General features: G+C 64.9%; 107 protein-coding genes and 5 tRNA genes (2 of these 112 cut by a window edge). 54 read left to right on the top strand and 58 right to left on the bottom strand.

All coding sequences use genetic code 11. The features are described 5' to 3' along the window. Positions 1-1,150, bottom strand: the 5' portion of a protein-coding gene (locus PHA8399_RS20380) for a DEAD/DEAH box helicase (RefSeq protein WP_058287924.1). 254 nt of this gene lie to the left of the window's left edge; the window shows 1,150 of its 1,404 coding nt (coding positions 1-1,150); the start codon lies at positions 1,148-1,150; its stop codon lies off the left edge, out of view. A gap of 2 nt (positions 1,151-1,152) precedes the next feature. Between PHA8399_RS20380 and PHA8399_RS22475 the strand changes: the two genes are divergently transcribed. Next, positions 1,153-1,452, top strand: a complete 300-nt coding sequence (locus PHA8399_RS22475) for a hypothetical protein (protein ID WP_145977100.1) — start codon at positions 1,153-1,155, stop codon at positions 1,450-1,452. Here the strand turns inward: PHA8399_RS22475 and PHA8399_RS20385 are convergent. Next, positions 1,449-3,056, bottom strand: coding sequence for a peptide chain release factor 3 (locus tag PHA8399_RS20385; RefSeq protein WP_058287925.1), 1,608 nt, complete (start codon positions 3,054-3,056; stop codon positions 1,449-1,451). The two genes, PHA8399_RS22475 and PHA8399_RS20385, sit on opposite strands and share 4 nt — an antisense overlap. A gap of 226 nt (positions 3,057-3,282) precedes the next feature. Here PHA8399_RS20385 and PHA8399_RS20390 point away from each other — a divergent pair, with 226 nt between their 5' ends. Genes PHA8399_RS20390 through PHA8399_RS22480 form a run of 3 tightly spaced genes read left to right on the top strand, consistent with a single transcriptional unit; the run spans position 3,283 to position 5,477 of the window. Further along, positions 3,283-3,645 (top strand): BrnA antitoxin family protein, encoded by a 363-nt coding sequence (locus PHA8399_RS20390; protein WP_058287926.1) that lies wholly within the window; start codon positions 3,283-3,285, stop codon positions 3,643-3,645. 33 nt (positions 3,646-3,678) lie between these two features. Continuing rightward, positions 3,679-4,788 (top strand): ParA family protein, encoded by a 1,110-nt coding sequence (locus PHA8399_RS20395; RefSeq protein ID WP_208856354.1) that lies wholly within the window; start codon positions 3,679-3,681, stop codon positions 4,786-4,788. Continuing rightward, positions 4,785-5,477 (top strand): hypothetical protein, encoded by a 693-nt coding sequence (locus tag PHA8399_RS22480; protein WP_145977101.1) that lies wholly within the window; start codon positions 4,785-4,787, stop codon positions 5,475-5,477. The genes PHA8399_RS20395 and PHA8399_RS22480 overlap by 4 nt, the downstream gene beginning before the upstream one ends. A 39-nt stretch (positions 5,478-5,516) precedes the next feature. Here PHA8399_RS22480 and PHA8399_RS20400 read toward each other — a convergent pair whose 3' ends face one another. Further along, positions 5,517-6,542 (bottom strand): Hint domain-containing protein, encoded by a 1,026-nt coding sequence (locus tag PHA8399_RS20400; RefSeq protein ID WP_058287928.1) that lies wholly within the window; start codon positions 6,540-6,542, stop codon positions 5,517-5,519. A 204-nt stretch (positions 6,543-6,746) separates the two neighbouring features. Here PHA8399_RS20400 and PHA8399_RS20405 point away from each other — a divergent pair, with 204 nt between their 5' ends. From PHA8399_RS20405 to PHA8399_RS20425, 5 genes are all read left to right on the top strand, one after another. Continuing rightward, positions 6,747-7,526, top strand: a complete 780-nt coding sequence (locus PHA8399_RS20405) for an SDR family oxidoreductase (protein WP_058287929.1) — start codon at positions 6,747-6,749, stop codon at positions 7,524-7,526. A 10-nt stretch (positions 7,527-7,536) separates the two neighbouring features. Beyond that, complete coding sequence (locus PHA8399_RS20410) at positions 7,537-8,658, top strand: YhaZ family DNA alkylation repair protein (RefSeq protein ID WP_058287930.1); 1,122 nt, start codon at positions 7,537-7,539, stop codon at positions 8,656-8,658. Between the two features lie 219 nt (positions 8,659-8,877). Continuing rightward, entirely contained in the window at positions 8,878-9,927 is a 1,050-nt protein-coding gene (locus PHA8399_RS20415) for a methyltransferase domain-containing protein (protein WP_058287931.1), read from the top strand. A gap of 224 nt (positions 9,928-10,151) precedes the next feature. Then, positions 10,152-11,258 (top strand): ABC transporter ATP-binding protein, encoded by a 1,107-nt coding sequence (locus tag PHA8399_RS20420; RefSeq protein ID WP_058287932.1) that lies wholly within the window; start codon positions 10,152-10,154, stop codon positions 11,256-11,258. Between the two features lie 42 nt (positions 11,259-11,300). After that, entirely contained in the window at positions 11,301-12,152 is an 852-nt protein-coding gene (locus PHA8399_RS20425; protein WP_058288159.1) for a GNAT family N-acetyltransferase, read from the top strand. 152 nt (positions 12,153-12,304) lie between these two features. Here the strand turns inward: PHA8399_RS20425 and PHA8399_RS20430 are convergent, their stop codons facing one another. The 3 genes from PHA8399_RS20430 to PHA8399_RS20440 all read right to left on the bottom strand — a co-directional run bounded on the left by PHA8399_RS20430 (position 12,305) and on the right by PHA8399_RS20440 (position 14,239). Continuing rightward, positions 12,305-12,940 (bottom strand): DUF998 domain-containing protein, encoded by a 636-nt coding sequence (locus PHA8399_RS20430; protein WP_058287933.1) that lies wholly within the window; start codon positions 12,938-12,940, stop codon positions 12,305-12,307. A gap of 232 nt (positions 12,941-13,172) precedes the next feature. Then, positions 13,173-13,847, bottom strand: a complete 675-nt coding sequence (locus PHA8399_RS20435; protein ID WP_058287934.1) for a helix-turn-helix transcriptional regulator — start codon at positions 13,845-13,847, stop codon at positions 13,173-13,175. A gap of 83 nt (positions 13,848-13,930) precedes the next feature. Beyond that, complete coding sequence (locus tag PHA8399_RS20440; protein WP_058287935.1) at positions 13,931-14,239, bottom strand: hypothetical protein; 309 nt, start codon at positions 14,237-14,239, stop codon at positions 13,931-13,933. 226 nt (positions 14,240-14,465) lie between these two features. Here PHA8399_RS20440 and PHA8399_RS20445 point away from each other — a divergent pair, with 226 nt between their 5' ends. Genes PHA8399_RS20445 through tatC form a run of 3 tightly spaced genes read left to right on the top strand, consistent with a single transcriptional unit; the run spans position 14,466 to position 16,051 of the window. Further along, on the top strand, positions 14,466-14,681 hold the full coding sequence (locus PHA8399_RS20445; protein WP_058287936.1) for a twin-arginine translocase TatA/TatE family subunit: 216 nt from the start codon (positions 14,466-14,468) through the stop codon (positions 14,679-14,681). Positions 14,682-14,687: 6 nt separating this feature from the next. Continuing rightward, positions 14,688-15,152 carry a Sec-independent protein translocase protein TatB gene (tatB, locus tag PHA8399_RS20450; protein WP_058287937.1) on the top strand — a complete coding sequence of 155 codons (465 nt, stop codon included), beginning with the start codon at positions 14,688-14,690 and terminating at the stop codon, positions 15,150-15,152. Next, a complete protein-coding gene (tatC, locus tag PHA8399_RS20455) occupies positions 15,149-16,051 on the top strand; it encodes a twin-arginine translocase subunit TatC (protein ID WP_058287938.1) in 903 nt (300 codons plus the stop codon). Before tatB ends, tatC begins: the two co-directional genes overlap by 4 nt. A gap of 91 nt (positions 16,052-16,142) precedes the next feature. Here the strand turns inward: tatC and PHA8399_RS20460 are convergent, their stop codons facing one another. Continuing rightward, entirely contained in the window at positions 16,143-16,574 is a 432-nt protein-coding gene (locus PHA8399_RS20460) for a MarR family winged helix-turn-helix transcriptional regulator (RefSeq protein WP_058287939.1), read from the bottom strand. A gap of 73 nt (positions 16,575-16,647) precedes the next feature. Here PHA8399_RS20460 and PHA8399_RS20465 point away from each other — a divergent pair, with 73 nt between their 5' ends. The 3 genes from PHA8399_RS20465 (at position 16,648) to PHA8399_RS20475 (ending at position 18,396) form a co-directional block, all read left to right on the top strand. After that, positions 16,648-17,016 (top strand): antibiotic biosynthesis monooxygenase family protein, encoded by a 369-nt coding sequence (locus PHA8399_RS20465; RefSeq protein WP_058287940.1) that lies wholly within the window; start codon positions 16,648-16,650, stop codon positions 17,014-17,016. A 21-nt stretch (positions 17,017-17,037) separates the two neighbouring features. Beyond that, complete coding sequence (locus tag PHA8399_RS20470) at positions 17,038-17,481, top strand: hypothetical protein (protein WP_058287941.1); 444 nt, start codon at positions 17,038-17,040, stop codon at positions 17,479-17,481. A 72-nt stretch (positions 17,482-17,553) separates the two neighbouring features. Next, positions 17,554-18,396 (top strand): ATP-binding protein, encoded by an 843-nt coding sequence (locus PHA8399_RS20475; protein WP_058287942.1) that lies wholly within the window; start codon positions 17,554-17,556, stop codon positions 18,394-18,396. A 74-nt stretch (positions 18,397-18,470) separates the two neighbouring features. Here PHA8399_RS20475 and PHA8399_RS20480 read toward each other — a convergent pair whose 3' ends face one another. From PHA8399_RS20480 to PHA8399_RS20590, 23 genes are all read right to left on the bottom strand, one after another. Next, positions 18,471-19,721, bottom strand: coding sequence for a peptidoglycan DD-metalloendopeptidase family protein (locus tag PHA8399_RS20480; RefSeq protein WP_058287943.1), 1,251 nt, complete (start codon positions 19,719-19,721; stop codon positions 18,471-18,473). Positions 19,722-19,879: 158 nt separating this feature from the next. Beyond that, positions 19,880-20,527, bottom strand: a complete 648-nt coding sequence (locus PHA8399_RS20485; RefSeq protein ID WP_058287944.1) for a protein-L-isoaspartate(D-aspartate) O-methyltransferase — start codon at positions 20,525-20,527, stop codon at positions 19,880-19,882. Between the two features lie 8 nt (positions 20,528-20,535). After that, complete coding sequence (gene surE / locus PHA8399_RS20490) at positions 20,536-21,330, bottom strand: 5'/3'-nucleotidase SurE (protein ID WP_058287945.1); 795 nt, start codon at positions 21,328-21,330, stop codon at positions 20,536-20,538. Positions 21,331-21,560: 230 nt separating this feature from the next. After that, positions 21,561-22,208, bottom strand: a complete 648-nt coding sequence (locus tag PHA8399_RS20495; protein WP_058288160.1) for an SDR family NAD(P)-dependent oxidoreductase — start codon at positions 22,206-22,208, stop codon at positions 21,561-21,563. Between the two features lie 112 nt (positions 22,209-22,320). After that, a complete protein-coding gene (locus PHA8399_RS20500; protein WP_058287946.1) occupies positions 22,321-22,596 on the bottom strand; it encodes a hypothetical protein in 276 nt (91 codons plus the stop codon). 160 nt (positions 22,597-22,756) lie between these two features. Continuing rightward, the gene (locus tag PHA8399_RS20505) at positions 22,757-23,299 is read right to left on the bottom strand and encodes a DUF2199 domain-containing protein (RefSeq protein WP_058288161.1); all 543 of its coding nucleotides are present in this window, start codon (positions 23,297-23,299) and stop codon (positions 22,757-22,759) included. Between the two features lie 159 nt (positions 23,300-23,458). Then, complete coding sequence (gene purF, locus PHA8399_RS20510; protein ID WP_058287947.1) at positions 23,459-24,979, bottom strand: amidophosphoribosyltransferase; 1,521 nt, start codon at positions 24,977-24,979, stop codon at positions 23,459-23,461. A 355-nt stretch (positions 24,980-25,334) separates the two neighbouring features. Further along, positions 25,335-25,994: a hypothetical protein gene (locus tag PHA8399_RS20515; RefSeq protein WP_058287948.1), complete on the bottom strand. Its 660-nt coding sequence runs from the start codon at positions 25,992-25,994 to the stop codon at positions 25,335-25,337. A 3-nt stretch (positions 25,995-25,997) separates the two neighbouring features. After that, positions 25,998-27,398, bottom strand: a complete 1,401-nt coding sequence (locus PHA8399_RS20520; RefSeq protein ID WP_058287949.1) for a selenium-binding protein SBP56-related protein — start codon at positions 27,396-27,398, stop codon at positions 25,998-26,000. Positions 27,399-27,673: 275 nt separating this feature from the next. Beyond that, positions 27,674-28,351, bottom strand: coding sequence for a Hint domain-containing protein (locus PHA8399_RS20525; RefSeq protein ID WP_058287950.1), 678 nt, complete (start codon positions 28,349-28,351; stop codon positions 27,674-27,676). Between the two features lie 387 nt (positions 28,352-28,738). Continuing rightward, the gene (locus PHA8399_RS20530; RefSeq protein ID WP_008553790.1) at positions 28,739-29,293 is read right to left on the bottom strand and encodes a CvpA family protein; all 555 of its coding nucleotides are present in this window, start codon (positions 29,291-29,293) and stop codon (positions 28,739-28,741) included. Between the two features lie 42 nt (positions 29,294-29,335). Continuing rightward, positions 29,336-30,697: a DNA repair protein RadA gene (gene radA / locus PHA8399_RS20535; RefSeq protein WP_058287951.1), complete on the bottom strand. Its 1,362-nt coding sequence runs from the start codon at positions 30,695-30,697 to the stop codon at positions 29,336-29,338. A 187-nt stretch (positions 30,698-30,884) separates the two neighbouring features. Next, entirely contained in the window at positions 30,885-31,667 is a 783-nt protein-coding gene (locus PHA8399_RS20540) for a hypothetical protein (protein WP_058287952.1), read from the bottom strand. Between the two features lie 142 nt (positions 31,668-31,809). After that, a complete protein-coding gene (locus tag PHA8399_RS20545) occupies positions 31,810-32,262 on the bottom strand; it encodes a paraquat-inducible protein A (RefSeq protein WP_058287953.1) in 453 nt (150 codons plus the stop codon). A gap of 137 nt (positions 32,263-32,399) precedes the next feature. Further along, a complete protein-coding gene (locus PHA8399_RS20550) occupies positions 32,400-33,146 on the bottom strand; it encodes an ABC transporter ATP-binding protein (protein WP_058287954.1) in 747 nt (248 codons plus the stop codon). Then, a complete protein-coding gene (locus tag PHA8399_RS20555) occupies positions 33,143-33,925 on the bottom strand; it encodes an MlaE family ABC transporter permease (protein ID WP_058287955.1) in 783 nt (260 codons plus the stop codon). The genes PHA8399_RS20550 and PHA8399_RS20555 overlap by 4 nt, the downstream gene beginning before the upstream one ends. Continuing rightward, on the bottom strand, positions 33,922-34,959 hold the full coding sequence (gene alr / locus PHA8399_RS20560) for an alanine racemase (RefSeq protein ID WP_058287956.1): 1,038 nt from the start codon (positions 34,957-34,959) through the stop codon (positions 33,922-33,924). Before alr ends, PHA8399_RS20555 begins: the two co-directional genes overlap by 4 nt. A 195-nt stretch (positions 34,960-35,154) precedes the next feature. Then, positions 35,155-36,678, bottom strand: coding sequence for a replicative DNA helicase (locus PHA8399_RS20565; RefSeq protein ID WP_058287957.1), 1,524 nt, complete (start codon positions 36,676-36,678; stop codon positions 35,155-35,157). 329 nt (positions 36,679-37,007) lie between these two features. Further along, positions 37,008-37,688, bottom strand: coding sequence for an orotate phosphoribosyltransferase (locus tag PHA8399_RS20570; protein ID WP_058288162.1), 681 nt, complete (start codon positions 37,686-37,688; stop codon positions 37,008-37,010). A gap of 117 nt (positions 37,689-37,805) precedes the next feature. Beyond that, positions 37,806-39,164 (bottom strand): calcium-binding protein, encoded by a 1,359-nt coding sequence (locus PHA8399_RS20575; protein ID WP_082649598.1) that lies wholly within the window; start codon positions 39,162-39,164, stop codon positions 37,806-37,808. 131 nt (positions 39,165-39,295) lie between these two features. Then, the gene (gene pyrC / locus PHA8399_RS20580; protein ID WP_058287959.1) at positions 39,296-40,336 is read right to left on the bottom strand and encodes a dihydroorotase; all 1,041 of its coding nucleotides are present in this window, start codon (positions 40,334-40,336) and stop codon (positions 39,296-39,298) included. Between the two features lie 64 nt (positions 40,337-40,400). Beyond that, on the bottom strand, positions 40,401-41,357 hold the full coding sequence (locus tag PHA8399_RS20585) for a hypothetical protein (protein WP_058287960.1): 957 nt from the start codon (positions 41,355-41,357) through the stop codon (positions 40,401-40,403). 150 nt (positions 41,358-41,507) lie between these two features. Next, on the bottom strand, positions 41,508-42,572 hold the full coding sequence (locus PHA8399_RS20590; protein ID WP_058287961.1) for a glycosyltransferase family 2 protein: 1,065 nt from the start codon (positions 42,570-42,572) through the stop codon (positions 41,508-41,510). A 251-nt stretch (positions 42,573-42,823) separates the two neighbouring features. Between PHA8399_RS20590 and PHA8399_RS20595 the strand changes: the two genes are divergently transcribed. The 9 genes from PHA8399_RS20595 to PHA8399_RS20635 all read left to right on the top strand — a co-directional run bounded on the left by PHA8399_RS20595 (position 42,824) and on the right by PHA8399_RS20635 (position 52,454). Beyond that, on the top strand, positions 42,824-43,744 hold the full coding sequence (locus tag PHA8399_RS20595; RefSeq protein WP_058287962.1) for an AAA family ATPase: 921 nt from the start codon (positions 42,824-42,826) through the stop codon (positions 43,742-43,744). Positions 43,745-43,811: 67 nt separating this feature from the next. Next, positions 43,812-45,077, top strand: coding sequence for a vWA domain-containing protein (locus PHA8399_RS20600; RefSeq protein ID WP_058287963.1), 1,266 nt, complete (start codon positions 43,812-43,814; stop codon positions 45,075-45,077). Between the two features lie 96 nt (positions 45,078-45,173). Continuing rightward, positions 45,174-45,725 carry a YeeE/YedE thiosulfate transporter family protein gene (locus tag PHA8399_RS20605; RefSeq protein ID WP_058287964.1) on the top strand — a complete coding sequence of 184 codons (552 nt, stop codon included), beginning with the start codon at positions 45,174-45,176 and terminating at the stop codon, positions 45,723-45,725. A 3-nt stretch (positions 45,726-45,728) separates the two neighbouring features. Then, the gene (locus PHA8399_RS20610; RefSeq protein WP_058287965.1) at positions 45,729-46,319 is read left to right on the top strand and encodes a DUF6691 family protein; all 591 of its coding nucleotides are present in this window, start codon (positions 45,729-45,731) and stop codon (positions 46,317-46,319) included. A 157-nt stretch (positions 46,320-46,476) separates the two neighbouring features. Then, entirely contained in the window at positions 46,477-47,457 is a 981-nt protein-coding gene (locus PHA8399_RS20615; protein ID WP_058287966.1) for an XdhC family protein, read from the top strand. Further along, positions 47,454-48,467 carry a molybdopterin-binding protein gene (locus PHA8399_RS20620; RefSeq protein WP_058287967.1) on the top strand — a complete coding sequence of 338 codons (1,014 nt, stop codon included), beginning with the start codon at positions 47,454-47,456 and terminating at the stop codon, positions 48,465-48,467. Before PHA8399_RS20615 ends, PHA8399_RS20620 begins: the two co-directional genes overlap by 4 nt. A gap of 163 nt (positions 48,468-48,630) precedes the next feature. Then, positions 48,631-49,116, top strand: coding sequence for a (2Fe-2S)-binding protein (locus PHA8399_RS20625; protein ID WP_058287968.1), 486 nt, complete (start codon positions 48,631-48,633; stop codon positions 49,114-49,116). A gap of 99 nt (positions 49,117-49,215) precedes the next feature. Beyond that, positions 49,216-51,579 (top strand): xanthine dehydrogenase family protein molybdopterin-binding subunit, encoded by a 2,364-nt coding sequence (locus tag PHA8399_RS20630; protein WP_058287969.1) that lies wholly within the window; start codon positions 49,216-49,218, stop codon positions 51,577-51,579. An 86-nt stretch (positions 51,580-51,665) separates the two neighbouring features. Then, entirely contained in the window at positions 51,666-52,454 is a 789-nt protein-coding gene (locus PHA8399_RS20635) for an FAD binding domain-containing protein (RefSeq protein ID WP_058287970.1), read from the top strand. Positions 52,455-52,592: 138 nt separating this feature from the next. Here PHA8399_RS20635 and infC read toward each other — a convergent pair whose 3' ends face one another. Beyond that, positions 52,593-53,150: a translation initiation factor IF-3 gene (gene infC, locus PHA8399_RS20640; RefSeq protein WP_333867459.1), complete on the bottom strand. Its 558-nt coding sequence runs from the start codon at positions 53,148-53,150 to the stop codon at positions 52,593-52,595. A 350-nt stretch (positions 53,151-53,500) separates the two neighbouring features. On the opposite strand from infC, the gene PHA8399_RS20645 reads away from it, so the two are divergent. Continuing rightward, entirely contained in the window at positions 53,501-54,052 is a 552-nt protein-coding gene (locus PHA8399_RS20645) for a hypothetical protein (protein WP_058287972.1), read from the top strand. A 122-nt stretch (positions 54,053-54,174) separates the two neighbouring features. Here PHA8399_RS20645 and PHA8399_RS20650 read toward each other — a convergent pair whose 3' ends face one another. From PHA8399_RS20650 to cobA, 7 genes are all read right to left on the bottom strand, one after another. Continuing rightward, positions 54,175-54,639 (bottom strand): hypothetical protein, encoded by a 465-nt coding sequence (locus tag PHA8399_RS20650; RefSeq protein WP_244270273.1) that lies wholly within the window; start codon positions 54,637-54,639, stop codon positions 54,175-54,177. 174 nt (positions 54,640-54,813) lie between these two features. Continuing rightward, entirely contained in the window at positions 54,814-55,680 is an 867-nt protein-coding gene (locus PHA8399_RS20655) for a ferredoxin--NADP reductase (protein WP_058287974.1), read from the bottom strand. Between the two features lie 142 nt (positions 55,681-55,822). Further along, positions 55,823-56,218 (bottom strand): DUF934 domain-containing protein, encoded by a 396-nt coding sequence (locus PHA8399_RS20660; RefSeq protein ID WP_058287975.1) that lies wholly within the window; start codon positions 56,216-56,218, stop codon positions 55,823-55,825. A 5-nt stretch (positions 56,219-56,223) separates the two neighbouring features. Beyond that, positions 56,224-56,997 carry a phosphoadenylyl-sulfate reductase gene (locus tag PHA8399_RS20665; RefSeq protein WP_058287976.1) on the bottom strand — a complete coding sequence of 258 codons (774 nt, stop codon included), beginning with the start codon at positions 56,995-56,997 and terminating at the stop codon, positions 56,224-56,226. A gap of 4 nt (positions 56,998-57,001) precedes the next feature. Then, the gene (locus PHA8399_RS20670; RefSeq protein WP_058287977.1) at positions 57,002-58,666 is read right to left on the bottom strand and encodes a nitrite/sulfite reductase; all 1,665 of its coding nucleotides are present in this window, start codon (positions 58,664-58,666) and stop codon (positions 57,002-57,004) included. Continuing rightward, entirely contained in the window at positions 58,659-58,967 is a 309-nt protein-coding gene (locus PHA8399_RS20675) for a DUF2849 domain-containing protein (RefSeq protein WP_058287978.1), read from the bottom strand. The genes PHA8399_RS20670 and PHA8399_RS20675 overlap by 8 nt, the downstream gene beginning before the upstream one ends. After that, positions 58,967-59,722 (bottom strand): uroporphyrinogen-III C-methyltransferase, encoded by a 756-nt coding sequence (gene cobA, locus PHA8399_RS20680; protein ID WP_058287979.1) that lies wholly within the window; start codon positions 59,720-59,722, stop codon positions 58,967-58,969. Before cobA ends, PHA8399_RS20675 begins: the two co-directional genes overlap by 1 nt. Positions 59,723-59,932: 210 nt before the next feature. On the opposite strand from cobA, the gene PHA8399_RS20685 reads away from it, so the two are divergent. Next, positions 59,933-60,400, top strand: a complete 468-nt coding sequence (locus tag PHA8399_RS20685; RefSeq protein ID WP_008553370.1) for an Lrp/AsnC family transcriptional regulator — start codon at positions 59,933-59,935, stop codon at positions 60,398-60,400. A 60-nt stretch (positions 60,401-60,460) separates the two neighbouring features. Here the strand turns inward: PHA8399_RS20685 and PHA8399_RS22485 are convergent, their stop codons facing one another. Continuing rightward, positions 60,461-60,742 carry a hypothetical protein gene (locus tag PHA8399_RS22485; protein WP_145977102.1) on the bottom strand — a complete coding sequence of 94 codons (282 nt, stop codon included), beginning with the start codon at positions 60,740-60,742 and terminating at the stop codon, positions 60,461-60,463. A 104-nt stretch (positions 60,743-60,846) separates the two neighbouring features. Here PHA8399_RS22485 and PHA8399_RS20690 point away from each other — a divergent pair, with 104 nt between their 5' ends. Next, positions 60,847-61,755, top strand: coding sequence for a LysR substrate-binding domain-containing protein (locus tag PHA8399_RS20690; RefSeq protein ID WP_058288163.1), 909 nt, complete (start codon positions 60,847-60,849; stop codon positions 61,753-61,755). A gap of 172 nt (positions 61,756-61,927) precedes the next feature. Here PHA8399_RS20690 and PHA8399_RS20695 read toward each other — a convergent pair whose 3' ends face one another. Next, positions 61,928-63,112, bottom strand: a complete 1,185-nt coding sequence (locus PHA8399_RS20695; protein WP_058287980.1) for a cytochrome P450 — start codon at positions 63,110-63,112, stop codon at positions 61,928-61,930. 59 nt (positions 63,113-63,171) lie between these two features. Between PHA8399_RS20695 and PHA8399_RS20700 the strand changes: the two genes are divergently transcribed. From PHA8399_RS20700 to PHA8399_RS20720, 5 genes are all read left to right on the top strand, one after another. Beyond that, a complete protein-coding gene (locus tag PHA8399_RS20700) occupies positions 63,172-64,932 on the top strand; it encodes a sensor histidine kinase (RefSeq protein WP_058287981.1) in 1,761 nt (586 codons plus the stop codon). After that, a complete protein-coding gene (locus tag PHA8399_RS20705; protein WP_058287982.1) occupies positions 64,929-66,158 on the top strand; it encodes a sigma-54-dependent transcriptional regulator in 1,230 nt (409 codons plus the stop codon). The genes PHA8399_RS20700 and PHA8399_RS20705 overlap by 4 nt, the downstream gene beginning before the upstream one ends. A gap of 634 nt (positions 66,159-66,792) precedes the next feature. Next, entirely contained in the window at positions 66,793-67,794 is a 1,002-nt protein-coding gene (locus PHA8399_RS20710; protein WP_058287983.1) for a DctP family TRAP transporter solute-binding subunit, read from the top strand. 102 nt (positions 67,795-67,896) lie between these two features. Continuing rightward, the gene (locus PHA8399_RS20715) at positions 67,897-68,574 is read left to right on the top strand and encodes a TRAP transporter small permease (protein ID WP_058287984.1); all 678 of its coding nucleotides are present in this window, start codon (positions 67,897-67,899) and stop codon (positions 68,572-68,574) included. Next, positions 68,574-69,950 (top strand): TRAP transporter large permease, encoded by a 1,377-nt coding sequence (locus tag PHA8399_RS20720; RefSeq protein WP_058287985.1) that lies wholly within the window; start codon positions 68,574-68,576, stop codon positions 69,948-69,950. The genes PHA8399_RS20715 and PHA8399_RS20720 overlap by 1 nt, the downstream gene beginning before the upstream one ends. A 275-nt stretch (positions 69,951-70,225) precedes the next feature. On the opposite strand, the gene tpiA is transcribed toward PHA8399_RS20720, so the two are convergent. From tpiA to PHA8399_RS20735, 3 genes are all read right to left on the bottom strand, one after another. Then, positions 70,226-70,969 (bottom strand): triose-phosphate isomerase, encoded by a 744-nt coding sequence (gene tpiA, locus PHA8399_RS20725; RefSeq protein WP_058287986.1) that lies wholly within the window; start codon positions 70,967-70,969, stop codon positions 70,226-70,228. A gap of 141 nt (positions 70,970-71,110) precedes the next feature. Continuing rightward, positions 71,111-71,470 (bottom strand): HesB/IscA family protein, encoded by a 360-nt coding sequence (locus tag PHA8399_RS20730; RefSeq protein WP_058287987.1) that lies wholly within the window; start codon positions 71,468-71,470, stop codon positions 71,111-71,113. Positions 71,471-71,594: 124 nt separating this feature from the next. Continuing rightward, on the bottom strand, positions 71,595-71,957 hold the full coding sequence (locus PHA8399_RS20735) for an SUF system Fe-S cluster assembly protein (protein ID WP_058287988.1): 363 nt from the start codon (positions 71,955-71,957) through the stop codon (positions 71,595-71,597). Positions 71,958-72,199: 242 nt separating this feature from the next. On the opposite strand from PHA8399_RS20735, the gene PHA8399_RS20740 reads away from it, so the two are divergent. Beyond that, the gene (locus PHA8399_RS20740; RefSeq protein WP_058287989.1) at positions 72,200-72,958 is read left to right on the top strand and encodes a hypothetical protein; all 759 of its coding nucleotides are present in this window, start codon (positions 72,200-72,202) and stop codon (positions 72,956-72,958) included. 34 nt (positions 72,959-72,992) lie between these two features. Here PHA8399_RS20740 and PHA8399_RS20745 read toward each other — a convergent pair whose 3' ends face one another. The 3 genes from PHA8399_RS20745 to rimK form a co-directional block, all read right to left on the bottom strand. Continuing rightward, positions 72,993-73,271, bottom strand: coding sequence for an NfeD family protein (locus PHA8399_RS20745; RefSeq protein ID WP_027237185.1), 279 nt, complete (start codon positions 73,269-73,271; stop codon positions 72,993-72,995). Further along, a complete protein-coding gene (locus tag PHA8399_RS20750; protein ID WP_058287990.1) occupies positions 73,271-74,161 on the bottom strand; it encodes an SPFH domain-containing protein in 891 nt (296 codons plus the stop codon). Before PHA8399_RS20750 ends, PHA8399_RS20745 begins: the two co-directional genes overlap by 1 nt. Before the next feature lie 75 nt (positions 74,162-74,236). Then, positions 74,237-75,643 carry a 30S ribosomal protein S6--L-glutamate ligase gene (gene rimK, locus PHA8399_RS20755; RefSeq protein WP_058287991.1) on the bottom strand — a complete coding sequence of 469 codons (1,407 nt, stop codon included), beginning with the start codon at positions 75,641-75,643 and terminating at the stop codon, positions 74,237-74,239. 70 nt (positions 75,644-75,713) lie between these two features. On the opposite strand from rimK, the gene tgt reads away from it, so the two are divergent. From tgt to lon, 4 genes are all read left to right on the top strand, one after another. Continuing rightward, positions 75,714-76,844, top strand: a complete 1,131-nt coding sequence (gene tgt / locus PHA8399_RS20760) for a tRNA guanosine(34) transglycosylase Tgt (protein ID WP_058287992.1) — start codon at positions 75,714-75,716, stop codon at positions 76,842-76,844. Between the two features lie 138 nt (positions 76,845-76,982). Beyond that, positions 76,983-78,065 (top strand): alkene reductase, encoded by a 1,083-nt coding sequence (locus PHA8399_RS20765; protein ID WP_058287993.1) that lies wholly within the window; start codon positions 76,983-76,985, stop codon positions 78,063-78,065. Positions 78,066-78,205: 140 nt separating this feature from the next. Beyond that, a complete protein-coding gene (locus PHA8399_RS20770) occupies positions 78,206-78,865 on the top strand; it encodes a hypothetical protein (RefSeq protein ID WP_244270274.1) in 660 nt (219 codons plus the stop codon). A gap of 244 nt (positions 78,866-79,109) precedes the next feature. Beyond that, on the top strand, positions 79,110-81,521 hold the full coding sequence (gene lon / locus PHA8399_RS20775) for an endopeptidase La (RefSeq protein ID WP_058287995.1): 2,412 nt from the start codon (positions 79,110-79,112) through the stop codon (positions 81,519-81,521). 322 nt (positions 81,522-81,843) lie between these two features. Here the strand turns inward: lon and PHA8399_RS20780 are convergent, their stop codons facing one another. Then, complete coding sequence (locus PHA8399_RS20780; protein WP_058287996.1) at positions 81,844-82,899, bottom strand: Glu/Leu/Phe/Val family dehydrogenase; 1,056 nt, start codon at positions 82,897-82,899, stop codon at positions 81,844-81,846. 133 nt (positions 82,900-83,032) lie between these two features. On the opposite strand from PHA8399_RS20780, the gene PHA8399_RS20785 reads away from it, so the two are divergent. The 7 genes from PHA8399_RS20785 to PHA8399_RS20815 all read left to right on the top strand — a co-directional run bounded on the left by PHA8399_RS20785 (position 83,033) and on the right by PHA8399_RS20815 (position 85,116). Beyond that, positions 83,033-83,488, top strand: coding sequence for an Lrp/AsnC family transcriptional regulator (locus tag PHA8399_RS20785; protein WP_058287997.1), 456 nt, complete (start codon positions 83,033-83,035; stop codon positions 83,486-83,488). Between the two features lie 123 nt (positions 83,489-83,611). Continuing rightward, a tRNA-Val gene (locus tag PHA8399_RS20790) sits at positions 83,612-83,686 on the top strand. Positions 83,687-83,801: 115 nt separating this feature from the next. After that, positions 83,802-84,371, top strand: coding sequence for a histidine phosphatase family protein (locus tag PHA8399_RS20795; RefSeq protein WP_058287998.1), 570 nt, complete (start codon positions 83,802-83,804; stop codon positions 84,369-84,371). A 75-nt stretch (positions 84,372-84,446) separates the two neighbouring features. Then, positions 84,447-84,522: transfer RNA gene (locus tag PHA8399_RS20800), tRNA-Val, on the top strand. A 199-nt stretch (positions 84,523-84,721) separates the two neighbouring features. After that, a tRNA-Asp gene (locus PHA8399_RS20805) sits at positions 84,722-84,798 on the top strand. Between the two features lie 82 nt (positions 84,799-84,880). After that, positions 84,881-84,957 (top strand) — tRNA-Asp (locus PHA8399_RS20810). An 82-nt stretch (positions 84,958-85,039) separates the two neighbouring features. Further along, a tRNA-Asp gene (locus PHA8399_RS20815) sits at positions 85,040-85,116 on the top strand. Positions 85,117-85,160: 44 nt separating this feature from the next. Here PHA8399_RS20815 and PHA8399_RS20820 read toward each other — a convergent pair. From PHA8399_RS20820 to PHA8399_RS20835, 4 genes are all read right to left on the bottom strand, one after another. Beyond that, positions 85,161-85,562 (bottom strand): nuclear transport factor 2 family protein, encoded by a 402-nt coding sequence (locus PHA8399_RS20820; protein WP_244270275.1) that lies wholly within the window; start codon positions 85,560-85,562, stop codon positions 85,161-85,163. Between the two features lie 59 nt (positions 85,563-85,621). Next, the gene (locus tag PHA8399_RS20825; RefSeq protein WP_058287999.1) at positions 85,622-85,843 is read right to left on the bottom strand and encodes a hypothetical protein; all 222 of its coding nucleotides are present in this window, start codon (positions 85,841-85,843) and stop codon (positions 85,622-85,624) included. Positions 85,844-85,971: 128 nt separating this feature from the next. Beyond that, positions 85,972-86,850: an alpha/beta fold hydrolase gene (locus PHA8399_RS20830; protein WP_058288000.1), complete on the bottom strand. Its 879-nt coding sequence runs from the start codon at positions 86,848-86,850 to the stop codon at positions 85,972-85,974. Positions 86,851-87,161: 311 nt separating this feature from the next. Then, positions 87,162-88,553 (bottom strand): M20/M25/M40 family metallo-hydrolase, encoded by a 1,392-nt coding sequence (locus PHA8399_RS20835; RefSeq protein ID WP_058288001.1) that lies wholly within the window; start codon positions 88,551-88,553, stop codon positions 87,162-87,164. A 366-nt stretch (positions 88,554-88,919) separates the two neighbouring features. On the opposite strand from PHA8399_RS20835, the gene hemA reads away from it, so the two are divergent. The 3 genes from hemA (at position 88,920) to ispG (ending at position 92,711) form a co-directional block, all read left to right on the top strand. Then, a complete protein-coding gene (hemA, locus tag PHA8399_RS20840; RefSeq protein WP_058288002.1) occupies positions 88,920-90,155 on the top strand; it encodes a 5-aminolevulinate synthase in 1,236 nt (411 codons plus the stop codon). Positions 90,156-90,283: 128 nt separating this feature from the next. After that, the gene (locus PHA8399_RS20845) at positions 90,284-91,489 is read left to right on the top strand and encodes a helix-turn-helix domain-containing protein (RefSeq protein WP_058288003.1); all 1,206 of its coding nucleotides are present in this window, start codon (positions 90,284-90,286) and stop codon (positions 91,487-91,489) included. Between the two features lie 100 nt (positions 91,490-91,589). Next, positions 91,590-92,711: a flavodoxin-dependent (E)-4-hydroxy-3-methylbut-2-enyl-diphosphate synthase gene (gene ispG / locus PHA8399_RS20850; protein WP_058288004.1), complete on the top strand. Its 1,122-nt coding sequence runs from the start codon at positions 91,590-91,592 to the stop codon at positions 92,709-92,711. 78 nt (positions 92,712-92,789) lie between these two features. Here the strand turns inward: ispG and PHA8399_RS20855 are convergent, their stop codons facing one another. Both PHA8399_RS20855 and PHA8399_RS20860 read right to left on the bottom strand, forming a co-directional pair. Continuing rightward, positions 92,790-93,554 carry a DsbA family protein gene (locus PHA8399_RS20855; RefSeq protein ID WP_058288005.1) on the bottom strand — a complete coding sequence of 255 codons (765 nt, stop codon included), beginning with the start codon at positions 93,552-93,554 and terminating at the stop codon, positions 92,790-92,792. Further along, positions 93,551-94,906, bottom strand: a complete 1,356-nt coding sequence (locus PHA8399_RS20860) for a M48 family metalloprotease (protein WP_208856356.1) — start codon at positions 94,904-94,906, stop codon at positions 93,551-93,553. Before PHA8399_RS20860 ends, PHA8399_RS20855 begins: the two co-directional genes overlap by 4 nt. 22 nt (positions 94,907-94,928) lie before the next feature. On the opposite strand from PHA8399_RS20860, the gene PHA8399_RS20865 reads away from it, so the two are divergent. Continuing rightward, entirely contained in the window at positions 94,929-96,074 is a 1,146-nt protein-coding gene (locus PHA8399_RS20865) for a pyridoxal phosphate-dependent aminotransferase (protein ID WP_058288166.1), read from the top strand. A gap of 93 nt (positions 96,075-96,167) precedes the next feature. After that, the gene (locus PHA8399_RS20870) at positions 96,168-97,385 is read left to right on the top strand and encodes an N-acetylmuramoyl-L-alanine amidase (protein WP_058288006.1); all 1,218 of its coding nucleotides are present in this window, start codon (positions 96,168-96,170) and stop codon (positions 97,383-97,385) included. A gap of 55 nt (positions 97,386-97,440) precedes the next feature. On the opposite strand, the gene PHA8399_RS20875 is transcribed toward PHA8399_RS20870, so the two are convergent. After that, positions 97,441-98,844, bottom strand: a complete 1,404-nt coding sequence (locus tag PHA8399_RS20875; protein WP_058288007.1) for a nucleotidyl cyclase domain-containing protein — start codon at positions 98,842-98,844, stop codon at positions 97,441-97,443. A 325-nt stretch (positions 98,845-99,169) separates the two neighbouring features. On the opposite strand from PHA8399_RS20875, the gene PHA8399_RS20880 reads away from it, so the two are divergent. Continuing rightward, complete coding sequence (locus PHA8399_RS20880) at positions 99,170-101,671, top strand: penicillin-binding protein 1A (RefSeq protein WP_058288008.1); 2,502 nt, start codon at positions 99,170-99,172, stop codon at positions 101,669-101,671. On the opposite strand, the gene PHA8399_RS20885 is transcribed toward PHA8399_RS20880, so the two are convergent. Continuing rightward, complete coding sequence (locus tag PHA8399_RS20885) at positions 101,668-103,647, bottom strand: Hint domain-containing protein (protein WP_058288167.1); 1,980 nt, start codon at positions 103,645-103,647, stop codon at positions 101,668-101,670. The genes PHA8399_RS20880 and PHA8399_RS20885 overlap by 4 nt on opposite strands. A gap of 235 nt (positions 103,648-103,882) precedes the next feature. Between PHA8399_RS20885 and prfB the strand changes: the two genes are divergently transcribed. The 3 genes from prfB (at position 103,883) to PHA8399_RS20900 (ending at position 107,572) form a co-directional block, all read left to right on the top strand. After that, positions 103,883-105,010 (top strand): peptide chain release factor 2, encoded by a 1,128-nt coding sequence (gene prfB, locus PHA8399_RS20890; protein WP_058288009.1) that lies wholly within the window; start codon positions 103,883-103,885, stop codon positions 105,008-105,010. 200 nt (positions 105,011-105,210) lie between these two features. Then, complete coding sequence (locus tag PHA8399_RS20895) at positions 105,211-106,614, top strand: calcium-binding protein (protein ID WP_058288010.1); 1,404 nt, start codon at positions 105,211-105,213, stop codon at positions 106,612-106,614. 187 nt (positions 106,615-106,801) lie between these two features. Next, entirely contained in the window at positions 106,802-107,572 is a 771-nt protein-coding gene (locus PHA8399_RS20900) for a DUF2189 domain-containing protein (RefSeq protein ID WP_058288011.1), read from the top strand. A gap of 2 nt (positions 107,573-107,574) precedes the next feature. Here PHA8399_RS20900 and PHA8399_RS20905 read toward each other — a convergent pair whose 3' ends face one another. Further along, a complete protein-coding gene (locus tag PHA8399_RS20905; protein WP_082649599.1) occupies positions 107,575-108,372 on the bottom strand; it encodes a helix-turn-helix domain-containing protein in 798 nt (265 codons plus the stop codon). Between the two features lie 236 nt (positions 108,373-108,608). Between PHA8399_RS20905 and PHA8399_RS20910 the strand changes: the two genes are divergently transcribed. After that, positions 108,609-108,962, top strand: a complete 354-nt coding sequence (locus tag PHA8399_RS20910) for a hypothetical protein (RefSeq protein ID WP_058288013.1) — start codon at positions 108,609-108,611, stop codon at positions 108,960-108,962. 31 nt (positions 108,963-108,993) lie between these two features. Here PHA8399_RS20910 and ilvN read toward each other — a convergent pair whose 3' ends face one another. Together ilvN and PHA8399_RS20920 are read right to left on the bottom strand one after the other, a co-directional pair. Further along, positions 108,994-109,554, bottom strand: coding sequence for an acetolactate synthase small subunit (ilvN, locus tag PHA8399_RS20915; RefSeq protein WP_058288014.1), 561 nt, complete (start codon positions 109,552-109,554; stop codon positions 108,994-108,996). Between the two features lie 85 nt (positions 109,555-109,639). Further along, positions 109,640-110,052, bottom strand: the end of a protein-coding gene (locus PHA8399_RS20920) for an acetolactate synthase 3 large subunit (RefSeq protein ID WP_058288168.1). Its footprint extends 1,339 nt past the window's final position; 413 of the gene's 1,752 nt are visible here — the last part of the coding sequence; the start codon falls outside the window, past its right edge; the stop codon is at positions 109,640-109,642.

A 110,052-nucleotide genomic window follows, 5' to 3' on the forward strand; every position in this document is an offset into this window, starting at 1 on the left:
GCTTGACCGGGTTGTCCAGGCGCTTGATCTCCTTCTGGATCAGCTTCTCCACTGCATCCAGCGCCTTTTCGTCGCGCGGAGTGCAGATGGTGATCGCCTTGCCCTCGCGGCCGGCACGGCCGGTGCGGCCGATCCGGTGGACGTAATCCTCGGCGTGGCCAGGCACGTCGAAATTGAACACATGGCTGACGCTGGGCACGTCCAGGCCGCGTGCGGCCACATCCGAGGCCACCAGGATACGCAATGACCCCTCACGGAAGGAATCCAGCGTCCTGGTCCGCTGGCTCTGGTCCAGGTCGCCATGGATTGCGGCGGCGTCATAGCCGTATTTCTTGAGCGATTTCGCGCAGATATCCACATCCGTCTTGCGGTTGCAGAAGATGATGCCGTTGGTCAGCTTGTCGCCTTCGCCGTCGATCAGGGCGCGCAGAACCGTGCGCTTCTCGCTGCCCTCGCGGTCGCGGCGCGACGGTTTGACTTGCACCACGGCCTGTTCGATGGTTTCCGAGGCAGTCGCCTGGCGCGCCACCTCGATACGGGCCGGACCCGACAGGAAGGTGTTGGTGATCCGCTCGATCTCCGGCGCCATGGTGGCGGAGAAGAACAGCGTCTGGCGGGTAAACGGCGTCAGCGAGAAGATGCGTTCGATATCCGGGATGAAGCCCATGTCGAGCATCCGGTCGGCCTCATCCACCACCATGATCTGCACGCCGGTGAGCAGGAGCTTGCCGCGCTCGAAATGGTCCAGCAACCGGCCCGGGGTCGCGATCAGCACATCGACGCCCTTGTCGATCAGCGCGTCCTGCTCCTTGAAGGACACACCGCCAATCAGCAGCGCCTTGGTGAGCTTCACATGCTTGGCATAGGTGTCGAAGTTTTCCGCCACCTGAGCGGCCAGCTCGCGGGTGGGGCACAGCACCAGGCTGCGCGGCATCCGGGCCCGGGCGCGGCCGCGGGCCAGAAGGGTGATCATCGGCAGCGTGAAGGACGCGGTCTTGCCGGTGCCGGTTTGGGCGATTCCCAGAACATCGCGCCCTTCCAGCGCAGGCGGGATTGCCCCGGCCTGGATCGGCGTTGGGGTTTCATAACCAGCTTCCTCAATAGCTTTGAGGACCTTGGGATTCAGGTTCAGATCGGTAAATTTTGTCATCTGTGTCCGTCATTGCGGACACTGACCTGGCCCGCGCGTGTGTGTTCCAGCCGGATCCGCAAATGGTCATGCGGGATGGCAGCTTCCGGCTCGTTGCGGGGCATATCAAAATCCTGGGCGATCGTCAATTAATGCTGGATTTTACAGTATTTTCGCCTGTGAACTATGCAGAAAGGAAACAAATCAGCCAGAATCCGGGCAGTGTTCTGCCAATTGCGGTGCTGCGGCCGGGCCGGCGAATCTGTTGGCGGCCGCAGCAGGACGCAGGAAAAACGCCCGGAGGGCCGGGCGTTTTTTGTTAAACCATCATTTCCTTGGTCGCGGTCAGTTTCAGATCGGGGTAGTCGCGCACGACCCGGTCGATGTCCCACTGCAGCCGCGTCAGATAGACGATGTCGCCGTCGTGGTCATGGGCGATGTGCTGCTTGTTGGCGTTGATGAACTTGTCCACCGCCGCCTTGTCGCCGCTGACCCAGCGTGCGCTGGTGAACTGGCTTGCCTCAAACCGCACCGGCAGGCCGTATTCCATCTCGATCCGGCTCGCCAGCACCTCGAACTGCAGCTGGCCGACCACGCCGACGATGAAGCCGGAGCCGATCGAGGGTTTAAACACCTTGGCCGCGCCTTCCTCGGCAAACTGCATCAGTGCCTTTTCCAGGTGCTTGGCTTTCATCGGATCACCCGCGCGCACCGTCTGCAGCAGCTCCGGCGCAAAGGAGGGGATGCCGGTCACCCGGATCGCCTCGCCCTCGGTCAGCGTGTCGCCGATGCGCAGCTGGCCGTGGTTCGGGATGCCGATGATGTCGCCAGCCCAGGCTTCCTCGGCCAGCTCCCGGTCGGAGGCCAGGAACAGCACCGGGTTCGACACCGCCATCGGCTTCTTGGTGCGCACATGCGTCAGCTTCATGCCGCGCTTGAAATGGCCCGAGGCCACCCGCACAAAGGCCACCCGGTCGCGGTGCTTGGGGTCCATGTTGGCCTGCACCTTGAACACGAAACCGGCGACCTTCTTTTCTTCCGGGCTCACCTGGCGCGGCTCAGCCGACTGGGGCTGCGGCTCGGGGCCGTATTTGCCGATCCCGTCCATCAGCTCCTTGACGCCAAAGGAGTTGATCGCGGAGCCGAACCAGATCGGGGTCATGTGGCCTTCAAGCACCGACTGCGGGTCCAGCGCGGGCAGCAGCTCGCGCGCCATTTCGACCTCTTCCAGCAGCTTCTCAAGCAGGTGCTCCGGCACGTGTTCGGCCAGCTTGGGGTCGTCCAACCCGTTGATCTGGATACTTTCCGCCACCTTGTTACGGTCGGCGCGGTCCATCAGCTCCAGCCGGTCGCGCAGCATGTCGTAACAGCCGATGAAATCGCGGCCCACCCCGATGGGCCAGCTGGCGGGGGTCACGTCGATCGCCAGCATCTCTTGGATTTCATCAATGATCTCAAAGGTGTCCCGGCTCTCGCGGTCCATCTTGTTACAGAAGGTCAGGATCGGCAGGTCGCGCAGGCGGCAGACCTCGAACAGCTTCTGGGTCTGGCTTTCCACGCCCTTGGCGCCGTCGATCACCATCACCGCCGCGTCCACCGCCGTGAGCGTGCGATAGGTGTCCTCGGAGAAATCCGAGTGGCCCGGCGTGTCCACCAGGTTGAAGCGAAAGCCGCTGAAATCGAACGACATTGCGGATGCCGAGACGGAAATGCCGCGGTCCTTCTCCATCTGCATGAAGTCCGAGCGCGTGCGCCGCGCCTCGCCCTTGGCGCGCACCTGTCCGGCCATCTGAATCGCACCGCCATAGAGCAGGAACTTTTCAGTCAGCGTGGTCTTGCCGGCGTCCGGGTGCGAAATGATCGCAAAGGTCCGGCGCCGCGCAATTTCGGGCGGCAGTTCGGGGCGGTTTGCAGCGGTGTCCAACATGAGCGCGCGTATAGCAGGAATGCCGGAAGAGGCAAGAAAAACAGGGGGTGCCACGCGTGCACCCCCCCGTACACCCCCTGTGCACCGGGCGGCTGCCCTTTGAAAAGGTGTTGCGTTTCCTGCGCACGCCCCGCTTGCCGGGACTTAACCGGACTAGGGCAGGGTTGGGATCAGCGCGGGAGTGCCGCCCCGCTGCGAACCGCCGCCATCAAGGGGACGCCACGGGATGCCCAGCAAGCAATATTACGACAATGAGATGCAGCTGGAGCTGGACGCGCTGCAGCAGAAGCTGCGCCGCGACTGGCTGGACAAGAGCCTGCCGGAGGATTGGGACGGCATCCTGAGCTGGGAGCGGCTGGACAAGCCCAAGACCCGGGTGACGATCCGGCTGGACGCGGACATGGTCAAATGGTTCCGCAAGCTGGGCCCGAACTATGGCCGCCGCATCAACTCGATCCTGCGGATCTACTGGCTGGCGCTGCTGGCCGGGCATATCCAGGCCCATGACAAGGACAAAACGGTCCTGCGCATTGCCGCGCGGGCGCGGGAGATGCAGCGCGACCTGCAGAGGCGCGGGGTGGGGGAGTGAGGGGGCGTCTAACTTATTGAAAAACAGCTATAAGTGTATTGGGGGCTGGGCTTGCAAGCGCAGCAGGAACGTGCAATTAGCACTCTGCGTTCCTTAGGAGGTTGGGCGATGACAAAAATTGTGTCTCTGTACAATAATAAGGGTGGCGTTGCGAAAACAACAACTCTGTTCAACATGTCGGTGCTGCTTTCCCAGCGAGGCAAGAAAGTGTTGCTTGTTGACTGCGACCCTCAATGCAATTGTACAGAATTGTTCTTCTGCTCGAGTGAAGATTTTGAAGATCCGGAGGTTCCCCTGCCTGGAACCAGTATTTACGAAGCACTTCGCCCTCGATTCGACGGTGATGCTTCTAGGGTTGATGCGCAAAAAGTGTCGTTGTCTGAGTCCTCGCTATACGACAATCTTTTCATTCTGAGAGGTGACATAAATTTCTCAAGAGCGGAGCAGTATTTTTCGAATGCCATCGCGCAGGCTGTAACGGAGTCAATACACGACAAAAACACCTACGCTGTTATGTCGAGGCTGCTGAGGGATCTTGGGGCATACCATGGGTTCGATTACATATTGTGTGATGTAGGCCCCAGCGCTGGTTCGATTACCAGGATGACAATTCTATCTTGTGATGGAATTTTTGTCCCTACTGCGCCTGACAGGTTTTCGTTTCAAGCTGTTCAGGGGATGGGGGCAATTATGGGTGAGTGGTTGCAACGGCATGAAATGATTACGTCTACCTTTGCGCCATACGGAATCGATGCTTCCTTTTCCACCCCGGCATTCTATGGGGCAATTGTGAACAATTACAAGATTCATAAGGTGGGCAAAATGAAGGGTTCCTATCTGAAGTGGGAGGCAATGATTAGGGACAGTTTTATAGAAAACTTACTGTCTGGCGATGGGCGGAAGCTCCAAGTTAGTAATCCGGAGTTAATGAAAAATCCGTTTGTTGCTTCCATTAGGGATGTTGGTCCTACAGCGCCGGTTGCACAAATTGTTGGAAAGGCGATCTTTGATATCGCCCAGAAAGATACGGCGCACGCAACACCTAGCGGAGATTTCTATCGAGGGTCTGTTTGGGCCGGTTGGGTTGAACGAATGGCTGAATATAAGCGTCAGATCGAAAGTATTGTTGAGGCAATTGTATGAGTGGAGCAGCTACGCCACACGCATTCGTATCGCTTCTTGATGTTCTGGGATACCGGAACAAGATACACAGTGATCGGGAGAACGGACGAGAAGAATTTAAAGATAATTTACTATCTTCCCTTTCAGTTCTTAGCTCTATTAATGAAATGGAGATGAGTTACCAGGCGATCAGTGACACAATTATTTTCTCAGCAATTGGAAGCTCTGGGTTTGAAAAGTTTTTGAAGCACAATTCTGATGTGCACCTTTCTTTCTTGAGGAATGGTCTATTTGTGCGTGGTGGAATTTCGTTCGCTCCCCACTTTAAATCTGGTTCCCTTACTTATAGCCACGCTCTGCCGATTTCCTATGAAATAGAGCAGAGGCAAGCGGTTTATCCAAGGATTGTAATAGACAGGAATATCATTGAAATGTTGAAGCCGGGCGGATTGCTTGCGGACCAATCTGCATCAATTACTTCACAGGAATTGATTTGTGAGGAAAATGGTGTATTTTTCCTAAACTTTGTTGGCAGTGATCTGAAAGATTACTACGATCTTTCACGTGAAATATATGAAAGCGATAGGGAGTTTCTGCAGGGCAAAGAGCATGAGCTTGCAAAGCATAGATGGCTTCAGAATTTCATTGTTTCAATGTCGGGCAAAAAATTGAATCCCTATATTGCACCTGTTCGGGTTTTTAAGTCCTGAAGGAGGATTTCCTTAACTCCGGCCGTCTGAATGGAAGTTTTACCGCAACGACGCCCGCTTCAAGAGCCCCACCGCATCCGGCCTGTTCAGCAGCGACCGGCTCACATCCAGCCCATGCGCGCCGCGCTTGTGGGCGGCGGGCAGGGGGGCGTGCGGGTGTCCTGCGCGCGTGATCCAGATATCCTCCGGCAGCGCCGGGCGGGTGACCGGGTCGAGGAAAGTGCTCTCGGCGGCGATGCCCTCGGCGTAGATGATGTGGTGGCGGTCGAACAGGATCTGGAAGTAATCGGCAAAGCCGCCGTCCAGCACCACCACGCTGTCGCCGTTCACCAGGTCGCGGGCGCGGACCAGGATCTCGGGCGCGCCGGCGCCGATCTCGTCGCTGCGCTGGTAGACCATCAGCCGGTGGCCGGGGCTGACGATCAGGTCGCGGGCGTTGTTCAGGGCGCCCTTGCGGATCAGGACCGGGGCCAGATCGCCGACCGCGCGCAGGGTGGACTGGCCGACCCAGCGCACCTCCTGGATGCCGTCGTCGCGGGTCAGGACGCGGTCGCCGGGGCGCATGTCCTCGATCGGGCGCTGCGCGCCGGTGGACAGCGTGATGCGGGTGCCGCGGGTGAAGGAGACGCAGGCCGATTGCGCCAGCTTGCGCCGGGCGGGCTCGCGCACCGCCTTGACCAGCGTGTAGGGCACCTGCGGCTGCAGGGGCGCCAGCGGCACCAGGTAGATGGCGGCGATATAGCCCTCGGCATCGGCCTCGACCAGCACCAGGATCTCGGTGTTGGGGCCGCGGTCGGGCATCAGGGTCAGCAGGCAATCCAGGTGCAGCGCGGCGCCGGGGGTGCCAAGCGCGGAGGCCTCCGCCACAGAGAGGCTGCCGTCGTGACCGGCGGCGATGCCCAGCCGCTGCGGCGCGGAGGCGGCGTCCAGCATGTAGACGTCATCCAGCACCAGATCCTCAAGCACGCCCAGCGGGTCGCCGGCGTTGGCACCGTATTCGACGCGGAAATGCTCGGCCAGGCAGGCCTGGACGGAGGTGTGGCTGGCAGTCAAGGTCTGTCCCATAAGCGGCGTGTGTTTCGTTTCCACTGTGAACCCGCGCGGGGCGCTGTCCAATAGATCTGCTGCAGGAATGTGGCAGAAAGCGGTCCGGAAGGGGCTGATTTTCCGGCGGTTTGACGATTGGCGCGGAGGGCGCGGGGCTGGTCTTCGCCGGGCAGGCGGTGCAAGCTCTGCGGCGACTGAAAAGATTCCCGAGGGAGGACGGCAATGGATCTGGGTATTTCGGGCAAGCGCGCGCTGGTTTGCGCCAGCAGCAAGGGGCTGGGGCTGGGCTGCGCCGAGGCGCTGGCGGAGGCGGGTGTGAACCTGGTGATGAACGCCCGCGGGGCAGAGGCATTGGAGGCGTCGGCGCAGGCGATCCGCGACGCCTATGGCGTCAATGTGGTAACAGTGGCCGCCGATGTGACCACGCCGGAGGGCCAGCAGAAGGTGCTGGAGGCGGCTGAGGGCGTGGACATCCTGGTCACCAATGCGGGCGGGCCGCCGCCGGGCCTGTGGACCGACTGGGACCGCGAGGATTTCATCAAGGCGCTGGACGCCAACATGCTGACCCCGATTGCGCTGATCAAGGCGCTGGTCCCGGGCATGATCGAGCGCGGCTGGGGCCGGGTGGTCAATATCACCTCGGTCTCGGTCAAGTCGCCGGTCCCGGTGCTGGGGCTGTCGAACGCGGCGCGGGCGGGCCTCACCGGCTATGTCGCGGGCACTGCGCGGCAGGTGGCGGGCAAGGGCGTCATTATGAACAACCTGCAGCCGGGCCTCCATGCCACCGACCGGGCCGAAGCGCTGGACGGCGGCGCGGCCAAGGCGCAGGGCATTTCGGTGGAGGACGCCAAGAAGCAGCGCTGCGCCACCATCCCGGCGGGCCGCTATGGCACCCGTCAGGAGTTCGGCGCCACCTGCGCCTTCATGTGCTCGCAGCATGCGGGCTTCATGGTCGGGCAGAACATCCTGCTGGACGGCGGCGCCACCAACACCACGATGTAAGGAGCGCCGCATGGCCAGCGGGTTTTCCCTGAAGGACCAGCTGTTCAACCGCGGCAAGGTCCGCTATCTGGCGGGCCTTTTTTCCGCGGCTGAGGCTGGGTTTGATGCAGAGGCTTTTGAGGCCCAGGTGATGGCGGAGCTGCCGGCGCTGGAGCTGAAGCAGCGAATCGCGCTGATTGCGCAGGTGCTGGCGGACCATCTGCCCGCGGCGCTGCCGGACGCCGCACCTGTTCTTTTGCGGGCGCTGCCGCCGCCGCTGGATCCCGGCAAGACGGACGATGATTTCGGCGATTTCATCTTTGCCCCCTTGGGGGAGTATGTCGCCGCGCGGGGCCTTGAGGCGCACCGGGATCTGTCGCTGGACATGCTGGAGGAAATCACCCAGCGGTTTTCGATGGAATGGGCGATCCGGCCTTTCCTGAACCGCTGGCCGGATGAGGTGCTGGCACGGATGCAGGACTGGGCTGGGCACAGCAGCTATCACGTGCGGCGGCTGGTCAGCGAGGGCACCCGCCCGCGGCTGCCCTGGGGCGAGTCGGTTGGCCTTGCGCTCGACGCCCCGCTGCCGCTTTTGGACCGGCTGCATGGCGATGGCGCCCGCTTTGTCACCCGTTCGGTCGCCAATCATCTGAACGACATTGCCAAGAAGGATCCGGATCTGGTGATGGACCGGCTGCAGCGCTGGCAGCAGGCCGGGCAGCAGCAGCGCAAGGAGCTGGACTGGATGACCGCCCACGCCCTGCGCGGGCTGGTGAAGGCGGGCCATCCGCGGGCGATGGCGATGCTGGGCTACGATCCGGATCTGACGCTGGACGCGCGGATCAGCGTCCCGGAGACCGTGCGCATCGGCGGGGCGCTGGATCTCTCCTGCCGTCTGGACGGGGCTGCGGGCGCGCCGGTGCTGGTCGATTATATCCTGCATTTCCAGCGTCCTGCGGGGAAAACCTCGGCCAAGGTGTTCAAGCTGAAACAGGCAAAGATCAGCGGCGGCACGCTGGAGCTGGGCAAGAAGCACAAGCTGAAGGGGGATGCGACGACCTTCAAGCTGGTGCCGGGGCCGCACCGGATCGAGCTGATGGTGAACGGCAAGGTGCGGGCCGAGGCGGCGTTTGAGCTGCTGCCGGAAGGTTGAGATAACGTAACAACTACTCTTTCGCCTGGCGGCACGCCGGGCAGCGCCCGCCCGCCCCCATGGGCGGGCGCTTCGCTTCCGCCCGCGGACGGGCGCTGCCCTCATAGCTTTGTATCGCACGCTGCTTCACAGTTGCGTCAGTTCACTCGCCGGACCGATTGCCTGGGTGCTTGGGTGCCGCTATCCCGATGGTCCGGAACCATCAGGAGAGGCGCCCCCATGAAACATGAAAACGTGCAGACTTATTACGGCGAGGTGCTGCAGGGCAGCGGCGACCTCCAGACAAACGCCTGCTGCACGCCGGACGACATGCCGGACCATGTGAAGGCTGTGCTGTCAAAGGTCCATGACGAGGTGCTGACCCGCTATTACGGCTGCGGCCTGATTGCGCCGGAGGCGCTGGAGGGCGCGCGCATCCTTGATCTGGGCTGCGGTGCGGGCCGCGACGTCTATGCGCTGTCGGCGCTGGTCGGGGAGCATGGCAAGGTGGTGGGCGTCGACATGACGCCTGCGCAGTTGGAGGTGGCGCGACGCCATCTGGACTACCACGCCGAGGCCTTCGGCTATGCCCGGTCCAACGTCGAATTCCATCACGGCTATATCGAGACGCTGGACGCGCTGGATCTGAAGCCGGGCTCTTTTGACATCATCGTCTCCAACTGCGTGATCAACCTGGCCACCGACAAGGGCGCGGTGCTGCGCGGCGCGTATCATCTTCTGAAAGAGGGCGGGGAGATATATTTCTCCGACGTCTACGCCGACCGCCGGGTGCCGCAGGCGCTGGCGGAGGATGAGGTGCTGTACGGCGAGTGCCTGTCCGGCGCGCTCTATTGGAACGACTTTCTGACGATTGCGAAAGAGGCCGGGTTCAAGGATCCGCGCGTGGTGACCTCGCGGCTTTTGACCATCGAGAATCCGGTGCTGGAGAAGCGGGTGCAGCCGCTGAAGTTCCTGTCGGCGACCTACCGGCTGTTCAAGCTGCCCGCCCTGGAGCCGGCCTGCGAGGATTACGGCCAGGCGGTGATCTACAAGGGCACCATCGAACACGCGCCGCATCGTTTCATGCTGGATGATCATCATGTGATGGAAGCGGGCAAGGTATTCCCGGTCTGCGGCAATACCTGGATGATGCTGCAGGACACCCGCCTGGCGCCGCATTTCGAGTTCATCGGCTCGTTTGAGACCCACTATGGGATTTTCGAGGGGTGCGGCGGCAATTCTCCCTTTAACGGGCTTGAACTGGACGGCGCCGCTCAGGGGTGCTGCTAGAAGGAAGGCCGTAAACCGGGACTTGAAAGCTCAAACAGAGGGCGGCGCCCGGCCCGGCGGGGAGGGCGAGAAGCGCCCGCCCCGTGGGGGGCGGGACGGGCGCTGCCCGGCCTATAGGCCGGGCGGTAGGTTTTTCACGCAGTGCTGACCGCTTGCGGCGGCTGAGCAGGATTGCTATCCCGGCGTGACCCCAAGCGTTTTTATCGGAAAAGCCCCGAGGCCCCATGAACACTGCCCCAGCGAAGATGCACAGCACCATGGCCCCGCCGCGGCTGGAAATCCGCAATATCCGGCGCTTCTTCGAGGGCCGCGCGGTGGTGGATGACGTCTCGCTGAAGATCCGGGCGGGGCAGGTCACCTGCCTCTTGGGGCCGTCGGGCTGCGGCAAGTCCACCACCCTGCGGATGATCGCCGGGGTGGAGATGCAGGACAGCGGCGAAATCTATGTCGATGGCAAGCTGATCTGCGACACCGTGTTCCGGGTGCCGCCGGAGCGGCGCGAGATCGGGCTGATGTTTCAGGACTTTGCCTTGTTCCCGCATCTGAGCGTTGCCGACAACGTGGGCTTCGGCCTGAAGGGCAGCAAGGACGAGAAGCGCGCCCGGGTCGAGGAGCTGTTGAACCGGGTGTCGCTCAAGCGCTTCATCGACGGCTACCCGCACCAGCTGTCGGGCGGCGAGCAGCAGCGGGTGGCGCTGGCCCGCGCGATTGCGCCGCGTCCGCGCATCATGCTGATGGATGAGCCGTTCTCGGGCCTCGATAACCGCTTGCGCGACGGCATCCGGGACGAAACCCTGAGCCTTCTGAAGGAAGAGGACACCGCCGTGCTGCTGGTCACGCATGAGCCGGAGGAGGCGATGCGGATGGCCGACGAGATCGCGCTGATGCGCGGCGGCCGGATCGTGCAGCAGGGCGCGCCCTACAACGTCTACACCCATCCGGTGGACAAGGCGGCAGTTGCGTTCTTCAGCGATGTGAACGTGCTGAAGGCGCAGGTGAACGGTGCGCTGGCACGCACGGCCTTTGGCGAGTTCCTGGCGCCGGGGGTGGCGGACGGCACCGCGGTAGAGATCGTGTTCCGCCCGCAGCATCTGCGCATCGACTTCGACCGCGGCGGCCAGGGGCCGCTGCCCACCCCCAGCGACGGCGTTGCCGCCCGCGCAGTGGTGGAGCGCGCCCGGTTTCTGGGCAGCGAGAGCCTGGTGGAGTTCCGCATGGATTTCGACGGCTCGATCCTCAAGGCGACGGTGCCAAACGTCTTCCTGCCGGAAAAAGGCCGCGTGATGTGGCTGACGGTGCGCCGCAACCGCTGTTTCGTCTTTCCTGCCTGAGGCTTAAGAGGCATTCTGCACCCAGTGAAACAGGAGATGCAGATGCAAGGCAGCTATCAGATCCGGGCGTTGACGCCTGCGGAGATCCGCACCGCCGCGGACTGGGCGGCGCGCGAAGGCTGGAACCCCGGGCACAGCGATGCCGCGTGCTTTGCCAGCGTCGACCCCGAAGGTTTCTGGGGCGGCTTCCTGGACGGGCAGATGATCGCCTGCATCTCGGTGGTGAACTACGGGCAGGCGTTCGCCTTCCTCGGCTTTTACATCGTGGCGCCGGCGCACCGCGGCCAGGGCTATGGCTATGCCCTGTGGCAAAAGGCGCTGGAGCATGCCGGGGGCCGGGTTGTCGGCCTTGACGGGGTGGTGGATCAGCAAGCGAACTACCGCCGCTCGGGCTTTGAGCTGGCGTACCGCAATATCCGCTTTGGCGGGGTGCCCGCCGGCGTGCTGCAGGCCGCCGCGGATTTCGAGCTGTCGCCGCTGAGCGCCCCCGCAGCGGAGCTGGAGGCGCTGGACGCCCGCGTCTTCCCGGCGCCGCGCCCGGTCTTCTGGCAGCAGTGGCTGGGGGCGGCGGGGCATCACTCCTTTGCCGCGTACCGGGACGGACGCTTGGCCGGGTTCGGCACCCTGCGGCGCTGCGGCAGCGGCTGCAAGATCGGGCCGCTGGTCGCGGTCTCCCGCCCGGCGGCGGTGGCGGTGCTGGCGCGGCTGCTGCAGGAGCTGCCGCCCGGGCAGGAGGTGTTCCTGGATGTTCCGGAACCTCATGCCGCGGCGGTCGAGCTGGCGCGCGGCCTCGGGCTGGCGCCGGTGTTCGAGACCGCGCGGATGTATCGCGGGCCTGCGCCGCAGCTGGAGACGGATCTGATTTACGGCGTGACCAGTTTCGAACTCGGGTAGGGGGCGCTGCCCCCGCCGCCGCTGGATAGGGGTTCCGCCCCGTTCAGCCCTGAAACCGTCCCCCGGACGGTTCCCGGGACGGGCTTCACCCCCGGAGTATTTTTGCAAAGGTGAAGGCCGCGCTTGCACACAGGCTGCCGGTGCGGCGGCGGTCAGCGCAGCGCGCGCCCGTAGCGCAGGAACAGATGCGCCAGCGTGCAGACGGCAACAATTGCCAGCAGGCCAAGGCCGCGCTCGTACAGGCCGTCGATGCCGGTGGGCAGGAAGAAGAACACCGGCGCCGTCAGCGTCCAGAGCACTGCAATGGCCCGCAGCATCCGCGTGTAGCCCTGGCCCATCTGCCCCGCCGCGCCTGCCATCACCCAGGGTGCGACTGCCATCAGCACCCCCAGCGCGTAGACCAGGTAGATGTGGATCACCACGCCCTCGTTATCGCTGTCGCCGTATTCATTGCGCGCGCCGACCAGAAAGACGATCAGCCCCATCAGCGCAAAGGCGACGATCCCGAAGCTCCAGCCGCGGCCGCCCAGATGCACATGGGCAGCGGCGACGGCGATAGCGACCAGCGCGGCGGAAAAGGCGTACAGCCCCGAATCGACGATGAATTCATACCGTCCAGCGCCAAGGTCGCTGATCGTGTCTGCCGCCCAGTCATGGCCGGGTACGATGACGTCGGCGGCAATCACCGAGGCGGCGAGCAGGACACAGCCGAGAACGGCATAGCACGCGAGCAGGATGATGAGGGTGGGGGCGCTGTGCAGGGCGGGGGGAAGCGAAATCTGGGACATGGGCGCGGGCTCCGGTTGCGTACAGCGACTCAACGCGGCGGCGCGGCCAGCTGTTCCGCGTTTGCAGCGCAGGCAGCGGAAGGTGCGGCTGCCGATGCGGGGCGTGGCCCCAGGCCGCGGTTGGAGGCGGATCCGAAATCAGGTGCGGCGCGTGCAGAGCCGGGGCAGGGGGCTCTGCCCCAGGCGCTGCGCGCCTTCCCCGGGATATTTTCAGCCAGAAGAAGAACGGATCTTAGCGTCCGTATGGATCGTAGTCCTGCAGGCGCTTGCCGGGCTCGTCCACGAACAGCTCCGGCAGGGCAGAGGCGTCTTCGATCAGGTCGACCCGGAACACCCGGAAATCCTGCCGCGTCTCGCACCACGCGGTCAGGGTCCAAACCCGGCCCCAGTATTCCATGTGCAGAGGGCGGATCTTCCGCTCTGTCAGGGTGCCGTCGATGCGGCGGTAACTGAGCTGCAGTTTCTGCCGCGCCTTTATCGCAGCACGCAGCGCCGGCATATGCGCCAGGGCGCGGGCGGCGTCCGAGAAGGGATAGACCGCGAATTTCCAGGCGTCGGCCTCGGCAATTGTCTGCTCCGGCAGCACCGCGTCCACCTTGGCCGCCAGAGACAGGGCGGCGGCCTTCAGGTCCGGGTCGGCGGCCTCGGCGACGATGGCCATGCCGAGGTTCAGCGCCTCCAGCTCCTCCGGCGTCAGGGTCAGCGGCGGCAGGCTGATCTGCTCGCGCACCATGTAGCCGACGCCGCGCTCCCCCTCGACCGGCACGCCAGAGGCCATCAGCGTGTCCATGTCGCGGTAGATGGTGCGGGTGGAGACCTCCAGCCGCCCGGCGATGTCCTGGGCGCGGTGCAGCTTCCCGTCGCGCAGGATCTGGATGATTTCGAAAAGGCGGTCGGTGCGGCGCATGGGCCTAGCCTTTGCGCGGGGGAGGGAGGAGGTCAAGGGCTGCGCCTGCTGTGCTTTCAGCGGACAGGCGCAGCCCTCAGGTCTTAGGGCGTCATCTGCCACTGCACCTCTTCATGGCGCATGGCCGCGCTGTCCGGTGCAAGCGCTGCAACCACCTCGGCGGCGAAGTCCTGCTGCATGAAGGTCTGCGCCGCCTTTTGCGCCGTCGCCATGTCCTTCCACACCACATAGTCGGTCCAGCTGCCGTCCGCGCCCCGGCTCAGCTGGCGGGTGACAAAGCCGTCCTGGGCGCGCACGAAGGCCTCGGTGCGCTGCATCAGCGCTGTGAAATCCGCGGGACTCACGCCCTCGGCCAGTTTGAAGGTCACGATTTCGGCTGCATGTTTGCTCATCACGTTTCTCCTTTGTTCATGTGATAGGCTGGATTTACTGTGTAACAACTGACATAAACCTGTCAGTTGAATGCGGGCCGCCTGCAAAAACTGTGAAATCCTCTGCTTGCAGGCGCTTTGCGCGCGCGGAGTTGCTTTCGCTCAAAGCAGGCCGCGCGCTAAACCCGTAGCGAACAATTCCACCGGCGCTGCAAACCCGCGCCGGATCACGTAAGGAGAGATACTTATGCTCAACAACATCGGCCTGCCTGGCCTGCTGCTCATCGCCGTTGTGGTTCTGGTCCTGTTCGGCCGCGGCAAGATTTCCTCGCTGATGGGCGAAGTCGGCAAGGGCATCACCTCATTCAAGAAGGGCATCAGCGAAGGCAGCAACGAGCTGGAGCAGGACGCCTCGGACTCGGCCAAGGACGTGACCCCCGAGACCGAAAAAGACAAGGCCTAAGCGCGGATGTTCGATCTTGGGTGGACCGAACTGCTGGTCATCGGCGTTGTCGCGCTGATCGTGGTCGGCCCCAAGGACCTGCCGGTGCTGTTCCGCAATGTCGGGCGGTTCGTGGGCAAGGCCAAGGGGATGGCGCGCGAATTCAGCCGGGCAATGCATGACGCGGCGGATGAGGCCGGGGTCAATGAGGTCGCCAAGGGCCTGAAGACTGCATCGAACCCCGTCGGCTCTGCCATGGACGGGATCAAGCAGGCGGCGCAGGAGATGGCTTCGTCGATCGACCCGGCGAAATTCGACCCCGGCAGCGAGACTGGCAAGCTGGCGGCGCAGCGCGCCGAGGATGCCAAGAAGATCCAGGCCTCCACCGCGCGCGCAGCGGCGGAGCGCAAGGCGCGCGAGGCGGAAGAGGCGCTGGCCAAGGCGGAAGCCGCCGAGGCGGCGCTGAAGACGGATGATGAGGCCAAATCATGAGCAACCCGGATGAGATCGACGACTCAACCGCACCGCTGATCGAGCATCTGGCCGAGCTGCGCACGCGGCTTATTCATTCGGTTCTGGCCTTCATCGCCGGCATGGTGATCTGCTTCACCGTGGCAACACCGGTGTTCAACTTCCTCACCGCGCCCTTGTGCGAGGTGCTGGCGGAGAGCGGCCAGGACTGCGCGCTGATCTTCATCAGCCCGCAGGAGGGCTTCTTTGTTGCGATCAAGATCTCCTTCCTGGGCGGGTTCATGCTGGCGTTTCCCTTTATCGGGTTCCAGCTGTGGCGGTTTGTGGCGCCGGGACTGTATAAATCCGAGAAGGGGGCGTTCCTGCCGTTCCTGGTGGCGTCGCCCTTCATGTTCCTGCTGGGCGCGAGCTTTGCCTTCTATGTCGTCACCCCGCTGGCCTACGACTTCTTCCTGGGCTTCCAGCAGTTTGGCGCCACTGGCGAGGCGATCACCGGCGAGGAGGTCACACAGGGCCTCAGCGTGGTGTTCCAGGGCTCGGCGCAGGAATACCTGAACCTGACCATCAAGTTCATCGTGGCTTTTGGCCTGTGCTTCCAGCTGCCGGTGCTGCTGACGCTGATGGGCAAGGCCGGTCTGGTCAGCGCCGAAGGCCTGGGGTCTGTCCGCAAATACGCGGTGGTTGCGATCCTGGTGCTGGCAGCCCTGGTGACGCCGCCGGATGTGATCACCCAGATCATCCTGTTTGTGGTCGTTTACGGGCTTTACGAGATCTCGATCTTCCTGGTGGCCCATGTCGAGAAAAAGCGCGAGGAAAAGCTGCGCGCCGACGGCTACTATGACGATGAGGACGAGATGGATGCGCATCCCGACGATCCGATGATGGCTGAGTTCGAGGCCGAGGACGGCAAGGACAAGTAAGCCGGAGACGGTTTGAGACAGAAAGGCGCGCCAGGGATGGCGCGCTTTTTTTACCTTTGACCGGGGGGCGAGGAGGCCGCGGGGCGTGCAGTCAGCCGCTGTGTGCAGCGTTGATAATCCGCCGCATCAAGCCCAGGAACTGCTCTCTTTCCTCGTCTGACAGGGGCGCTAGGGAATGTTCATTCTGATCGCTGGCGGCCTGGTAGGCACTGTCCCGGGGCGCCTGTCCTTTTTCTGTCAGCCAAATTTGCTGCGACCGCGCGTCCGCAGGGTGTTTCTTTCTGACGATCAGCCCGTCTCTTTCCATGCGGTTCAGCGTATTGGCCAGGGTCGCCTGTTCCAGCGCCAGTTTTTCCAGAAGCTCGCGCTGGGTCACCCCGTCCTTGATCCAGAGTTCCAGCAGGATGGGGAATTGCCCTATGGTGATGCCAAGCGGAGTGATGCGCTCCTGCAGGCCGGCGGCAAACAAGCGGGCAGTGTGGTTGACCAGATACCCGGCGGAGTTTTCTTTCTCGAATTTCATGGTTCTCATCTGCACTTGAATAGCATGCTATGCAATGATACATAGCATGCTATGGTAATAGAAAGGAACCAACATGCCTGGACTTGCAGAACTGGACGCCGCCGTCACGCTTGCCGATCAGATGGAGGCCCGGGAAGGGCCTGTTGTTCTGATGAATGTGTTCACCATCGACCCGTCTGATGAGCAGGCCTTGCTGGAGGCTTGGGCGCATGACGCCGACTTCATGAAGGCGCAGCCCGGGTATATTTCGACGCAGATGCACAAGGGGATCGCAGGCAGTGCCACATACGTGAATTATGCTGTCTGGCAGGATGTCCAGAGCTTTCGCGCGGCCTTCATGAACCCCGAGTTCCAAAGCCGGATTGCCCGATACCCGGAAAGCGCGGTCACGCGGCCGCATTTGTTCAAAAAACTGGCAGTCGCCAACCATTGCGTCGCCTGACCTGTGTGGGATGCAACAGCCATGAAACAGAAAATTCACGCAGCCGCAGGTGTCACCGCCTTTCTGATCATCCTGACGTTTTGGACTTCCACGGTGCTAAGCGAGGCCTTTGGAACACCGGAAACCATAGCCTTGGTCAAATCCAGAATCCTTATTGGTATGTTTGCCCTGATCCCGGCGATGGCCATCGCTGGTGGATCTGGCATGGCCATCGGGCGGCGGCGTAAGGATGCGCCGGCCGCTGCGAAGAAAAAACGCATGCCCTTGATTGCCGCGAACGGTTTGCTGATCCTCCTGCCGACGGCCTTCTTCCTTGAAGCCAAGGCAAGTGCCGGAAACTTTGACGGTGCCTTCGTCTTTGTGCAAGGCGTTGAGCTGCTGGCCGGCGCGCTGAATCTCACCATGATGGGATTGAATATCCGGGACGGCCGCAGAATAGCGGCGCGGCGCAAGGGCCGGGCTTAGGCCGGTTCTTCCCCTTGCCGGCCTTGCCGGAACATGCTTTGAAATCCGTCGACTTACCGACGGAGGCCCCCCATGGACCAGATCGCATTGACCCGCATTGCCGAGGCGCTGGAGCGGATGTCTCCGGCGCCATTGGAAACCCCTGATTTCAACGCGGCCAGTGCCTTTGTCTGGCATGTGGGGCCGGAGCGGCTGGAGCCGGTGGAGGCGGTGAATCGGGTTGATCTGGACCTGCTGGTCGGCATCAACCGCTCCCGCGATACGCTGCTGGAGAACACCCGCCGCTTCGCCCAAGGGTTCGCCGCCAACAACGCGCTGTTGTGGGGCGCCCGCGGCATGGGCAAGTCGAGCCTGGTGAAAGCCGTGCACGGCGCGCTGGCCGGGGATCACCCGGAGCTGAAACTGGTGGAACTGCAGCGCGAGGATCTGCCTTCGGTGGCGCGGCTTTTGAACCATCTGCGCGGGTCCCAGCACCGGTTCATCCTGTTCTGCGACGACCTGTCGTTCAGCCATGACGACCAGCATTACAAAAGCCTCAAGGCGGTGCTGGACGGCGGCATCGAGGGGCGGCCGGAGAACGTGGTGTTCTATGCAACCTCCAACCGCCGCCACCTGATGCCGCGGGACATGATCGAGAACGAACGCTCCAGCGCCATCAACCCGTCGGAGGCTGTGGAGGAGAAGGTTTCGCTGTCCGACCGTTTCGGGTTGTGGCTGGGCTTCCACCCCTGCGATCAGGATGAATACCTGGCGATGATCGAGGGCTATTGCGCCGCCTACGGGATCGAGGCGGACGCGGAGGACCTGCGTGCCGAGGCGATCGAATGGCAGGCGACACGAGGCGCGCGCTCGGGCCGGGTGGCCTGGCAGTTCTTCACCGATCTGGCGGGGCGGCACGGAGTGGCGCTGCGCTGAGACCGCTGAGCACAGCAAAAGAAAAGCCCGGCTGATTGGCCGGGCTTTTCTTTATTAACATTCTGTTAACGCCGTCAGTTCAGGTAGTTCAGCGGGTCGATGCTCTCGAACCCGTCGCGCACTTCGAAATGCACATAGGCGTCGTTACCGCCGCGCAGGGAGGCGATGCGCTGGCCGCGGGCGACGGTTTCGCCCTTCTTCACCGTGATATTGGCGACGTTCTGATACACCGTCAGCAGCTTCTGGCTGTGGCGGATCACCACGATCGGCACGTTGTTGGAATCCTTGGTGATCGCCGCCACGGTGCCCGCTTCGGCCGCATTCACAGGCGCACCGGCGGCGCCGGAAATGTCGATCCCGTCATTGCGGCCCTTGGAGTAGGTCTTGATGATCTTGCCCTGCACCGGATAGGCCATCGCCGCGCTGCTGGCGCGGGTGGGTTTCGGCAGCTCCGGCTTGGGCAGGGTCTCTGCCGCGGGCTTGACCGCGGCGGGCGCGACCTTTTCTTCCGGCAGCGGCTTGCTGGCACTGGGCGGCACCGGCGTCTGGGTGCCTGCGCCCGGTTCGGTCACGGCAACGGGGGCTGCGGCCGGGGTCAGTTCGGCCGCCGGTTGCTCCTTCAGCGGGATCAGCAGGAACTGGCCCTCGCGCACGGCAAAGTCGCTGCCCAGGCCGTTCCATTCCGCCAGCGATTTCACCGGCACCTGATACAGGCGCGAGATGGTATAGGCGGTCTCGCCGCGTTTCACCTTGTGGCGCACCGGCTCCGGGCCGCGCTGCACCTTGGCGGGCTGCGGTTTGGGCGCCGGCTGGATCGCGGTGGTGGTCACCGAACCCGGACTGGGAGAGGTCAGCGGCGCGGTCTCAATCGCCTGTCCGGCCAGGGTGGCGATATCCACCGAGCCCGGGGCGGCGGTGCCGTCCGCGGGGAAATCTGCCGGGGCGCGGCGCGGCAGCGCCAGCACTTCGCCCTGGCGCATCTTGTCACCGGCCGCCATGCCGTTGTAGCGGGCGACCTCCTCCGGCGGCAGACCGATGCGCGCGGCGACATCCGCGACGGTGTCGCCGCGCTGCGCCACCGCCACCTGGTAAGAGGGGTAAGTTATCAGCCCGCGGCCATCCGGAGCGGGACGGCTGGAGGTGGCCGACTGGGCGGCGGTGGCGGTGTTGAAGGCGCCAAGCTGGCCGCGCAGGTCATAGTCCAGCGGACTTTGGCAGGCCGCCAGCACCCCGGCCATGGGCAGCAGCGCCAGCAGCCGGGCCCGGGGCAGCCGGAAACGGGGCAGCCCGCGGGACGCGGTCCGGGTGGGGGGGGTCCGGGTCATCTTGCTCTCCTCAAAACACGCTTCCCCCTTTTTCGCGGGGATTCTCTCGCGTCAATCACTATAGCCCATGCAATTCAGCGGGCGGCTGAATTCCGCCGCCAGTTTACGGGGCCAGCGCAGGAATATCAAACGAAGCTTGCGCAATTGCGGCCGCGGTCCTAGCTGTCCTTGCCCAGCCCTTCAAGCAGCGGCACGAAGCGCACCGGACGCAGCTCGTCATATTCCAGCCCGTCATCGGTCTTGCGTACCCGGATCAGGGTCTGCACGTGGTCCGACTGGCCCACCGGCAGCACCATGATGCCGCCGGTCTTGAGCTGCGCCAAAAGCGGCCCGGGCGGGTCCTCGGCGGCAGCGGTCACGATGATGCGGTCAAAGGGCGCCTGGTCGGGCAGCCCGTGGCTGCCATCGCCGACCAGCGACGTCACGTTGGCGAGCCGCAGGCGGTCGAACACGGACCGCGCCTCGCGCACCAGCCGGGCGTGGCGGTCGATGGTATAGACCCGGCGCGCCAGCTTGGACAGGATCGCCGCCTGGTAGCCGGAGCCGGTGCCCACCTCCAGCACCGTGTCGCGCTGGGACAGCTGCAGCGCCTGGGTCATCATCCCCACCACCGAAGGCTGCGAAATGGTCTGGCCGCAGGCAATCGGCAGCGGCACGTCCTCGTAGGCGCGTTGCGAGAAGATGCCGCGCACGAACAGGCCGCGGTCGATCTCCTCGATCGCCTCCAGCACCTTCTGGTCGGTCACCCCGCGCGAGCGCACGGAGTAGAGGAACTGCATCTTGGTTTCCGGATCGGGTCCGCTCATTGCTGCGCTCACTTGCCCGTCCATTCGACCGCCTTCAGCGCATCCAGGGCATCGCCCGCGGTCAGGTCGGCGCGCATCGGGGTGACGGAGATGTAGCCGTCCAGGTTGACCGCAGCGTCGGAGCCGGGGGTGGCCTCGACATGCTGGTTGCCGCCGCGGATCCACAGGTAGCGGCGCCCGGTGGGCGACAGCTGCTCCTCGGCCGAGAAATGGCAGCCGGGGCGCCAGCCCTGCGGCGCCACCCGGGTGCCCTTGACCTCCGCGGCCGGGACCGGCGGGAAATTGATGTTGTAAAATAGCCGGTAATCCTGCGCATCCTGCGGCTGGGCGGCCAGGATCTTCTTGATCAGGGCGGCGCCATGCACGGCAGCGGCTTCAAACGGATTGCCGGTCTCCCGGTTGGCGGGGCCGTAATACTGCGACAGCGCCATTGCCGGGATGCCCTGCAAAGCGGCCTCCATCGCGCCGCCCAGCGTGCCGGAGTACAGCGCGTTTTCCGCAGAGTTGTTGCCGCGGTTCACGCCGGACAGCACCAAGTCGGGCCTTTGGCCGTGCATCACCACATGCAGACCCGCCAGCACGCAGTCGGCCGGGGAGCCTTCGGCGGCAAAGCGGCGCTCGCTCAGCTGGCTGAGCATGGTGGGGCGGGTATAGCTGATGCAATGGGCGACGCCGGATTGCTCAAAGGCCGGCGCCACGGTCCAAACCTCGCCTTCCGGGCCTGCGACCTCATGGGCGATGGCCTCCAGGATGGTGAGCCCTTCGGCACTGATGCCGTCGTCATTGGTGATCAGAATGCGCATGGGGTGTCTGCCTGCCGTCTTCAACCGGGTTTCCGATTGAATAGGACCTGTGCCGGAACGGGGCAAGGTTTTCGCAGGGAGAAGCGGCATCCGCCGCAAAGCGGGGCAGGGAGGCAACAGGCAGAGCCGCCGGGGGGGGGCTCCCGCCGCTTTGGCCTGCATCGCAGATGCCGTCCCAAGCGTTGGGCCGGGCGCCGCGCGGGGGCGCGGCGCGGGGCCGGTTTCCGGCGTCAGTCCGCCAGGATCAGCGGCAGCAGGCGCGCGGCCTCGTCCTGGATCGGGGTCAGCGCCCCGCGGTCCTCGCCGGGGTGGAAGCGGGCGCGCAGGGCGGTGGCCATCGGCTGCGGCTCCAGAATGCGCACATTGGGGCCGGTGCGTCCGGTTTCCGCCTGCCAGCTGCGGGCCAGCGCCATCTGCGCGGCCTTGGTGGCGCCATAGGTGCCATAGAACTTCTCGCCCGCCTTGGGGTCGTCGAAGAACACCGCACGGCCCGATTGGCCCAGCAACGGCGCCACATAGGGGATCAGCACCGAGGTGGCAGTGGCGTTGATCGCAACCGCCTTGGTCCAGTCCTTGGCCGCAACGGAAGGTGCCGGGCAGAGCGCGGTGGCATGGATCGCGGTGTGCAGCCACAGGTCCAGCTTGCCCCAGCGGTCATGGATGCCGCGGCACAGCGTTGCCATCGCCTCCGGCACGGTGATGTCCATCGGTGCCAGGGTGGCGCTGCCGCCCGCTGCCTTGATGCGGTCGTCCAGCTCTTCCAGCGCGCCGGTGGTGCGCGCCACGGCGACGATGTGATGGGTGGGCGCAAGGGCCTCGGCCAGGGCGCTGCCCAGGCCGCGGGATGCGCCGGTGATGAGAGCGATTTTGTCTGTCATGGGCGCCTTCTTGGGCCGCGGGCGAAGGCAGGTCAAGAGGCAGCGGCCCGGGGCAAGAGTTTTCAAAAATTCTTGGCAAACTTCTTCGAAGAAATTTGCGGCGCTCCCGCGCTCAGCTGCCGGGCATCGGCAGGCGTTTTGTCTCGCCGTTGGCGCTCAGCACCAGGCCCTCGGCGTCGATTGCCACCACCTGGCCCAGCGAGGACAGGCGGGTGCCGCGGGTCACGGTCTTGGTGCGGCCGTTGGGCAGGCGCACCAGCGCGGTCAGGCTGTTCTCGGGGCCGTAGATGCCCAGAAGGTTCAGCCGGTTGCGGTTCACTGCATTGCCTTGGGTGGCCAGTCCGGCCACCTTGGCGGGTGTGCCGCCCGCCGTCTCTGCGTTTGCCATGTTCTTCATCCCCGATGTGTCAGGGCGTATCTGGTCAATCGGCCGGGCCGGTTCAACCAGCCTGCGTGCGGCTCGGCGGGAAGCCGCGGACCGGCGGGGGCGCAATCGGTGGAAGGCCGCCGCCGCGGCCGGCCGCACGCGCCTGCGCTGAAATGCCCCGTCAGGCGTCGAAAACCAGCGACGGCAGGTCGTGGCCATAGGCATAGAGCAGCTCCAGAAGCTCCTCCAGCTCGGCGCCGTCCTTTTGCAGCGGATAGAGCGGGTGGTTCTGCTCGGTGACCTTGAGCTCCGGATACTGGCCCTCCGGCCGCATCTCCAGAACGCAGCCCGCGGGCATCGGCATATCCGGCGGGATCGCATTGGCCAGCCAGGCCGGGCGGTCGCCCAGCTTTTCCGTCTCGCGCATCTCGAACAGGTCGAGATAGGCGTCGAAATCGTCGCGGCTTAGGCTGGCCCAGGTGCCCAGCAGAAACTCCTCGCCGCGGCTGCCGGGCAGCGGGATCGCCAGCACCGCGCGGACAAAGCGCAGATCGCCCAGGCGGCAGAAATCGTCGGTCAGGATGTCGCCGCGGGTGGCCAGGACGGCGGAGTTGTCCTCCACCTCCATATCCTCGGAGCAGATATCGGGCCGGTCGCAGCTCAGGCTCAGCAGTTGCGCAAAGGTGGCGCCGCAGCAGCGGCACTGGCGCGGAGAGGTCAGCATGCGGGCAAGATGCGCGTCCAAGAGGCGGCCTTTCGTCTGGAAGCATAAAAAGGCGCGGGCCGTCACGGCCAGCGCCTTGTCCATGCAGTGGTCGCGGCCCTCATACGCGGATGCGGCCGGAAGTTCAAACCCCCCTTTCCGCAAGGGGGCAGGGCGGGGTCAGCCGGAGGCCAGGTTGGGGGCGTTCCAGGAGGCGCCGGGGACCGGCATGTCCTGGATCTTGGCGCTGACCCGGCTGCTGCTTTCCAGCGCGTTCAGGTACTCGCTGGTGACGCCGGTGACATAGTTGCCGTCAAAGCAGGAGCAGTCGAACTGCTCGATATCCGGGTTGCCTTCCTTGGCGGCCCAGATCAGGTCGTCGAGGTTCTGGTAGAACAGCGCGTCGGCGCCCAGCTCGTCGCGGATTTCCTCGATGCTGAGGCCGTTTGCGATCAGCTCGTGCTTGGTCGGCATGTCGATGCCATAGACGTTGGGGTACTTCACCGGCGGCGAGGCGGAGGCGACGTAGACCTTCTTGGCGCCCGCTTCGCGGCACATCTGCACGATCTTCTTGATGGTGTTGCCGCGCACGATCGAATCGTCGATCAGCAGCACGTTCAGGTCCTTGAACTCCAGCGGAATCGCGTTGAGCTTGCGGCGCACCGACTTCTGCCGCTCGGCCTGGCCGGGCATGATGAAGGTGCGGCCCACATAGCGGTTCTTCACCAGCCCTTCGCGGTAGCGGATGCCGGTGGAATTGGCGACTTCCAGCGCCACGGGGCGGGCCGAATCGGGCACCGGGATGATGCTGTCGATCTCCAGCCCCGACTCCTCGATCTGCTTGGCCAGCGCCTGGCCCATGCGCAGCTGGGTCTTGTAGACCGACACCCCGTCCATCATCGAGTCGGGGCGGGCCAGGTAGACATATTCGAAGATGCAGGGGGTCAGCTTGCCCTCGACCGCCTGGAACTCGTGCAGGTTGCCCTCCAGATCGACCAGGATCGCCTCGCCCGGCTTGACGTCGCGGGTTTTCTTGAAGCCGTTGATGCCAAAGGCCACGTCTTCGGAGGCAAAGGCGTAATCGGTGCCGCCGTCCGCCGCCGGGCGCGCGGCCATCGACAGGGGCCGGATGCCATGCGGGTCGCGGAAGGCCAGCATGCCGACGCCGGCAATCAGGCAGAGCACGGAATAGGCGCCCTGCACCCGCTCCATCGTCATCTTGACGCCGGCCAGGATGTTGCGGACGGGGTCGGCATTGCCGTTCACCTTGATCGCGTCGGCGACCTTGTCGGCCAGCACGTTCAGCAGGATTTCCGAATCCGAAGTGGTGCGCAGGTGGCGGCTGTACTTGCCGGTCACCTTCTCGCGCTGCTCGGCGGTGTTGGTGATATTGCCGTTGTGAACCAGGTAGATGCCGTAGGGCGCGTTGACGAAGAACGGCTGCGCCTCGGAGGCGCTGAGCGAGCCCGCAGTGGGATAGCGGACGTGGCCCATGCCGACGCGGCCAGTCAGGGTCTCGGCGTCTGCGGGGCCGAACACATCCTTGACCAGCCCGTTTTCCTTGCGCTCGCGGAAGAACTCGCCGGTGTAGGTCACGATGCCCGAGGCGTCCTGGCCGCGGTGCTGCAGCATCAAGAGCCCGTCATAAATTTCCGCAAAGACATCCGTGTCCCGGCTTGCGATCCCCAAAATCCCGCACATTGGCTGGCTCCAATCCCACTTAGGCTTTGCTGTTCGGTTGATGCTGGAAGCGGTGGTGCCGGCAGTCTAGCGCATTTGTGCGCCGGCGCGCCAATCCGGCTGCCCTGGCCGCACTCCGGCCCGCTGCCTGGGCGCGGGCCCGGCCGCCGGCCTGAGGGCCGATTGCGGCAGCAGACCCCGGCGCCGGGCGCGGCAGGTCATGTCCACAAAGGCAGGCGGGCAGCAGCGGCAAGGCGGTGAGGCTCCGAATCCGTTTCCTGTTCGCGCCCTCACATAGTGGCTTTCTTTCCCTCTGTCATCAAAGGATCACAAATCCCCGCTGCACTGCGGCGGCGGCGGGGAAGCACCCCTGCCGTCAGGGCAGCGTCAGCAGCGAGATGGACCCGACCAGCACCAGGCTCAGCGCCCAGACCAGGTCCAGGTTGAACCAGCCTCTGGACAGGAATTTCAGCCCCACCCAGCGGTAGATCCCATAGGCCAGCACGCCGCCCGCGGCGGTCATCGCAGCGGTATGAAGCAGCGCCACCAGCGCCGCGATACCCGCATTGCCGGTGATCAGCGTGCCGGCGGCGGCGTGGCCTGCATCCGTCTCAACCGTGCGGCAGATCCCGAGGTAGATCGGCACCAGCATCAGCCCCGCGCCATGCGCCATCGCCGCCAGGAAGGACCACAGCACCAGCCGCGACGGCGGCACCCGCGCCAGGAACCGCGGGTGGCGGCGGTTCCACAGCAAATAGAGGCCCAGGGCAATCACCAGGCAGGCGGCCCCGGTCTGGATCTCGCGATGCCATTGTGCCAGCACCATCAGCGCCGAGAACGGAAACAGGATCGCCGCCATCGCCAAGAGGTGCCCGGCCGCCAGCGCCGCCAGCGCCCGCCACAGGCTGCCCTGTGACCGGTCCATCAGCGCGGCTGACACCGCCAAGGGCCAGCCCATGCCGGGGTTCACGCCGTGATAGACGCCAGAGGCGGCAACGGCCCCCCACAGGGCCGCCGCCGTGCTGATCTCTGCCACGCGTCAGGCGGAGGGGTAGCAGAAACTGTCGGTGGAGCAGTCGCCGCCCTCCAGCCGGATCTGGTGGCTGCGGTAGCCTTTGGGGAATTCCACATAGAAGTCCTTGTCCAGCTCCAGCCCGCCGTTTTCACCGGCATTGGCCATCACCATCTGGCCGCCCTCGGCGTCCGGATAGAACTGGTCATCCCAGGTGGAATAGAGCGAGTTGGTCCAGTAGACCCGCTTGCCGTCGCGGCTGATCTCGACCATCTGCGGGCCATAGGCAAAGTCCTTGCCGTTGGGGTGCTTGGCGTTCCGCGCAATGCCGCCGATCTCCACCTTGCCGGCCAGCTTGGGGTTCATCGGGTCGGACACATCATACTGATGCATCTCGCCCAGGCCCCAGCAGGCGACGTACAGGAACCTGTCATCCAGGCTCAGGTCGATATCGGTGACCAGGGGCGGCACCGCCTCGAACCCCTGCAACAGCGGCGGCAGGTTTTCCGGCTTCTCGGGCCGCGGGTCGATGGTGATGGTCTTCTTGGCCTCAAAGCTGCCGTCGGCCTGCTGCCACCAGGTGAAGATCGCGCCCTGCAGGTTGGTGGTGTCAACCACCACACCGCAAAACCCGTAATCCTTGGAGGGATCATGCGCGGGCCGGATCTCCAGCGCCATCTGGTGGTTTTCACCCAGGTCGATGGTCTGCACGTTCTTGCGCTGGCGCAGGTTCCAGAAATGGATCGAGTGGCCGTATTTGTTGCTCAGCAGATCCTCCGCCACGATGCCGTTCTCGAACTGCGGCGGCAGGCCCCATTCCGAGCTCACCATGTAGTCGCGCGGCAGGTTCCACCAGAAGTCATAATGCTTGTCCTGCTTGCCGCGGTCCATCTCGTAGCGGCCCAGGATCTCGAAGGTCTCGCAATCCATGATGAAGATGCCCGGGGGCCCGTCGGTGCCATCCTCGCCGCCGCCGCCCAGGGTGGACACATAGATGCCTTCAGGGCCGCAGTGGATGGTGTGCGGGCGCGAATAGCCAGTCTTGGCAAAAACCTCCTCGGGTTCGATGATCTTGTGGATCTTCGCCGCGCGCGGCTCCTTCACGTCCACCACATAGATCCGGCTGGAGCGGATGCCCGGAATAATCAGATAGCGCCGCTCCAGAAACGCGTGGCCGGACAGCGGCGACAGCGACGAGGAGCAGGCGTTCCAGCCGAAGTGGTGAAATTCGTCGCCCTTGTTGGGCATGATCAGCTGATGCACGATCTCGCCATAGCTGTCGGACTTCGGGTCGACATCGACCACTGCCAGCCCGTCCGGCTGGGAGCCGTCGGGACTCAGCATCAGGGTAAAGGCCAGCGTTTCCGCCGGGGCCTCCATGGCAAGCCTGGGGGTGGCATGAAAAGTGGGGTCAGGCCTCAAGTTCATCGTCAAATCCTCCCTGGAAAACAGGCGCCTGAAATTTTGGTCTTCTAGCTGCGCCCGGGGCGATGCTGGCACACATCCGGATTTCGGGCAAATTTTTTTGAATTGCGCCCGCCTTGGGGAATAATGTTCTGCCTGAATGGCCGTAATGCGCGCGTTTTGGCCGCTGCCAGGCCGGCCGGGCGGACCTCTGCACGATCGCCTTGGGTGTGACGCGGCAAAAGGAAAGGCCCGCACAGGGGCGGGCCGAAGGTGGGGGAGGGAAAAACGGTTGGCGGTCAGGCCGCCAGAATGCGGTCCAGAAGGTTGTCCAGCGGCGCAGGCAGGCGGGCGTCTTCCGCGCCCATGCCGGTGTCCGCAAGGGCACGGCCCTCGCCGCTGGCCAGGACCTGGCGGGTTTCGGTCAGCGACAGATGGTGAAAGGCAGAGCCTTCGGAGTCATCGCCGGCGGGCAGCAGCATGCCGCTTTCGGCCCAGACCAGCTCTTCTTCCTCGAATTCGAAATGGATCCGGCCCAGACGCTCGGGCGCGGCGGCGGTGATGCCCTTGTAGCCGGCCAGGGCGATCAGCTTGGTGACCACAACCGGCAACCCGAACAGGCGCTCGGCGGTGTCCATCTCCAGCGCCACTTTCTGGTCGGAGGGCAGCATCAGATCGGTGTCATTGCCCAGGGCGCCGGCGGGGACATGCATGCAGGTGGTCAGGCGCGGCACGGCATGGCGGACCGCTTTCACTTCCTGGGCGCCGCCGTCAAAGGTGAACACCATGTCGCCGGGCTTGATGTCGCGGGCTTGCTTGAAGCCTTCTTCGGTCTCCACCAGGGTGGCGGGCAGAAAGCCGCCGCTGCGGATGCGGGCGCGCTTCGGCGCCGGGTTGCAGGACTGCGGCAGGGGAGTGTTCAGCAGCATGTCAACCGGCAGGAAGTCGGCGAAATCTGTGGTGTGATCCAGCTGCATTTTGTGTCCCTTCTGAGCGTCTTTGGCCCGGCGTCTTGCCGTTGAAGCCATCAGGCCCCCGAATTGGGACCAAATTGGGGCAGGGGTGCGGCCCCTTCCGGGATGCGGCGGATTTTTGGGGACAAAAGCACGGTTTTACCCGGCATTGTTAACCTTTTGACGGTGCAGCCTGAGGATTTGTTAAGAATTGACCGTCGTTTGACGCTCGGCGCCCGCGCGGCTCGAATCGCGATTCCTGTTGGTTAACAAGGTATTAACGCACGGTTGCGCTGTTAATAATTACGGTGATGACTCTGTGGATAACTGTGTGAACGCTTTGATAGCAAAGAAAAACGGGCGCCACTGCGGCGCCCGTTCGGATCTGTCCCGGAAATGTGCTTTGCGCGGTTACTGCCCGCAGCTGCCGATCAGCGCCTCGTACTGCTGGGTGACCCAGCCCAGGGCCTGCTCGGGATTGCGCTCCTCGATCTTGCCGATCATGCGCTCGAACACCACCGCCGAGCGGCTTTCGTCAACCACGGTAAAGCTCTGCCCGGTCATCACCACCGCATAGAGGAAGAAGGCAATCGCCACCAGAAGGATGCCGCGCAGCACCCCGAAGAAGAAGCCCGCGCCCTGGTCCACTCCGCCAAGCGCCGAGCGCTGCACCAGGGTCGAGAACAGCGGCGTGAAGAAGGAGACCACGATCAGCGCCAGCGCGAACACCGCGGCAAAGGCGGCGATGATCGACAGCTCGCAGCTGTCGGCGATGAATTCGCCGATCACCGGGATCTCCGCCATCAGCGGCTCGACCTGCGGCGCAAAGATGAAGGCGAGAATGCCGGCGGCGATCCAGCCGGCGATGGCCATGGCCTCGCGCACGAATCCGCGCGAATAGGCCAGCAGCGCCGATACGACGATGACCAGGGCCACGACCCCGTCAATGATTGTGAAACCTTCCATGTCCCTCGCCCGTTTACCTGCGGTATCAAATTTTTTGCGACTTTAGCCGGCCCCGAAGAATTCGCCAACAAAACCGGCTAGGTCGCTGGACTTTCGCAAGTTCAGGCCATTTACGGACACGGTTTTACTGCCGCTTGGGGCAATCGCCGCCGTGAAACCAAGTTTTTGCGCCTCTTTCAACCGGTTTTCGGTCTGCGGCGCCGGGCGCAGGGCCCCGGATAGCGAAATTTCTCCGAAAACCGCGGTATCGGCAGGCAAAGCGACGTCTTCCCGTGCACTCAGCAGCGCCGCGGCCACCGCCAGGTCGGCGGCCGGTTCGGAAATCTTCATGCCGCCCGCCACGTTCAGGTAGACATCCAGCCCGGCAAACGGAATGCCGCAGCGCGCCTCCAGAACGGCCAGGATCATCGCCAGCCGCGATGAATCCCAGCCGACCACCGCCCGGCGCGGCTGCGAATGCGGCGAGGGCGCAATCAGCGCCTGCAGCTCGACCAGAACCGGCCGGGTGCCCTCGATGCCCGCAAACACCACCGATCCGGGGCTGGGCTCGCCGCGTTCGGACAGGAACAGGGCAGAGGGGTTCACCACTTCCGCCAGCCCGCCGCCGGTCATCTCGAACACCCCGATCTCATCGGCCGGGCCAAAGCGGTTCTTGACCGCGCGCAGGATGCGGAACTGGTGGCCGCGCTCGCCCTCGAAATACAGCACCGTGTCGACCATATGCTCGACCACCCGGGGGCCTGCGATCTGGCCGTCCTTGGTGACATGGCCCACCATGATCACCGACACCCCGTTGCGCTTGGCAAAGGTGGTCAGCTCATGCGCTGCCGCGCGCACCTGGCTGACGGACCCGGGCGCGCTGTCCACGTGATCGGCCCACATGGTCTGGATCGAGTCGATGATCGCCAGCTGCGGCTTCTCCGCCTCCAGCGTCGTCAGGATGTCGCGCAGGTTGGTCTCCGCTGCCAGCTGCACCGGCGCATCCGCCAGCCCCAGCCGCTGCGCCCGCATCCGCACCTGGGCCGAGGCTTCCTCGCCGCTCACGTAAACCGTCTTCAGCCCCGCATGGGCAAATCGCGCAGCCGCCTGCAGCAGCAGGGTGGATTTGCCGATGCCCGGATCGCCGCCCACCAGGATCGCCGAGGCCGGCACCAGCCCGCCGCCCAGCACCCTGTCCAGCTCTCCCGCGCCGCAGCAGGTGCGCGGCGGCGGCGTCTCCCGCGCCGACAGATCCGTCAGCTGAATGGTGCGGCCGCGCTTCACGCCCAAGGACTTCTTGGCGGGACCGGAGGACAGCCCCTGATCTTCGCTGATGGTGTTCCAGTCGCCGCAGCCTTCGCAGCGGCCTGACCATTTGGAGAAGCTGGCCCCGCAGGCCGAGCAGGAGAAAGTTGTTTTTGCCATGCCGGATCAGTGGCAGATGTTTCTGTTTTGTTCAAGAGGGCTGCGGCTGGCTGCACCGCCGGATGCGAGGCTCTGCCTCGCGCTCCGGGATATTTGGGGCCAGATGAAGATGGATCCGGTCTTCATCTGGCTGAAAATATCCCGGGGGAGGCCCGTGAGGGCCGGGGGCAGCGCCCCGGCACCCAAGTCAGTCGGCGCGCCGCGGCGGCTTCATCGCCACCACGCTGCCGGTTTCGGGATCGGTGCCGTCCGGCGGGCTCTGCAGCTGCGCCGACAGTTCCGGGAGCAGCTCGAACAGCTCCTCGCGCAGGCGACCCAGGTGCGATTTTGCCAGCGATTCCTCTATTTCCACGTCGCGGGTCCACTGGCGCAGCTCGTGCATCACCATCTTGGCATCCTCCAGCCGGGCCTGGAAGGCATCCAGTTCCTGCTGGCGCTGCTTCAGAAAGGTGCGGGCACGGTCGACATTGGCGTCGGAATAGGTGCTGGCCAAATCCTGGCTGACCTGGCTCATCTGCGCCGCCAGTTCCAGCACTTCCGGTTCCAGGTCGCCCAGGTCCGGGTGGTTGCGCATGAAGGCCAGCCGTTCCTTCACCGCGTCGAACTCGGAGCGGGCGGTGAACAGCCCCTTGCGGTCGCCGGCATGGGCGGTGTGATAGGCGCGGGCCACATCCTCCATCTGCACGCTGAATTTGCGGTGCGAGTTTTCCAGCGCCAGCATGCGGCCGTTTGCAGGCAGGAAAAACGCCAGCATCAGCACCAGCGCGGTCAGCGTGATCTGCGCCACCATGCCGGCCTGCGGATAATAGGTCCCGTCCAGCCCCGCCTGCAGCGTCAGCCAGGGCCAGACACCGGCAGCAGACAGCGCTGTCGCCAAGACCGCGCCCAGGGCGGCAATGCAGATCAGAGCAAACGTAAGGCGCAGGAACAGCGCCTGGGATTTGAACAGGACAGTGTGAACAGCGGACATGAATACCCCTCCAAAATAGCGAAACCACCCGGGGGCCGGTGGCAGGGGGGGTGGCCTTCTCAGGCCGTCCACGGCGGCACCCTCGGAACACAACAACGCGGTTCGTCGGCAAAATGTTGCACAAGAATCAAATTTATGGCAACTATCCGCTGATATCTTTCCTTAACGCCTGCGCCGTATTTGCCATGCCCAGCACCAGCGAGGCCAGGATGCAGCCGGTGAACAGGTAGAGGCCCCAGGCGGTCTCGATGGTGGCGAGACCGATGCCCTTGGCAAGGGTGATATAGAGCGCGATCAGGAACACATCGGCCATCGCGAGCTTGCCCAGCACGTGCAGCACCGGCTTCAGCCGCGCGTCCAGCAGGTTCCACTGCACCAGCGCCAGGCCGATGGTCTTGAGGTAGGGCGCGAAGATCGCAAAGAAGGTCACGATCAGCGCCAGCACCGCATCACTGCCCCACAGGGATTGCAGCCCCGTGATCACCGAGATCTCGCTGAGGCCGAAGACCGGCAAGAGCCCCGCCCGCATCAGCGGCGCAAACCAGGCCACGGGGTAGAGGATCAGGAGCGAGAGGGTGAGTAGGCGGAGGATCATCTGCATCTCCAAAACTGGCAGCGGCCCGGGCCGAGGCCGGTCCGCGATGGGGCGCTGCCCCCGCCGCGCGGGGCGCGCGGCTCCCCCGGGATATTTGCAGCCAGAAGAAGAGGATCAAGCCCGTTCAAGCCGAGCTGTTACCTCACCGCCTCGATCGGCCCCTCCGCGCGGCCGTGGATGAACTGGTCGAGATAGGGATCGCCCGAGTGGTCCATCTCGGCGACGGGGCCGGTCCACTGGATCACCCCGCCGTGCAGCATCGCCACATTGTCGGCAATGGCGCGCACGGAGGTCATGTCGTGGGTGATGGTCATGGCTGTGGCGCCCATCTCCACCACGATCTCGCGAATGAGGTCGTTGATCACACCGGACATGATCGGGTCCAGCCCGGTGGTCGGCTCATCGAAAAAGATGATCTCCGGCTCCGCCGCAATGGCGCGGGCGAGGCCCACGCGCTTTTGCATCCCGCCGGACAGCTCCGACGGGAACAGGTCGGCCACATTGGCCTTCAGGCCCACGCGGCGCAGCTTTTCGATGGCGATGGCGCGGGCTTCCTCCGCCGGGCGCTTCAGCGTGCCGCGCAAAAGGCGGAAGGCCACGTTCTGCCAGACCGGCAAGCTGTCAAACAGCGCGCCGCCCTGAAACAGCATGCCGAAGCGGGCCAGGAACTTGTCGCGGTCGCCGGAGTCTGCGGGCTTGCCATCGACAAAGATCTGCCCCGAGTCCGGCGTGATCAGCCCCAGGATGCTTTTCAGCGCCACCGATTTGCCGGTGCCGGAGCCGCCGATGATCACCATCGAGGTGCCCTTGGGGATCTCCAGGGTCATGCCGTTCAGCACCTGGTTGTCGCCAAAGGCCTTATGGACGTTTTCCATGCGGATCATAGCGAGAAGAACACCCCTGTGAGGACAAAGTTGGCGGCCAGGATCAGCACCGCGGCGGCTTCCACCGAGCCTTTGGTGGCCCGGCCCACGCCCTGCGCGCCGCGGCCCGACTGCATGCCGTAGTAGCAGCCCATCATCGCCGCGATGGTGCCGAATGCCGCGCCCTTGACCAGCGAGGAGACGATGTCGAGCGGCTCCAGGAAGTCGACCGTGTTCTTGAGGTAGGCGGCAGCGTTGAAGCCGAGGTTCTGCACCGCCACCGTATAGCCGCCCATGATGCCGATGATGTCGCCGATGCCGACCAGCACCGGCACCGTGATCAGCGCCGCCAGCACGCGGGGCGCGACCAGGTACTTCATCGGATGGGTGGACAGCGTCACCAGCGCGTCGATCTGCTCGGTCACCTTCATGGTGGCGATCTCCGCCGCAATGGAAGAGGTCACCCGTGCCGCGATCATCAGCCCGACCAGAACCGGGCCCAACTCGCGCACCATGCCGATCGCGACGATCTGCGGCACCACGGCTTCGGCGTTGAAGCGGGCGCCACCGGCATAGATCTGCAGCGCCAGCGCGCCGCCGGTGAAAATCGCGGTTAGGCCGACCACCGGCAGCGACAGCCAGCCGATGTTCAGCAGCGCGTTCAGCACTTCCCGCGGGTAATAGGGCGGGCGCAGCATATGGCTGAAGGCCCCCAGCGCAAACAGCGCCGCGCGGCCAACAGCCGACAGCCCCGCCAGGGCGGTGCGGCCCAGCCGGGCCAGGAGAGCGATTGGAGTCATCCCAGATATGTCCGTGCCGAACGGTGGCCTGAGGAGGTCAGGATTTCATAGCCGATGGTGCCCGCCGCATCGGCGAGCATGTCCACTGTCTGGCGCTCGTTCAGGATTGCCAGCATGTCCGGCACCTCGGCCAGGTCGGTGACATCCACGGTGATCAGATCCATCGAGACGCGGCCGACAACGGGGCAGGGGGTATCGCCTGCGTAAACCTGAATGCCGCCCTGGCCCATCGCACGGTGCAACCCGTCGGCATAGCCGGCGGCAACGGTGGCGATGCGGCTGGGGCGTTTGGCGACCCAGGCATTGCCGTAACCGGCGCTTTCGCCCGGCTCCATATCGCGCACCTGAATCACAGGCAGGTCCAGCTGCACCACCGGCAGCGCGTCCTTGAACGGCAGCCCGCCATAGAGGCCGATGCCGGGGCGGCAGAGGTCGAAGTGGTAATCGGCGCCCAGCAGCATCCCGCCGGTCGCGGCCAGCGAGCGGGGAATGTCCAGCCCGTCCGTCAGCTCGCGGAAGGTGTGCAGCTGGCGGGCGTTCATGCCGTGGCCCGGCTCATCGGCGCAGGCCAGATGCGACATCAGGAGCACCGGGTTCTGGCCCAGGGCGATTTCCGCCACCGCGGCCCATTCGCCCGCCTCCATGCCCAGCCGGTTCATGCCGCTGTCCAGCTGCACCCCGAACGGGTGGCCCGGCAGGGTCTCGAAATGGCGCAGCATCTGGTCCAGCGAGTTCAGCATCGGCGTCAGCTGGAAATCCTTCAACAGCTTGGCGTCGCCCTCCATATGGCCGGAGAACACCGAAATGCCGGGGCCCGGCCCCAGCGCGCGGCGCAGCGCGCCGCCTTCCTCGGCCGCGGCCACAAAGAAGTTGCGCGCGCCCGCCCGGGCCAGCGCCTTGCCGACGCGGCCTGCATCCAGGCCGTAGCCGTTCGCCTTGACCACCGCGGCCGTCTCGCAGTTGGTCAGCGCATCCAGATTCCGCCAGTTGGTGACCAGCGCATCCAGGTTGATTGTCAATCTTGCCGTGCTCATGCGGTGTTCATGACATGGGCGGGGCGCAGGTCAAGGGGGAAAAACCGGAATGCCGGCGGAGGTTTGCCTTTGAAGAAGCAAAAAAGCCCGGTCCGGCGGGGGAGCCGGCCCGGGCTGGTGCTGATGGCCTGACGGTCAATGGATCCGGCAGGCAGCAGCGCTGAAATTCCGCGATCCGGGCCGCAGGGGCCGGGATCAGTGCTCGTCGTAGCCTTGCTGCCAGGCTTTGGCGAGGTTGCCGAAGCGGGTGAACTGCGCCTCAAACGACAGCTCCACCGTGCCGATGGGGCCGTGACGCTGCTTGCCGACGATGACTTCGGCCTTGGCGTGCAGCCGCTCCATCGCCTGCTTCCACTCTTCCATCTTCTCCAGCTCGTGGTCGCCGGGCTTCTCCCGTTCCTTGTAGTATTCCTCACGGAACACGAACATCACCACGTCGGCGTCCTGTTCGATCGAGCCCGATTCCCGCAGGTCCGACAGCTGCGGACGCTTGTCCTCGCGGTTCTCCACCTGGCGCGACAGCTGCGACAGCGCGATCACCGGGATGTTCAATTCCTTTGCAATCGCCTTCATCCCCATCGAGATTTCGGCGATCTCGTTCACCCGGTTGTCGGCCATGCCGCGGCACAGCTGCAGATAGTCGATCACCAAAAGGTCCAGCCCGTGGGTCCGCTTCAGGCGCCGTGCCCGTGCGGCCAGTTGGGAGATCGGAATGGCCGGCGTGTCGTCAATGAACAGCGGGCAGCTTTCCAGATCCTTTGCCGCTTGCACGAAGCGGCGGAATTCGCTTTCGGTCATGTCGCCCTGGCGGATCTTGTGCGAGGAGATTTCCGACGCCTCCGCCAGAATACGCCCCGCCAGCTGCTCGGCGCTCATCTCCAGCGAGAAGAACCCCACCACGCCGCCATCCAGCGCGCCTTCCGATCCGTCGGGTTTCACCCCGCGTTTGTATGCCTTGGCGACGTTGAAGGCGATGTTGGTCGCCAGCGACGTCTTGCCCATAGAGGGGCGGCCTGCGAGGATGAGGAGGTCCGAGGGATGCAGGCCGCCAAGTTGTTTGTCGAGGTCTGTCAGGCCCGTCGAGATGCCGGCCATGCCGCCACCCCGCTGATACGCCTCGTTGGTCACATTGACCGCTTCTGTGACGGCCTTCAGGAAAGATTTGAAGCCGCTTTCCGTCTGGCCCTGCTCTGCCAGCTGGTAAAGCGCCTGCTCTGCCTCAACAATCTGCTCTTTGGGTTCTGATGCCACGTCAACGCGGCGTGCCTTTTCTGAAATGCTCTGGCCCAGGGCGATCAGCTCGCGCCGGATCGCCAGGTCGTAAATCATCTGCGCGTAATCCCGCACCGCAAAGGCGGAGATCGACGCGCCGGCGAGCTTGGCCAGATAGGCCGGCCCGCCCAGTTCCTTCAGCCCTTCGTGGTCCTCCAGGAAGGCCTTCAGCGTCACCGGCGAGGCCAGCGCGTTCTTGGAGATCCGCGCCGCCGCCACCTCATAGATGCGGGCATGGACCGGGTCATAGAAATGCGACGAGTCGATGATCAGCGCGATCTTGTCGTAGACCTCGTTGTTGGTCAGGATCGCGCCCAACAGCTGCTGTTCCGCCTCTACCGAATGGGGCAGCTCGTTGTCCGGCATCGCGGCCGCCGGCGCCGCGGCCGGTTCGGGCATCGGGGCAGCAGGGGGCATATCGCCGTCGAAAGGGGTAATCTCGTTCATCACTGCTCTCGTCTTTCCGGCCGCCTTATACGGTGCGCGGGGCCATTCGCCTATCTGGGAATCTCTGGGGATTCCCTGTGGATATCCGCACCGGGCCTGTGGGCTGTTTACCGCAATGGGCCAGCAAGCCTGTCCTATGAAGGCTACATGATGCGGCCGCGTTTGGATAGGCCCCTATATCTGCGCATCAGCTGCCGCGGGGAACGATTCGAGGCAGGCTTTTCCACAGCCCGCCGGGGAACGCTTAACCAAGCGTTAAGCGGATATTCGCGTGCCGCGCCTGCTGCGGCCCTGGCGGCGGACTGGCGGGCGATGTGCCCGCCGCAGCCTCACTCTGCCTTGTTGGCTTCCTGCCAGGCGCGCGGATCCTTGAGGAATGTCTCCACCTCGGCCAGCGTCTCCTCGCTGAAGCTTTTCTGTGCCTTGGCTTCTGCCAGAACATCCCACCAGGTGCACAGGTAATGCAGCTCAACGCCGTGGTCGCCCAGGCGCTTGGTGGTTTCGGGGAAGATGTCGTAGTAGAAGATCACCGCGGTGTGGCCGCAAGACGCGCCGGTTTCGCGGATTGCATCGACAAAGGACAGTTTCGAGCCGCCGTCGGTGGTCATGTCTTCCACGAGCAGCACCCGCTGATCCTCGGTCATCACCCCTTCGATGCGGGCGTTCCTGCCATAGCCCTTGGGCTTCTTGCGCACATAGGTCATCGGCAGCGCCAGCCGCTCCGCCACCAGCGCGGCAAACGGAATGCCCGCAGTTTCGCCGCCGGCGATGTTGTCGAACGCCTCAAAGCCCGCGTTGCGCATCACGGTGACGGCCATGAAATCCATCAGGGTGGAGCGGATGCGCGGGTAGGAGATCAGCTTGCGGCAGTCGATATAGCTGGGCGAGGGCAGGCCGGACGCCAGCGTATAGGGCGTCTCGGTATTGAAGTTCACCGCGCCGATTTCCAGCAGCATCCGGGCCGACAGGCGGGCGATTTCTTCTTTCGACGGGTAGGAAGAGGGGATCATGGCGGCGGGCATCCTTTGCGGCAGCGGTTTTGCTGTCCTTAAACCGGAACGCCACCGGTTTGAAGCCCCGGCGAAGGGCCGGCCCCCAATGATCGCGGGGGCCGGCCGCAGCGCGGGTCAGAAAATGAAATCGTTGCCCGACAGGTCGGCGATCCCGATCCCGTCCAGCGTGATCGTATTGCCGTTGTTGTCGCTGATCACGGCATCGCCATCGCCGTTTTCGGACAGGTGGTTGTTCTTCAGATCGCGGAACGACTTGATGGGGGTGACATCGGACAGGTCGATCTTTTCCTTGCGTCCGGCGGTCTCGAAATCCGACACGGTGTCGTCGCCGAAGGCGCCCCTGAAGATGAACCGGTCGGCGCCGCCGTCTCCGAACAGATCGTCGTTGCCGCCGTCGCCCAGGATCTTGTCGCGCCCGGCGCCGCCCATGATCAGGTCATCGCCGCCTTTGCCGGACAGCGTGTCATTGCCGCCCAGGCCCATCAGGCGGTTGCCGCCGCCATTGCCCAGCAGCTTGTCCGCGCTTTCCGAGCCGCGGGCCCGTTCGATGCTTTTCAGCGTGTCGCGGTCGCCGAACCCGTCGATGGCAAAGCCCTTGGCCAGGTCCACGGTCACGCCGTCCTCGCCGCCATAGCGCGCGTCGCGGTCATAGCGGACCTCGTCTTTGCCCTTGCCGCCGTTGATGGTGTCGTTGCCTTCGATGCCGCGGAAGTAGTTGGCCTTGCCGTTGCCAATCAGCTTGTCATCATGGGCGGAGCCGCGCAGCGCCTCGATGCTTTTCAGCGTGTCTGTCTTGCCCCAGCCGTCCGTCGCGGTGCCCTTGCCCAGATGCGCAATGACCCCATTCGGGTCATTGGTAAAGGCGACCTGATCAAAGGTGCCGCTGCCGCCGTTATAGGTGTCGCGCCCGTTGGAACTGACGAAATAGTCGTCACCGGCACCGCCATAAAAGGTGTCGCGGCCCGGCGTGCCGTAGAACTCGTCGTCTTCGGTGGAGGTTGCCCCGTCGATCGAGGACCAAGCGATTGGTGAGTTCGCGCCATACGCGCCAGTCGGTTTGGTTAAGGAGGCAATATCGTTCTCGACTGCGGACCAGCCCAACGTGTCAATGTCAGGCAACGCTTTGCCATCCAGTACAAAGTAGAATTCCGTGTCGGTGTTCGCACCTGTTTCAAGTGAGATAATCAGAATGACGCTCGATCCGCCGCTTTTCCAGTTCGCCTGCGTGATCAGGGCTTCCTCGGAAAGCACATCGAAGTCCGGATTGTCCAGATTGACGCCACCGAGAATGGCCTGAGCGACGTCATCGTTCATGTCGATGAAGAAAACTCCGTCGTCTTCTTCACCGGTGAAAGTGTATGTGAAGGTCGAGCTGGCGCTCGTAACCGTCACGGCGGCCTCGATCGAACTGGCGTTCGTCGTTGTATCTCCGTCGTAATCGACCCGCGCGCCACTGAACGTAAAAGTTGTCATACCCTTGCCCCTTACCGGTAAATGCCAGCGGCAGCCGCTGGCGGAAATCAATAGCCCGATACTTGAGTGGGGCTGCTGATTCCCGGCAAGGCGAAGGGGAGCGAAATTTTACTGTTGGTTAACAAGTGTTGCTATTCGGCACGCCAGTAAACCTCAAAGCCCGGATCAAACACGGTGACAGGCCCGTCGCCGGTCTCGATCTTCTCCGGAAACGCCACGGCGGTTTCCGACTTGGTCAGGGTCAGCGTCTGATCGCTCACCGGCAGACCATAAAAAGCAGGGCCGTGTTCGGAGGCAAAGCCCGCTAGCTTGTCCAGCGCGCCGTCTTCCTCGAACACATGCGCCAAGAGGGACATGGTATTTGTGGCGGTGAAACAGCCCGCACAGCCGCAGGCGCTTTCCTTGTTCGGGTCGGTATGGGGCGCCGAGTCCGTGCCGAGGAAATACCGCTTGTCGCCCGAGGTTGCGGCCCTCCGCAGCGCCAGCCGGTGCTCCTCGCGCTTGGCCACCGGCAGGCAGTAGTAATGCGGCTTGACGCCGCCCACCAGGATGTGGTTGCGGTTGATGATCAGGTGGTGCGTGGTGATCGTCGCGCCCAGATCACGCTCCTGGCTCGCCACGTAGTCGGCAGCGTTTTTGGTGGTGATATGCTCCATCACCACCCGCAGCCCCGGCGTGGAGCGGCGGATCGGGTCCAGCACCCGGTCGATGAACACCGCCTCGCGGTCGAAGATGTCGATGTCGTGGTCAGTCACTTCGCCGTGGGTGCAGAGCGGCAGGCCGATTTCGGCCATCTTCTCCAGCACCGGGCGCACCTTGTCGAAATCGCGCACACCGGAGGCCGAATTGGTGGTCGCCCCCGCCGGGTACAGCTTCACCGCCTTGACCAATCCGCTGGCATGGGCGGCGGCCACATCCGCCGGATCGGTGTCCTCGGTCAGGTAGAGGGTCATCAGCGGCTCGAACGCCATGCCGCCGGGCAGCGCCGCCAGAATGCGGTCGCGGTAGGCGGCGGCCTGGTCCCCGGTCACCACCGGCGGCACCAGGTTCGGCATGATGATGGCGCGGCCGAAATGGCGGGCGGTTTCGGGCAGTACGGCCTGCAGCATCGCGCCATCGCGCAGATGCAGGTGCCAGTCGTCGGGGCGGGGGATGGTCAGCGTCTGGGTCATGCGCCCGCGTTACCACATGGCAGCGGCGAAACAAAGCGGCGGATTGACCGGGCGGCGCCGCCGTTCAGCGTTTGGGCGGGAACCGGAATTCGCCGCTTTCGGCCCGCTGTTCCAGCTCCTGCAGGCGGCGGCGGAACCGCGGCGCCCGCATCCGCTCGGTCACGTTGCGGCACACCAGCGCAACCAGATAGTTGCGGTCCTCGCGCTCCAGCCGCCCCAGCAGGTTGCGCAGGTAGAAAGAGTTGTTGCGGCGGCTGCGGAACAGCTTGTGGAACGCCGCCGCCGTCAGCTTACGGCTGCCGGCCAGCGACAGGATGTGATACAGCATCTCCATCTCGATCAGCCGGGTCTGCACCGCATCGCCCAGATACGCCGCCCGCAGCCGGGTCACGTTCTTGCGGGCAAACAGCGAGGCGTGCATGGCGTCCAGACGCTCCTGCGGATCATAGATCACAAAGGCCTGTTCCGCCGCATCCAGCATATCCGGCGCATAGCCGTAGCGGTCGGTGAACGACAGGCGGCGCATCTCGGTGAACCGGTCGTCCCATTCGGTCATCCGCGGCTCCAGCGTCGCCTGCGGCTGCACCGCCACCACCACAGCGCCGGGGGCTGCCACCGAATAGGCCGCCGCCGCATAGCCGCAAGGCCCTGCGCCGTAAAAGATCACATTGTCAAATTCGTCGAAGAAGCCGTCATCAATCAGCTGGTCGAAAAAGCCGTAGATACGGTCATCGCGGAACCAGGTGTCGCCGTCGGAGACCACGCACATGTGCGACCAGCCCAGGTTCTTCACCAGATCGAATCCCAGCGGCTGCGCCAGATCGGACAGGTTGTGAATGCCCTGCATGGTCTCAAAGGTCACCAGCAGCGTGTTGCCCTGGTCGATGAAGGTGGCGAAGTGACGGCTGCCCAGTTGCTGGTGCATTCCGTACTCTTCCGCCAGGGCCGCCATCCGGGCCTTCCACTGCACAGGCTTCAGCCCGGAGAGGTCTTCTTCCAGATTTTCAAGTCCGTCCGGCATACCTGCTATCCTCTGCGCCCGTCGCAATACTGCGGGCTTGCTGCTCGGAGTCACAGTTAGGAGGCAATTGAGGCCAAATTTGGAAAAACTTCTGCCTCTTTAGGGCGTTGCAGCGTCCTTTCGGCGGCCTTCCGGCGCGGCGCCTGCGGTTCAGCTGCCGTCTTCGGGCTGCGCTCTGGCGGTCTGGCCCTGCAGGGCAAAGCCGCGCAGCAGCTCCGCCGCTGCCGGGCTCACCGCGCGTGAGGGCGGCGTCATCAGCAGCCGGGCAAACAGCGCGCGGGCGGGCTCCTGCTGCATCAGCGCTGCAAACCGTTCATGGCGCCACGCCACCGCGCTGGTATGCAGCCGCGCCAGCTCCGGGTCGCGCAGCAGGCCCGCTTGCAGCTCTGCCCGCGCCGCGCTGCTGCGCGGGATGGAAGTGTCGCTGGCCGCGCAGTAATTGCGCTCCACCCAGTAATCCATCCCCAGCTCCGCCTGCCGGTTGACCCGGCCGCGGTCGGCCTTCAGCACATAGCTCTCCATCGCGCCCAGCGGGTAGTGGTTCAACTGCGCCAGGCGCCCGTTCGGCTGGCCATAGCTGGAGAACAGTCGCTTGGTCTTGAACTCGGCGCCCAGCTCGCGCCCCTCGCAGTCGAACCAGCGGAAGCGGTCCAGCCGCGCCGCGTCTTTCACGTCGCGGGGCCGGTGGACGCCGCATTTGCGGTAGGTGCCGTCGTTGCGGTACAGCGTCTTGAACATCACCGACCGCCAGGGCCAGTGGATCACCTCCGGCGCGCAGCGGGTGAACTGTTCCGTCACCGGCTGATCCTCAAAGCGCACGATCCCGGCATTGCCGAACAGCCGCCAGGTCAGCGTCACCGCATCCGCCTGCGGCAGCGCCGCCAGCAGGTCCGCCACCGTGCCATCGCCGGTCTTGATGCAGACAAACTCGTCGATATCCAGCACCAGCACCCAATCGATCAGCTTCATCAGCGGATGCCGGTCCGCCTGTTTCAGCGCGGTGAACTGGATGCCGCCCTTGTCGTAAGGCCCCTCGTTGCGCACATGCGCGAGCTGCCCCAGCGCCTCCAGCCGGTCCAGCATCCGCGCCGTCCCGTCCTGGCAATTGTTGGAAAAGACCAGGAAATCGGTAAAGCCGGCGGCCCGGTGATGGGCCAGCCATTCCAGCAGAAAGGCAGCTTCGTTGCGCACGCAGAGGACGGCCAGTACCCGCATCGCTCTCAGGCCTCCCGGATTGAGGCAGGCTGGCAGAACAGCTTGTGCGGGGCTTTGCGCATGGCGTGCTTCTCGGTCCTCGTAACCCGCGCCCGGGTCAGCGCATCTCTGTTGTGAAGTTTTACCTGCCCGGACGGGATTTACAACTCTGCGGCCGTCCAGGGCCGGCGCCGCCGCAGCGTCGCGGCGGCGCGCGGCTTGACCGGGGCCGTCCTGCGTGGCCTGTTGGGCGGGGTAAAGGGAGGCTCAGCATGCAGCAGGCGCAGACTATCGATCAGGTCCAGCAGATTCTCTCCGGCCAGGGCTATGTCTGCGGCCGGGCGCTGGCCACGGTGGTGTTCCTGTCGCTGAAACTGGGCCGCCCGCTGTTCCTGGAGGGCGAGGCCGGCACCGGCAAGACCGAGATCGCCAAGGCGCTGGCCGCGGGCCTGGGCCGCCGCCTGATCCGGCTGCAGTGCTACGAGGGGCTGGACGCCGCCAGCGCCGTCTACGAATGGAACTTCGCCGCCCAGATGGTCGCCATCCGCACCGCAGAAGTTTCGGGCGAAGCCGCAGGCGCCGCCGGCCGCGTGGCCCTGCAGAACGAACTGTTCTCCGCCGATTACCTGATCGAACGCCCGCTGTTGCAGGCGATGCGCCCGGATGAGCGCGGCGCGCCGGTGCTGCTGATCGACGAGCTTGACCGCACGGATGAGCCGTTTGAGGCCTTCCTGCTGGAGGCGCTCAGCGACTTTCAGGTGACGATCCCGGAACTCGGCACCATCCACGCCCCCGAGCCGCCCATCGTGGTGCTCACCTCCAACCGCACCCGCGAAGTGCATGACGCGCTGAAACGCCGCTGCCTTTATCACTGGGTCGACTACCCGGATTTCAGCCGCGAGGTGGAAATCCTGAACGCCCGCGCCCCGGAGGCCAGCCAGCAGCTCAGCCGCGAAATCGTCGCCTTCGTGCAGGCCCTGCGGACCGAGGATCTGTTCAAGAAGCCGGGGGTGGCCGAAACCATCGACTGGGCCAATTGCCTGCTGGCGCTCGACGTCATCGCCCTCAGCCCTGAGGTGATCGCCGACACTCTCGGCGCCATCCTCAAGTACCAGGACGACATCGCCCGCCTGCAGGGCTCCGAGGCCAAGCGCATTCTGGATCAGGCGCGCGCCAGCCTGGACGCCGCCTGATGGTTCATCTTTCAAAAAATACTCCGGGGGAGGCCGGAGGCCGGGGGCAGCGCCCCCAGGGGCACTGATGCCTGACTATCCGCCGCTATCCCTGCCGGACAACCCCAAGCTGGTCCGCAACATCACCCATTTCGCCCGCGCCCTGCGCAAGGCCGGGCTGCCGATCGGCCCCGGCCGGGTGCTGGACGCGGTGCAGGCGGTGGCCGCCGCAGGCTTCACCAGCCGCGAGGATTTCTACTGGGCCCTGCACGCCTGTTTCGTCACCAAGCCGGAGCAGCGGCTGGTGTTTGCCCAGGTCTTCCGCCTGTTCTGGCGCGACCCCAGATACCTTGAGCAGATGATGGCCGCGATGCTGCCCGCGATCCGCGGCGTGCAGGAGGAGCGCACGGCAAAACCCGCCGAAAAACGCGCGGCGGAGGCGCTGCTGGACGGGATGCTCGATCCGCCCGATGTCCCGGCGGAAGAGCCGGAGGGCACGGAGATCGGCATCGACGCCTCCCGCACCGCCTCCGCTGAGGAGCGCCTGAAAACCCTCGATTTCGAACAGATGAGCACGGCTGAGATTGCCGCCGCCAAACGCATCTTGGCGCAGCTCGCGCTGCCGGTGACGCCGATCCAGTCGCGCCGCCTGATGGCCTCGCCCAACGGGCGCCGGGCGGACTGGCGCCGCACCCTGCGCAAGGCCGCGCGCCAGGGCGGCGACCTGCAGGAAATCGCCCGTGCCAAGCGCCGCATCCGCTGGCCCAACCTGGTGGTGCTCTGCGACATCTCCGGCTCGATGAGCCAGTACAGCCGCATCATCCTGCATTTCCTGCATTCCGTCGCCAACGCCAAGGGCGCGGGCTGGGCGCGGGTGCATGGGTTCACCTTCGGCACCCGGCTCACCAATATCACCCGCCACCTGCACCAGCGCGACGTCGACGCGGCGCTGGCCGCCGCAGGGGCGGAAGCGCAGGACTGGGAGGGCGGCACCCGGATCGGCGACTGCCTGCACGCCTTCAACCGCGACTGGTCGCGCCGGGTGATGGGGCAGGGCGCGGTGGTCCTGCTGATCACCGACGGGCTGGACCGCGGCGGCCCGGAGGCGCTGGCGCGCGAGATGCAGCGGCTGCAGCTGTCGTCGCGCCGCCTGATCTGGCTGAACCCCCTGCTGCGCTGGGACGGCTTTGCCCCCAAGGCGCAGGGCATCCGCGCCATGCTGCCCTATGCCGACAGCTTCCGCGCAGGCCACTCCATCGCCTCGCTGGAGGAGTTGGCGCAGGTGATCTCCAGCCCCTCCGATGCGGGCGAGAAGGCGCGCCTGATGGCGCTGCTGCCGCCTGCTGGAAAATGAATTCCAAAACCGGAATGTGACTTGATCTGAATCAAACCGTCTCTTATGGCTATGATATATTCTGAAAGCAGAATGTAACGTGCGAAAGGAGACATCATGCCACTCAACTGGAAAGCCGGGGGGCTCTTGCTGGGGCTGGTGTTCTTCCTGGCGGTGCTGCTGGTCAAACCCATCGGGGTCTCGACCCAGTTTGTGATCCTCGACGGCATCCTCGCGGACGCTGTGAACCCGCAGCTGGTGACGCAGACCGCCGACGGGTATACCTCCACCAACGCCTATCTGGCGAAATCGGACGGCAAATACGCGAAAGCCATCGCTAATCCGCTGAACTACAGCTTTGTCTTCGTGCTGGCGATGGCGCTGGGCGGGCTGCTGTCGGCCAAGCTGCGCGGCGGCATCACCGGGGCAGAGCGCAGCGTGCACGCCCTGTGGCGCGCCAATTTCGGGGACAGCCCGGCGAAACGCTATGCCGCGGCCTTCCTTGGCGGCTTCATCGTGCTTTACGGCGCCCGGCTGGCGGGCGGCTGCACCTCCGGCCACATGATGTCGGGCATGATGCAGACCGCGCTGTCGGGCTACATCTTCGCCGCCGGCGCCTTTGCCGCCGCCATCCCCGTCTCTCTGATGCTGTTCAAGAAGGAGGCCTGAGCCATGACAACCATCCTCCTGGCAATCGTGATCGGCGCCGCCTTCGGCGCGGTGCTGGACCGGATCGGGGCCTCCAACCCCAACTATATCGGCAAGATGCTGAACCTCACCGACCTGAACCTGGCGAAAACCATCCTGCTGGCGATCGGCACCGGCTCGGTCTTGATGTTCGGCGGCCAGATGGCGGGGCTGGTCGATGTTGGCCATATGTCGGTCAAGGCGGCCTATGCCGGCGTCTTCATCGGCGGGCTGATGCTGGGCGCGGGCTGGGCGCTGGCGGGCTACTGCCCCGGCACCGGCGTGGTCGCTGCCGCCTCGGGCCGCAAGGACGCGCTGTTCTTCATCGCGGGCGGCCTGGTGGGCGCGGCGGCCTATATGGTCACCTACCCGGCGTGGAAGGCCAGCGGCCTCTTGAACAGTTTCGCGGGCGGCAAGGTGACCCTGGGCACAGTGCCGGGCGCCGGATACGACGGCCTGACCGCGCTGCCCGGCGACCTTCTGGGGATCGTCCTGGGCCTTGGCTTCATCGCATTGGCCTTTGCCCTGCCGGAACGGCTGCTGCCGCAGAAACCTGCCGCGCAGCCTGCGGAATAAACTGCGCGCAGGGCAACAGGGGAGCGCCCGCCGGGGATGGCGGGCGCTTTCCGGTCTTTCGCCCGCCTTTTGCGGGCGCTTCGCGCTTGAAACTTCCCCTGCCAGCGCCGAGGTTTAAAGGCAGCCGCCGCCCGGGCGGCCCGGGGAGAGACGCAAGATGCAGCACACCGCCCAGTTTGAGACCGCGCCGGAGACCGCGCTGGAATGGCACACATCCGGCGCAGGCGCGGCCCTTGCGACCGTGGTGCAGACCTGGGGCTCCGCCCCGCGCCGCACCGGGGCGCAGCTGGCGGTGTCGGGCGATGGCAGGATCGAAGGCTCCGTCTCCGGCGGCTGCGTCGAAGGCGCCGTGGTGGTGGAGGCGCAGGAGGCGCTGGCGGACGGCAAGCACCGGCTTTTGGAATTCGGCGTCAGCGACGCGGATGCCTTTGCCGTCGGCCTCGCCTGCGGCGGCACCATCAAGGTGCTGGTGGAACCCATCGGTGCTGCGCTGCCTGCGGACCTGCTGGAAGACCTGGTGCAGGCCCGCGCCAGCCGCACGCCCGTGGCCTATGAGGTGAACCTGACCACCGGCGCCCGCCGTCTGGTGCGCGGCGCATACCCCGACCGGATGCGCATGGACCGGTCCGGGCTGGAGGAAGACGGCGAGACCTTCGTGGCTGTCCACAACCCGCCGCTGCGGCTGGTGGTGGTGGGCGCGGTCCATATCGCCCAAGCCCTGGTGCCGATGGCGCGGATTGCGGGCTATGACCCGGTGATCATCGACCCCCGCGCAGCCTTCGCCTCAGCGGAGCGCTTCCCCGGCGAGGCCCTGATGGATGACTGGCCGGACGAGGCGGTCCAGAAGCTGGGCCTCGACAGCCGCACCGCGCTGGTGCTGCTGACCCACGACCCGAAACTGGACGACCCGGCGCTGCAGGCGGCCCTGGTAGCGGATGTGTTCTACATCGGCGCGCTGGGCAGCAAGAAAACCCACGCTGCCCGCATCGCCCGGCTGCAGGAGGCAGGCTTCACCGAAGCCCAAATCGCCCGCATCCACGGCCCCATTGGCCTCGACATCGGCGCGGCGGGTCCGGCGGAAATCGCCGTCTCCATCCTTGCCGAAATGACCGCCGTCCTGCGCGGCAAACAGCCATGAGGTTCGGCCCGGTTCCCCTGAAGGACGCCGAGGGCGCCATCCTCGCGCACTCGCTGCAGGGCTCCAGCGGCAAGGTGGCCAAGGGCACGGTGCTGACGGCTGAAGACATCAAGGACCTTGCCGCCGCAGGCCACGAGACACTGACCGTCGCGCGGCTCGACCCCGCCGACATGCATGAGGACGCGGCGGCAGAGACACTGGCAAAGGCGCTGGTGCCGGACCCGTCCGCGCAGGGCATCCGGATCTCCGGCGCGGGCACCGGGCGGGTGAACCTCTATGCCACGGGCGCGGGCCTGGTGCGGCTGGACCGCGGCAAGCTTGAAGCCGTCAATGCGGTGGACCCGATGATCACCGTTGCCACCGTGCCGGACTATCACCGGGCCGATGCCGGGGGCATGCTGGCCACCATCAAGATCATCTCCTACGGCGTGCGTGCCGATGCCATCCGCCGCGCCAGCAGCGGGGCAGGGGACGCCATCCGGGTGCTGCCGCCGGTCCTGTCCTCCGCCACGCTGATCGAAACCACGGTGGGCGAGGACACCCCGCCGGACAATTTGCCTGACAAGGGCCGCGCCGCGATGGCAGGCCGGCTGCACCGGATGGGCCTCAGCCTGTCGGCGCGGGTGGTGGTGCCGCACCGGGAGGACGCGCTGGCCGAGGTGATTACCCGGGCACCGGGGCAGCTGGTGCTGATCCTCACCGGCTCCGCCACCTCTGACATTCACGACGTTGCTCCCGAAGCGCTGCGCCTCGCAGGCGGCACCATGACCCGCTTCGGAATGCCGGTCGATCCCGGCAACCTGCTGTTTCTGGGCACCTGCCGGGACAAGCCGGTGATCGGCCTGCCGGGCTGCGCCCGTTCTCCGGCCCTCAACGGTGCCGACTGGGTGCTGGAGCGGGTGATCTGCGGCCTGCCTGTCCGCTCTGCCGATATCGCCGCCATGGGCGTCGGCGGGCTGTTGAAGGAAATCCCCACCCGCCCGATGCCGCGCCGCGATGCAGAAGGCTGACGCCGCAGCGCAGCGCGGGATTTGTGACGCAGGGTCACAACCTTGGGTAAGCCCTTCTGACGCGAATTTTACCCCTTGCCCCCCCGTTAAAACACTTCGCGGACGGCGCGGCCCGTGCTTAACTCCCGTCAGCCAGACAAAAACAAGCTAAAGGGAGGGTACTATGGCCAAGGTCTCCATGACCGTGAACGGCAAGGATGCCAGCGGCGAGGTCGAAGGGCGCACGCTGCTGTCCTCATTCCTGCGCGAGCAGCTGGGGCTGACCGGCACCCATGTTGGCTGCGACACCAGCCAGTGCGGCGCCTGCGTTGTGCATGTGGACGGCAAGGCGGTGAAGGCCTGCACCATGCTGGCGCTGGAGGCCGAGGGGGCCGAGGTCGCCACCATCGAAGGCCAGGCCAACGCCGACGGCTCGCTCAACACCATCCAGCAGGCGTTCCAGGACCATCACGGGCTGCAATGCGGCTTCTGCACGCCGGGCATGGTGATGTCGGCGGCGGCGCTGCTGAAGGACAACCCCAAACCCAGCGAACAGGAAATCCGCGACTACCTCGAAGGCAACCTCTGCCGCTGCACCGGCTACCACAATATCGTCAAGGCGATCATGGCGGCCTCCGGGCAGGATGTGTCCTCCATCGCGGCGGAATGAGCAGACGACCCCAGGCCGGACCGCGGCCTGAGCTGACCAAGGAGTAAGTGACAAAGAGGTGCGCCAGTGGCAGCACCCTCCAGGGAGGAAAGACCAGACATGCCCAAGGACCAAGGCATCGGCGCCAGCCCCAAGCGGCGCGAGGACGTGCGGTTCCTGACAGGAGCCGGAAACTACACCGACGACATCAATGTGAACGGCCAGGCCTATGTGCATTTCCTGCGCGCGGATGTGGCCCATGCGACCATCAACTCCATCGATACATCCGCGGCTGAGACGATGCCCGGCGTGGTGAAGGTCTTCACCGGCGCAGATTTCGCCGAGGTGGGCGGCATCCCCTGCGGCTGGGGCGTCACCGATCGCCACGGCAACCCGCAGCAGGAGCCGCGACACCCGATCATCGCCGACGGCACCATCCGCCACGTGGGCGAGATCGTCGCTGCCGTGGTCGCCGACACGCTGGAGCAGGCCCGCGATGCGGCGGAAGCCATCGAACTGGACCTGAGCGACAAGCCCGCGGTGGTCAATATGGCCGCCGCACTGGCAGAGGATGCCGCCAAGGTGCATGAGGACCTGACCTCAAACCTCTGTTATGACTGGGTGTTCGGCAATCCCGATGACGATGCGGTGCAGGCGGCCTTTGACTCTGCGGCGCATGTGACGACGCTGGAACTGGTCAACAACCGGCTGGTCGCCAACCCGATGGAGCCGCGCGTGGCGATCGGTGAATACACACGTGGCACGGACGAATACACGCTCCACACCACCAGCCAGAACCCGCATGTGATCCGCCTCCTGATGTGCGCCTTTGTGCTGGGCCTGCCAGAACACAAGGTTCGGGTGATCGCGCCCGATGTGGGTGGCGGCTTCGGCTCCAAGATATTCCACTATGCCGAGGAAGCCTTCTGCACCTTCGCCGCCAAGGCCTGCGGGCGGGCGGTGAAATGGACCTCCACCCGGGCCGAGGCCTTCATCTCCGACGCCCATGGCCGCGACCATGTGACCAAGATCGAGCTGGCGCTGGACGCGGACAACAACTTCACCGCGCTGCGCACCAACACGATGGCCAACATGGGCGCGTATCTGTCGACTTTCTCCACCTCGGTGCCCAGCTACCTGCACGGCACCCTGATGGCGGGGAACTACAAGACGCCGATCGTGCAGGTGAACGTGAAGACCGTGTTCACCAATACGGTGCCGGTCGATGCCTACCGCGGTGCGGGCAGGCCCGAGGCGACCTTCCAACTGGAGCGGGTGATTGACAAGGCTGCGCGCGAACTGGGCGCCGACCCGATTGCGCTGCGCCGCCAGAACTTCATCACCGAGTTTCCCTATGAAACCCCGGTGGCGCTGACCTATGACACCGGCGACTATGTGGCGACCATGGACAAGCTGGAGGAAGTCGCGGACATCGCCGGCTTTGCCGCCCGCCGTGCGGAAAGCGAGAAGAACGGCAAGCTGCGCGGCTTCGGCGTCAACTGCTATATCGAGGCCTGCGGCATCGCGCCCTCCAACATCGTCGGCATGCTGGGCGCGCGGGCGGGCCTTTATGACGCCGCCACCGTGCGGGTGAATGCCACCGGAACCATCAGCGTCTTTGTCGGCGCGCATTCGCACGGGCAGGGGCATGAAACCTCCTTCCCGCAGGTGGTCGCGGATATGATCGGCATTGATGAAAGCATGGTCGATATCGTGCATGGCGACACCGGGCGGGTGCCCTTCGGCATGGGCACCTACGGGTCGCGCTCCATCGCCGTCTGCGGCTCCGCCATGGTGCGGGCGACCGAGAAGATCATCAGTAAGGCCAAGAAGATCGCAGCCCATCTGATGGAGGCGTCTGACGCCGATATCGAATTGAAGGACGGCCAGTTCACCGTTGCAGGCACCGACAAATCGGTGGCCTGGGGCGATGTCACCCTGACGGCTTACGTGCCCCACAACTACCCGCTGGAGGAGCTGGAGCCGGGGCTGGAGGAGACCGCGTTCTATGATCCCGCCAACTTCACCTATCCGTCCGGCGCCTATGCCTGCGAGGTGGAAGTGGATCCCGACACCGGCAAGGTCACCATCGAGCGCTTCGCGGCTGCCGATGATTTCGGCAATATCATCAACCCGATGATCGTCGACGGCCAGGTCCATGGCGGGCTGGGGCAGGGCATCGGCCAGGCGCTCTTGGAAAACGCGGCCTATGACGAAGACGGCCAGCTGTTGTCGGCCTCCTTCATGGATTACGCCATGCCGCGCGCGGATGACGTGCCGTTCTACCAGGTGGATCATACCTGCCAGACCCCCTGCACCCACAACCCCTTGGGGGTGAAGGGCTGCGGCGAGGCAGGCGCCATCGGCTCGCCCCCGGCGGTGGTCAACGCGGTGATCGACGCGCTGCAGTCGGGCGGCAAGAGTGTCACCCATATCGACATGCCGCTGTCGCCCGCGCGGGTCTGGGCGGCGATGAACGGGTAAGGGCTCATGGGGGCGCTGCCCCCATACCCCCGGAGTATTTTCGGAAAGATGAAAGCCGGTCAGCCGGTTTTCGGAAAGGATACGCGATGTATGAATTCGAATTCGAGAAACCCTCGACCGTCGCTGAGGCCGTGGCCGCGCTGGCGGATGAGGACGCGCAGGCGCTCGGCGGCGGGCAGACGCTGATCCCGACGCTGAAGCAGCGGCTGGCGATGCCGTCGAAACTGGTCTCCCTCACCGGCATTGCGCAGCTGAAGGAGCTGAGCGACAACGCCGGCATGCTGACCATCGGCGGCGCGGTCACCCATGCCGAGGCGGCCGAAGCCGCGGCGGGCCCCTACCCGGCGCTGGCGGATCTGGCCAGCCATATCGGCGATCCGGCGGTCCGCAACCGCGGCACCATCGGCGGCTCGCTGGCCAACAATGACCCGGCCGCCTGTTATCCGGCGGCGGCGCTGGGCAGCGGTGCCACCATCGTCACCAGCCGGCGCGAGATCACCGCCGATGACTACTTCCGCGGCCTGTTCGAAACCGCGCTGGAAGAGGGCGAGATCATCACCGCGGTGCGCTTTCCGGTGCCGCAGAAGGCCAATTACCAGAAGTTCGAGCAGCCCGCCTCCCGCTTTGCGCTGGTCGGCGTGTTTGTTGCGAAATACGCCGCCGGCGTGCGGGTGGCCGTTACCGGCGCGTCAGAGGAGGGCGTGTTCCGCTGGCGCGAGGCCGAGGCGGCGCTGGATGCCAGTTTCGCGCCTGACGCGCTCGACGGCCTCAGCCTGGATGCCGGCGGCATGATCGGCGATTTGCACGGCACCAAGGAATACCGCGCCCATCTGGCGGCAGTGGTGACCAGGTGGGCGGTGGCGGCGGCGGCCTGAGACCGGCTGAACCGCGGAGAGGCAGCAGGCACCGGGGTCCGGTGCCTGTTTGCGTTTGGGGCCGGGCACCCATCCAAGGCATAAGAAAAGCCCCGCAGGACGGGCCTGCGGGGCTGTGCCGTGCACCTGCGGTGCGGCTTACTTCTTGGCCAGCGGGCCGATCATCATGATCATCTGGCGGCCTTCCATCTTCGGCATGTTTTCGACCTTGCCGATTTCCTTGGTGTCTTCGGCCACCCGTTCCAGCAGCTCGCGGCCGAGGTTCTGGTGCGCCATCTCGCGGCCGCGGAAGCGCAGGGTGACTTTCACCTTGTCGCCGTTTTCCAGGAACTTGAAGACGTTGCGCATCTTCACGTCATAGTCATGAGTGTCCGTGTTGGGACGGAACTTGACCTCTTTGACCTCGATGATCTTCTGCTTCTTACGGGCTTCGCTCTCGCGTTTTTGCTGTTCGTACTTGAACTTGCCAAAGTCCATGATCTTGCACACGGGCGGGTTGGCATTGGGCGAGATTTCAACCAGATCCAGTCCGGCTTCGGCAGCCATTTCCATGGCCTTGGCCGGATGCACGACACCGGCGTTTTCACCATCGGCGCCAATCAGGCGGATTTCGGGGGCGCGGATTTTTTCGTTGACGCGCGGGCCGGTATCACGTTGCGGCGGCGCGTTATGAGGTCTGCGGGCTATGACTGCTATCCTTCTGTCATTGCAAAAAGTGCGGGAACGCTACTGCCCCCGCGCGTGTGATTCAAGACTTATGGGCGGTATGGCGGCAGGAAAGCTGTTTTTCAAGGCCGCATATCGCGGACAGCCCTTGAAACGGGCGCTTTTGCGGCCTGTTGCGGCGGCCGGGGCGCGAGCGGCAACGTCCTGATAAGGCAGGGTTGCGGCGGGGTTCCGCCGGTGGGCTGCCGACGGCGGCGCGGGCCCGCCCGTGAGGCCGCGTCCGGGAACTTTCCCCTTGAGCGGAGCCGCTTGCGGTCCCATTTGGCAAAGCAGAAGGCGAGAGACCGGCCAGCAGGGCCGGATCATGGAAGGAGCCCATTATGAAAAAACTGTTGATCGTGATTGCCGTGGCCATTGCAGCGGTGGCTGCCTTTATGCTGCTGACCGGTCCGGAGCCGGAGGAGACCGTGCCGCAGGTGCAGGAAGAGCAGAGCAGCACCGTTCCGGAATCCGCCGAAGAGAGCACCGCCCCGGCTGAACAGGCTGCCGAAGACGCGGCGGCGGCCGTGGAGGAGGCGATTGAAACCGGTGCCGAAGCTGCCGGCGCGGCGGTTGATGCCGTGCAGGACACGCTGAACCAGGCGGTGGATGCCGCTGCCGGGGCAGCCGGCGATGCCGTTGACGCGGTTCAGGACTCTGCCGGTCATGACGGCGGCGTGGCCGATTTGGCCGGTGAGGCCGCGGATGCGGCGGATCAGGCCGTGGATCAGGCAGGCCAGGCTGCGGATGCCGCAGCGGACAGCGCTGCAGGCGCAGCGGATGCGGCGCAGGATGCCGCGGCAGATGCCGCCACTGAGGATCTGAACAGCGCAACCGGATCGGTTGAGGGCGATGCCGCCGTGGAAACCGAAGGCACCGCCGGCAGCAATTAAGCGCTGCTGACGCCGCTTCGCGGCCGGTGACATAACGCCGCGCGGCCGGGCTGGACCGGCCGCCGGTTCAAGACGCTGTTCAGTGCGGCCCGGTCAAGGCGGCCCGAAAAAAGGCAGCTTTTTCAGTGCGGGCGGGCCTGGGCCTGCTGGGCCACGCGGGCGATCTGATCCAGCGCGCTGTGGCCGCTTGCCGGGGGCTGCGGCGCCAGGAAGGCCAGGAAGGTTTCCCAGCCGGCGGCGTTGCTGCCCTGTTTGCGGGCGCGCTGGATCTGCAGCTGCGCCACGCCGACCAGGTCCAGCGGTTTGGACCCGTCATAGGCGCTGCCGGTGATACCGGCCAGATGGCTGCGGAACTTCGCGCCCATCGAGTTCAGCAGAAGCATCGGCCCGGTCACCGGCTGCCCGGCCTGCACCAGCGCGTCGAACATCTGGTCGATGTCCTGCGGCGCGATGGCGCGCGGGTCATAGCCCGCCTTAATGCCGGCAATCTTTTCGGGGATCGAGGGCTGCACCTGGTCGGTGCGGGCCTGAAAGCCTGCCACCGCAGCCTTGACGCGGGCCTTGCCTGCCTCTGTTCTGACGGACATGAAGACGGGCGCCTGCCCGGAGGCCATTTCATTCTGCATTTCGAGCTTCTCCGTTCTGGATACTTGCTCCCGGAATACAGAATCATCCCCAACAAATGATAAACGGGAGGCGGCGGCCTCCCGTCAAAACAGTGTCAAAAATGGGGCTGCCAGCGGCGGCCCTCCGGCGCCGGATCAGTCCAGGAACGCCTTTTCCACCACGAAATGCGCGGGCCTGGAATTGGCGCCTTCCTCCAGCCCGTAGGTGTTCTCGAACAGGTCCTTGAGCTCCAGGTTGAAGGCCAGGTTGCCGCAGATCATCGCGCGGTCGCTTTCCGGGTTCAGCGGCGGCACGCCGAGATCGGCAAACGCCTCGCCGGAACGCATCAGGTCGGTGATGCGGCCCATCTTGGGGCTCTCTTCGCGGGTGGTGGTCGGGTAATATTTGATCTTCTTCCAGAAGCCTTCGCCGATCACCTCATTCAGGAGCTCGTCGTCCTTCAGGCTTTCGATCAGTTCGCGGCCATAGGTCAGCTCGCCCGCCTCGCGGCAGGTGTGGGTGATGATCACCTCGTCGAATTTCTCATAGGTTTCCGGCTCGCGCAGCAGCGAGGCAAAGGGCGCAAAGCCGGTGCCGGTGGCAAAGAACCAGATCCGCTTGCCGGGCACCAGCGCGTCATGCACCAGGGTGCCGACGGGCTTGGGGCGCAGGATGATCTCGTCGCCTTCCTTGATGTGCTGCAGCTTGGAGGTCAGCGGGCCGTCCTGCACCTTGATGGAGTAGAACTCCATTTCCTCGTCCCAGCTGGGGGAGGCGATGGAATAGGCGCGCAGCAGCGGTTTCTGCTTGCCGGTCTTGGGGTCCGGATCGCCCATCAGGCCGATCATCACGAACTCGCCGGAGCGGAAGCGCAAGGACGCGGGCCGGGTGCAGCGGAAGGAAAACAGCCGGTCGGTCCAGTGCTTCACTTGGGTGACGGTCTGGGCGTCGGGCAGGGCCGGCACCGCTTTGGCCGGTTTCGGGTCGGTTGCAGTGTCGGTCACGGGTGTCATCTCATTCATCGGTTCCACTGCCGGAGGAGTAGCCGGCACCTCTGATTAATCTTTGATACAGGTCAGGAAAAGCCCCCGTTTTGGAAAACCGGCCCCGCGCGTGACGCAACGGAACCGGTTCGAGGGGCGTTTCCCGGGTTCGGGGGCTGGCTCAGCGGGCGGCGGTGCTGCCGCGCAGGCGGGCCTGATAGCTGTGGTCCTGCCAGTTGGCGCGGGCCAGCCACTGGTCCTCGGGCTGGCGGGCGGCCAGTTCATCGGACAGCTCCACCTCGTCAAAGCCGGAGCGGCGGGCCATTGCGTACTGGTCGGCGATCACATGGCCGAAGGCGCGCAGGCGGCCCTCATACCCCCTGAGCCGCAGCTGGCGGGCCAGGGTGAAGCCGCGGCCGTCGGCAAAGCTGGGGAACTCAACCCGCACCAGCTCGACGCCGTCCAGCGGCACGTCGTTCAGATTGGCGTCCGAGGCCAGCTCCAGCACGTTTGAGCCGTCAAAGCCGCCGGTCCAGTCATCAGCAGCAAAGCCGGTGTCGGTCACGATAACAGTCATCTCACTCACGCTCCTGTGCGTACGAATTTGCCATCCACCACATGGATGCCGCATTCTTCTTTGTTTTCGCCGCGCCAGCGCCCGGCACGGGGGTCTTCGCCTTCCTTGACCGGGCTGGTGCAGGGCGCGCAGCCGATCGAGGGATAACCCTTGGCCACCAGCGGATGGCGGGGCAGGCGGTTTTCATCCATATAGGTGCGCACGTCCTCGGGCGCCCAATGGGCCAGCGGGTTGATCTTGAGCCGCCCAGTTGAGCCTTCTGGGCCGTCCTCGACTTCAAAGAAGTCCAGAGCAGCGCGGGAGCCGGACTGGAACCGCTTGCGCCCCGTGATCCAGCCTTCATATCCGTCCAGCGCCTTTTGCAGCGGGATGGTCTTGCGCAGGGTGCAGCAGGCGTCCTTGTCGCTGAACCGCAGCGCCCCGTAGGGGTCCTTCTCGGCGATGTCATCGGCGCGGATGATGCGCACATTGCGCAGGCCCAGCCGCTCGCTCACTTCCTGCTGATAGATCAGCGTCTCGGTGAACAGCAGTTCGGTGTCCACGAACACAATCGGCGTCATCGGGTCGATGATCGCGGCCATGTGCAAAAGCACCACGGATTCCGCGCCGAAAGAGGAGACCAGGGCGATGTGGCCCGCGTCCCGCAATGCGCCCTCCATCACCGAGGTGGCCGAGTGGTGGCGGTAGCGCGCATTGAGCGCTTCCGCCTTGGCGGCCAGCTCCCGGTCCCGAAGGGGGATTTCCCCTCCGGCGGGCGTGTTTCCGGCTGAATGGAACATCGGATCAGGCGACCTTTTTCTGAGCCTCGGGATAGAGCGCGGCCTTGAACGGCTCCATGCCGATCCGGCGGTAGGTTTCGAGGAAGGTTTCCTCGGCGCTGTCACGCCGGGCCATGTAGACATCGACGATGCGTTCAACCGCGGGCACGATCTCGTCATAGGCAAAGCCGGGGCCGGTGCGGGTGCCGATGGCCGCCGTCTCGGTGGCGTCGCCGCCCAGGGTGATCTGGTAGTTCTCCACCCCTGCGCGGTCCAGGCCCAGAATGCCGATGTGGCCCACGTGGTGATGGCCGCAGGCGTTGATGCAGCCCGAGATCTTGATCTGCAGATGGCCGATGTCGTGCTCCATCTTCAGTTCGTCAAAGCGTGTTGCGATTTCCTGCGCGACCGGGATCGAGCGGGCGGTGGCCAGCGCGCAGTAATCCATGCCCGGGCAGGCGATGATGTCCGAGATCAGGCCGATGTTGGCGGTGGCCAGGCCATGCGCCTTCAGCGTAGCATGGATTGCCGGCAGGTCGTTCTTGCGGACATGCGGCAGGATCACGTTCTGCTGGTGGCTGATGCGCAGCTCGTCATAGGCGTATTGCTCGGCCAGATCGGCCATTACCCGCATCTGCTCCGCCGTTGCGTCGCCCGGGGTTTGCCCATGCGCCTTGATCGAGATGGTGGCGATTGCGTGGCCCTCGGCGCGGTGCGCGTGCAGATTGGTGTCGGCCCAGGCGCGGAACACCGGGTCGCTTGCATAGGCCGCGTCGAACACATCGGTCGGGGCGGAGCGGAACTCCGGCGCCTGGAAATGCGTCTTGATCTCTTCCAGCAGTTCCTGGTCGGTGCCATCGTACTGGCCGCGGATCGCGAGGAAAGCTTCCTCGGTCATCGCGCGGTAGGTGTCGATGCCGTTCTCGGAAACGGTGATCTTGATGCGGGCCTTGTACTTGTTGTCGCGGCGGCCCAGCACGTTGTAGACGGTCAGCACCGCCTCCAGATAGGGCAGCAGATCCGCCTGCGGCAGGAATTCCCGCAGCACCTGGCCGATCATCGGGGTGCGGCCCAGGCCGCCGCCGACGATGACCTTGAAGCCAATCTTGCCGTCCTGCTCCACCACCTGCAGGCCCACGTCATGCGCCTTGATCACGGCGCGGTCGGCGCCGCTGCCGGTGATGGCGATCTTGAACTTGCGGCCCAGGAACTGGAATTCCGGGTGGTCGGTCGACCACTGGCGGATCAGCTCGGCATAGGGGCGGGGATCGGTCAGCTCATCCGCGGCGGCACCGGCGAAATGGTCGGCGGTGGTGTTGCGGATGGTGTTGCCGGAGGTCTGGATGGCGTGCAGCCCAGCCTCTCCCAGCGCGTCCAGCATGTCCGGGATGTCACGCAGCTTGGGCCAGTTGTACTGGATGTTCTGGCGGGTGGTGAAATGGCCGTAGCCCTTGTCCCACTTCTCGGCCAAGAGCGCCAGGGTGCGCATCTGGCCGGAATTCAGGGTGCCATAGGGGATCGCGACCCGCAGCATGTAGGCATGCAGCTGCAGGTAGACGCCGTTCATCAGGCGCAGCGGCTTGAACTCATCCTCGGTGAGGGAGCCGTCGATGCGGCGCTCGACCTGGGCGCGGAACTGGGCGTTGCGTTCGGCAAGGAAGGCTTCGTCGAATTCATTGTACTTATACATTGGCTTCAGCCTCCTGCTTGCCGTGGAAGTAGTTGGAGGGGCCGGTGCGGCGGAATTCCTCGCGGAAGTGGGTCGGCTCGGGGCCGTTCGGGCCTGCCTTGGCGTCGGCCAGATAGGCGCCGACGATCTTGATGTTCTGCTTTTCCGCTTCCAGCAGGCGCAGCTGGGCTTCGGCTTCATCGGTGATCAGCTCGGCCTCGGCCATGTTGCGGGTCCAGCTGCCCTCGGCGGTGAAATAGATCACGTCGCCTTCCAGCAGATCGTTGGCGGTGATGACTTTGGGCGTAAAGGCGCGGGCCATTATGCAAGCTCCGTTTTGAGATCGTTCAGGGCCGCCGCCGCCTGGCGCGGGGCTAATCCCAGGAAGGTGAGGGCAGGGCCGCCGAAACCGGCCGCGTCGAGGTCGGCGGGCAGGCGGTCCAGAGTGGTTTGCAGCACCCGCTGATCGGGGCGGGAGGCGTTCTCGACAATGGTCACCGGCGTGGCGCGGTCGGCACCGTGCATGATCAGGCGGCCCTGCACGAAACGCGCGGATTTCTTGCCCATATAGACCGCGGCAACCTCGCCCGGACGCGCCAGTGCGGCCCAGTCGTGATCGGCAAAGCCACGCATCGCGTGGCCGGTCAGGAACCGCACCGCGGTGTTGCGGCCGCGCTGGGTCAGGCTTTGGCCGATGGCGGCGGCGGCAGCGGAGGCCGCGGTGATGCCGGGGATGATGCTGTAAGCGATGCCCGCGTCCTCGCAGGCGGTCAGCTCCTCATCCAGGCGGGCAAAGATGGCCGGGTCGCCGCCCTTGAGGCGCAGCACCTTCTTGCCTTCGCGGGCCAGTTCCACCAGACGGGCGTTGATCTCGGCCTGGGAGACCTGGGCGCCGAAGCCTTCCTTGCCGGCGTCTTCCAGCACCGCCTGCGGGCCGGCCAGAGCGAGGATGTCATCGCTGACCAGACGGTCGTGCAGGATCACGTCGGCGGCTTGCAGGGCGCGCAGCGCTTTCAGGGTCAAAAGCTCTGCATCGCCGGGGCCGGACCCGGCAAAGGTCACCTGGCCCGCAGCCATACAGTCCATGCGGCCACGGGTGTGAGTGGCGGCATTGGCAGCATGTGTCGTTGGTGCGGACATCCCTGTACCCTCTTCGGTGTGTTTGACTTAAGGGTAGATATAGGAAATATTCCCGGTATCGCGCTATATGGGCGCGGAAATAAGAACAATGGTTTTGCCGCGGCGGGACATCGGGCCGTTTGGTCCTCACATAAGGAGAAAACAGGAATGACGGTGCGGATCGACGGCACGGACCGGAAAATTCTGGCTGAACTGCAACGGGATGCCAGCCAGTCGCTGGACGAAATAGCCCGCCGGGTGGGGTCTTCCAAGACCCCTGTTTGGAATCGGATCCGCAAGCTGAAGGAGGCCGGGGTGATCGGCCAGCAGACGGTGCTGCTGGACCCGGAGGCGCTGGGGTTCGAGGCCTGTTTCTTTGTCCTGATCCGCACCTCGGAGCATGAGGCGGAATGGCAGGCCAAGTTCCTGCAGGCCTTGCGTGACCGCCCCGAGGTGCAGGAGGCGCACCGGCTGGCGGGCGACATCGACTATATCCTGAAGGTGCGGGTGCAGAACGCGCGCGCCTATGACGTGTTCTATCAGGCGCTGATTTCCGAGGTGAAGGTGCACAATGTGACGGCGCTTTTGTCGATGGAGGAAATCAAGTCCACCACCATGCTGCCGCTGGGCGCCTGAGGGGCGGCTGCGGTTCTGCAACAGCAGGCGGGACCGGTGTCCTGCCTGCTGTTGAATTTGTCACAGGGGCGGGCGCAGCAGCAGGTGGCGCCCGTCCTGCAGCCGCCAGGGCGATGCCTCACCAGTGGCAGCCTCCGGCATCACGCCGATGTCGGCCAGCAGATGCGGAGATGTTTCCGTCAACCGCTGCAGCTCGTGACGCGGCACCTGTACCACGCCCTGAGACGCCGCTGCATGAGGCTCAGCTTTTCTCAGTCCCGTCAGGCCTGCAATCCAGCCAAGCACGCTGCGGGCAAAAGACCCGTGGGGCCGGGCACCCGCGTTATCACAAAATGCAGTCATGGCTACTCCTCCGTTCTGGCCTTTGAGAGTTAGGGTCCGAGGGGCTTGCGCGCAAACCAGTTAAACTTCACCATGGATCAGGAAAACTGACCCATGGTGAAATGATGCGCCTGCCGCCCCTCAATGCCCTGCGCGCCTTCGAGGCCGCCGCCCGCCATGAGGGCTTCATCGCTGCCGCGGATGAACTCTTCGTGACGCGCGGCGCCATCAGCCGCCAGGTGAAGATCCTGGAGGACCACATCGGCGTGCAGCTGTTTCACCGCAACGCCCGCGGTGTGGAGCTGACGGCGGCGGGGCAGCGGCTTTATCCGGTGCTGACCGGGGCCTTTGCGATGATGCAGCGCGAGGTGGAGCGGATCGCGGCGGATGCCTCCGAGCTGCGGGTGATCTGCCCGCCGACGCTGTCGATCCGCTGGCTGCTGCCGCAGCTGGAGCAGTTCCGCGCCGCGCATCCGGAGATCAAGCTGCAGCTGACCACGGACTTCTACAGCAGCAAGGGGTTCAGGGGGGCGGAATACGATCTTGGCATTTCCGTTGAGAACCGCGTGGGGCGGCCGCCGGACATCGAGGTGCTGCCGCTGTTCGAAATGGTCCTCGCTCCGGCCTGCGCCCCGTCGCTGCTGCCGGCGCTGGAGGCCGGCCCCGAAGCGCTAGCCGGCCAGCGGCTGCTGCATGAGAGCCCGCGCCGCTTCGACTGGCCAACCTGGGTGCAGCATTTCGGGGTGGAGCAGGTGGACCCTGCAAGCGGCGAGGCGTTTCCGAACCTCGACATGGCCACCCGCGCCGCAGTGATGGGGGCCGGCGTGGTGATGGCGGATCTGGTTCTGTGCCAGGAGGAACTGGCCCGCGGCGATCTGGTGCTGCCGTTCCCTGAGATGACCTGCGGCACCCCGGACGGCGCCTATGCGCTGATCGGCGAGCGGCAGAAATGGCATGACCCCAAGGTGGCCGCCTTCCGGGACTGGCTGCTGAGCGGTCCCTGCATGGCGGCGCTCTCTGCCCTGCCGGAATGACATCCCGGCGCGGGGGGTGGAAAGGGGGCGCTGCCCCCTCGGCGCTGGGGCGCCTCACCCCCGGAGTATTTAGCCAAAGGTGAAATGGGGCGCGCGCCGCGTCAGCGGCGCCGGGCCCAACCGGGCAAGGGGATCTGTGATCCCCGCGGCGCGGGCGGGAGTGCCCCGGTCCTTAAGAGCGGGTGACCAGCAGCTGCGTGAGCCCGTGGAAATGGTAGCTGTTGCTGTATTCGGGCTCTGCCGCCAGTTTCAGGTCCGGGCAGTGCTCGAACAGGATTGGCAGGGCGATCTGCATTTCCAGCCGCGCCAGCGGCGCGCCGACGCAGAAGTGCAGTCCGCCTCCGAAACTTTTGTTCACCTTCGGCGGACGGGTTGGGTCGAAGCGGCCGGGGTCGTCCAGCGCCGCCGGGTCGCGGTTGGCGGAGCCCAGAAGCAGCGCCACCTGCTCGCCGCGCTGGAAGGTGTGGCCGAACACCTCCGCCTCTTCATAAGCGTAGCGGGTGAACATGTGCAGCGGCGGATCAAAACGCAGGATTTCCTCCACCAGCCCCTCGATTCCTTCCGGTGCCAGCCATTCCGGCTGCCAGCCCTGCTGCAGCATCGTCTTCACGCCGTTGCCAAGCGCATGCACCGTGGCCTCGTGGCCGGCATTCAACAGCAGGATGCAGGTGCCGATCAGCTCATCGGTGGAGAGCTTGTCTCCTTCTTCTTCTGCCGCGATCAGCCGGGTGATCAGGTCGTCGCGGGGATCGTCGCGGCGGTCGTCAATGTAGCCGCGCAGGAAATCCGTGAACTCCTGCGCGGCCTGTGCCGCGGCCTGTTCGGTCGCCTCGGTGCGCGCGGCCTGATACATCGCGACCATCCTGTGCGACCAGTCCAGAAGCTGCGGCGCCATCTCCTCCGGCACGCCCAGCAGGCGGCAGATGGTGATCACCGGCACCTGGGTGCAATAGGCGTCCAGGAGGTCGAAGGGCTGGTCCGGGAAGGCACCGGTCAACTGGTGGCACAGGTCGTGGATGCCCGGCGCCAGCGCCGCGATCTCACGCGAGGTGAAGGCGCGCAGCACCAGTTTGCGCAGCCGGGTGTGGCGGGGCGGCTCGGCATCGAGCATCGAATGCGCCTCCGCCGCCAGGAAGGGGGCGAGATGGGCGGGGCCTTCGGTGCGCAGCTCTTGCGGCACCTCGCGGCCGAAGCGGCGGTCGCGCAGCAGCATGTGCACCGCGGAATGGCCGAAGGCGGCCGCCATGCCGTAATCCTGCCAGTGGTGCATCTGGCCCTCAGCCCTGGCGGCAGCATAGAAAGGATAGGGATCCTGCACAAAGGCGGGATCGGTCGGGGATTGGGTTAAAGTCTTCATATACCGGTTGTTGCCGCTGCATCTGGCCAATGCAAGGGGGGCTTTGATAACGTGCCGCCATGAAAACACAAAACCTTCTTCGCTGGAGCCTGCCCGCCGGGTTCCTTCTGGCCGTGGCGGCGCTGGCGCTGGCGGCGTGGTCCTATGGCTACCGGCAGGCGCTGGACAGTCTGGCCGAGCGCAGTGCGGCCGATCTGGCGCTGGCCTCGGACCGGGTGAGCACGCAGCTGCAGGTCTATCAGGAACTGGCGGTGCTGACCGCGGAGCATCCGGCGCTGGCGGATCTTGCCGCGCCTGGGGCGCAGGCCGGGGCGGCGGATCTGCTGCGGTCGGTGGCGGACAAGACTGCGGCGCTGGATGTGTTCTTTGCTGCTGCGGGCGGCCGGGTGCTGGCGGCAGCCGAAGGGGTGACAGGCGCCAGCGTGGCGCAGCAGGGTTATTTCGTCCGGGCGATGCAGGGGGCCTTGGGCACCGGCCACGGGGTGCTTCAGCCGGATGGCCAGCGGGCCTATTTTTATGCCGCCCCGGCCTTTGCCCCGGACGGGCGGGTGCGCGGGGCGCTGGTGGTGGTGGCCGATGTGGCGGATGTGGAGCAGACCTGGCGCGGCTCGCTGCCGGCGGTGTTCTTTACCGATCAAACCGGCGAGGTGTTCATCGCCAACCGGTCCGAGCTGTTGTTCTGGCAGCGCGGCGGGGCGGCGGCGGAGGCGGAGGCGGGCCAGCCGGAGGTGACCGGCAGGCGCCGTTATGCCGGGCATGAGATCTGGTCGCTCAGGGGCAGTGCCTACCTGCCGCAGCAGGCGCTGCATCTGTCGGTGGATCTGCCGGTCATCGGCATGACGGGCGAGATCCTGGTGGATGTGGCCCCGGCGCGGCGGCTTGCGGTGCTGCAGGCGGCGGCGCTGGCGGCGGTGTGCCTCGCCTTGGGCGCCATGCTGTTCATCGTGATGGAGCGCCGCCGCACCCTGGCCGAAGCCAATGCGGTGCTGGAAAGCCGGGTCGAGGCGCGCACAAGGGCGCTGTCGGCGGCCAACCTGCAGCTGCGCCGCGAGGTGCGCGAGCGCGAGGAGGCCGAGGCGGCGCTGAAGCGCGCGCAGGAGGAGCTGGTGCAGGCGGGCAAGCTGTCGGCGCTGGGGCAGATGTCGGCGGGGATCAGCCATGAGCTGAACCAGCCCCTGATGGCGATCCAGCAGTATGCCGAGAACGGCGCCGCCTTTCTGGAGCGCGGCAAGGCGGCGCGCACCGGGGAAAACCTGGGGCGGATTTCGGACATGGCGGCGCGGATGGCGCGGATCATCAAGAACCTGCGCGCCTTTGCCCGCAATGAAAGCGAGCCGATGGGGCAGGTCGATCTGGTGCGGGTGATCAGCGCCGCGGCAGAGCTGACCGCGCCGCGGCTGAAGGCGGAGCAGGTGGATCTGCGCTGGCAGGCTGCGGACTATCCCGTGCCGGTCTATGCCTGGGGCGGCGAGGTGCGGCTGACGCAGGTGTTTGTGAACCTGATCAACAACGCCGCGGACGCCATGCAGGGGCAGGTGGAGAAGGTGATCTCGATCTCTGTCGACAGCGGCCCGCGGCTGCAGGTGCGGGTGCAGGACAGCGGCCCCGGCATCAAGGAGCCGGAAAAGGTGTTCGAGCCGTTCTATTCCACCAAGGTGGTGGGCAGCTCCGAGGGGATGGGGCTGGGGCTGTCGATCTCCTATGGGCTGGTGCAGAGCTTTGGCGGCAACATCCGAGGCACCAACACCGGCGGCGGCGCGGTGTTCACGGTGGAACTGGAGCCGTGGAGCGAGGCCGGGCAGAGGGATGATGCGGCATGATCCGCAAGGTGCTTTTGGTGGATGACGATGCTGCGGTGCGCGAGGCGCTGGCGCAGACCTTGGAGCTGAATGAGCTGGAGGCGGTCGCGGCGGGTTCCTTTGTGGCGGCCAAGGACCATATCACCCGCGAATTTGCGGGGGTCATCGTCTCGGATCTGCGGATGCCGGGGCGGGACGGGTTTCATCTGCTGGACTATGCCCGCAGCATTGATGACGAGCTGCCGGTGGTGCTGCTGACCGGCGAGGGCGACATTCCGATGGCGGTGAAGGCGATGTCGCAGGGGGCGTTCGACTTCCTGGAGAAGCCCTGCGCCGCCGCCGACTTCCTGCCGGTGCTGGAGCGCGCGCTGAAGACCCGGGCGCTGGTGCTGGAGAACCGGCGGCTGAAGCGGCAGCTGGAAACCGGCGATCCGGCCTCCAGGCTGCTGTTCGGCAGCTCGCCGCAGGCGGAGGAGATGCGCCAGCGGGTGCGGGCGGTGGCGCCGACGGGGGCAGAGGTGCTGGTGACCGGCGCGCCGGGCAGCGGCATTTCCAAGGTGGCGGAGGTCATCCACCTGATGTCGCCTGCCGCGCAAGGCCCGTTTGTGAAACGCCCCGCCGCCGGTCTGGCGGCGGAGACCGTGGCCGGGCTGTGCCAGGAGGCGGCGGGCGGCTCGCTGTTCCTGGATGAGGTGCAGGCGCTGCCGGAAGCGGCGCAGTATGCGCTGCTGGCGCAGCTGGAGCAGGGCTGCGGGGTGCGGATCATCGCAGGCTCCAGCGCCGGTCTGGCGGAGCTGGCACAGGCGGGGAAATTCAGCGCCGATCTGTTCTACCGGCTGGACGTGATGCGGGTGCGCATCCCCTCGCTGGCGGAGCGCCCGGGCGACATTCCCGTGCTGTTCCGGCATTACGTGGCGCAGGCGGCAGAGCAGGCGGGGATCGAGCCGCCGGAGATCAGCCAGGACCATCTGGCGGCGCTGATGGCGCAGGACTGGCCGGGCAACGCGCGCTCCCTTATGTCGGCGGCGATGCGGTTTGTGCTGGGAATGCCGGAGGAGGCTGCCGCTGCCGCCGGGCTGGGGCTGGCGGAGCAGATGGCGCAGGTGGAGCGGTCGCTGCTGATTGCGGCGCTGGGGCGGGCCAACGGGCGCGCGGCTGCGGCCGCGGAAGCCCTGAAGCTGCCGCGCAAAACGTTTTATGACAAACTGGCCCGCTATGGCATCCGGCCCGAGGATTACCGCCGCTGAGGGCGCAGGTGCCGGACGGGGGCGGGTCGTCAGGTCCGGCGGTGATGCCGGGATACTGAAGGAGGCGGCGCCGCCGGAAAGCCCCAAGGGGCCATAGGCGGAGGGAGGACGGGGGGCGCAAGCCCCCATGTCCGCTGAAGCCTTCGGTGCGGGACGCCCCTGCACCCGATGAAGAGGTGGTCTTGGGGGCCCTGTGATCTCCTGGCGGTGCGGGGTGTCAGTCCGCACCAGTGTCGCGACGGGAGGCAGTATCGCAGGACCAGGTTAAGGCCGGGAAAGCGGGGCGTGCGGTTGGTGTGCAACGCCCTAGCGCCCGCCCAGGCAGGCGCAGACCTCGCGGTGGACAGCAGACGGCGAATCCCCTGCAGTTCTGTCGGGCGCTAACATTTGTGCGGTTTTCCGCACAAAGGCAGAAGCACCTTGTGCGGGATTTCGCACAGCTTTTGATCCGCTTCGTCAAGCTGCCTCCAGGGGTCATCGTAACTGACTGTCAAATTGGGAAAATTTCGGGCGGCGGGTGATTCCCGAATCAAAACTTGAGCGGCTTTCCGCAACTTGGGATGCTCTGAGCGGGCTTCAGCCATGCGCTGAGGGCAACATAGAGTTTTCTGATGATTTTTCTGGGAGGAAAGACATGAAATTCCTGACCACTGCTGCAACCGCACTGGCACTGGCCGTTTCCGCAGGCGCCGCAAGCGCCGCCTGTGACGACGGCGAAATCGTGGTGAAGTTCAGCCATGTGACCAACACTGACAAGCACCCCAAGGGGATTGCCGCGTCGCTGCTGGAAAAGCGCGTGAACGAGGAAATGAACGGCACCATGTGCATGGAGGTCTATCCGAACTCCACGCTGTACAACGACAATAAGGTGCTGGAAGCGATGCTGCAGGGCGACGTGCAGCTGGCCGCGCCGTCCTTGTCGAAGTTCGAGAAGTTCACCAAGCAGTTCCGCCTGTTCGACCTGCCGTTCATGTTCAAGAACATCGAAGCGGTGGACACGTTCCAGGCGTCTGAAACCGGCCAGGAGATGCTGGACTCGATGCAGCGCCGCGGCCTGCAGGGGCTGGCCTACTGGCACAACGGCATGAAGCAGATGTCGGCCAACAAGCCGCTGGTCGAGCCGTCGGATGCCAACGGGCTGAAGTTCCGCGTGCAGTCCTCTGACGTGCTGGTGGCGCAGATGGAAGCGATCGGCGGCAGCCCGCAGAAAATGGCGTTCTCCGAAGTGTACGGCGCGCTGCAGCAGGGGGTTGTGGACGGGCAGGAAAACACCTGGTCCAACATCTACGGCAAGAAGTTCTTTGAGGTGCAGGACGGCGTGACCGAGACCAACCACGGTGCGCTGGATTACCTGGTGGTGACTTCGGTCGACTGGCTGGACAGCCTGGAGCCGGAGGTGCGCGACCAGTTCCTGACCATCCTGAACGAAGTGACCGCAGTGCGGAACGCCGAATCCACCAAGGTGAACGCCGAGGCCAAGCAGTCGATCATCGACGCCGGCGGCGTGGTGCGCGAACTGACACCTGAGCAGCGCGCGGCCTGGGTCGAAGCGATGAAGCCGGTCTGGGAGAAATTCGCAGGCGACGTCGGCCAGGAAAAGATCGACGCCGCGCAAGCCATCAACGCAGGCCTGTAATCAGCGCCTTTCCGGGGTGCCCGCGCGGGCGCCCCGTATCCGCGGGCGGCGCGGGGATCCGCCGCCTGCACCCTTACTTTCCGCAAAACTTGGGAGGCAGCCATGGTGGGGTCCAGAACCGGCCCGAGCGGGCTTATCAACTCACTCGAAGAAACCCTGATCGCGCTCCTCCTGGGGCTGATGACGGCGATTACATTCGCCAATGTGATCGCGCGGTTTGTATTCAATTCCAACATTCTGTGGGCGCTGGAGCTGACCGTGTTCCTGTTTGCCTGGCTGGTGCTTCTGGGCGCGTCTTATGCGGTCAAGACCCATGCGCATCTGGGGGTGGACGCCATCGTCAACATGCTGGCGCCTGGCGCGCGCAAGGCGGTGGGGCTGTTTGCCGTTGCCTGCTGCCTGGTGTTTTCGCTGCTTCTGCTGAAGGGCGCCTATGACTACTGGGCAGTGTTTGCCGACCTGCCGCCCACCTCGGGCCGCTGGTTCCCGACCGGGTTTGACATGAAGGCGCGCAGCCAGAGCTTCTATGAGGTTCAGGACGTGCCGATGGTGGGGATCTTCAAGTTCCTGGAAGACCTGATCAATTACGGCGACTCCTACGAGAAGCTGCCGAAGGTTGTTCCTTACGTGGTGCTGCCGGTGTCGATGCTGCTTCTGGTGTTCCGTTTTACCCAGGCAGCGTTCCAGATTGCCCGCGGCGAGGCGGACCGGCTGGTCGCCAGCCATGAGGTCGAAGACGAAATTGCAGAAGTGCAGGCGCAGCGCGGGGAGCATGACTGATGGAAGTGGTAATCCTCTTTGCGATGGTGATCGGCCTATTGCTGATCGGGGTGCCGATTGCGGTGTCCCTGGGCCTCAGCTCCACCATCTTTCTGCTGATCTATTCCGACAGCTCGCTGGCGTCGGTCGCGGGCACGCTGTTTGAAGCCTTTGAGGGGCATTTCACCCTGCTGGCGATCCCGTTCTTTATCCTGGCCTCCAGCTTCATGACCACGGGCGGCGTGGCGCGGCGGATCATCCGCTTCTCCATCGCTTGCGTGGGCCATCTGCCGGGCGGTCTGGCGATTGCGGGTGTGTTCGCCTGTATGCTGTTTGCGGCGCTGTCCGGGTCGTCGCCGGCCACCGTTGTTGCGATTGGTTCCATCGTGATCGCGGGCATGCGGCAGGTGGGATACACCAAGGAGTTTGCGGCCGGTGTGATCTGTAACGCAGGCACCCTGGGCATCCTGATCCCGCCGTCGATCGTGATGGTGGTCTATGCGGCGGCGGTTGAGGTTTCGGTGGGCCGGATGTTCCTGGCCGGGGTCATCCCGGGCCTGCTGGCGGGCCTGTTCCTGATGGTCACCATCTACGTGATGGCCAAGGTCAAGAACCTGCCCAAGGGCGAGTGGAGGGGCTGGGGCGAGATCATCACCTCGGGCCGCGAAGCCGGCTGGGGGCTGTTCCTGATCGTGATCATCCTGGGCGGCATCTATGGCGGCATCTTCACCCCGACCGAGGCGGCGGCGGTTGCGGCAGTGTACGCCTTCCTGATCGCGAGCTTTGTCTACAAGGACATGGGGCCGCTGTCGAACGGCGAAGGCGCACCGAAGACGCCGCTGATCAAGAAGCCTTATGCGCTGGTCACGGCGTTCTTCCACAGCGACACCAAGCACACGCTGTTCGAGGCGGGCAAACTGACCGTCACGCTGCTGTTCGTGATCGCCAACGCGCTGATCCTGAAGCATGTGCTGACCGATGAGCAGGTGCCGCAGCATATCGCCAATGCGATGCTGTCGGCGGGCTTTGGCCCGGTGATGTTCCTGATCGTCGTCAACGTGATCCTGCTGATCGGCGGCCAGTTCATGGAACCCTCGGGCCTGCTGGTCATCGTAGCGCCCCTGGTGTTCCCGATTGCCATCGAACTGGGCATCGACCCGATCCATCTGGGTATCATCATGGTGGTGAACATGGAGATCGGCATGATCACCCCGCCGGTCGGCCTGAACCTGTTTGTGACCTCGGGCGTGGCGGGCATGCCGATGATGGGGGTGGTGCGCGCGGCGCTGCCGTTCCTGGCGGTGCTGTTCGTCTTCCTGATCCTGATCACCTATGTGCCCTGGCTGTCGACAGTGCTGCCAAATGCGGTGATGGGGCCGGAGATCATAACGAAGTAGCCTTAAGGCAAAAAGAAACGCCCCGGGAAACCGGGGCGTTTTTCGTTTCAGGGGAGGGGCGCTGCCCCGCAGGTTTGAGTTGGAAGAGGGGCGCTGTCCCGCGGGATTGAATTGGAAGAGGGGCGCTGCCCCGCAGGATTGAATTGGAAGAGGGGCGCTGCCCCTCTTGGCCCTTGGCCAATTCACCCCGGAGTATTTAGGGGAAAGATGAAGCCCAGGCAGATTTCATCTTTCCAAAAATACTCAAATCCAACGCCCGCGCTGCTGCGCGCCGGTCAGCTGGCTTCCAGCGCGGTTATGATCGGGGAGAAATCTGCGGCCTTGAGGCTGGCGCCGCCCACAAGTGCGCCGTCGACGTTGGAGACGGCAAAGATCTCCGCGGCGTTGGAGGGCTTGACCGAACCGCCGTAGAGCAGGCGGATGCTGTCTGCGGTCCCAGTGCCGAAGCGGGCGGTGAGCTCGGCGCGCAGGAAATCGTGGACCTCGGCGATCTGTTCCAGCGTCGGCACCTTGCCGGTGCCGATGGCCCATACCGGTTCATAGGCGATCACGGTATTGGCGCCGGTGGCCGACTCCGGGACGGAGCCTGCGAGCTGGGTGCCGGCCACTTTCAGCGTGTTGCCGGCTTCGCGTTCGGCCAGGGTTTCGCCGATGCAGATCACCGCGGTGAGGCCTTCGGCCATCGCGGCCTCCGCCTTGGCGCAGACCTGGGCGTCAGTCTCGCCGTGGTCGGCGCGGCGTTCGGAATGGCCGAGGATCACGGCGGAGGCGCCTGCGTCCTTGAGCATGGCAGCGGACAGATCGCCGGTATGGGCGCCGGAGGCCCTTGCGTGGCAGTCCTGGCCGCCGATGGCGATGCCCCGGGCTGCCTCTGCGGCGCGCGACAAGAGGGTTGCGGGCGGGCAGATCAGGATGTCTGCGGCCGGCGCGGGGTGGCTTTCCGCGAGCGCTGCGAGCTCGGCCAGGGCCGCGCCGGTGCCGTTCATTTTCCAGTTGCCTGCTGCCAGTTTACGCCGCATGGGGGAGTGCCTCCGAATGTCCTGTCTGGGCGTGACTGGTAGCACCGGCAGCCGGGCGGCGCAATTCGCTTGGGCGGGGCAGGGCGATGCAAAAAGGGCGGGGAAGACCCCGCCCGCCGGTTTCGTCCTGGCAGCATTGGCTCAGCTGCCGGGCTGTTCCTTAAAAGAGATCGACTCGCCGCAGCCGCAGGCCTCGGCCACGTTGGGGTTGTTGAACTTGAAACCGCTTTCCAGAAGCGACACCTCATAGTCGATTTCGGTGCCGAACAGGAACATCTGCGCCATCGGCGCGATCAGGATGCGGGCGCCGTCCTGTTCCACCACCTCGTCATTCGGGGCGGGTTCATCGACGTATTCCATGGTGTATTCCATGCCCGCACAGCCGCCTTTCTTGACGCCGATGCGCAGGCCGGCATGGCCGTCCTTCTGCATCAGCCTGGCGATCTGCGCCGCTGCCTTGGGCGTCATTGTCACAGCTTGCTTGCCGGGAATTCCAAACATCCGGGTCTCCAAAAGTCGCGCGTTGCTTAGTATCTAGGAGCGCCGTGCCGCGGTCTCAAGGGCGCGCGGGCATCGGACCGGCGCATCAGCGGCGCCGCCCGGGGGGCGGGCGCGCCCCGAAGGCTTACATGAAGCCCAGTTCGAGGCGGGCCTCGTCGGACATCATCTCCATGCCCCAGGGCGGCTCCCAGGTGAGCTGCACGTCAACGCTTTTGACGCCGGGCACCGGCGACACCGCATCGACGATCCAGCCCGGCATCTCGCCCGCCACCGGGCAGCCCGGCGCGGTCAGGGTCATGATGATCTTGACGTCGTTCTCGTCGTTGATGCTGATCGTGTAGATCAGCCCCAGTTCGTAGATGTTCACCGGGATTTCCGGGTCATAGACGGTGCGGCAGGCCTCGGCCACGGCCTCGTACAGCGGGTGGCTGACGGAGGAGGGCGCGATCAGCGGTGCGCCTTCGAGCGGTTCTGAAGGGTTTGTCATGATGGTCCCGGTCTGATTATCCGACGGTTTATATAGGAAATATGCGGCCCGGCGTCCAGAGGCGCTGGGTGCCGCTGGCGGAATGATCTGCCGCCGGGCTGTGCGGGCGGGTTTGATTTGGCGGGTCTGCGCGCTAAATCGTTGCTTCCCCATAATGAAATTGAAAGCTGCCTGGATGCAGCGGCCGGATGCCGCATGCCGGCCGGACCGTGGTGCCTGGCAGCAACGGGGGAGGGAGAGCCATGCCTGAGCCGAGTGTGCCCGCACGGGCTGCCGCGATTGCTGGGCCGGCGCTTGCCGCGCTCCTGGGGACCGCCGCCGCGGCCCAGGATCTGAGCGGCTGGCGCTGGCAGCTGACGCCGTTTGTGCTGGCGCCTTCGGTGGAGAGCACGACAGAGCTGGGCCGGGCTGCCGGGGATGTGTCATTTGAGGCAAGCGACGTGTTCGATCAGCTGCAGGCGGGCGGAATGCTGCAGTTCGAGGGCGTCCACAGCAGCCGGTTCGGGTTCCGGCTGCGGTATGCGCTGCTGGATGCCGATGCCACCGGCAGCAGCCCTGCCGGGGCGCTGCCGGTGACCTATGATCAGAATGTGGCGGAAGCGGTGGTGACCTACAGTTTCGGGCGCGGCCGGGACAGTTTCCAGCTGTTCGGGGGCGTGCGCCACTGGGATGTGGATGTGATTGCCGGCTTGCCCGGCGGCACCGTGCGGCAGGGGGCGGAATGGACCGACCCGATTGCCGGGCTGCGCTGGCAGCGCCGCGTGTCGCCGGAGTTCAGCATCCTGCTGGAGGGCGACATCGGCGGCTTCGGCGCCGGGTCGGACCAGAGCTGGTCGGCGATGGGCGGGCTGGTCTATGACCGCTGGGAGCGCGCCTCGATCTATGTGATGTACCGCGGGCTGGGGGTGGATTACCAGGAGGGCACCCGCGGCACCGGCAGTTTCTTCCGCCATGATGCGGTGACCCATGGCCTGCTGGCGGGCATCGGGTTCAAGTTCTGAGGGCGGGCGGCAGCGCGGCGGCCCGCCCGCCGGATCAGTCGTTGATATCGTGATCGAAGGTTTTGACCTGGCCCTTGGGCAGGGCAAACAGCCGTTTCAGCAGCAGCCAGGCGGCCAGCGACAGGCCGGCAAAGATCAGCAGCAGCAGGGGCAGGCCCCAGCTGCCGCCGGACACCAGCAGCAGCAGCGCCACAGCGGCGGCGCCGATGGCGAAGCCGAGGAAGACAAACCCGGGCGCCAGGATTTCGAGGATGCCCAGCACCAGCGCTGCCGCGGCCCAGACCCACCAGAGCGTCCAGAAGCCATCTGCCATCACTTGCTTCCTTTCAGCAGCTTGAAGGCATCGCCAAAGGCTTCCAGCGCGTGAGCCGGGACCAGAATGGTCTGCTTGCCTTCACCCTTGCCAAGGGCGTTGAGCGATTCCACCTGTTTGAGCGCCACCTGGTACTGGGCGGCCTCGAGGCCATTTTCGGCAATCGCCTTGGCGACAACCTGGGTCGCGTAGGCCTCGGCCTCGGCCTGGATGCGGCGGGCCTTGGCGGTCTGCTCGGCGGCGTAAAGCTCGGCATCGGCCTGCAGCTCGACCGCGCGCTTCTGGCCCTCGGCCTTGGTCACCTCGGCCCGGCGGGCGCGCTCGGCGTTGAGCTGCTGCAGCATGGCGTCGCGGGTGGCCTGGTCGAGGTTCACATCCAGGATCTCGGCGCGGGTCACTTCGATGCCCCAGTCATCCACCGCGCTTTCGACGCTTTCCTGGATGCGGGAGATCAGCTGGGCGCGGTTCGACTGCACCTCGTCCAGATCCATCTTGCCGATCTCGGCGCGCACGATGCCGGCCACGGTGGTGGCAATGGCGCCGTCCACATCGCGGATCCGGTAGACGGTCTTTTCCGGTTCAAGGATGCGGTAGAACACGGAGGTGTCGATCTGCACCAGCACGTTGTCCTTGGTGATCGCGTCCTGGGTGGCGTTCGGGAGCTGGCGCTCCAGGATCGAGATCTTGTGGCGGGCCACGTCGAGAAGGGGCACGATGAAGTTGATGCCCGGCCCCAGCACCGAATGCAGGCGGCCGAAACGCTCGACCACGTATTTCTCCGACTGGGGCACGATCTTGACCCCTTTGAGCGCGACGATGATCAGCAGGAGGGCGCCCAGCAGATAGAGAAGATTACCGGACAAGAGGTCGAGCAGGTCGTTTTCGGTCATGAATCTGCCTTCTGTTTCAAGCTTCTGCGCGCAGGATTGTGCGGGCGCGCGGGGGAGGTCAAGGGGAACCGCAGATCAGGAGGCGGCGGGTTTGAGGCGCCGCATCGGGGCCGGGCGGACCCGGTCTTCGATCTCGTTATAGATCAGCGCGGCGATGTTCTTGGCGGAGGTCTTTTCGATCCCCTCCAGCCCGGGGGAAGAGTTCACCTCCAGCACCTTGGGGCCGGTGGCGGACCGCAGCAGGTCGACGCCCGCCACATTGAGGCCGAAGGCGCGGGCGGCGCGCACGGCGGTGCTGCGCTCTTCCTTGGTGATGCGCACCGGGGTGGCGCTGCCGCCAAGGTGAAGGTTGGAGCGGAAATCGCCCTCGGCACCGGAGCGTTTCATCGCCGCCACCACCTTGGCGCCGACCACGAAGCAGCGGATGTCCTCGCCCGCGGCTTCCTTGACGAACTGCTGCACCAGGAAGTTGGCCTGGAGGCCGCGGAAGGCGGTGATCACGCTTTCGGCGGCCTTCTTGGTTTCCGCCAGCACCACGCCTTTTCCTTGCGTGCTCTCCAACAGCTTGACGATCAAGGGCGCGCCGCCGGCGATGCCGATCAGGTTGGCGGTGTCCTTGGGCGAGGCGGCAAAGGCGGTGGCGGGCATGCCGATCTTGTTGCGGGCCAGCACCTGATGCGCGTGCAGCTTGTCGCGGCTGGCGGTGATGCCTTCGGAGCCGTTGACGCAGAAGGTGCCGAGCGCCTCGAACTGGCGCAGGAGCGCGGTGCCGTATTGGGTGACCGAGGCGCCGACGCGCGGGATCACCGCGTCATAGCGGGGCAGGCGCTTGCCGTCATAGTGGATTTCCGGCGCCAGCGCGTTGATCGCCATGTAGCAGCGGGTGGTGTTGATCACCTCGACCGTGTGGCCGCGCTTTTCGCCCTCTTCGACCAGGCGGCGGGTGGAGTAATTGTCCTCGCGGCTGAGCACAGCGATGCGCAGGGCGCGTTTGGGGGCGGTCTTGCGGATGCTGGCGGAGGAATAGACCGAGTAGTCTAGCTGCGGCTGGCAGAAGCGTTCGCCCGGCACCACGGTCATGTTTTCGGTCAGCGCCTGGCGGCCCAGCAGCATGTGTTTGGCCATGCCGCGCCGGTCGGTCAGCGTGAGTTCAACCGTCCAGGTCTGGCCCGCAACCTCCAGCTTGGTCTGGATCACGTAGCGCATTTCCTTTTCGCCGTTGGACGAGGTGACTTCGCGGCGGTCGGTGATCGGGGCGGAGCAGGGGATCTCCAGATCGTACTGGCCGGGGATCGGGTGCACCATGAAGCGCACCTTGGGGGCGTTCTGCGGCCCGAAGGTTTCGATCTCAGTGGCGTGCAGCGAGGAGGTGCGGGCCCCGGTGTCGACCTTGGCGCGCAGCGCGGGCAGCCCCAGTTCCGGCAGGCTGACCCACTCCTCCCACCCGAGTTTCAGTTGCGGCGCCGGGTCTGCTGTGGACATGCGCGGGGCTCCTTGGCATTAGGGGGAATCGCCGCCTTTCAAATGCGGCAGAGAAGCGCAGGAATACGATATGGCTACCCTTTTCAACTTCGAAATGAAAGCAACGGACGGGAAAGCGCGCACCGGCGTGATCCAGACGCCGCGCGGCGAGATCCGCACGCCTGCCTTCATGCCGGTTGGCACGGCTGCGACCGTGAAGGCGATGATGCCGGAAAGCGTGCGCGCGACCGGGGCCGACATCCTGCTGGGCAATACCTATCACCTGATGCTGCGCCCAACGGCGGAGCGGATCGACCGGCTGGGCGGCCTGCACAAGTTCATGAACTGGGAACGCCCGATCCTGACCGACTCGGGCGGGTTCCAGGTGATGTCGCTGGCGGGCCTGCGCAAGCTGACCGAGAAGGGCGTGACGTTCAAATCCCATATCGACGGCTCCCGGCATGAGCTGACGCCGGAACGCTCGATGGAGATCCAGCGGCTTTTGGGGTCTGACATCGTGATGTGTTTCGACGAATGCCCGGCGCTGCCGGCGGACCGCGACCGGATTGCTGAAAGCATGCGGCTGTCGATGCGCTGGGCGGAGCGGTCGCGCGAGACCTTCGGAGACCGTCCGGGGCACGCGCTTTTCGGCATCCAGCAGGGCGGGCTGGAGCGGGATTTCCGCGAGGAAAGCGCCGAGGCGCTGAAGGCCATCGGCTTTGACGGCTATGCCGTCGGCGGCCTGGCGGTGGGCGAAGGGCAGGAGGCGATGTTCGGCTGCCTGGACTTTGCGCCGGACATGCTGCCGGAGGACAAACCGCGCTACCTGATGGGCGTGGGCAAGCCTGACGATATCGTCGGCGCGGTGGCGCGCGGCATCGACATGATGGACTGCGTGCTGCCGTCGCGCTCGGGGCGCACCGGGCAGGCGTTCACCCGCTATGGCGTGGTGAACATCAAGAACGCCCGCCACCAGGACGACCCGCGGCCGCTGGATGAGCAGTGCAGCTGCCCGGCCTGCTCGAACTACTCCCGCGCCTACCTGCACCATGTATTCCGTTCGAACGAGATGATCTCGGGCATGCTGCTGACCTGGCACAACCTGCATTATTTCCAGGAGATCATGGGAGGAATGCGGGAGGCGATTGCCGCGGGCACGTTTGACGCCTGGCAGAAGGACTTCCACGACACCCGCGCGCAAGGCGATATCGAGCGGTTGTGAACGGGCACGGTTGAACAGTCACTGTGCGCGGGCGGGCAGGTTCTGTGGCTGACGCCCGGTTGAAAGCGCAGGGCGGAATGCTCAGGTCATTCCGGCAACGTTCCTGTTGCTGGACACTTTGACCGGAGGGACATCCCCGTGAGCCAAGAACTGTTTTCCGCCACCACCGCTGGCGCAATCGCGTTGAGCAACCGCATTGTCATGGCGCCGCTGACCCGCAACCGGGCTGATGACGAAACCGGCGAGGTGCTGGACCGGCATGCGGAATATTATGCCCAGCGGGCGGGCGCCGGCCTGATCATCACCGAGGGCAGCCAGATCAGCCCCGAGGGCAAGGGGTATATCCAGACCCCCGGCATCCACACGGCGGCGCAGGCTGCGGCCTGGCGCAAGGTCACGGATGCTGTCCACGCCAAGGGCGGCAAGATCGTCATTCAGCTGTGGCATGTCGGGCGGATCACACATGACTCGCTGCTGCCCGAGGGCACTAAGGCTGTGTCCTCGACCGATGCCGCGGCAGAGGCGCAGACGTTCACCCATGAAGGGTTCGTGCCGACGGCCAAGCCGCAGGCGCTGAGCGCGGAAGGCATCCAGCGGGTGATTGGCGACTTTGTGCAGGCCGCAAAATACGCCAAAGACGCGGGGTTCGACGGAGTCGAGCTGCATGCGGCCAACGGCTATCTTCTGGAGCAGTTCCTGAAGGACGGGGTGAACACCCGCACCGATGCCTATGGCGGCTCCCCGGAAAACCGCGCCCGCATCGTTTTCGAGATTCTCGACGCGCTGCAGACGGTCTGGGAGGCCGGCCGCATCGGCCTGCGCCTGTCGCCGTTTGCCACCTTCAACGATGTGTCCGACAGCGATCCCGTGGGCCATTACACGCCGGTCATCCAGAAATTGAACAGCTATGGCCTGGCCTATTTGCACATGGTCGAAGGCGAGACCGGCGGCGCAAGGGACGGGGATTTTGACACCCTGCGGAAGATGTATACCGGCACCTATATGGCCAACAACGGCTATGACCGCGATACCGCGCTGGCGCGGACCGCCTCGGGCGAGGCTGACCTGGTGGCCTTCGGCCGCCCCTTCATCGCCAACCCGGATCTGGTGGACCGGCTGGCAGCAAACGCGCCGCTAAACGAAGGCGATCCGGACACTTTCTATGGCGGCGGAGATGAGGGGTACACCGACTACCCGGTGATGCAGCAGGCGGCTGAATAGCGCTGCTGCCCTGATCAGGCACCGGCGGCGGGGCAGCGAACGCCCGGCCGCCGGTGCCATTTCAGCGGGTTTCGGTGCGCCCGTTCACCTGTTGTGAAGACCCTGTCTGCTACCCTCGCGCAAAAGCGGGGAGGATGGCGATGACCTGGTTGCGCGCATTTGTTCTGGCGGTTCTGCTGGGCAGCTCTCCGGCGGCTGAGGCTCAGACTGAGGACGCCGCCCGCTCTCCCGGATCGCTGGCGGAGGCATCGGGTTTTTTCAAGGCGCCGCCGCTGGATGGCTGCACGCTCACGCTGGAGGAACTGGTCAAGGGCAAGTCCAGCGCCTTGCGCGGGCGCTGGATCATGAAAAAGGGACCGGGCGAAATGGGTCTGGTCTCGGCCGGGCGGGTCGAAATGCAGCCGATGCCGCAGCGCAGCGGTGAAATTCTGTCGCTGGATTTCAGGAACGGCCGGCTGGTGGCGGGATCGCCCGTGCTGGGGTTCATGCCGGTTGCGGTTGAGGACCGCGCGCCGCCGGCGCCGGGCAGCGGGCTGCGGGCCGAAAGCGCCGGCCGCGGCGACCTGCCGGACGATGCGGAGGTGTTTCTGGACGAGATCGCCCTGGGCCCCTTGCCCTGCGGACCGGATCAGCTGCTGCGGCTGAACATTCAGGCGCAGCAGGACACCGGAACGGGGCATGTTTTGCAGCAGACATACCGATTGTTCTTGATCGATCAGTCGCGAATGAGCGGCACCTACAGCGAGACCGGGGCACCAGGCCGCATAGAGCGCGGCCTGGTGACGCTGGAGCGGCGCTGAATGGCGGAATCCGCCATGCTGACTGGCCGGATCCGGCGCCTGCTCAGGCGCGTTAGCGCTTTGGTCACCCTCCGGTCATTTGCGCCTTGTGGTCCGGGCGCGCTGCGGGCAAGGTGGGGCCAACCAAGCGGCGGGCAGGTTGAAAATCATTAACCATCCCCCCAGATAAAGACATCCAATGAGGAGACGCGCCAAGTGCTGCCGGGACCGGGGCCGGGCCGTCTTGCCAAGCAAAGGACCGAGTATGCAAGAGCCACTCAATTCCTCCTATCCCGTGCTGCCGCTGCGCGATATCGTGGTGTTCCCCCACATGATCGTGCCGCTGTTCGTGGGCCGGGAAAAATCGGTGCGCGCCCTGGAAGAGGTGATGGCGGACGACAAGCAGATCCTGCTGTCGAGCCAGATCGACCCCTCCGAGGACGACCCGGAAACCGATAGCATTTACACCGTCGGCGTGCTGGCCAATGTGCTGCAGCTGCTGAAGCTGCCCGATGGCACCGTCAAGGTGCTGGTCGAGGGCCAGACCCGGGTCAAGATCACCGAATTCCTGGAAAACGACGACTACTTCGAGGCGAAGGCCGAGGAGCTGGCGGAAATGCCTGGCGACGTCACCACCACCGAGGCGCTGGTGCGCACCGTGGGCGACGAGTTCGAGCGCTATGCCAAGGTGCGCAAGAACATCCCCGAGGAAGCGCTGTCTGCCGTGGGCGAAACCGCCGAGCCGGCCAAGTTGGCCGATCTGGTGGCGGGCCACCTGGGCATTGACGTCGACCGCAAGCAGGAGCTTTTGGAAACCCTCTCCGTCAGCGAGCGGCTGGAGAAGGTCTATGGCCTGATGCAGGGCGAGCTGTCGGTTCTGCAGGTCGAAAAGAAGATCAAGACCCGCGTCAAATCCCAGATGGAGAAGACCCAGCGCGAGTACTATCTGAATGAGCAGATGAAGGCCATTCAGAAGGAGCTGGGCGACGGCGAGGAAGGCGCAGGCGAAATCGCCGAGCTGGAAGAGAAGATCGCCGCGACCAAACTGTCGAAAGAGGCGCGCGAAAAGGCCGATGCGGAGCTGAAGAAGCTCAAGAACATGTCGCCGATGTCGGCGGAAGCCACGGTGGTGCGCAACTACCTCGACTGGATGCTGTCGATCCCGTGGGGCACCAAGTCGCGCGTCAAGAAAGACCTGAACAAGGCGCAGGAGATCCTGGACGCGGATCACTACGGGCTGGAGAAGGTCAAGGAGCGGATCGTCGAATATCTGGCGGTGCAGCAGCGCTCGGCCAAGCTGAAGGGGCCGATCCTGTGCCTCGTCGGCCCGCCGGGCGTGGGTAAGACCAGCCTGGGTAAATCGGTTGCCAAAGCCACCGGGCGCGAGTTCATCCGCATCAGCCTGGGCGGCGTGCGCGACGAGTCCGAGATCCGCGGCCACCGCCGCACCTATATCGGTTCGATGCCCGGCAAGATCATCCAGGCGCTGAAGAAGGCAAAGACCACCAACCCGCTGATCCTGCTCGATGAAATCGATAAGATGGGCCAGGATTTCCGCGGCGACCCGGCCTCGGCGATGCTGGAGGTGCTGGATCCGGAACAGAACAACACTTTCATGGATCACTACCTGGAGGTTGAATACGACCTGTCGAACGTCATGTTCCTGACCACCTCGAACAGCTACAACATGCCTGGGCCGCTCCTGGACCGGATGGAGATCATTCCGCTGTCCGGCTACACCGAGGACGAAAAGCGCGAGATCGCCAAGCAGCACCTGATTTCCAAGCAGGTGAAGAACCACGGCCTGAAGGCCAAGGAGTTCGAGCTGACAGAGGACGCGGTGACCGCGATGATCCGCACCTACACCCGCGAGGCGGGGGTGCGGAACCTGGAGCGCGAGATCGCCAAGGTGGCGCGCAAGTCGCTGACCAAGATCGTCAAGAAAGAGGCGGAGACCGTCACTGTCACGCCGGACAACCTCGACGAGTTCCTGGGCGTGCCTAAGTACCGGTTCGGCCTGGCCGAGAAGGAAGACCAGGTCGGTGTGGTCACCGGTCTGGCCTATACCTCCGTCGGCGGCGAGCTGCTGTCGATCGAGGCGCTGCGGCTGCCGGGCAAGGGCCGGATGAAGACCACCGGCAAGCTGGGCGATGTGATGAAGGAATCGATCGAGGCGGCGTCGTCTTATGTGCGCTCGGTCTCGCCGAAACTGGGCATCAAGCCGACGAAGTTCGACCATTGGGACATCCACGTGCACGTGCCGGAAGGCGCGACGCCCAAGGACGGTCCCTCGGCGGGCCTCGCGATGGTGACCTCCATCGTGTCGGTGCTGACCCAGATCCCGGTCCGCAAGGACATTGCGATGACCGGCGAGGTGACCCTGCGCGGCAACGCGCTGGCCATCGGCGGGCTCAAGGAGAAGCTGCTGGCGGCGCTGCGCGGCGGCATCAAGACGGTGCTGATCCCGCAGGAAAACGAAAAGGACCTGCCGGAGATTCCGGACAATGTGAAGGAAGGTCTGGAGATCATCCCGGTGTCGCATGTCTCCGAAGTGCTGATGCACGCGCTGGTCTCGCAGCCTGAGCCCATCGAATGGGATGAAGCGGCTGAGGAGGCTGCCGCGGCCAAGGCGGCGCTGAAAGGCTCTGACGAGGGGGCGGGGGCAACCGCCCACTGATCCCGGCCTCAGCTTGCTGGAAAATAGAAAGGGCGGTCCCGCGGGGCCGCCCTTTTTCAGGTGTTCTCTTCCGTTCCGGCCCTTCTGAGCGGGGCTGTTATGTCACTGGCACACCGGGCGCGCGCTCAGGCAGTCCTCCCGCCCGTTGCCGGATGCGCGAGGGCGCATCCGCTCCCGTTGGGCGTGGCGCCGCACCCGGGGTGCGGCGCGCGGCCTGCCCGGAAGGGCCAGGCCGCCAGGCCCAAAGGCAGGATGGGGTCCGGCCGCAGGCCGGGGACCGTTCAGCCGCGGGAGTGCCCCGCGGCCGCGCCGGACTAAGGGATCAGGCGGCCTTGCTGGCCTTCTCCATCTTGGCCTGCACGGTGGCGATGGCCATTTCCGCCGGGCTGACGTCCGCCGCCTGGGCCTGGGTCAGGATCGCTGCCATGGTCTCATCCAGCGCCCGCAGCTTCTCGGCGACAAAGCCCTCGCGGTCCTTGATCTTCTGGATCTCGGTGGCGACGTTGATGATGCCGCCGCCGTTGGCCACGAAGTCGGGCGCATAGAGGATGCCGCGGGCATGCAGCGCCGCGCCGTCCTCTGCCGTGGCCAGCTGGTTGTTGGCGCCGCCTGCGACGATGTCTGCCTGCAGCTGGGGGATGGTCTGGGCGTTCAGGATGCCGCCTATGGCACAGGGGGCAAAGACGTCCGCCTCGGCGCCGTAGATCTCCGCCAGCGGCACTGCCTTGGCACCGAACTCTTCGATCGCCCGCTCCACACGGCTCTCGTCGATGTCGGTGACAACCAGTTTGGCGCCGGCCTCGTGCAGGAACTGGCAGAGGTACCAGCCGACGTGGCCCAGGCCCTGCACCGACACGGTGACGCCGGACAGGTCGCGGCTGCCGTGCTTGCGGGCGCGGGTGGTGCGGATGGCGTTGAAGATACCGCGTGCGGTGATCGGCGAGGGGTCGCCGCTGGCGAACTCGCCGTCCGCGAGGCCCGCCACAAAGCGGGTTTCCTCCGCCAGGACGGCCATATCCGCCGGGCTCATGCCCATGTCCTCGGCGGTGATGTAGCGGCCGTCCAGGCTCTCGATGGCGCGGGCAAAGGCGCGCAGCAGCTCAGGCGTCTTGTGCTTGGCGGGATCGCCGATGATCACAGCCTTGCCGCCGCCCAGCGTCAGCCCCGCGGCCGCGTTCTTGTAGGTCATGCCTTCGCTGAGGCGTTTGACGTCGGTCAGCGCTTCGTCTTCGCTGGCGTAGGGCCGCATGCGCAGGCCGCCGGCGGCCGGGCCCAGGCGGGTGGAATGCACGGCGATAAAGCCCAGGAGGCCAACGGACGGCTCCTCGACGCGGTAAATCTCTTCATGGCTGCTGGATGCGACGGCAGTCACTGTCATTTGGTTTGATCCTCCTAAACCTTCCCGGAATAATAGCGGGCCCGCAGCGCCGGTTTTCACCAAAAAGCGGTGCGGGAATCGGCTGTTTTGGTGGTAACCTCCAACAAGGGCGTCACGTTTAGGGAAAACCGCCATGGATTCGATTGACCGCAAGATTGTCGCCGCGCTTCAGCGCAACGGGCGGCTGAAGATTTCGGAACTGTCCGGCATGGTCGGGCTGTCGCCCACGCCCTGCGCCCGCCGGGTCGCCAGCCTGGAGGAGAGCGGCGTGATCTCCGGCTATTCCGCCCGCGTCGATCAGGCCAAGCTGGGGCTGCCTGTCACCATCTTTGTGGCTGTGGAACTGGACAGGCAATCCACCGAAGCGCTCAGCGCCTTTGAAAACGCGGTTCGCCGGTTCGATCAGGTGATGGAATGCTATTTGATGACCGGCACCCGGGATATCCTCTTGCGGGTGGTGGCCGAGGATCTGCCGGATTTCGACCGGTTCCTGGAAGACAAGCTGATGCGGGTGCCGGGTATCCGCAACACGCGCTCCAGCTTTACTCTGCGCACGATGATCCAGCGCGACGCGCTGCCCGCCTGCTGAGCAAGTCACGGCGCCGTCCGCGGGCGGCTGCAACCGCGCGTGAAGAAAATACGCGCGAGGGGCAAAAATCTTCTGCCGGCCCTCTTGCGGAGCCTGCATCCGGGCGTTAAAAGCCTGCCTCACGGGTGATTAGCTCAGTGGTAGAGCGCTTCGTTCACATCGAAGATGTCAGGAGTTCAAATCTCTTATCACCCACCATTTTTCCGGAAAGGCGCTCCCTGCGAAGGTTGAGCGCCTTTTTCCGTTTCCGGGGTTTCGCTGGCGGCGGCTTGCGGCTACCAATTTGCCCGAGAAACCGGGCAGGGGGCGCGTGATGCAATTTCCGAAAATCTGGCTGCTGCGGCATGGGCAGACCGAATGGAACGCCGAGCGGCGCATCCAGGGCCAGCTGGAATCGCCGCTTACGCCGCTGGGGGTTCAGCACGCCCGCCGGCAGGCTGCGCTGATGGCGCCGGTGATGGAACAGGCCCCGGCCTGTTATGCCTCGCCCCTGGGCCGGGCGCAGCAGACGGCGGATATTGCCCTGGGCGGCGCGCCATTTGTGACCGATCCCCGCCTGGCGGAAGCCTTTGCCGGAGATTTCCAGGGCATGACGCTGGCAGAGGTTGCAGCTCAGTACCCGCAAATCCACGGGGAGAACCCGTACAATCTGGACCTGTTCTGCGAAGCGCCCGGCGGCGAGGGGTATGACAGCTTCCATGGCCGCATCCTGGACTTCATGCAGTCGCTGACCGGCCCGTCGGTGGTGGTGGCGCATGGGCTGTTGGGGCAGGTGATGCGCGGTATCGTCTGCGGGCTGAGCCGGGACCGGATGGCGGCGCTGCCGAACGGGCAGGGCTGTGTCTATGTGCTGGAAAACGGGGCGGAGACGGTTCTGGAGTGACCGGGCCGGGCTGGTCGAAAAATCTGCTTTTTGCTCTTGAACTGCCGGGCGGCTTTGTCTAAATCCCCGCTCATCGGGTCGTTAGCTCAGTTGGTAGAGCGCTTCGTTTACACCGAAGATGTCGGGAGTTCGAGCCTCTCACGACCCACCATCCCCCCTTGCAGCACAAGATCGAAGTTCGCCCATGAGGCGGTGCTGATAAGGTGTTTTTCCTGCCGTTTCAGGGGGTTGTCTGGCGCAGGTCATTTTTTTTCCGGAAAGTTCGGAAAAAGGCAAAACACGGCTTGACGGCTTAGGGGGGTGGGAATATTACAGCCCAACATTCAGCAGCGATGCTGGATTTGCAGCGGGCGGTTGTAGCTCAGTTGGTTAGAGTACCGGCCTGTCACGCCGGGGGTCGCGGGTTCGAGCCCCGTCAACCGCGCCACTGCTGCACCCCATCCTGGGGTCAATCAGGATCCGCCCCGGAGGGGAACCGGACCGGAGACGGTCCGCCGCAAGGCGAAAATGCGGTTGTAGCTCAGTTGGTTAGAGTACCGGCCTGTCACGCCGGGGGTCGCGGGTTCGAGCCCCGTCAACCGCGCCACTGCTGCACCCCATCCTGGGGTCAATCAGGATCCGCCCCGGAGGGGAACCGGACCGGAGACGGTCCGCCGCAAGGCGAAAATGCGGTTGTAGCTCAGTTGGTTAGAGTACCGGCCTGTCACGCCGGGGGTCGCGGGTTCGAGCCCCGTCAACCGCGCCACTTTCCCCTTTTCTAATGATGCCTCTACCAGGCAATGCTGGACGTCATTCGTGCATCCTGCCCCCTGTTTCCGGGGTGTCCTGGCTGAATGTGTTGAGCCACTTCCCGCCTTCTTTCTCCCAGAGTGACGATATCAGCATTACCTTCCATTCCGCAGAGCCTGATGACCGGTAGGACGCGCGGTAGGAGAGCAGTGCAGCAGCATTGCCGATGCAGCGCAGGCGGGCGCTGCTCAGCCTGTATTCGGCCACCACTGGCCCGTCCTTGAGCTGCTCGCAGTGATCGGCTTTGCCTGCAAAGCCGCTGGGGTAGACGCCCAGAAAGCTGTCAGCGAGGACTTGCGCGTCTAAATGCCGGTCGCCGAGAACCATGGCCTCCCAAACGCTGGTCTCCAGGGTGAGGATTTCGTTCAGTTGCGGGCCGTCAGTCGGAATCATTTGTGTCATGACGCCAGCCTGACCGCGGGAGGCAGGTCAGGCAAGCGGCCGGTTTGCAGCAGCGGCCTTCAGAGCGCAGGCGGCACCGGTTCCGCGCTAGTGTCGTGGCGCCAGCCGGTCAGCTCGGCGTTCACCCACTTCTTGATGTGGTCCAGATCGGGTTTGGGATTGGCCTCCAGGTAGCGCAGCAGGACGCGGGTGCCGTGCTGATAGCCGGCGCGGTAGCTTTCCTCCGGGTCGGTCTGGTTGCCCTCGAATCCGGAAGGCCGTTTGAACCTGCTTTGAACCATCTGCTGTCTCCGTCTGTAAGGTCTTGCGTGCTACCGGGCAGGCTAGGCCAAGAGCGATAAGCAAGTCTTAATCCGCGTGCGTAAAACGAACGCAAATTGCGGCGGAGAGGTGCCGCGCTGCGGGGCGGTTACAGGGGCGGCAGAGGGCTGAGGAACTCCAGCAGTGCGGCGGCGGTTTCGCGGGCGCTGCTGTCGATGAAGAAATGCCCGCCGGGGATGCCTCGCGCGGTCATGTCCTGCAGGTGCGGCGCCCAGGTTGCGGCGACGTCATAGGCCCTGGCCATGGCGCCGTCTGCCCCGTAAAGCACCAGCGCCGGGCAGTGCACCTTGCGGCCCAGGTCGCGGGCATCGTGGTGGAAATCGACGTCGATGGCGGCGCGGTAATCGTTGCACATGGCGTGGACGCAGGCCGGATCCGCCCAGGCGCGGCGGTAGGCCGCCAGCGCCGGCGCCGGGAAATCAGACAGGGAGGCGCCGCCCCAGCCCAGCAGGCAGCTTTCGAAATAGGCCTGCGGATCGGCGCCGATCATCCGCTCCGGCAGCGGCGCGGGCTGGGCCAGGAAAAACCAGTGGTAATAGGCGCGGGCCACCTTCTGCGTCAGCTGGTCCAGCAGCAGGTGGGTCGGGATAATGTCCATCACCGTGAGGCTGGCCACCGCCTCTGGCGCGTCGAGCGCCAGCCGGTGCGCAGTGCGCCCGCCGCGGTCGTGGCCCGCCAGGTGAAAGCGGGGGAAGCCCAGGGAGCGCATCAGCGCCAGCTGGTCGGCGGCCATGTTGCGGAAGCTCATGGCCTCCACACCTTCGGGTTTGGAGCTGACGCCGTAGCCGCGCAGATCCGCCGTCACCACGGTGAAGCGGCGGGCGAGGGCGGGGGCGGCCTCCTCCCACATTTCCTTGGTCTGCGGGAAGCCGTGCAGCAAAAGCAGCGGCGGGCCGTCGCCGCGCAGAGTATAGGCGATCTGCTGGCCGTTCACCTGCAAGGTGCCGGATTGAGGCGATGCTGGCATGGTCTTCTCCCTTCGCGGCGGCGGGTTTCCGGGATTGGACCCTGCCGGCGGCTCAGGATCAAGCCTGCCGCTGCGTTTTGGCACCGGGGAGGGGGCTCCCGCGCCTTGGCGCCGCATCAAAGATGCAGCCCCACAAGCCTTGGGCCCGGCGCCGTGCTGGCGCACGGCGCGCGCCGCGCCAGCGGCGCCATGCCCAACGGGAAGAGGGCCTTGCCAGAGGCCCGATGACGGGCGGGAGCGTTCGCTTGCGCGGCTTCAGCCCGGGAACTGCGGCACGGGCGGAGCGCGGAGAAGCGTCCGCCCGCGGTTCATCACTTCGCGGTCAGGGCGTCCAGGACACGGGCCCAGGAGCGGATGCCCTTGTGGAAGCTTTTCAGGTCGTATTTCTCGTTCGGGGAATGGATGGCGTCGTCATCATTGGCAAAGCCGATCAGCATCGCGTCCATGTCGAGGATCGACTTGAAGTAGCCGGCGATCGGGATCGAGCCGCCCATGCCGCAGAACACCGCCTCGCGCTGCCACTCGTCCGACAGCGCGCCGCGGGCGGCTTCGAATTCGGGCCGGGAGATGTTCATCACCGAGGCGGGCGAGCCTTCCAGGTCGTTGTCCCAGCGCACCGCGGCATCCACCGGCAGGCGGTCCTCGACGTGTTTGCGGATCTTGCTGCGCAGCGCGTCCGGATCCATGTCGCCGACCAGGCGGCAGGTGATTTTGCAGTGCGCTTCCGACGGAATCACGGTCTTTGAGCCGGCGCCGTTGTAGCCGCCCCAGAGGCCGTTCACCTCCAGCGTCGGGCGGGCCCATTGCTGTTCCAGGGTGGAATAGGCGGTTTCGCCGTGCGGGCGGGTGTAGCCGACGGAATTCAGGTACTCGGCCTCGTCAAAGCCGCAGGTCTGCCACTGGCGCAGCTGGTCTTCCGGCACCTCATGCACGCCTTCATAGAAGCCTTCCACCGCGACGCGCCCGGTGTCGTTGTCATAGAAGGAGGCAACCACTTCGGACAGCACCCGCAGCGGGTTCAGGCCGGGACCGCCGTAATGGCCGGAGTGCAGGTCGATGCGCGGGCCAATAATGGTGAATTCATCCTTCAGCATGCCGCGCAGCTGCGAGGAGATCGACGGCACTCCGCGCGACACCATCGACGTGTCGCAGATCAGCGCGATGTCGGCTTTAAGCTCCTCGGCGTTGGCCTCCATGAAGGGGATCAGCGAGGGGGAGCCGCTCTCCTCTTCGCCTTCGAAGAAAAAGGTGATGCGGCAGGGCAGGGAGCCGTTCACGTCCTTCCAGGCGCGGCAGGCCTCGACAAAGGTCATCAGCTGGCCCTTGTCGTCCGACGCGCCGCGGCCGCGGATCACGGTGCCGTTCGGAGTGTCCTCCAGCTGCGGCTCAAACGGCGGTGTCTTCCACAGGTCCAGCGGGTCGACCGGCTGCACATCGTAATGGCCGTAAAACAGCACATGCGGGACATCGGTATTCTCCTCGCCCACGTGGCCCACCACCATCGGATGGCCCGGGGTTGCGCGTTTCTCCGCCTTGATCCCGATGGATTTCAAATCCTCAACCAGCCAGCCGGCGGCCTGGTCGCACTCTGCCTTATAGGCCGGATTGGTGGAAATCGACTGGATGCGCAACAGCTCCATCAGCCGCCCGGTGGCGGCGTCCAGCTCTGCGTCGATCCGGTCCAGAACGTCATTCAGTGCCATCTCATGCTCTCCTGTTTGCCGGGGGAAGGCCCGGAATTTGGACCAATTTGCCGCGGACCCTAGCAGTGCCCTCGGCAAGGGGCCAGAGGGGGCAGCGCAGGATTTCTGCTGTCTCGTCCGGGCTGCCGCTGCTGGAATGCGCACGGAACACGACGTAAACGGACGCAGGTTGGCCGCAGCTGTCCTTGCCCGTCCTTTGATTAAGTTCTATTTGACCTGCATCAATGTTGCGCACCCTTGCCTGCGGGTATGCAGTTGATCGAAGGGGAGGCCTGCGGTAACCATTCCTGAACGTGAATGTGGTTTAATTGCCGGACGGCCAAGCCCTTTACACAGCCCGCGTGCTTCGAAGGAGCACAATTAGCTATGGAGATGCCGGTGGACTATACCGCGAAACTGGATGCTGCAATTGGCAGCCTGCACCAAGAGGGACGCTACCGGACCTTCATCGACATCGAGCGCAAGAAGGGCCATTTCCCGCATGCGGTGTGGAACCGGCCTGATGGCAGCAAGCAGGACATCACTGTCTGGTGCGGTAACGACTACCTCGGCATGGGCCAGAATCCGGTGGTGCTGGACGCGATGCATGACGCCATCAACGCAACCGGCGCAGGCTCCGGCGGCACCCGCAACATTTCCGGCACCACGGTCTATCACAAGCAGCTGGAGGCCGAACTGGCCGATCTGCACGGCAAGGAAGCGGCGCTGCTGTTCACCTCTGCCTATATCGCCAACGACGCGACGCTGAGCACGCTGCCCAAGCTGTTTCCGGGGCTGATCATCTATTCCGACGCGCTGAACCATGCCTCGATGATCGAAGGCGTGCGCCGCAATGGCGGTGCCAAGCGCATCTTCCGCCACAATGACGTGGCGCATCTGCGTGAGCTGCTGGAGGCCGATGACCCCAGCGCGCCCAAGCTGATTGCCTTTGAATCGGTTTATTCGATGGACGGCGACTTTGGCCCGATTGCGGAAATCTGCGACCTGGCCGAGGAATTCGGCGCGCTCACCTATATCGACGAGGTGCATGCGGTCGGCATGTACGGCCCTCGCGGCGGCGGCGTGACCGAGCGTGACCAGCTGGCGCACCGGATCGACATCATCAACGGCACCCTCGCCAAGGCATACGGCGTGATGGGCGGCTATATCGCGGCTTCGGCCAAGATGTGCGACGCCATCCGCTCCTATGCGCCGGGCTTCATCTTCACCACTTCGCTGGCGCCTGCGGTGGCGGCAGGGGCGGCGGCCTCGGTTGCCTACCTGAAGGGGGCGCAGGACCTGCGCGACAAGCATCAGGACCAGGCCAAGGTGCTGAAACTGCGGCTTAAGGGGCTGGGTCTGCCGATCATCGACCATGGCAGCCACATCGTGCCGGTGATTGTCGGCAACCCGGTCCATACCAAGGTACTCTCCGACCACTTGCTGGAAGACTACGGCATCTACGTGCAGCCGATCAATTTCCCCACCGTGCCGCGCGGCACCGAGCGCCTGCGCTTTACGCCGTCGCCCGTGCACGGCCCCAAGGAGATTGACGCGCTGGTCAAGGCGATGGACTCATTATGGTCGCATTGTGCGCTGAATCGTGCCGAACTTGCCGGGTAACATACTGATCAGTGTAAATTAACGCTGAGTGTGTTACGCTGCTGTCAACCAATGAGTGGATCTGAGTCGCGACTGTGATTCCTTCACCACTCTGAAACGAGGCGGCAGGCATTTATGGGACGGCAGGCATGATCGGGCGCTTCACCCAGCGCAAGCAGGAAGAGCATGGCGAAACAGCAGAGCCCAAGGGTTTTGATGATTTCGAACTGAAGCTTGGCGACGTGATGCGCGGCGAGCGGGCGACAATGGGAAAATCCCTGCTCGACGTCCAGCGCGAATTGCGGATCAAGGCCTCCTACATCGCCGCCATCGAAAACTCCGACCCTTCCGCGTTTGACACGCCCGGCTTCATCGCAGGCTACGTGCGCTCCTACGCGCGTTACCTCAATATGGATGCCGAGCAGGCGTTCCAGGATTTCTGCCAGGAAAGCGGGTTTTCCGTCGCCCACGGCATGTCTGCCGAGGCGTCCAGCCGCAGCAAGACCGGCGCGGCGCCGGCCGCCAAGTCCACCGGGCTGGGCGGCGATGCGTTTGCCTCGCCCAATACACCGTTCATTCCCGCGCCCAGCAGTTTCCTCAGCCAGATCGAACCGCGCGCGGTCGGGTCGCTGATGGTACTGACGGCGCTGATCGGCGGCATCACCTATGGCGGCTGGGCCGTCCTGAAGGAGGTGCAGCAGGTGCAATTTGCGCCGGTGGATCAGACCCCGGCGGTGCTGGCGGATCTCGACCCGCTCAGCAGCGCGGTGCTGGAAACCGCCGAAGGCAGCCAGGACCCGGCGGCCGAGGCGCTTGACCGGCTTTACCGCCCGCAGGCGCTGGATGTGCCGGTGCTGATCGCCCGCGATGCGCCGATTTCGACCCTGGACCCCTCCACCATCGGCAACTTCGCCGCGCCGGAGCTGCCCAGCGTCGCCCTGGCCGACGCCAGCATGAGCTACGGGGAAGACGCGCTGTCACAGCCGGTGCCGCAGGTGGTGGCCGAGGTTGAACCGGGCGTGGAAATGGTGGCGGTGCGACCGTCCTGGGTGCAGGTCACCGCAGCCGACGGCAGCGTGATTCTGGAAACCATCATGGATGCGGGCCAGCGGTTCGAAGTGCCGATGACCGAGGATGCACCGCGTCTGCGCACCGGGGAAAGCAGCGCCATCTATTTTGCGGTGAACGGCGAGCATTTCGGCCCGGTTGGAAAGCGCGGCCAGGTGTCCAAGAACATCGATCTGTCGATGGAGGCGATCACCGGCCGGTTCGAGCTGGCCGACCTGCAGGATGGCCGCAACGAGGCGCTGGCCACCCTGGTGGCACAGCTGCAGCCTGCGCCGCCCGCCGAATAATCCCCCTCCGTTTCCTCTTTGAACCGGGCGCCAGCCATTGCAGGGCGGCGCTGCTGCGCGTATCTAGGCGCTAACAGGATCCAGCCGGGACACGAACCTCATGTCGATGAACCACATCCGCCCCTGGCGCCATATCGAGCGCCGCAAAAGCCGCCAGATCCATGTCGGCAACGTGCCCGTCGGCGGCGATGCCCCGATTGCGGTACAGACGATGACCAACACGCTGACCACCGATGTGGCGGCGACCGTGGCGCAGGTGCAGGCCGCGGCAGAGGCGGGCGCCGGTCTGGTGCGGGTCTCGGTGCCGGATGAGGCGTCCTCCAGGGCGCTGAAGGAGATCGTGCGCGAAAGCCCGGTGCCGATCGTCGCCGACATCCACTTCCACTACAAGCGCGGCATCGAGGCCGCCGAGGCCGGCGCCGCCTGCCTGCGCATCAACCCGGGCAACATCGGCGACGAGAAACGCGTGGCCGAGGTGATCAAGGCCGCCCGCGACCACAATTGCGCGATCCGGATCGGGGTGAATGCGGGCAGCCTGGAAAAGCACCTTCTGGAAAAATACGGCGAACCCTGCCCGGAGGCGATGGTGGAGTCAGGCCTTGACCACATCCGGATCCTGCAGGACCACGACTTCCACAACTTCAAGATCTCGGTGAAGGCTTCCGACGTGTTCATGTCCGCCGCCGCCTATCAGCAGCTGGCGGACGCCACCGACGCGCCGATCCACCTCGGCATTACCGAGGCGGGCGGCTTTGTCTCCGGCACCATCAAATCGGCAATCGGCCTGGGCCAGCTGTTGTGGATGGGCATCGGCGACACCCTGCGCGTCAGCCTCTCGGCCGATCCGGTGGAGGAGGTGAAGGTGGGCTTTGAGATCCTCAAGTCCCTTGGCCTGCGCCACCGCGGCGTCAACATCATCTCCTGCCCCAGCTGTGCGCGGCAGGGGTTCGACGTGATCAAGACGGTGGAAGCGCTGGAAGAACGGCTGGCGCATATCCACACCCCGATGAGCCTCAGCATCATCGGCTGCGTGGTAAACGGCCCGGGCGAGGCGCTGATGACGGATGTCGGCTTCACCGGCGGCGGCGCGGGTTCCGGCATGGTCTATCTGGCGGGCAAGGCCAGCCACAAGATGTCCAACGCGCAGATGGTCGACCACATCGTCGAAGAGGTCGAGAAAAAAGCCGCCCAGATCGAGGCGGCCCAGGAGGCGGCGGAGTAAAGCTCCAGCTGCTTCATCTTTCCAAAAGCACTCCGGGGTCCGGGGCAGAGCCCCGGTTCCGCCGGTCCGGCAGGAACCTCAGCTCTGCTTCTCGCGGATCTCCGCCACCATGATCTCCATCTGGTCAGCAGGCAGGTAGCCGCGCAGCAGTTCGGTGCCCAGCACGAATGTCGGGGTGCCTGAGATCGCCATCTTCTGCGCCAGCTCGCGGGTTTGGCGCAGTTCGGCGGTCACTTCCTCGCTGTCCATTCTGGCAAAGATCGGGTCTGCATCCAGCGACAGCCCTTCGGCCAGGCGGCGCAGGGCCACTTCATTCGGCTCGCCGCCAAACGCGATCAGCGCGTCATGCACCTGCTTGTAGGCGTCGTCCCCGGCCACCTGCTTGGTTGCGACCGCAAAGCGCGAGGACAGCACCGAGGCTTCGCCGAGGATCGGGAATTCCTTGATCACCAGGCGGATATTGCCGTCGCTTTCCAAAAGCTTCTCCACTTCCGGCGCGGCGCGGCGGCAGTAGCCGCAGCGGTAGTCCATGAACTCGACCAGGGTGATATCGCCATCTGGGTTGCCGCCCACCCAGGAATAGCCGTCGTTCTGCAGCTCTTCCAGGTTATCGGCAACCAGGACGTCATCGCGGGCGGCCTCCGCCTGCTGCTGGCGCTCCTCCAGGAGGTCGACCGCCTCCAGGATCAGCTCGGGGTTCGCCAGGATGTATTCGCGCACTTGCTCGCCAAAGGCCTCGCGCTCGGCATCCGACATGGCGTTGATGTCAAAGGCCTGCGCCGGGGCGCCCAGCAGGGCAAGGGCAGCGGCTGCCGCGGTGGCGGTGCGGGTGAAAGGGGTCATTTTCTTCTCTTTCTCTTCTGAGCTTGTTCATAGGCCGACAGCACATCCTGCGCCCGCCGGGCGGCGGGGGATCCTGCTGGCAGCTGGGCCACGGCCCGTTTGGCGTGAATGCCGGCGTCATCCAGACGCCCTTGCAAGGCATAGCGTTCGGCGGTGACCAGGGCGGCCATCCCGGTCTGTCCGGTCTGGGCATAGGCCAGCGACATGTCGCGCAGCAGCACCGGGTTGCGGAAGTCGATGGCGCGGGCGCGCTCCATGGATTTGAGCGCGGCCTTGGGCTGGCCCGCGGCCAGCTGCGCGCGCCCGTATCCGGTCAGGATCAGCGCGTCGCTGGGGGCCAGGCTGACGGCCTTGCCATAGGCGGCGAGCGCAGCGTTCCACTGGCGGTTTTCGATCAGGATCTGGCCCTTCAGCTCATGGTAGAAGGGATCGGAGGGGCGCACGGCCAGGGCGCTGTTCACCGCTGACAGCGCTTTCTTCAGGCTGTTCTGCCGGTGATAGGCCGCGGCCTCGCGCATCAGGCGGACATCCTTGTACTGCTCCTCGCGCACCCGGCGCAGGGTCCATTTCGGAGCCCGGGTGAAGGCCGACAGCTTGCCGCGGACGCGGGCAAACCAGTATCGCGCCTCCGGACTGGCCTGGCCGCTGTCGCCATGCGCTGCCAGATACGCCTGGGCAGCGCGGATGCGGTCGCGGCTGAGCGGGTGGGAGCGGGTATAAGGGTCCTGGCTGCCGGCGCTCAGCACCTCTTGGCCGGCAAAGGTGCGGTGCAGGTCGACCAGGCCCTGCGGGCTGATGCCTGCGCGGTTGAGGTAATCGGCGGCGGAGCGGTCGGCAGAGCTTTCTTCGGCCCGCGTATGAGCCAGAAAACTGCGCAGCGCGGAATTCTGGCTGCCGATGGCGATGCCGGCGGCGGCTTCCCCGCTGCCGGCCGCGGCGGCCAGCACCGACAGCGCCAGGCCCAGCCCCGCAGCGCTGTTGGCAGAGCGCAGGTTCTGCATCCGCCGCGCCAGGTGGCCATTGGTGATATGGGCGGCCTCATGGGCGATCACCGCCTGCAGCATTTCCGGGCTGGTGACCTTCAGGATCAGCCCGTAATGCACGAAAATCGTTCGTGAATCCAAAACGAACGCGTTGAAGGAGGAATCGTTGACCAGCAGGATCCGCATCCGCGCGGCGTTCAGCCCGGCAGCGCGCAGAACAGGGGCGGCCAGCCGGTTCAGACCGTGTTCGATATCCGGGTCCCGCAGCAGCGAAATCGACGCCGCCTGCGCGGCCGCTGCAAATTGCAGCAGCGCGCAAACCACAAGAGCCGGGATTGACGCCAGCCGGAAGAAACGGTCAAAACTCATGCGCGCACCATGGGAGATCAGAATGCGAAACTCAAGCCGCTCCAGTGTTGATCCGTTTATTGTGATGGATGTGATGGAGGCCGCCCGCAAGGCTGAGGAGGCCGGCCGCCACATCATCCATATGGAGGTCGGGCAGCCCTCGACCGGGGCGCCCGCCGGGGCGCTCAGGGCGTTGGGGAACGCGCTGGAAAACAACGCGTTGGGGTACACCGTTGCGCTTGGCCTGCCGGAGCTGCGCAAGCGAATCGCGCGGCTCTACGGTGACTGGTACAACGTCGATCTGAACCCGGAGCGGGTGATTGTGACGCCGGGCTCCTCGGGCGCCTTTCTGCTCAGCTTCACGGCGCTGTTCGACAGCGGCGACCGGGTGGGCATCGGCGCGCCGGGCTATCCGTCTTACCGGCAGATCCTGAAGGCGCTGGGGCTGACCCCGGTGGACATCCAGACTGCCCCTGAAAACCGGTTGCAGCCGGTGACAGCAGACCTCAAGGGGCAGAAGCTGGCCGGGCTGATGGTGGCCTCGCCCGCCAACCCGACCGGCACCATGCTGGACCACGCGGCGATGGGGGCGCTGATCGATGCCGCTCAGGCGGAAGGCGCCAGCTTCATCTCCGACGAGATCTATCACGGGCTGGAGTATGAGGCGAAGGCGGTGACCGCGCTGGAGCTGACGGATGAATGCTACGTGATCAACTCCTTCTCCAAGTTCTTCTCGATGACCGGCTGGCGGGTGGGCTGGATGGTGGTGCCGGAGGACCATGTGCGGGTGGTGGAGCGGATTGCCCAGAACATGTTCATCTGCGCGCCACACGCCAGCCAGGTGGCGGCGCTGGCCGCACTCGATTGCGAAGACGAGCTGCGGGAGAACCTAGCTGTCTACGCAAGGAACCGCCAGCTGATGCTGGAGGGGCTGCCCAAGGCCGGTTTCACCAAAATCGCGCCGCCAGACGGGGCGTTCTATGTCTATGCGGATGTGTCGGACCTGACCAGTGACAGCCGCAGCTTTGCCGCGGAAATCCTTGAAAAGGCTGGCGTTGCAGTGACGCCGGGTCTGGATTTCGACCCCGTCCGCGGTGCCACCACGCTGCGGTTCTCCTATGCGCGCTCCACCGCGGATATCGAGGAGGGGCTGGCGCGTCTGGCGCTTTACATGGCGTCCAGGGACTGAGCCGGGGATAACTGCAGAAGGCGGATTTCCTAATCCGCCGGAATTGCCTAGTCTGCCCGGCAAAAGGCCAGAAAGGCCGGGCAAGAGGCGCGCATGGGCAGACTGTTTTCATTTTCCGCACTGATTTGGCTGCTGGCCGCAGCCGCTTGGGCGCAAGGCTTCAGCGGCCTGGCCCGCATCGACGCAGAGGCCAGCCGGGTGCGCGATGCCGGGCAGGGGGCGGAGATGACGCTGGGCCTCAGCCAGGGGGTGCCGTACCGGCTGTTTACCCTGGACGGCCCGCCGCGGCTGGTGCTGGATTTCCAGGAGGTCGACTGGACCGGGCTGACGGCGGACAAGCTGGTGCAGGGCGGTCAGATTACCGCTGCGCAGTTCGGCACTTACGTGCCGGGCTGGTCGCGTCTGGTGCTGCAGCTGGCGCAGCCGATGAAGGTCTCATCGGCGGCGATGCGCATTGATCAGGTGACCGCCGCTGCGCGTCTGGCGGTGTCGCTGGAGCCCGCCACGGCAGAGGAGTTCGCCGCCAGCGCCGGCGCCCCGCAGGATCCGCGCTGGGATTTGCCCGCGCCGCAGGAGATGCAGGGCAGGGCCGCGCGGGATGAAAACGCGCCGCTTCTGGTGATGCTGGATCCGGGCCATGGCGGCATTGATCCGGGGGCAGAGACAGAGGTTGTCATCGAGAAGCACCTGATGCTGCAATTCGCCCGCGAGCTGGGCGAGGCGCTGCTGCGCTCCGGCCAGTTCACCGTGATGATGACCCGCGACGATGACTATTTCGTCTCGCTGGAGCGCCGCATCGCAATGGCGCATCAGGCCGGCGCCGATGTGTTCATATCGCTGCATGCGGATACGATCTCGGAGGGGCGCGCGCATGGCTCCACCGTCTACACGCTGTCCCGGGAGGCTTCCGATGCGGCCTCGGCCAAACTGGCGGAGCGGCATTTGCGCGGGGACCTGCTGTCTGGCACTGACCTCAGCCAGGCGGACGACCGGGTGACCGGCGTGATGCTGGACCTGGCCCGGCAGGAGACCCAGCCGCGCAGCGACGCGCTGGCGGCGGCGCTGATTGACGGGCTTCGCGCGCAAGGCAAGCCGATCAACAACCGGCCGCTGCGCTCTGCCGGGTTTTCGGTGCTGAAGTCAGCCGATATTCCCTCGGTGCTGGTGGAGATCGGTTTTCTGTCCAGCAAGCGCGACCTGAAAAACCTGGTGGATGCGGACTGGCGCGCCAAGGCGGCCCGCGGCATCCTGAACGGGCTGATCACCTGGCGTGCCCAGGATGACGCCCGCCGCGCGCTGGTGCGGAAGTAGCACGCAGACGCAGTCGGACCGCTGCACCCGGGGCCGGGCTGATGGGGTCTCTTCGTTAGCCAGCCTTGGCTTCGGCCTTGGCCAGCGCCTTTTCGATCTCGCGCTCCAGCGCCTGCTTGTGCGGCGCCAGGAGGTCACCGGCGGCCTTGGCCATCAGCCCCTGCTTTTCCAGGCCGGCGGCGATGCAGTCCATCAGCTGCCCCTCGGCCTTGCTTTTCTCCATGCAGGAGCTGACGATTTTCTCCAATTCAGCCATGTAGTTGGTCAACGCCTTGGCGATGGCCCGCCCGGTGAAGAATTTATGCGCCATCCGCAGGACGGTCTGCAGGGCGATCTCGGCCCCGATCTTGCGTGGAATAGCGGTGAAGCGGCCCAGGATGATCTCGATTTCCTTGCCGCCCCAGCGCGCCGCCGTGCTCCACAGGTATTTGCTGAGCCAGCTGGAATTGACCATGCGGCTGGCCAGCCGCTCGCCGACGCCTTTCATGATCATCTGCCCGGCCTTGGCGCCCAGCCAGCCTGAAAAGCCGCCCGCTACAGCCGCAAAGGTGATGCGCTTGAAGGACCCGGCCACGCCGCCGGCCTTGACCCATTGACCCTTGAGGATGACGCCGTTGGCGATCTCCTGAACCGTGTTCTTGCTCGCCGCGACAACGGCGCCGGCGGTGGCGGGGTTCACCCCGTTGGTAACCAGGATCAGCTGCACGATGTCGGCGGCGCCATCGCGCAGGTCGACAGAGATTTCCTCGCAGATCTTGGCGCTTTGGCCCAGTTCCTTGGACAGCATGTTCAGATCAAGCGCCACCGCGTCGAGCAGGATCTTGGTCTGCTTCATCTGCTTGAACGACGCCAGCAGGCTTTTCTTGTTCTTGCCATAGGTCATGTCGACCAGCTTGCCGATCGCGGCGTCGGCCTTCTTCAGCGATTTCGCCGGGCGGTCGATGTCGGCATTCGGGGTCACCATCTTCACGAAGAAGGTCCAGAACCCCTTTTGCATCTCGCGGTACTGGTCCTGGTAATTCCGCAGCGTGCTCATGAACGCCAGGGTCTCGGTGTGCAGGCGGCTCTGGATGGCGTCCACGGCATCGCCCATGTCGTCCTCGGTGAACCAGTGGGTCTTGCCCCGCCATTTCACCTCATAGACCTTGCCCTTGGCCGGCAGCGGCCTGCCGCCCTGTGCCTTGGCAAACTGTTCGGCGACCTTGACCGGGGAACTGTCCAGCATCTTGAACGTCTTCGAGCCGGGTTCGACCAGGCTGGTCACCTTGGTCTTCACCACCTGCTGCTGGAACTGGCCGATGGCGAGGATCGTCGGCTGCCCCACCTTGCCGTTGGTCGGCACCCGCTTGTAGCCGACGGTCGCCGCGTGTTCGTTGAGCATCTTCTGGACCAGCACAACGTCCTTGGGGTCGTTCACCGCGGTCTTGCCGCCGCCGACCGGAGCACTGAGTTTGGCCATAGCTGTCTCCTCCACCTTTCGGGCTGCCGGGTAAAACCTGATAAGGCACGCGCCGCGGCTGGCGGGCAGGGGTGGGGAGGCAGGCCAAAACGGCGGTCGGGTGCGCGTGCGTTCAGCCTGCCCGCCGCTTGCGCCGAACCGCGGCAAGCATTGGGAAAAGGGGCAGCCGCTGTTAGTATTGCCGGGTCAGGATACATCACGGACGGCGCAAAACCAATTCTTGGGACGGCAGATTTCAAGACAGCACACTTTCGCCGCCGCATGCTTTGACCCCGGACACCGCCGCGCATATATAGGCGGCACCTCGCGAGAAAGGCCAAACCCCGTGCTCAGGTTCATACTCTCCTTCTTCGGCTCCATTTTCAGCACCATCACCCTTGGCGTGGCGATGGTGGCGCTGACCATCGGGGCGGTGTTCTGGATCTACGGGCGCGACCTGCCGAGCCATGAGTCGCTGGCCCAGTACCAGCCGCCGACCATCAGCCGGATTTATTCGGGCGAAGGCTATCTGATTGACGAGTTCGCCAAGGAACGCCGCCTGTTCACGCCGTCGCATGAGATCCCGGACCTGGTGAAACAGGCCTTTATCTCGGCCGAGGACAAGAACTTCTACAGCCATTCCGGCTATGATGCCCGCGGTATCGCCGCTGCCGCGATCGAGGCAGTGCAGTCGCGCGGGGAGAACGTGCGCGGCGCCTCGACCATCACTCAGCAGGTGATGAAGAACTTCCTGCTGTCCGGCGACCGCCGGGCTGAGCGCAAGATCAAGGAGATCATCCTCGCCACCCGGTTGGAGGAGACGCTCGACAAGGAACGGATCCTGGAGCTGTACCTGAACGAAATCTTCCTGGGCCAGAACTCCTATGGCGTGACCGCCGCCGCGCAGACCTATTTCAACAAAACGCTGAGCGACCTGGCCCCGCACGAGGCCGCCACCCTTGCCGCGATGCCCAAGGCGCCGTCGGATTACCATCCGGTGCGCCAGAAGGACCGGCTGCTGGCGCGGCGCGATTACGTGCTGCGGGAAATGCGCGAGAACGGATATATCTCCGCCGATGTCTATGAGGTGGAGGTCGCGCAGCCGCTGCGCTCGGTGCAGAACGGCGATTTTGAGGCGTTCCGCACCGCGCTGCCGCCGCGGGATTATTTCACCGACGAAATCCGCCGCCAGCTGACGCAGAATTTCGGTGAGGGCGAATTCTTCACCGGCGGTTTCACCGTGCGCGCAACTCTCGACCACGAGATGCAGGCCGAAGCGGCGCTGGCGCTGCGCGGCGGGCTGGAGAAGTACGACCGCTCCCGCGGGAAATGGCGCGGCACCGGCGTGCAGTTGGAGGAAGCCCAACTGGCGGATGAGACCACCTGGCGCGCTGCGCTGGCAGATGCCGATGTCCCGCGCGATATCGTGCTGGGCGGCAGATGGTATCCGGCGGTGGTGCTGGAGGTTGGCAGCGAGTCGCTGACCGTGGGGGTTGAGCACAGCAAGGGCACCGGGTCGGTGCCGCGCGCCGACATCAAGTGGATGAAGGGCAGCTTTGCCGAAAACTTCACCCGCGGCGACGTGGTGCTGGTGCGGGCCGAGAAGAAGGACGGCGAATTCAGCCACTGGTCGCTGCGGCAGGTGCCGGAAGTGCAGGGCGGCTTTGTCGCGATGGATGTGAACTCCGGCCGGGTTCTGGCGATGCAGGGCGGTTTCTCCTATCAGCATTCGGTGTTCAACCGCGCCACCCAGGCGCTGCGCCAGCCGGGTTCCAGCTTTAAGCCGTTTGTCTATGCGGCGGCGCTGGACAGCGGTTACAGCCCGGCGACCATCGTGGTGGACGCCCCGATCGAGATCGACACACCGCAGGGCCTGTGGCGGCCCAAGAACTCCTCGAACAAGTTCTACGGGCCCACGCCGCTGCGGACCGGCATTGAGATGAGCCGGAACCTGATGACCATCCGCCTGGCGCAAGAGGTGGGGATGCCGGTGGTTGCGGGCTATGCCGAACGCTTTGGCGTCTACGACAACATGGGCGCCTTCCTGGCCAACTCGCTGGGGGCGGAGGAGACCACGCTCTACAAGATGGTTGCGGCCTATGCGATGTTTGCCAATGGCGGCGAGCGGGTGCAGCCGACGCTGGTGGATCGCGTGCAGGACCGTTTCGGGCGCACCATCTACCGCCATGATGACCGTGATTGCGTGGATTGTTCCGACCCGTCACTGGCTGCGGGGCAGGCGCCGCGCATCGTCACCGACCGCGAGCGGGTGATGGACCCTGTCACCGCCTACCAGCTCACCTCGATGATGAAGGGCGTGGTCGACCGCGGCACCGCCTCCAGCGTGATCAACCTGCCGGTGCCCACCGCGGGCAAGACCGGCACCACCAACGATTCGCGCGATGTCTGGTTCGTCGGCTTCACGTCGAACATTGTGGCGGGCTGCTACATGGGCTTTGACCAGCCCCGCCCGATGGGCCGCGGCGCCTATGGCGGCACCATGTGCGGCCCGGTGTTCCAGCAGTTCATGACCAAGGCGGTGGAGAAATTCGGGGGCGGCCCGTTTGAGGTGCCGGAAGGCGGCCATTTCATCAAGATCGACCGCTACACCGGCGCGCGGCTGCCGGACGATGCTTCCGGCCCCTATGTGGTGGCGGAGTATTTCCGCGACGGCGCCGAGCCGATCTTCGGCCTGACCTATGACGGCGGCTTTGCGATGGGGTCGAACCTGCCGCTGGTCGAGGAGGTGCAGCAGTCCGGCCGCAAGGTCACGACGTCCAGCGGCGGTACTGCGGTGCTGGGGCCCAAGGCCACTTTCGGCACCGTCAGCTCAGGCGGGCTGTACTAGGCCCCCAGCAGCACAGCCTCATGGCGCGTCAGGCACTGGCGCGCCGTGGCGCCATAGGTGCCGGGGCACCAGCGCAAATCCGGCATGATCCGGAAAAGCTCCTCCCGCACCGGCGCGTTGAGCGCCGACACCGCCTGACTGCCGGGGTGGAAGCTTTCGGACGGCGCGCCTTCGGCATAGATGATTTCGTGCCGGTCAAACAGCAGATGCACATAGGTCACCCTGCCGCCGGGCTGCTGGCGGATGCTGCTGCCGTTGACCAGATGCAGGGCGGACACCAGCACCTCTTGCGCGCCGCACAGCAGGGCGGCGGCCGGCCCGGTGTACAGCATCCGGTGCTGCGGCGAGACCAGCAGGTCGCGTTCCGCCCCGAACAGGCCCGCGGGAATGCGCACCGGTGCCAGATTTCCCGTGGCGGGCACTGCCGACTGGCTGATCCAGCGCACCGGCTGCAGCCCGTTGTCCCGTGTGATCACCTGATCGCCCGGCCGCAGGGTTTCGATGGCGCGCAGGCCCGCCGCGGTGGCAATTCTGGTGCCGGCCGCGAAGCATATGATCTGCTCGATGCCCGAGAAGCTGACCACGCTGCCATCCAGCAGCACCGCGGTGCCGGTCAGGCTGCCGCCGGTGTTGTCGGTGATGGTCAGCGTGCCCTTGTCGAGCTGGCCGTTGAAATCCAGCGTGTCGCCGGTTGTCTGCCCGCCGTCGCCGCCCGAGATGGTGATGTTGTTGCTGCCGCTGTCGCCGGTGTCGACGATGGTGAAGGTGTCGTCGCCGTCGCCGCCGGCGGCGGAGTCGCCTTCGCCAACGATGAGACTGTCATTCCCGGCACCGCCCTCCAGCGTGTCGGCGCCGCTGCCGCCCTGCAGGGTGTCGTTGCCGCCCTGGCCGTAAATCACATCGTCGCCATCCCCGCCGGAGAGGCTGTCATCGCCGTCCGCGGGCGTTTCCGGCGGCACCGTGAAGGTGATGTTCGAAACCGTGTAATCGGAACCGTCGGTGCCGTCGGTCTGCAGGTTGGCAGAGAGCACCAGCTGGTCGAACTCCCCATAGCCGCTGATGCTGACCGTGCCGGCGCCGGTGCCCGCAGTAGTCTCGGTAAAGTCGCCCTCGGCAATCAGAACCCCGTCCTTGTAGATCGCCCAATGGCCTTCTTCGCCGAACCCGTCGGTATACAGATGCTTGTAGGAGAAGCTGGCCTCGGTGGTGTTCTGGCCGAAATCTACGATCAGTTCCTCGGAAATGCCTGAAGCCTTGTCATAGCCGATCTGGGCGTCGACGCCGCTGTCTGAATCCGAAATCGCCCCGGCCACACCAAAAGCGCCGTCGTAATAGTCAATGTTGGCAGCACTTGCGTTCCCGGCCAGATCCCGGGCGGTGACGGTGAAGCCGCTGCTGGTATCGGTGACGTTTGAATCGTCGATGTGCTGCTGCGAGTTGCCCAGCCCCGCTTCGGTGCTGCTGTCGCCATAGATCGTGTCGTCGCCGCTGCCGCCCTCAATGCTGTCGCCGCCAGCGCCGCCCAGCACCAGGTCGTTGTCCGCGCCGGCATCCACGGTGTCGTCGCCTGCGCCGGCCTCCACCGTGTCCTGGTTGCCCGACACGCCGCCGCCGCTGCCGTTGTCGATCTGGTCGCCATCGCTGTCGGTGTAGCTGCTGCCGATCGTGTCGGCGCCGCTGGTGCCCTCGACCGGGCCATCCATGTCGGTGTAGGCGGGAGGGGTGTCTGCGCTGGCCGAACTGAAGCTGTCGGGCGGGCCGTAGTCCGGCACAAAATAGACGTTTCCGTCTGTGGCCAGGTAATATACGCCCGGTTCAATCTCATCGGTGTAGGGCGTGCCGCCATGCGAGCCGGTCCAGCTCCAGTTGCCGGCGCCCAGGTTCTGATCCGTCGTGAAGGCGGCGTAGGTGGCGGTAATCGTGTCGCCGTGGTCGAGCGATCCGTCTCCAAGCTGGACAAGATATCCGCTAGGCATGATCCAGGTCCCCAGGTACAGTGGCGGCCGCCCGCCGGCAAACAATACGGGAACAAGACTTAACCGCACGGCGTTAAAGCCGCGTTTTTGCAACCCGAAATCTGCGCCGCATTTTAGGATGTTTTTCTGCAGCACCTTCGGCAGCGGCGCGCGGCGTGGCGGCTTGCGAGCGGCGCAAGGGTGGTTTATCACGCAGGCCTGACCTGAGATTGCCCGGATATTGCAAGGATACCCCATGCGCGCGGAAACCCAGAACATCGTGGCGGAGATCGAGAAGTCGCTGGAGCTGCTGGCCCAGCGATTGAATTGGGAAACCGCCGAATTCCGCCTGGAGGAATTCAATGCGCGGGTCGAGGATCCGAACCTTTGGGACGACCCGGAGGCGGCGCAGAAGCTGATGCGCGAACGCCAGGCGCTGGTGGATTCCATCAATACTTACAAGGGCATCAAGCAGGATCTGTCTGACAATATCGAGCTCATCGAGCTGGGCGAGATGGAAGAGGACGCCGAGGTCGTCAAGGACGCCGAGGAGTCGCTGAAGACGCTGAAGGACAAGGCTGCCGAGAAGGAACTGGAAGCGCTGCTCGATGGCGAGGCCGATGCCAACGACACCTTCCTGGAAATCAACGCGGGCGCCGGCGGCACCGAAAGCTGCGACTGGGCCTCGATGCTGGCGCGGATGTATGTCCGCTGGGCGGAGAAGAAGGGCTACAAGGTCGAGCTGCAGTCCGAAAGCGCGGGCGACGAGGCGGGCATCAAATCCGCCGCCTACAAGATTTCCGGCCACAACGCCTATGGCTGGCTGAAGTCCGAGTCCGGCGTGCACCGGCTGGTGCGGATCTCGCCCTATGACTCGGCGGCCAAGCGGCACACCTCCTTCAGCTCTGTCTGGGTATACCCCGTGGTGGATGACAACATCGAGATCGAGGTGAACCCGGCCGACATCCGCGTCGACACCTACCGCTCCTCCGGCGCGGGCGGCCAGCACGTGAACACCACCGACTCGGCGGTGCGGATCACCCACATTCCGACCGGCATCGTGGTGACCTCGTCCGAGAAATCGCAGCACCAGAACCGCGACATCGCCATGAAGGCGCTGAAATCGCGCCTGTATCAGCAGGAACTGGACCGCCGCCACGCCGAGATCAACGCCGCCCACGAGGCCAAGGGCGATGCCGGATGGGGCAACCAGATCCGCTCTTACGTGCTGCAGCCCTACCAGATGGTGAAAGACCTGCGCACCGGGCATGAGACCTCGGATACCAAGGGCGTTCTGGATGGTGATCTGGACGGCTTCATGGCTGCGACCCTGGCCATGAATGTTTCCGGCAAGAGCCGCTCCGAGGCCCAGGGCGAGGATTGATCTGCGCCGCCGGTCCTGCCCTGGCGGCAGCGGCACACTGCATCTGCTGAGTGAATTGCAAGCTCCGGCCGTATCAGCCGGAGCTTATTTCTTTGGCGCCGCTGCGGGCAAGCTATCGAAATCGCCACCTTGCCGATGGGGCCCGAACGCCCTTTGCTAAGACCTGCCAAGGCTGGTTTTCGTGGCTTGGGGGGAGTGTCATGGCACGGGTCAATCTGAATCTCGTATTTGACGGTGAAACAGCCATTCCCCTGCTTGATGGCCTAAGCAGCGTTAAGTGGTTCGACCGCTTTTTGAACACCTACAACGTCTTTGAAAGCAATGCGGACAACAGGCTGGTGGCAGATGTCGGCCTCACCGGGCAGGACTGGACGGCCAAGATCGTCCGGTTCGGCGGCGCAGCGGAAAACAACCTGACCAGGATCACCGATCTGGACGGCGGAACCGGCCGCCGGATCGACTATCTGGAGCTGGGCTACAACTCCAGCGTGGTTCTGGACAGCACCCGCGCGCGGCAAATCAACGGATGGGACGGAAAGAAGCATGAGGTCACGCTGGGAGAAAACCAGCAGGACAGCACCTTTTCCATCCATCTGTTTGCCGAAGAAAACTTTGTCACCACCGGCAGCGCGTTTGTGTTCAACATCGAGACCGGCCTTGGCGGCAGCGACGCGGACAGGGCCAAGGGGGATGTGATCACCATTGGCAGCGGCGGCGCGGGCACCGTGCGCACCAGCGCCGGCGATGACAAGGTTGTGGTCCGCAAGGGGTTTGCGGAATTTGTCAGCACCTCCGGCGGTGACGATACCGTTGTGGTTGGCAACAGCGGTGCTGGCGTTGTTCGCACCGGCGGCGGCAACGACACTGTCCGCACCGGGAATGCGTTTGTCGAGCTGATCTCCACCGGCAATGGCATTGACACCGCAGAGGTCGGCGCCGGCGGTGCCGCTTTGGTCCGGCTGGGCAGCGGGCGGGATATCGTCAGGCTCTCGGAAACCGGTCCCGGCACTGGGGTGCAGATCAGCGGCGGCGATGGCAGAGACACGGTTGATTTCTCGAAGATCTCAAGCGGGGTGGTGTTTTCGCTTAACCTGGATGGAGCGTGGCAGAACCCCGGCGCGCCAGGCGGCAGGCTGGGCGCGGAGGGCACCGGGTTTGTGCAGGCCACCTCGGTCGAGAACCTGACCGGCACCGCCAAGGGCGACCGGCTGACGGGGGACGGCGGCGCGAACCTGCTTGCGGGGAAGGGCGGCAATGACCGCCTGGCCGGGCTGGCCGGGCCGGACAGGCTGAACGGCGGCGGCGGCAACGACCGGCTGGCCGGCGGCGGCGGCAACGACACCCTCAAGGGCGGCAGCGGCAATGACACGCTGACCGGCGGCAAGGGGGCTGACACCTTTGTCTTTAAATGCGGCGATGACCTGGTCCGGGACTTCGAAGAAGGCAGCGACATCCTGCAGATCAGCGGCCACAGCGGCGGCTTTTCCAGCCTCAGCATCACTGACAGTGCGGGCAGCCGCCTGATCACCCATGATGGCGGAACGGTCCGCCTGGACGGTGAGGCGGGGCTTGCTCTGAGCGCGGACGATTTTGTCTTCGTTTAACCGCACGCCGCCTGACATATGCCTATAAGGACGGGCGTGACAGCCCGTCTTTTGTGTTCTGCAAGGGCCGCTGGCTACTGTGCGGCGGGCCCCGCGCAAGTATTTAAACATGTATCTGAAAAGTATTTTTTGATGCCGGGTTCGCGGCTAGGCTGGCGCAAACAGGCATTTGAGAGGACTTACCGCGATGACCACAGAAAAGCCCTTTGGGGTGCCGCAACTGCGGCCTGCTGCCATGCCCATGCTGTTCGAGGCACTGCGCCGCGGTTGGGCCGACTTCCGGGCCAAGCCGCTGTTCGGGCTGTTCTTTGCGGGGTTTTATGTTCTGGCTGGCTGGGCCATGGCCTGGGTCACCGTGCAAACCGGCACCACCTACTGGCTGGTTCTGGCTGCCATCGGCTTTCCGCTGATCGGCCCGTTTGCCGCAGTGGGCCTGTACGAGGTTTCGCACCGGCTGGAACAGGGGCAGCCGATTGCCTTTGGCGGCATCCTTGGGGTGGTGCTGCAGCAAAGCCGCCGCCAACTGCCCTCAATCTGCGCCATCATCATTGTGGTGTTTCTGTTCTGGTTTTTCCTCGGCCACATGATCTTTGCCCTGTTTATGGGGCATGCGACGATGACCAATGTTTCCAGCTCTGCCGAGGTGTTCCTGACCGCCAACGGGCTGACGATGCTGGCGGTGGGCACCGTGGTAGGCGCGCTTTTTGCGCTGCTGCTCTATATGATTACGGTGATTTCTCTGCCGCTGTTGCTGGACCGCGAAGTGGATTTCGTCACTGCGATGATCACCAGCTTCCAGTATGTGCAGCAGAACTTCCTGGTGATGATGGTCTGGGCCGGGCTGATTGCCGCCGCCACTTTCGCCGCGCTGCTGCCCTGGTTCCTGGGATTGTTCCTGGTGCTGCCGCTGCTGGGCCACGCCACCTGGCACATCTACCGCCAGGCCGCCGCGCAATAGCGTCAGCGGAAGGGCTGGCCGGCGTGCAGCAGGCGGCGGTGGAAGGGCAGCAGGTCCGCTGCGTCGGCAAAGCCTGCACTGCGCGCTGCGGCCAGCACCTGTCCGGTATCGCGGCCCAGGTGTTCATAAACCATCCGGGTAACCCGCTCGCCGGTCTGGCCTTCGCGCACGGTGCGGGCCACGTAGCCGGACCAGAAATTGTTCTCCAGAGAGGCTTCGCGGGCCAGATAGTTGAAGGAATACGTCATCGCCCTGCGCCGCGCGATGACAAAGGCGACGCCGTCCTCGTGGCCGCTGACGTAGCCGCGGAATTCGCGCGCCGCCGGGGTGGCTGGCAGCCCCTGGCTGTACATCGCCTCCTTGGCTTCAAAGCCCTTGATGTAAGTCACGCCCGCGTCCCGGAACACATAGGTCAGGCCGATCACGAATTTATCGTCATTGATGAAGCTGCGGCGGGTAAAACGGTAAAACCCGGACGGGAAAAAATCCTGGCTCAGCTGCTGCACGCCCCGGCCCAGGAAATCCGCCAGAAATGCGCCGTTTATCACCTGACCGGCCTTGGACAGTTTTTCCACCGGGTCCAGGAGAATACGCGCATCAACATCGAAAAAGCGGCAGATACGGTCCAGCACATCCGGGCGCGGAAAACTTTCACCGGACAGGTAGCGGTTGAATTGGGTGCGGTTGATGCCAAGCTGGCGGGACAGTTCGGAAACCGACGGGTATTGCCGCGACAATTGACGCAGATTGGCGCCGAACATGTTCCTCAAATCAGCTGGTGAGCGGTTCTGACTGGTCATCTTTGGCCCTGATGGTTCAAATTTTCGCGATGCAGTTGCGGCGCTTGCAAACTGATTGTGCAAGACTTTTGCGGTGAGAAGCGAGCGGCCGCTGCCGTTCTGCGTCATGGCTGGTGCTATTCCACGTCAGAAGGCTAGTCAAGCCGACACAAAATGCAATAGCCCAGTGCGCATTTTACCATGTTGGCGTCACCCCAATTGTTTCAAAATTGGTGAGCGGCAATGCGAGGGCTGGTATGATTGGAGTCGTTTTGTGGCGGGATGAAACCCTGACTAAAGCCGTAATCTGGTGTGAAGATCAGGGGGATCTCGCTTTTTATACAAAAGAAGCTGGGGCGGAGTTTCCGGAATTCAATCCAGGCGATTGGGTTGAATTCGACCTGGCCATCAGCGGAAATGTCAGGATTGCCGGAAACCTTTCGGTCCTAATCGAACAGGGCAGCCCGGATTTGGCAGACCGGCTGTCAGCAGAGGCCTGCGGGCGGGATTCCGGCGCAGAGGGCCAGACCCGCGGCACGGTGGTTCCTTTTCCGGTGCAATCCGCAAAAAAGCGGGGCGTTTCCGCACCGCTTCAGGCCACCCGGACCTGAGCGCCGGCCTGTTTCCAGGCCGGCAGCAAAATTAGTTTCCGCGCAGCAGCGCGGCGACTCCGGTGCGGGCAATCTCGGCCAGGCCAAGCGGCCGCATGAGTTCGGCAAAGGCATCGATCTTGTCCGGCGCGCCGGTGATTTCAAAAACGAAACTGTTCAGCGTGCTGTCGACAACATTGGCGCGGAAGATATCCGCCAGCCGCAGCGCTTCGACCCGCTTGTCGCCGTCGCCCGCCACTTTCAGGATCGCCAGTTCCCGTTCCACCGCGACGCCTTCGACCGTCAGGTCGTGCACATCGCGGACTGAAACGATGCGGCCCAGCTGCGCCTTGATCTGCTCAATCACCTGCGGGGTGCCGGTGGTGACGATGGTAATCCGCGACAGATGGCCGGTGTGGTCCACTTCGGCCACGGTCAGGCTTTCAATGTTGTAGCCGCGGCCCGAGAACAAGCCGATGACACGGGCCAGAACCCCGGGTTCGTTTTCCACCAGCACCGCAATGGTGTGGCGTTCCTGCACGTCCGAAAACGTCGGGCGCAGGTTGTAGGCGGAATGGCGGGTGGAGCCTTTTTTGATATGCAGGGCAGACATTCGTGGTCTTCCTCTCGTATGTCGCTGCCAGGAAATTCGAATTTCCTGGCAAATTTCTCCGAAGAAATTTGCGGCGCTGCCGCGGTTACACCAGCACTGCGCCGCCGGCCTGGATGACGCCCTGGGTCTCGGCTTCGCCCAGCAGCATCTCGTTATGCGCCTTGCCCGAGGGGATCATCGGGAAGCAGTTCTCGTGCTTCTCGACCAGGCAGTCGAAGATCACCGGCCCGTCGTAGTCGATCATTTCCATGATCGCATCATCCAGATCGGCGGGATCGCTGATGCAGATGCCCTTGCAGCCGAAGGCCTCGGCGAGCTTCACGAAATCGGGCAGCGCCTCGGACCAGCTGTGGCTGTAGCGCTCGCCGTGCAGCAGTTCCTGCCACTGGCGCACCATGCCCAGGCGCTCGTTGTTCAGGATGAACTGTTTCACCGGCAGGCGGAACTGCACTGCGGTGCCCATCTCCTGCATGTTCATCAGCCACGATGCCTCGCCCG

This window comes from Leisingera aquaemixtae (genome assembly GCF_001458395.1).
In the GTDB taxonomy this organism is placed as follows: domain Bacteria; phylum Pseudomonadota; class Alphaproteobacteria; order Rhodobacterales; family Rhodobacteraceae; genus Leisingera; species Leisingera aquaemixtae.

Excerpts from the sequence above, each read along its gene's own strand:
- PHA8399_RS20385 (WP_058287925.1), bottom strand. The coding sequence starts at position 3,056 with ATGTTGGACACCGCTGCAAACCGCCCCGAACTGCCGCCCGAAATTGCG.
- PHA8399_RS20390 (WP_058287926.1), top strand. The coding sequence starts at position 3,283 with ATGCCCAGCAAGCAATATTACGACAATGAGATGCAGCTGGAGCTGGAC.
- PHA8399_RS22480 (WP_145977101.1), top strand. The coding sequence starts at position 4,785 with ATGAGTGGAGCAGCTACGCCACACGCATTCGTATCGCTTCTTGATGTT.
- PHA8399_RS20400 (WP_058287928.1), bottom strand. The coding sequence starts at position 6,542 with ATGGGACAGACCTTGACTGCCAGCCACACCTCCGTCCAGGCCTGCCTG.
- PHA8399_RS20405 (WP_058287929.1), top strand. The coding sequence starts at position 6,747 with ATGGATCTGGGTATTTCGGGCAAGCGCGCGCTGGTTTGCGCCAGCAGC.
- PHA8399_RS20410 (WP_058287930.1), top strand. The coding sequence starts at position 7,537 with ATGGCCAGCGGGTTTTCCCTGAAGGACCAGCTGTTCAACCGCGGCAAG.
- PHA8399_RS20415 (WP_058287931.1), top strand. The coding sequence starts at position 8,878 with ATGAAACATGAAAACGTGCAGACTTATTACGGCGAGGTGCTGCAGGGC.
- PHA8399_RS20420 (WP_058287932.1), top strand. The coding sequence starts at position 10,152 with ATGAACACTGCCCCAGCGAAGATGCACAGCACCATGGCCCCGCCGCGG.
- PHA8399_RS20425 (WP_058288159.1), top strand. The coding sequence starts at position 11,301 with ATGCAAGGCAGCTATCAGATCCGGGCGTTGACGCCTGCGGAGATCCGC.
- PHA8399_RS20430 (WP_058287933.1), bottom strand. The coding sequence starts at position 12,940 with ATGTCCCAGATTTCGCTTCCCCCCGCCCTGCACAGCGCCCCCACCCTC.
- PHA8399_RS20435 (WP_058287934.1), bottom strand. The coding sequence starts at position 13,847 with ATGCGCCGCACCGACCGCCTTTTCGAAATCATCCAGATCCTGCGCGAC.
- PHA8399_RS20440 (WP_058287935.1), bottom strand. The coding sequence starts at position 14,239 with ATGAGCAAACATGCAGCCGAAATCGTGACCTTCAAACTGGCCGAGGGC.
- PHA8399_RS20445 (WP_058287936.1), top strand. The coding sequence starts at position 14,466 with ATGCTCAACAACATCGGCCTGCCTGGCCTGCTGCTCATCGCCGTTGTG.
- tatB (WP_058287937.1), top strand. The coding sequence starts at position 14,688 with ATGTTCGATCTTGGGTGGACCGAACTGCTGGTCATCGGCGTTGTCGCG.
- tatC (WP_058287938.1), top strand. The coding sequence starts at position 15,149 with ATGAGCAACCCGGATGAGATCGACGACTCAACCGCACCGCTGATCGAG.
- PHA8399_RS20460 (WP_058287939.1), bottom strand. The coding sequence starts at position 16,574 with ATGAAATTCGAGAAAGAAAACTCCGCCGGGTATCTGGTCAACCACACT.
- PHA8399_RS20465 (WP_058287940.1), top strand. The coding sequence starts at position 16,648 with ATGCCTGGACTTGCAGAACTGGACGCCGCCGTCACGCTTGCCGATCAG.
- PHA8399_RS20470 (WP_058287941.1), top strand. The coding sequence starts at position 17,038 with ATGAAACAGAAAATTCACGCAGCCGCAGGTGTCACCGCCTTTCTGATC.
- PHA8399_RS20475 (WP_058287942.1), top strand. The coding sequence starts at position 17,554 with ATGGACCAGATCGCATTGACCCGCATTGCCGAGGCGCTGGAGCGGATG.
- PHA8399_RS20480 (WP_058287943.1), bottom strand. The coding sequence starts at position 19,721 with ATGACCCGGACCCCCCCCACCCGGACCGCGTCCCGCGGGCTGCCCCGT.
- PHA8399_RS20485 (WP_058287944.1), bottom strand. The coding sequence starts at position 20,527 with ATGAGCGGACCCGATCCGGAAACCAAGATGCAGTTCCTCTACTCCGTG.
- surE (WP_058287945.1), bottom strand. The coding sequence starts at position 21,330 with ATGCGCATTCTGATCACCAATGACGACGGCATCAGTGCCGAAGGGCTC.
- PHA8399_RS20495 (WP_058288160.1), bottom strand. The coding sequence starts at position 22,208 with ATGACAGACAAAATCGCTCTCATCACCGGCGCATCCCGCGGCCTGGGC.
- PHA8399_RS20500 (WP_058287946.1), bottom strand. The coding sequence starts at position 22,596 with ATGGCAAACGCAGAGACGGCGGGCGGCACACCCGCCAAGGTGGCCGGA.
- PHA8399_RS20505 (WP_058288161.1), bottom strand. The coding sequence starts at position 23,299 with ATGCTGACCTCTCCGCGCCAGTGCCGCTGCTGCGGCGCCACCTTTGCG.
- purF (WP_058287947.1), bottom strand. The coding sequence starts at position 24,979 with ATGTGCGGGATTTTGGGGATCGCAAGCCGGGACACGGATGTCTTTGCG.
- PHA8399_RS20520 (WP_058287949.1), bottom strand. The coding sequence starts at position 27,398 with ATGAACTTGAGGCCTGACCCCACTTTTCATGCCACCCCCAGGCTTGCC.
- PHA8399_RS20525 (WP_058287950.1), bottom strand. The coding sequence starts at position 28,351 with ATGCAGCTGGATCACACCACAGATTTCGCCGACTTCCTGCCGGTTGAC.
- PHA8399_RS20530 (WP_008553790.1), bottom strand. The coding sequence starts at position 29,293 with ATGGAAGGTTTCACAATCATTGACGGGGTCGTGGCCCTGGTCATCGTC.
- radA (WP_058287951.1), bottom strand. The coding sequence starts at position 30,697 with ATGGCAAAAACAACTTTCTCCTGCTCGGCCTGCGGGGCCAGCTTCTCC.
- PHA8399_RS20540 (WP_058287952.1), bottom strand. The coding sequence starts at position 31,667 with ATGTCCGCTGTTCACACTGTCCTGTTCAAATCCCAGGCGCTGTTCCTG.
- PHA8399_RS20545 (WP_058287953.1), bottom strand. The coding sequence starts at position 32,262 with ATGATCCTCCGCCTACTCACCCTCTCGCTCCTGATCCTCTACCCCGTG.
- PHA8399_RS20550 (WP_058287954.1), bottom strand. The coding sequence starts at position 33,146 with ATGATCCGCATGGAAAACGTCCATAAGGCCTTTGGCGACAACCAGGTG.
- PHA8399_RS20555 (WP_058287955.1), bottom strand. The coding sequence starts at position 33,925 with ATGACTCCAATCGCTCTCCTGGCCCGGCTGGGCCGCACCGCCCTGGCG.
- alr (WP_058287956.1), bottom strand. The coding sequence starts at position 34,959 with ATGAGCACGGCAAGATTGACAATCAACCTGGATGCGCTGGTCACCAAC.
- PHA8399_RS20565 (WP_058287957.1), bottom strand. The coding sequence starts at position 36,678 with ATGAACGAGATTACCCCTTTCGACGGCGATATGCCCCCTGCTGCCCCG.
- PHA8399_RS20570 (WP_058288162.1), bottom strand. The coding sequence starts at position 37,688 with ATGATCCCCTCTTCCTACCCGTCGAAAGAAGAAATCGCCCGCCTGTCG.
- PHA8399_RS20575 (WP_082649598.1), bottom strand. The coding sequence starts at position 39,164 with ATGACAACTTTTACGTTCAGTGGCGCGCGGGTCGATTACGACGGAGAT.
- pyrC (WP_058287959.1), bottom strand. The coding sequence starts at position 40,336 with ATGACCCAGACGCTGACCATCCCCCGCCCCGACGACTGGCACCTGCAT.
- PHA8399_RS20585 (WP_058287960.1), bottom strand. The coding sequence starts at position 41,357 with ATGCCGGACGGACTTGAAAATCTGGAAGAAGACCTCTCCGGGCTGAAG.
- PHA8399_RS20590 (WP_058287961.1), bottom strand. The coding sequence starts at position 42,572 with ATGCGGGTACTGGCCGTCCTCTGCGTGCGCAACGAAGCTGCCTTTCTG.
- PHA8399_RS20595 (WP_058287962.1), top strand. The coding sequence starts at position 42,824 with ATGCAGCAGGCGCAGACTATCGATCAGGTCCAGCAGATTCTCTCCGGC.
- PHA8399_RS20600 (WP_058287963.1), top strand. The coding sequence starts at position 43,812 with ATGCCTGACTATCCGCCGCTATCCCTGCCGGACAACCCCAAGCTGGTC.
- PHA8399_RS20605 (WP_058287964.1), top strand. The coding sequence starts at position 45,174 with ATGCCACTCAACTGGAAAGCCGGGGGGCTCTTGCTGGGGCTGGTGTTC.
- PHA8399_RS20610 (WP_058287965.1), top strand. The coding sequence starts at position 45,729 with ATGACAACCATCCTCCTGGCAATCGTGATCGGCGCCGCCTTCGGCGCG.
- PHA8399_RS20615 (WP_058287966.1), top strand. The coding sequence starts at position 46,477 with ATGCAGCACACCGCCCAGTTTGAGACCGCGCCGGAGACCGCGCTGGAA.
- PHA8399_RS20620 (WP_058287967.1), top strand. The coding sequence starts at position 47,454 with ATGAGGTTCGGCCCGGTTCCCCTGAAGGACGCCGAGGGCGCCATCCTC.
- PHA8399_RS20625 (WP_058287968.1), top strand. The coding sequence starts at position 48,631 with ATGGCCAAGGTCTCCATGACCGTGAACGGCAAGGATGCCAGCGGCGAG.
- PHA8399_RS20630 (WP_058287969.1), top strand. The coding sequence starts at position 49,216 with ATGCCCAAGGACCAAGGCATCGGCGCCAGCCCCAAGCGGCGCGAGGAC.
- PHA8399_RS20635 (WP_058287970.1), top strand. The coding sequence starts at position 51,666 with ATGTATGAATTCGAATTCGAGAAACCCTCGACCGTCGCTGAGGCCGTG.
- PHA8399_RS20645 (WP_058287972.1), top strand. The coding sequence starts at position 53,501 with ATGAAAAAACTGTTGATCGTGATTGCCGTGGCCATTGCAGCGGTGGCT.
- PHA8399_RS20650 (WP_244270273.1), bottom strand. The coding sequence starts at position 54,639 with ATGTCCGTCAGAACAGAGGCAGGCAAGGCCCGCGTCAAGGCTGCGGTG.
- PHA8399_RS20655 (WP_058287974.1), bottom strand. The coding sequence starts at position 55,680 with ATGAATGAGATGACACCCGTGACCGACACTGCAACCGACCCGAAACCG.
- PHA8399_RS20660 (WP_058287975.1), bottom strand. The coding sequence starts at position 56,218 with ATGACTGTTATCGTGACCGACACCGGCTTTGCTGCTGATGACTGGACC.
- PHA8399_RS20665 (WP_058287976.1), bottom strand. The coding sequence starts at position 56,997 with ATGTTCCATTCAGCCGGAAACACGCCCGCCGGAGGGGAAATCCCCCTT.
- PHA8399_RS20670 (WP_058287977.1), bottom strand. The coding sequence starts at position 58,666 with ATGTATAAGTACAATGAATTCGACGAAGCCTTCCTTGCCGAACGCAAC.
- PHA8399_RS20675 (WP_058287978.1), bottom strand. The coding sequence starts at position 58,967 with ATGGCCCGCGCCTTTACGCCCAAAGTCATCACCGCCAACGATCTGCTG.
- cobA (WP_058287979.1), bottom strand. The coding sequence starts at position 59,722 with ATGGCTGCGGGCCAGGTGACCTTTGCCGGGTCCGGCCCCGGCGATGCA.
- PHA8399_RS20685 (WP_008553370.1), top strand. The coding sequence starts at position 59,933 with ATGACGGTGCGGATCGACGGCACGGACCGGAAAATTCTGGCTGAACTG.
- PHA8399_RS22485 (WP_145977102.1), bottom strand. The coding sequence starts at position 60,742 with ATGACTGCATTTTGTGATAACGCGGGTGCCCGGCCCCACGGGTCTTTT.
- PHA8399_RS20690 (WP_058288163.1), top strand. The coding sequence starts at position 60,847 with ATGCGCCTGCCGCCCCTCAATGCCCTGCGCGCCTTCGAGGCCGCCGCC.
- PHA8399_RS20695 (WP_058287980.1), bottom strand. The coding sequence starts at position 63,112 with ATGAAGACTTTAACCCAATCCCCGACCGATCCCGCCTTTGTGCAGGAT.
- PHA8399_RS20700 (WP_058287981.1), top strand. The coding sequence starts at position 63,172 with ATGAAAACACAAAACCTTCTTCGCTGGAGCCTGCCCGCCGGGTTCCTT.
- PHA8399_RS20705 (WP_058287982.1), top strand. The coding sequence starts at position 64,929 with ATGATCCGCAAGGTGCTTTTGGTGGATGACGATGCTGCGGTGCGCGAG.
- PHA8399_RS20710 (WP_058287983.1), top strand. The coding sequence starts at position 66,793 with ATGAAATTCCTGACCACTGCTGCAACCGCACTGGCACTGGCCGTTTCC.
- PHA8399_RS20715 (WP_058287984.1), top strand. The coding sequence starts at position 67,897 with ATGGTGGGGTCCAGAACCGGCCCGAGCGGGCTTATCAACTCACTCGAA.
- PHA8399_RS20720 (WP_058287985.1), top strand. The coding sequence starts at position 68,574 with ATGGAAGTGGTAATCCTCTTTGCGATGGTGATCGGCCTATTGCTGATC.
- tpiA (WP_058287986.1), bottom strand. The coding sequence starts at position 70,969 with ATGCGGCGTAAACTGGCAGCAGGCAACTGGAAAATGAACGGCACCGGC.
- PHA8399_RS20730 (WP_058287987.1), bottom strand. The coding sequence starts at position 71,470 with ATGTTTGGAATTCCCGGCAAGCAAGCTGTGACAATGACGCCCAAGGCA.
- PHA8399_RS20735 (WP_058287988.1), bottom strand. The coding sequence starts at position 71,957 with ATGACAAACCCTTCAGAACCGCTCGAAGGCGCACCGCTGATCGCGCCC.
- PHA8399_RS20740 (WP_058287989.1), top strand. The coding sequence starts at position 72,200 with ATGCCTGAGCCGAGTGTGCCCGCACGGGCTGCCGCGATTGCTGGGCCG.
- PHA8399_RS20745 (WP_027237185.1), bottom strand. The coding sequence starts at position 73,271 with ATGGCAGATGGCTTCTGGACGCTCTGGTGGGTCTGGGCCGCGGCAGCG.
- PHA8399_RS20750 (WP_058287990.1), bottom strand. The coding sequence starts at position 74,161 with ATGACCGAAAACGACCTGCTCGACCTCTTGTCCGGTAATCTTCTCTAT.
- rimK (WP_058287991.1), bottom strand. The coding sequence starts at position 75,643 with ATGTCCACAGCAGACCCGGCGCCGCAACTGAAACTCGGGTGGGAGGAG.
- tgt (WP_058287992.1), top strand. The coding sequence starts at position 75,714 with ATGGCTACCCTTTTCAACTTCGAAATGAAAGCAACGGACGGGAAAGCG.
- PHA8399_RS20770 (WP_244270274.1), top strand. The coding sequence starts at position 78,206 with ATGACCTGGTTGCGCGCATTTGTTCTGGCGGTTCTGCTGGGCAGCTCT.
- lon (WP_058287995.1), top strand. The coding sequence starts at position 79,110 with ATGCAAGAGCCACTCAATTCCTCCTATCCCGTGCTGCCGCTGCGCGAT.
- PHA8399_RS20780 (WP_058287996.1), bottom strand. The coding sequence starts at position 82,899 with ATGACAGTGACTGCCGTCGCATCCAGCAGCCATGAAGAGATTTACCGC.
- PHA8399_RS20785 (WP_058287997.1), top strand. The coding sequence starts at position 83,033 with ATGGATTCGATTGACCGCAAGATTGTCGCCGCGCTTCAGCGCAACGGG.
- PHA8399_RS20795 (WP_058287998.1), top strand. The coding sequence starts at position 83,802 with ATGCAATTTCCGAAAATCTGGCTGCTGCGGCATGGGCAGACCGAATGG.
- PHA8399_RS20820 (WP_244270275.1), bottom strand. The coding sequence starts at position 85,562 with ATGACACAAATGATTCCGACTGACGGCCCGCAACTGAACGAAATCCTC.
- PHA8399_RS20825 (WP_058287999.1), bottom strand. The coding sequence starts at position 85,843 with ATGGTTCAAAGCAGGTTCAAACGGCCTTCCGGATTCGAGGGCAACCAG.
- PHA8399_RS20830 (WP_058288000.1), bottom strand. The coding sequence starts at position 86,850 with ATGCCAGCATCGCCTCAATCCGGCACCTTGCAGGTGAACGGCCAGCAG.
- PHA8399_RS20835 (WP_058288001.1), bottom strand. The coding sequence starts at position 88,553 with ATGGCACTGAATGACGTTCTGGACCGGATCGACGCAGAGCTGGACGCC.
- hemA (WP_058288002.1), top strand. The coding sequence starts at position 88,920 with ATGGAGATGCCGGTGGACTATACCGCGAAACTGGATGCTGCAATTGGC.
- PHA8399_RS20845 (WP_058288003.1), top strand. The coding sequence starts at position 90,284 with ATGATCGGGCGCTTCACCCAGCGCAAGCAGGAAGAGCATGGCGAAACA.
- ispG (WP_058288004.1), top strand. The coding sequence starts at position 91,590 with ATGTCGATGAACCACATCCGCCCCTGGCGCCATATCGAGCGCCGCAAA.
- PHA8399_RS20855 (WP_058288005.1), bottom strand. The coding sequence starts at position 93,554 with ATGACCCCTTTCACCCGCACCGCCACCGCGGCAGCCGCTGCCCTTGCC.
- PHA8399_RS20860 (WP_208856356.1), bottom strand. The coding sequence starts at position 94,906 with ATGAGTTTTGACCGTTTCTTCCGGCTGGCGTCAATCCCGGCTCTTGTG.
- PHA8399_RS20865 (WP_058288166.1), top strand. The coding sequence starts at position 94,929 with ATGCGAAACTCAAGCCGCTCCAGTGTTGATCCGTTTATTGTGATGGAT.
- PHA8399_RS20870 (WP_058288006.1), top strand. The coding sequence starts at position 96,168 with ATGGGCAGACTGTTTTCATTTTCCGCACTGATTTGGCTGCTGGCCGCA.
- PHA8399_RS20875 (WP_058288007.1), bottom strand. The coding sequence starts at position 98,844 with ATGGCCAAACTCAGTGCTCCGGTCGGCGGCGGCAAGACCGCGGTGAAC.
- PHA8399_RS20885 (WP_058288167.1), bottom strand. The coding sequence starts at position 103,647 with ATGCCTAGCGGATATCTTGTCCAGCTTGGAGACGGATCGCTCGACCAC.
- prfB (WP_058288009.1), top strand. The coding sequence starts at position 103,883 with ATGCGCGCGGAAACCCAGAACATCGTGGCGGAGATCGAGAAGTCGCTG.
- PHA8399_RS20895 (WP_058288010.1), top strand. The coding sequence starts at position 105,211 with ATGGCACGGGTCAATCTGAATCTCGTATTTGACGGTGAAACAGCCATT.
- PHA8399_RS20900 (WP_058288011.1), top strand. The coding sequence starts at position 106,802 with ATGACCACAGAAAAGCCCTTTGGGGTGCCGCAACTGCGGCCTGCTGCC.
- PHA8399_RS20905 (WP_082649599.1), bottom strand. The coding sequence starts at position 108,372 with ATGACCAGTCAGAACCGCTCACCAGCTGATTTGAGGAACATGTTCGGC.
- PHA8399_RS20910 (WP_058288013.1), top strand. The coding sequence starts at position 108,609 with ATGATTGGAGTCGTTTTGTGGCGGGATGAAACCCTGACTAAAGCCGTA.
- ilvN (WP_058288014.1), bottom strand. The coding sequence starts at position 109,554 with ATGTCTGCCCTGCATATCAAAAAAGGCTCCACCCGCCATTCCGCCTAC.